General features: G+C 67.5%; 104 protein-coding genes (1 of these 104 cut by a window edge). 47 read left to right on the forward strand and 57 right to left on the reverse strand.

The window, feature by feature from the left end; all coding sequences use genetic code 11:
* The 6 genes from ACWIGM_RS10725 to ACWIGM_RS10750 all read right to left on the reverse strand — a co-directional run.
* Window positions 1–216, reverse strand: partial view of a hypothetical protein gene (locus ACWIGM_RS10725; protein ID WP_454025928.1) — the 5' portion only. The gene continues 135 nt to the left of window position 1, outside the view; 216 of the gene's 351 nt are visible here — the first part of the coding sequence; it begins with the start codon at window positions 214–216; the stop codon falls past the left edge of the window.
* Between the two features lie 10 nt (window positions 217–226).
* Window positions 227–1,084 (reverse strand): urease accessory protein UreD, encoded by an 858-nt coding sequence (locus tag ACWIGM_RS10730; protein ID WP_454025929.1) that lies wholly within the window; start codon window positions 1,082–1,084, stop codon window positions 227–229.
* 96 nt (window positions 1,085–1,180) lie between these two features.
* Window positions 1,181–1,597 (reverse strand): pyridoxamine 5'-phosphate oxidase family protein, encoded by a 417-nt coding sequence (locus tag ACWIGM_RS10735; RefSeq protein ID WP_454025930.1) that lies wholly within the window; start codon window positions 1,595–1,597, stop codon window positions 1,181–1,183.
* A 64-nt stretch (window positions 1,598–1,661) separates the two neighbouring features.
* Entirely contained in the window at window positions 1,662–2,552 is an 891-nt protein-coding gene (locus ACWIGM_RS10740; protein ID WP_454025931.1) for a PfkB family carbohydrate kinase, read from the reverse strand.
* A 5-nt stretch (window positions 2,553–2,557) separates the two neighbouring features.
* On the reverse strand, window positions 2,558–3,604 hold the full coding sequence (locus tag ACWIGM_RS10745; protein WP_454025932.1) for an aldose epimerase family protein: 1,047 nt from the start codon (window positions 3,602–3,604) through the stop codon (window positions 2,558–2,560).
* A gap of 95 nt (window positions 3,605–3,699) precedes the next feature.
* A complete protein-coding gene (locus ACWIGM_RS10750; protein ID WP_454025933.1) occupies window positions 3,700–4,149 on the reverse strand; it encodes a VOC family protein in 450 nt (149 codons plus the stop codon).
* Window positions 4,150–4,228: 79 nt separating this feature from the next.
* Here ACWIGM_RS10750 and ACWIGM_RS10755 point away from each other — a divergent pair, with 79 nt between their 5' ends.
* The 4 genes from ACWIGM_RS10755 to ACWIGM_RS10770 all read left to right on the forward strand — a co-directional run bounded on the left by ACWIGM_RS10755 (window position 4,229) and on the right by ACWIGM_RS10770 (window position 12,895).
* The gene (locus ACWIGM_RS10755) at window positions 4,229–5,695 is read left to right on the forward strand and encodes a cation diffusion facilitator family transporter (protein ID WP_454025934.1); all 1,467 of its coding nucleotides are present in this window, start codon (window positions 4,229–4,231) and stop codon (window positions 5,693–5,695) included.
* A gap of 61 nt (window positions 5,696–5,756) precedes the next feature.
* On the forward strand, window positions 5,757–8,396 hold the full coding sequence (gene pepN, locus ACWIGM_RS10760; RefSeq protein WP_454025935.1) for an aminopeptidase N: 2,640 nt from the start codon (window positions 5,757–5,759) through the stop codon (window positions 8,394–8,396).
* Window positions 8,397–8,839: 443 nt separating this feature from the next.
* A complete protein-coding gene (locus ACWIGM_RS10765) occupies window positions 8,840–11,005 on the forward strand; it encodes a PAS domain-containing sensor histidine kinase (RefSeq protein ID WP_454025936.1) in 2,166 nt (721 codons plus the stop codon).
* Between the two features lie 168 nt (window positions 11,006–11,173).
* Entirely contained in the window at window positions 11,174–12,895 is a 1,722-nt protein-coding gene (locus tag ACWIGM_RS10770) for a GGDEF domain-containing protein (RefSeq protein WP_454025937.1), read from the forward strand.
* Between the two features lie 13 nt (window positions 12,896–12,908).
* Here the strand turns inward: ACWIGM_RS10770 and ACWIGM_RS10775 are convergent, their stop codons facing one another.
* The 4 genes from ACWIGM_RS10775 to ACWIGM_RS10790 all read right to left on the reverse strand — a co-directional run bounded on the left by ACWIGM_RS10775 (window position 12,909) and on the right by ACWIGM_RS10790 (window position 19,517).
* On the reverse strand, window positions 12,909–15,869 hold the full coding sequence (locus tag ACWIGM_RS10775) for a bifunctional [glutamine synthetase] adenylyltransferase/[glutamine synthetase]-adenylyl-L-tyrosine phosphorylase (protein WP_454025938.1): 2,961 nt from the start codon (window positions 15,867–15,869) through the stop codon (window positions 12,909–12,911).
* Window positions 15,870–15,906: 37 nt separating this feature from the next.
* Window positions 15,907–17,370 carry a HAMP domain-containing sensor histidine kinase gene (locus ACWIGM_RS10780; RefSeq protein WP_454026974.1) on the reverse strand — a complete coding sequence of 488 codons (1,464 nt, stop codon included), beginning with the start codon at window positions 17,368–17,370 and terminating at the stop codon, window positions 15,907–15,909.
* A gap of 37 nt (window positions 17,371–17,407) precedes the next feature.
* Window positions 17,408–18,091 carry a winged helix-turn-helix domain-containing protein gene (locus ACWIGM_RS10785; RefSeq protein ID WP_454025939.1) on the reverse strand — a complete coding sequence of 228 codons (684 nt, stop codon included), beginning with the start codon at window positions 18,089–18,091 and terminating at the stop codon, window positions 17,408–17,410.
* A gap of 190 nt (window positions 18,092–18,281) precedes the next feature.
* Window positions 18,282–19,517 carry a trypsin-like peptidase domain-containing protein gene (locus ACWIGM_RS10790; RefSeq protein WP_454025940.1) on the reverse strand — a complete coding sequence of 412 codons (1,236 nt, stop codon included), beginning with the start codon at window positions 19,515–19,517 and terminating at the stop codon, window positions 18,282–18,284.
* 194 nt (window positions 19,518–19,711) lie between these two features.
* Between ACWIGM_RS10790 and ACWIGM_RS10795 the strand changes: the two genes are divergently transcribed.
* The gene (locus tag ACWIGM_RS10795; protein ID WP_454025941.1) at window positions 19,712–20,224 is read left to right on the forward strand and encodes a hypothetical protein; all 513 of its coding nucleotides are present in this window, start codon (window positions 19,712–19,714) and stop codon (window positions 20,222–20,224) included.
* A 5-nt stretch (window positions 20,225–20,229) separates the two neighbouring features.
* Here ACWIGM_RS10795 and ACWIGM_RS10800 read toward each other — a convergent pair whose 3' ends face one another.
* From ACWIGM_RS10800 to ACWIGM_RS10885, 18 genes are all read right to left on the reverse strand, one after another.
* Window positions 20,230–20,691 carry a cytochrome c-type biogenesis protein gene (locus ACWIGM_RS10800; protein ID WP_454025942.1) on the reverse strand — a complete coding sequence of 154 codons (462 nt, stop codon included), beginning with the start codon at window positions 20,689–20,691 and terminating at the stop codon, window positions 20,230–20,232.
* 5 nt (window positions 20,692–20,696) lie between these two features.
* Window positions 20,697–22,679 (reverse strand): heme lyase CcmF/NrfE family subunit, encoded by a 1,983-nt coding sequence (locus ACWIGM_RS10805; protein ID WP_454025943.1) that lies wholly within the window; start codon window positions 22,677–22,679, stop codon window positions 20,697–20,699.
* Between the two features lie 10 nt (window positions 22,680–22,689).
* Window positions 22,690–23,163, reverse strand: a complete 474-nt coding sequence (ccmE, locus tag ACWIGM_RS10810) for a cytochrome c maturation protein CcmE (protein WP_454026975.1) — start codon at window positions 23,161–23,163, stop codon at window positions 22,690–22,692.
* Window positions 23,164–23,204: 41 nt separating this feature from the next.
* Window positions 23,205–24,308 (reverse strand): c-type cytochrome biogenesis protein CcmI, encoded by a 1,104-nt coding sequence (ccmI, locus tag ACWIGM_RS10815; protein ID WP_454025944.1) that lies wholly within the window; start codon window positions 24,306–24,308, stop codon window positions 23,205–23,207.
* A gap of 76 nt (window positions 24,309–24,384) precedes the next feature.
* Complete coding sequence (locus ACWIGM_RS10820; RefSeq protein ID WP_454025945.1) at window positions 24,385–25,761, reverse strand: ATP-binding protein; 1,377 nt, start codon at window positions 25,759–25,761, stop codon at window positions 24,385–24,387.
* A gap of 8 nt (window positions 25,762–25,769) precedes the next feature.
* The gene (locus ACWIGM_RS10825; RefSeq protein WP_110490706.1) at window positions 25,770–26,432 is read right to left on the reverse strand and encodes a response regulator transcription factor; all 663 of its coding nucleotides are present in this window, start codon (window positions 26,430–26,432) and stop codon (window positions 25,770–25,772) included.
* Window positions 26,433–26,478: 46 nt separating this feature from the next.
* Window positions 26,479–26,805: a PepSY domain-containing protein gene (locus tag ACWIGM_RS10830; protein ID WP_454025946.1), complete on the reverse strand. Its 327-nt coding sequence runs from the start codon at window positions 26,803–26,805 to the stop codon at window positions 26,479–26,481.
* 51 nt (window positions 26,806–26,856) lie between these two features.
* Complete coding sequence (locus ACWIGM_RS10835; protein WP_454025947.1) at window positions 26,857–30,789, reverse strand: baseplate multidomain protein megatron; 3,933 nt, start codon at window positions 30,787–30,789, stop codon at window positions 26,857–26,859.
* Complete coding sequence (locus tag ACWIGM_RS10840; RefSeq protein WP_454025948.1) at window positions 30,789–31,235, reverse strand: NlpC/P60 family protein; 447 nt, start codon at window positions 31,233–31,235, stop codon at window positions 30,789–30,791. The genes ACWIGM_RS10835 and ACWIGM_RS10840 overlap by 1 nt, the downstream gene beginning before the upstream one ends.
* Entirely contained in the window at window positions 31,232–32,122 is an 891-nt protein-coding gene (locus ACWIGM_RS10845) for a DUF2163 domain-containing protein (RefSeq protein ID WP_454025949.1), read from the reverse strand. The genes ACWIGM_RS10840 and ACWIGM_RS10845 overlap by 4 nt, the downstream gene beginning before the upstream one ends.
* Before the next feature lie 9 nt (window positions 32,123–32,131).
* The gene (locus ACWIGM_RS10850; protein WP_454025950.1) at window positions 32,132–32,773 is read right to left on the reverse strand and encodes a phage distal tail protein, Rcc01695 family; all 642 of its coding nucleotides are present in this window, start codon (window positions 32,771–32,773) and stop codon (window positions 32,132–32,134) included.
* Between the two features lie 33 nt (window positions 32,774–32,806).
* Window positions 32,807–33,409: a phage tail tape measure protein gene (locus tag ACWIGM_RS10855; RefSeq protein WP_454025951.1), complete on the reverse strand. Its 603-nt coding sequence runs from the start codon at window positions 33,407–33,409 to the stop codon at window positions 32,807–32,809.
* Complete coding sequence (locus ACWIGM_RS10860; RefSeq protein WP_454025952.1) at window positions 33,402–33,647, reverse strand: phage tail assembly chaperone; 246 nt, start codon at window positions 33,645–33,647, stop codon at window positions 33,402–33,404. Before ACWIGM_RS10860 ends, ACWIGM_RS10855 begins: the two co-directional genes overlap by 8 nt.
* Window positions 33,644–33,997 carry a gene transfer agent family protein gene (locus tag ACWIGM_RS10865; RefSeq protein ID WP_454025953.1) on the reverse strand — a complete coding sequence of 118 codons (354 nt, stop codon included), beginning with the start codon at window positions 33,995–33,997 and terminating at the stop codon, window positions 33,644–33,646. Before ACWIGM_RS10865 ends, ACWIGM_RS10860 begins: the two co-directional genes overlap by 4 nt.
* Window positions 33,998–34,008: 11 nt before the next feature.
* Window positions 34,009–34,419, reverse strand: a complete 411-nt coding sequence (locus ACWIGM_RS10870; protein ID WP_091831012.1) for a phage major tail protein, TP901-1 family — start codon at window positions 34,417–34,419, stop codon at window positions 34,009–34,011.
* 20 nt (window positions 34,420–34,439) lie between these two features.
* The gene (locus ACWIGM_RS10875) at window positions 34,440–34,850 is read right to left on the reverse strand and encodes a DUF3168 domain-containing protein (RefSeq protein WP_454025954.1); all 411 of its coding nucleotides are present in this window, start codon (window positions 34,848–34,850) and stop codon (window positions 34,440–34,442) included.
* On the reverse strand, window positions 34,847–35,194 hold the full coding sequence (locus ACWIGM_RS10880; RefSeq protein WP_454025955.1) for a phage head closure protein: 348 nt from the start codon (window positions 35,192–35,194) through the stop codon (window positions 34,847–34,849). The genes ACWIGM_RS10875 and ACWIGM_RS10880 overlap by 4 nt, the downstream gene beginning before the upstream one ends.
* Window positions 35,194–35,763, reverse strand: a complete 570-nt coding sequence (locus tag ACWIGM_RS10885) for a head-tail connector protein (RefSeq protein ID WP_454025956.1) — start codon at window positions 35,761–35,763, stop codon at window positions 35,194–35,196. The genes ACWIGM_RS10880 and ACWIGM_RS10885 overlap by 1 nt, the downstream gene beginning before the upstream one ends.
* A gap of 74 nt (window positions 35,764–35,837) precedes the next feature.
* On the opposite strand from ACWIGM_RS10885, the gene ACWIGM_RS10890 reads away from it, so the two are divergent.
* Both ACWIGM_RS10890 and ACWIGM_RS10895 read left to right on the forward strand, forming a co-directional pair.
* A complete protein-coding gene (locus tag ACWIGM_RS10890; protein WP_454025957.1) occupies window positions 35,838–36,611 on the forward strand; it encodes a S1 family peptidase in 774 nt (257 codons plus the stop codon).
* Between the two features lie 78 nt (window positions 36,612–36,689).
* The gene (locus ACWIGM_RS10895; RefSeq protein WP_454025958.1) at window positions 36,690–37,544 is read left to right on the forward strand and encodes a S1 family peptidase; all 855 of its coding nucleotides are present in this window, start codon (window positions 36,690–36,692) and stop codon (window positions 37,542–37,544) included.
* Between the two features lie 6 nt (window positions 37,545–37,550).
* Here ACWIGM_RS10895 and ACWIGM_RS10900 read toward each other — a convergent pair whose 3' ends face one another.
* The 10 genes from ACWIGM_RS10900 to ACWIGM_RS10945 form a co-directional block, all read right to left on the reverse strand.
* Window positions 37,551–38,792: a phage major capsid protein gene (locus ACWIGM_RS10900; RefSeq protein ID WP_454025959.1), complete on the reverse strand. Its 1,242-nt coding sequence runs from the start codon at window positions 38,790–38,792 to the stop codon at window positions 37,551–37,553.
* Between the two features lie 37 nt (window positions 38,793–38,829).
* Window positions 38,830–39,342, reverse strand: coding sequence for an HK97 family phage prohead protease (locus ACWIGM_RS10905; protein ID WP_454025960.1), 513 nt, complete (start codon window positions 39,340–39,342; stop codon window positions 38,830–38,832).
* 8 nt (window positions 39,343–39,350) lie between these two features.
* Window positions 39,351–39,518 carry a hypothetical protein gene (locus ACWIGM_RS10910; protein ID WP_454025961.1) on the reverse strand — a complete coding sequence of 56 codons (168 nt, stop codon included), beginning with the start codon at window positions 39,516–39,518 and terminating at the stop codon, window positions 39,351–39,353.
* Entirely contained in the window at window positions 39,515–39,715 is a 201-nt protein-coding gene (locus ACWIGM_RS10915; protein WP_454025962.1) for a hypothetical protein, read from the reverse strand. The genes ACWIGM_RS10910 and ACWIGM_RS10915 overlap by 4 nt, the downstream gene beginning before the upstream one ends.
* Complete coding sequence (locus ACWIGM_RS10920; protein ID WP_454025963.1) at window positions 39,712–40,884, reverse strand: phage portal protein; 1,173 nt, start codon at window positions 40,882–40,884, stop codon at window positions 39,712–39,714. The genes ACWIGM_RS10915 and ACWIGM_RS10920 overlap by 4 nt, the downstream gene beginning before the upstream one ends.
* 32 nt (window positions 40,885–40,916) lie before the next feature.
* Window positions 40,917–42,182: a DNA-packaging protein gene (locus ACWIGM_RS10925; RefSeq protein ID WP_454025964.1), complete on the reverse strand. Its 1,266-nt coding sequence runs from the start codon at window positions 42,180–42,182 to the stop codon at window positions 40,917–40,919.
* Window positions 42,163–42,561 (reverse strand): hypothetical protein, encoded by a 399-nt coding sequence (locus tag ACWIGM_RS10930; RefSeq protein ID WP_454025965.1) that lies wholly within the window; start codon window positions 42,559–42,561, stop codon window positions 42,163–42,165. Before ACWIGM_RS10930 ends, ACWIGM_RS10925 begins: the two co-directional genes overlap by 20 nt.
* A gap of 152 nt (window positions 42,562–42,713) precedes the next feature.
* A complete protein-coding gene (locus ACWIGM_RS10935) occupies window positions 42,714–43,295 on the reverse strand; it encodes an LOG family protein (RefSeq protein ID WP_454025966.1) in 582 nt (193 codons plus the stop codon).
* Window positions 43,292–44,674 carry a M20/M25/M40 family metallo-hydrolase gene (locus tag ACWIGM_RS10940; protein WP_454025967.1) on the reverse strand — a complete coding sequence of 461 codons (1,383 nt, stop codon included), beginning with the start codon at window positions 44,672–44,674 and terminating at the stop codon, window positions 43,292–43,294. Before ACWIGM_RS10940 ends, ACWIGM_RS10935 begins: the two co-directional genes overlap by 4 nt.
* Window positions 44,675–44,762: 88 nt before the next feature.
* A complete protein-coding gene (locus tag ACWIGM_RS10945; RefSeq protein WP_454025968.1) occupies window positions 44,763–46,298 on the reverse strand; it encodes a helicase HerA-like domain-containing protein in 1,536 nt (511 codons plus the stop codon).
* Between the two features lie 151 nt (window positions 46,299–46,449).
* On the opposite strand from ACWIGM_RS10945, the gene ACWIGM_RS10950 reads away from it, so the two are divergent.
* The 4 genes from ACWIGM_RS10950 to scpA all read left to right on the forward strand — a co-directional run bounded on the left by ACWIGM_RS10950 (window position 46,450) and on the right by scpA (window position 51,995).
* Window positions 46,450–46,836 (forward strand): DUF2267 domain-containing protein, encoded by a 387-nt coding sequence (locus ACWIGM_RS10950; RefSeq protein WP_454025969.1) that lies wholly within the window; start codon window positions 46,450–46,452, stop codon window positions 46,834–46,836.
* A 247-nt stretch (window positions 46,837–47,083) separates the two neighbouring features.
* Window positions 47,084–49,009, forward strand: coding sequence for a methylmalonyl-CoA mutase family protein (locus ACWIGM_RS10955; RefSeq protein WP_454025970.1), 1,926 nt, complete (start codon window positions 47,084–47,086; stop codon window positions 49,007–49,009).
* On the forward strand, window positions 49,006–49,833 hold the full coding sequence (gene thiD, locus ACWIGM_RS10960) for a bifunctional hydroxymethylpyrimidine kinase/phosphomethylpyrimidine kinase (RefSeq protein WP_454026976.1): 828 nt from the start codon (window positions 49,006–49,008) through the stop codon (window positions 49,831–49,833). The genes ACWIGM_RS10955 and thiD overlap by 4 nt, the downstream gene beginning before the upstream one ends.
* On the forward strand, window positions 49,830–51,995 hold the full coding sequence (gene scpA / locus ACWIGM_RS10965) for a methylmalonyl-CoA mutase (RefSeq protein WP_454025971.1): 2,166 nt from the start codon (window positions 49,830–49,832) through the stop codon (window positions 51,993–51,995). Before thiD ends, scpA begins: the two co-directional genes overlap by 4 nt.
* A gap of 28 nt (window positions 51,996–52,023) precedes the next feature.
* Here the strand turns inward: scpA and ACWIGM_RS10970 are convergent, their stop codons facing one another.
* From ACWIGM_RS10970 to ACWIGM_RS10990, 5 genes are all read right to left on the reverse strand, one after another.
* Entirely contained in the window at window positions 52,024–52,278 is a 255-nt protein-coding gene (locus ACWIGM_RS10970; protein WP_454025972.1) for a hypothetical protein, read from the reverse strand.
* 106 nt (window positions 52,279–52,384) lie between these two features.
* Window positions 52,385–53,173, reverse strand: coding sequence for an ABC transporter permease (locus ACWIGM_RS10975; protein WP_454025973.1), 789 nt, complete (start codon window positions 53,171–53,173; stop codon window positions 52,385–52,387).
* Window positions 53,170–54,042, reverse strand: a complete 873-nt coding sequence (locus tag ACWIGM_RS10980) for an ABC transporter permease (protein ID WP_454025974.1) — start codon at window positions 54,040–54,042, stop codon at window positions 53,170–53,172. The genes ACWIGM_RS10975 and ACWIGM_RS10980 overlap by 4 nt, the downstream gene beginning before the upstream one ends.
* Before the next feature lie 26 nt (window positions 54,043–54,068).
* Window positions 54,069–55,244: an ABC transporter ATP-binding protein gene (locus ACWIGM_RS10985; protein ID WP_454025975.1), complete on the reverse strand. Its 1,176-nt coding sequence runs from the start codon at window positions 55,242–55,244 to the stop codon at window positions 54,069–54,071.
* Complete coding sequence (locus ACWIGM_RS10990; protein WP_454026977.1) at window positions 55,241–56,335, reverse strand: polyamine ABC transporter substrate-binding protein; 1,095 nt, start codon at window positions 56,333–56,335, stop codon at window positions 55,241–55,243. Before ACWIGM_RS10990 ends, ACWIGM_RS10985 begins: the two co-directional genes overlap by 4 nt.
* A 153-nt stretch (window positions 56,336–56,488) precedes the next feature.
* Here ACWIGM_RS10990 and ACWIGM_RS10995 point away from each other — a divergent pair, with 153 nt between their 5' ends.
* Window positions 56,489–57,226, forward strand: a complete 738-nt coding sequence (locus tag ACWIGM_RS10995) for a DUF3750 domain-containing protein (protein WP_454025976.1) — start codon at window positions 56,489–56,491, stop codon at window positions 57,224–57,226.
* Between the two features lie 3 nt (window positions 57,227–57,229).
* Here ACWIGM_RS10995 and ACWIGM_RS11000 read toward each other — a convergent pair whose 3' ends face one another.
* Both ACWIGM_RS11000 and ACWIGM_RS11005 read right to left on the reverse strand, forming a co-directional pair.
* The gene (locus ACWIGM_RS11000) at window positions 57,230–58,027 is read right to left on the reverse strand and encodes a lytic transglycosylase domain-containing protein (protein WP_454026978.1); all 798 of its coding nucleotides are present in this window, start codon (window positions 58,025–58,027) and stop codon (window positions 57,230–57,232) included.
* Between the two features lie 41 nt (window positions 58,028–58,068).
* Window positions 58,069–59,352: a cystathionine gamma-synthase family protein gene (locus ACWIGM_RS11005; RefSeq protein WP_454025977.1), complete on the reverse strand. Its 1,284-nt coding sequence runs from the start codon at window positions 59,350–59,352 to the stop codon at window positions 58,069–58,071.
* 138 nt (window positions 59,353–59,490) lie between these two features.
* Here ACWIGM_RS11005 and ACWIGM_RS11010 point away from each other — a divergent pair, with 138 nt between their 5' ends.
* From ACWIGM_RS11010 to ACWIGM_RS11020, 3 genes are all read left to right on the forward strand, one after another.
* Window positions 59,491–59,949: an Lrp/AsnC family transcriptional regulator gene (locus ACWIGM_RS11010; RefSeq protein WP_126113106.1), complete on the forward strand. Its 459-nt coding sequence runs from the start codon at window positions 59,491–59,493 to the stop codon at window positions 59,947–59,949.
* 30 nt (window positions 59,950–59,979) lie between these two features.
* Window positions 59,980–60,540: a GNAT family N-acetyltransferase gene (locus ACWIGM_RS11015; RefSeq protein ID WP_454025978.1), complete on the forward strand. Its 561-nt coding sequence runs from the start codon at window positions 59,980–59,982 to the stop codon at window positions 60,538–60,540.
* 146 nt (window positions 60,541–60,686) lie between these two features.
* Window positions 60,687–63,119 carry a penicillin acylase family protein gene (locus tag ACWIGM_RS11020; protein ID WP_454025979.1) on the forward strand — a complete coding sequence of 811 codons (2,433 nt, stop codon included), beginning with the start codon at window positions 60,687–60,689 and terminating at the stop codon, window positions 63,117–63,119.
* A 39-nt stretch (window positions 63,120–63,158) separates the two neighbouring features.
* Here ACWIGM_RS11020 and ACWIGM_RS11025 read toward each other — a convergent pair whose 3' ends face one another.
* Window positions 63,159–64,160 carry an alpha/beta hydrolase gene (locus ACWIGM_RS11025; protein ID WP_454025980.1) on the reverse strand — a complete coding sequence of 334 codons (1,002 nt, stop codon included), beginning with the start codon at window positions 64,158–64,160 and terminating at the stop codon, window positions 63,159–63,161.
* An 81-nt stretch (window positions 64,161–64,241) separates the two neighbouring features.
* A complete protein-coding gene (locus ACWIGM_RS11030) occupies window positions 64,242–65,348 on the reverse strand; it encodes an alpha/beta hydrolase (protein ID WP_454025981.1) in 1,107 nt (368 codons plus the stop codon).
* Window positions 65,349–65,474: 126 nt separating this feature from the next.
* Between ACWIGM_RS11030 and meaB the strand changes: the two genes are divergently transcribed.
* Window positions 65,475–66,449, forward strand: a complete 975-nt coding sequence (gene meaB / locus ACWIGM_RS11035; protein ID WP_454025982.1) for a methylmalonyl Co-A mutase-associated GTPase MeaB — start codon at window positions 65,475–65,477, stop codon at window positions 66,447–66,449.
* Between the two features lie 51 nt (window positions 66,450–66,500).
* Window positions 66,501–67,877, forward strand: a complete 1,377-nt coding sequence (locus ACWIGM_RS11040) for a TIGR03808 family TAT-translocated repetitive protein (protein ID WP_454025983.1) — start codon at window positions 66,501–66,503, stop codon at window positions 67,875–67,877.
* A gap of 3 nt (window positions 67,878–67,880) precedes the next feature.
* On the opposite strand, the gene ACWIGM_RS11045 is transcribed toward ACWIGM_RS11040, so the two are convergent.
* The 3 genes from ACWIGM_RS11045 to ACWIGM_RS11055 are packed head-to-tail and all read right to left on the reverse strand — an operon-like array spanning window position 67,881 to window position 71,237.
* Window positions 67,881–68,498 carry a ParB-like protein gene (locus tag ACWIGM_RS11045; protein ID WP_454025984.1) on the reverse strand — a complete coding sequence of 206 codons (618 nt, stop codon included), beginning with the start codon at window positions 68,496–68,498 and terminating at the stop codon, window positions 67,881–67,883.
* Window positions 68,495–70,171, reverse strand: a complete 1,677-nt coding sequence (locus ACWIGM_RS11050; RefSeq protein ID WP_454025985.1) for a SulP family inorganic anion transporter — start codon at window positions 70,169–70,171, stop codon at window positions 68,495–68,497. The genes ACWIGM_RS11045 and ACWIGM_RS11050 overlap by 4 nt, the downstream gene beginning before the upstream one ends.
* A gap of 52 nt (window positions 70,172–70,223) precedes the next feature.
* Window positions 70,224–71,237, reverse strand: a complete 1,014-nt coding sequence (locus tag ACWIGM_RS11055) for an asparaginase (protein ID WP_454025986.1) — start codon at window positions 71,235–71,237, stop codon at window positions 70,224–70,226.
* Between the two features lie 156 nt (window positions 71,238–71,393).
* On the opposite strand from ACWIGM_RS11055, the gene ACWIGM_RS11060 reads away from it, so the two are divergent.
* Together ACWIGM_RS11060 and ACWIGM_RS11065 are read left to right on the forward strand one after the other, a co-directional pair.
* On the forward strand, window positions 71,394–72,233 hold the full coding sequence (locus ACWIGM_RS11060; RefSeq protein ID WP_454025987.1) for an alpha/beta hydrolase: 840 nt from the start codon (window positions 71,394–71,396) through the stop codon (window positions 72,231–72,233).
* Between the two features lie 50 nt (window positions 72,234–72,283).
* Window positions 72,284–72,520, forward strand: a complete 237-nt coding sequence (locus tag ACWIGM_RS11065) for an Lrp/AsnC ligand binding domain-containing protein (RefSeq protein ID WP_061964496.1) — start codon at window positions 72,284–72,286, stop codon at window positions 72,518–72,520.
* Window positions 72,521–72,526: 6 nt separating this feature from the next.
* Here ACWIGM_RS11065 and ACWIGM_RS11070 read toward each other — a convergent pair whose 3' ends face one another.
* A complete protein-coding gene (locus tag ACWIGM_RS11070; RefSeq protein ID WP_454025988.1) occupies window positions 72,527–73,459 on the reverse strand; it encodes a LysR substrate-binding domain-containing protein in 933 nt (310 codons plus the stop codon).
* A gap of 204 nt (window positions 73,460–73,663) precedes the next feature.
* Between ACWIGM_RS11070 and ACWIGM_RS11075 the strand changes: the two genes are divergently transcribed.
* The 5 genes from ACWIGM_RS11075 (at window position 73,664) to ACWIGM_RS11095 (ending at window position 79,315) form a co-directional block, all read left to right on the forward strand.
* Window positions 73,664–75,265 (forward strand): ABC transporter substrate-binding protein, encoded by a 1,602-nt coding sequence (locus tag ACWIGM_RS11075; protein ID WP_454025989.1) that lies wholly within the window; start codon window positions 73,664–73,666, stop codon window positions 75,263–75,265.
* A gap of 147 nt (window positions 75,266–75,412) precedes the next feature.
* Window positions 75,413–76,390: an ABC transporter permease gene (locus ACWIGM_RS11080; RefSeq protein WP_454025990.1), complete on the forward strand. Its 978-nt coding sequence runs from the start codon at window positions 75,413–75,415 to the stop codon at window positions 76,388–76,390.
* Window positions 76,387–77,316, forward strand: coding sequence for an ABC transporter permease (locus tag ACWIGM_RS11085; protein ID WP_454025991.1), 930 nt, complete (start codon window positions 76,387–76,389; stop codon window positions 77,314–77,316). The genes ACWIGM_RS11080 and ACWIGM_RS11085 overlap by 4 nt, the downstream gene beginning before the upstream one ends.
* A 2-nt stretch (window positions 77,317–77,318) precedes the next feature.
* Window positions 77,319–78,302 (forward strand): ABC transporter ATP-binding protein, encoded by a 984-nt coding sequence (locus ACWIGM_RS11090; RefSeq protein ID WP_454025992.1) that lies wholly within the window; start codon window positions 77,319–77,321, stop codon window positions 78,300–78,302.
* Window positions 78,299–79,315, forward strand: coding sequence for an ABC transporter ATP-binding protein (locus ACWIGM_RS11095; protein ID WP_454025993.1), 1,017 nt, complete (start codon window positions 78,299–78,301; stop codon window positions 79,313–79,315). The genes ACWIGM_RS11090 and ACWIGM_RS11095 overlap by 4 nt, the downstream gene beginning before the upstream one ends.
* A 9-nt stretch (window positions 79,316–79,324) precedes the next feature.
* On the opposite strand, the gene ACWIGM_RS11100 is transcribed toward ACWIGM_RS11095, so the two are convergent.
* From ACWIGM_RS11100 to ACWIGM_RS11110, 3 genes are read right to left on the reverse strand one after another with little or no spacing between them, the layout of a single operon-like run.
* Window positions 79,325–79,711, reverse strand: coding sequence for an LCCL domain-containing protein (locus ACWIGM_RS11100; protein WP_454025994.1), 387 nt, complete (start codon window positions 79,709–79,711; stop codon window positions 79,325–79,327).
* Window positions 79,708–80,967: a vWA domain-containing protein gene (locus tag ACWIGM_RS11105; protein ID WP_454025995.1), complete on the reverse strand. Its 1,260-nt coding sequence runs from the start codon at window positions 80,965–80,967 to the stop codon at window positions 79,708–79,710. Before ACWIGM_RS11105 ends, ACWIGM_RS11100 begins: the two co-directional genes overlap by 4 nt.
* Entirely contained in the window at window positions 80,964–81,995 is a 1,032-nt protein-coding gene (locus tag ACWIGM_RS11110; protein ID WP_454025996.1) for an AAA family ATPase, read from the reverse strand. The genes ACWIGM_RS11105 and ACWIGM_RS11110 overlap by 4 nt, the downstream gene beginning before the upstream one ends.
* 292 nt (window positions 81,996–82,287) lie before the next feature.
* On the opposite strand from ACWIGM_RS11110, the gene ACWIGM_RS11115 reads away from it, so the two are divergent.
* The 5 genes from ACWIGM_RS11115 to ACWIGM_RS11135 all read left to right on the forward strand — a co-directional run bounded on the left by ACWIGM_RS11115 (window position 82,288) and on the right by ACWIGM_RS11135 (window position 90,081).
* A complete protein-coding gene (locus ACWIGM_RS11115; protein WP_454025997.1) occupies window positions 82,288–84,582 on the forward strand; it encodes an NADP-dependent malic enzyme in 2,295 nt (764 codons plus the stop codon).
* Window positions 84,583–84,755: 173 nt separating this feature from the next.
* Complete coding sequence (locus tag ACWIGM_RS11120; protein WP_454025998.1) at window positions 84,756–86,390, forward strand: peptide ABC transporter substrate-binding protein; 1,635 nt, start codon at window positions 84,756–84,758, stop codon at window positions 86,388–86,390.
* A gap of 48 nt (window positions 86,391–86,438) precedes the next feature.
* Window positions 86,439–87,359: an ABC transporter permease subunit gene (locus tag ACWIGM_RS11125; protein WP_454025999.1), complete on the forward strand. Its 921-nt coding sequence runs from the start codon at window positions 86,439–86,441 to the stop codon at window positions 87,357–87,359.
* Window positions 87,360–87,362: 3 nt separating this feature from the next.
* Window positions 87,363–88,484, forward strand: a complete 1,122-nt coding sequence (locus ACWIGM_RS11130; protein ID WP_454026000.1) for an ABC transporter permease subunit — start codon at window positions 87,363–87,365, stop codon at window positions 88,482–88,484.
* 1 nt (window position 88,485) lies between these two features.
* Window positions 88,486–90,081: an ABC transporter ATP-binding protein gene (locus ACWIGM_RS11135; protein WP_454026001.1), complete on the forward strand. Its 1,596-nt coding sequence runs from the start codon at window positions 88,486–88,488 to the stop codon at window positions 90,079–90,081.
* Window positions 90,082–90,226: 145 nt separating this feature from the next.
* On the opposite strand, the gene ACWIGM_RS11140 is transcribed toward ACWIGM_RS11135, so the two are convergent.
* Window positions 90,227–91,342, reverse strand: a complete 1,116-nt coding sequence (locus ACWIGM_RS11140) for a branched-chain amino acid ABC transporter substrate-binding protein (protein ID WP_454026002.1) — start codon at window positions 91,340–91,342, stop codon at window positions 90,227–90,229.
* Between the two features lie 81 nt (window positions 91,343–91,423).
* Between ACWIGM_RS11140 and ACWIGM_RS11145 the strand changes: the two genes are divergently transcribed.
* Complete coding sequence (locus tag ACWIGM_RS11145; protein WP_454026003.1) at window positions 91,424–92,071, forward strand: CGNR zinc finger domain-containing protein; 648 nt, start codon at window positions 91,424–91,426, stop codon at window positions 92,069–92,071.
* Between the two features lie 104 nt (window positions 92,072–92,175).
* A complete protein-coding gene (locus ACWIGM_RS11150; protein WP_346358607.1) occupies window positions 92,176–93,033 on the forward strand; it encodes a D-amino-acid transaminase in 858 nt (285 codons plus the stop codon).
* Window positions 93,034–93,138: 105 nt separating this feature from the next.
* Here ACWIGM_RS11150 and guaD read toward each other — a convergent pair whose 3' ends face one another.
* On the reverse strand, window positions 93,139–94,452 hold the full coding sequence (guaD, locus tag ACWIGM_RS11155; protein ID WP_454026004.1) for a guanine deaminase: 1,314 nt from the start codon (window positions 94,450–94,452) through the stop codon (window positions 93,139–93,141).
* Between the two features lie 117 nt (window positions 94,453–94,569).
* Between guaD and xdhA the strand changes: the two genes are divergently transcribed.
* The 16 genes from xdhA (at window position 94,570) to ACWIGM_RS11235 (ending at window position 111,569) form a co-directional block, all read left to right on the forward strand.
* Window positions 94,570–96,045, forward strand: a complete 1,476-nt coding sequence (gene xdhA, locus ACWIGM_RS11160; RefSeq protein ID WP_454026005.1) for a xanthine dehydrogenase small subunit — start codon at window positions 94,570–94,572, stop codon at window positions 96,043–96,045.
* A complete protein-coding gene (xdhB, locus tag ACWIGM_RS11165; protein WP_454026006.1) occupies window positions 96,038–98,386 on the forward strand; it encodes a xanthine dehydrogenase molybdopterin binding subunit in 2,349 nt (782 codons plus the stop codon). Before xdhA ends, xdhB begins: the two co-directional genes overlap by 8 nt.
* Window positions 98,383–99,249 (forward strand): xanthine dehydrogenase accessory protein XdhC, encoded by an 867-nt coding sequence (gene xdhC / locus ACWIGM_RS11170; protein ID WP_454026007.1) that lies wholly within the window; start codon window positions 98,383–98,385, stop codon window positions 99,247–99,249. Before xdhB ends, xdhC begins: the two co-directional genes overlap by 4 nt.
* Window positions 99,233–100,792 (forward strand): ABC transporter ATP-binding protein, encoded by a 1,560-nt coding sequence (locus tag ACWIGM_RS11175; RefSeq protein WP_454026008.1) that lies wholly within the window; start codon window positions 99,233–99,235, stop codon window positions 100,790–100,792. Before xdhC ends, ACWIGM_RS11175 begins: the two co-directional genes overlap by 17 nt.
* Window positions 100,785–101,861 (forward strand): ABC transporter permease, encoded by a 1,077-nt coding sequence (locus tag ACWIGM_RS11180; RefSeq protein ID WP_454026009.1) that lies wholly within the window; start codon window positions 100,785–100,787, stop codon window positions 101,859–101,861. The genes ACWIGM_RS11175 and ACWIGM_RS11180 overlap by 8 nt, the downstream gene beginning before the upstream one ends.
* Window positions 101,858–102,781: an ABC transporter permease gene (locus ACWIGM_RS11185; protein ID WP_454026010.1), complete on the forward strand. Its 924-nt coding sequence runs from the start codon at window positions 101,858–101,860 to the stop codon at window positions 102,779–102,781. The genes ACWIGM_RS11180 and ACWIGM_RS11185 overlap by 4 nt, the downstream gene beginning before the upstream one ends.
* A 32-nt stretch (window positions 102,782–102,813) precedes the next feature.
* Window positions 102,814–103,887, forward strand: a complete 1,074-nt coding sequence (locus ACWIGM_RS11190) for a BMP family ABC transporter substrate-binding protein (protein ID WP_454026011.1) — start codon at window positions 102,814–102,816, stop codon at window positions 103,885–103,887.
* Between the two features lie 264 nt (window positions 103,888–104,151).
* Window positions 104,152–105,321, forward strand: coding sequence for an ABC transporter substrate-binding protein (locus ACWIGM_RS11195; protein WP_454026012.1), 1,170 nt, complete (start codon window positions 104,152–104,154; stop codon window positions 105,319–105,321).
* Window positions 105,322–105,517: 196 nt separating this feature from the next.
* A complete protein-coding gene (locus tag ACWIGM_RS11200; protein ID WP_454026013.1) occupies window positions 105,518–106,444 on the forward strand; it encodes a branched-chain amino acid ABC transporter permease in 927 nt (308 codons plus the stop codon).
* Complete coding sequence (locus ACWIGM_RS11205) at window positions 106,441–107,430, forward strand: branched-chain amino acid ABC transporter permease (protein ID WP_454026014.1); 990 nt, start codon at window positions 106,441–106,443, stop codon at window positions 107,428–107,430. The genes ACWIGM_RS11200 and ACWIGM_RS11205 overlap by 4 nt, the downstream gene beginning before the upstream one ends.
* Window positions 107,423–108,172 (forward strand): ABC transporter ATP-binding protein, encoded by a 750-nt coding sequence (locus ACWIGM_RS11210; protein ID WP_454026015.1) that lies wholly within the window; start codon window positions 107,423–107,425, stop codon window positions 108,170–108,172. The genes ACWIGM_RS11205 and ACWIGM_RS11210 overlap by 8 nt, the downstream gene beginning before the upstream one ends.
* A gap of 190 nt (window positions 108,173–108,362) precedes the next feature.
* Complete coding sequence (locus tag ACWIGM_RS11215; protein WP_454026016.1) at window positions 108,363–109,061, forward strand: ABC transporter ATP-binding protein; 699 nt, start codon at window positions 108,363–108,365, stop codon at window positions 109,059–109,061.
* Window positions 109,062–109,076: 15 nt separating this feature from the next.
* Complete coding sequence (locus ACWIGM_RS11220; protein ID WP_454026017.1) at window positions 109,077–109,535, forward strand: cupin domain-containing protein; 459 nt, start codon at window positions 109,077–109,079, stop codon at window positions 109,533–109,535.
* A 170-nt stretch (window positions 109,536–109,705) separates the two neighbouring features.
* Complete coding sequence (locus ACWIGM_RS11225; RefSeq protein WP_454026018.1) at window positions 109,706–110,047, forward strand: hypothetical protein; 342 nt, start codon at window positions 109,706–109,708, stop codon at window positions 110,045–110,047.
* Window positions 110,048–110,146: 99 nt separating this feature from the next.
* Window positions 110,147–110,527, forward strand: coding sequence for a PilZ domain-containing protein (locus tag ACWIGM_RS11230; protein WP_454026019.1), 381 nt, complete (start codon window positions 110,147–110,149; stop codon window positions 110,525–110,527).
* Window positions 110,528–110,588: 61 nt separating this feature from the next.
* The gene (locus tag ACWIGM_RS11235) at window positions 110,589–111,569 is read left to right on the forward strand and encodes a glycerophosphodiester phosphodiesterase family protein (RefSeq protein WP_454026020.1); all 981 of its coding nucleotides are present in this window, start codon (window positions 110,589–110,591) and stop codon (window positions 111,567–111,569) included.
* 7 nt (window positions 111,570–111,576) lie between these two features.
* Here ACWIGM_RS11235 and ACWIGM_RS11240 read toward each other — a convergent pair whose 3' ends face one another.
* Window positions 111,577–112,818, reverse strand: a complete 1,242-nt coding sequence (locus ACWIGM_RS11240; RefSeq protein WP_454026021.1) for a flavin-dependent oxidoreductase — start codon at window positions 112,816–112,818, stop codon at window positions 111,577–111,579.
* Window positions 112,819–112,821: the final 3 nt, after the last annotated feature.

The raw sequence follows: 112,821 nt of genomic DNA on the forward strand, positions 1-112,821 counted from the left end.
GGCGTATTCGTAGGCGAAGACGATCTCGCCCGTCGCCGGGTCGAAGCTGCTCGAGGTCGACTCGTCGAAGGCCTCGATCAGCATCTCGGCATCCTCGGGGCCGTCGACATCGAAGCGGCGCACGGCTTCCTCGCCCTCGCCCTTCAGCGCGAGCTCGATCGCCCAGCCGCGGGAGCCGGTATCATAGACGCATTTCAGTCCCTGGATCGCCAGCATGACACTCTCCTCACGTTGACCAGGTGCGCGGCAGCGCACGGCCGATCAGATGCCCGAGGAGCATGACGAGGGCGCGACGCAGGGCCTGCGCGTCGGGGGAGAGAAGGCGGATCAGGAGGAAGCCGTCGAGCACGCCGGCGCCGGCCTCGACCGCGGCGAAAGCAGGGTCGTCAGCGAGCAAGGCACGGATTTCCAGAAGCTTTTCCGGCTGACCCGGGCCTGTCGCGAACACTGTCGCGGCAGCGCGGGCGCCCTGCCCGACCGCCTTGCGACCCAAGGTCGCGTCGATCGCGCCATCGAGCCTGAGGTCCTCTGCGAAGATCAGCTTTCCATTGCGGCGGATGCGCCAGCGATCGTGCAGATGACCGCGCGACAGGCTCTCGCCCATGGCGGCGCGGCCGAAATAAAGCGTCTCGGCAGCGATGAGGCTGGCGTCGGCCGCGAGTTCGACATCGAGGCTGCGTGACAGGCGCGAACCGGAGAACAGGATCGTCTCCTGCGGCAGCCAGGCGAGCTCGGCGCCATCTGCGACCTCGATGCGGGTCTCGACACAGGTCTCACTGCCCTGGCTGCGATAGATCTTCTCGGCGGCCTGCGTCGTGACGGTGGCCTGCGCGCCGCGGTCGAGCACGATCTGCGTGACGGCGCGGTCGCCACCGGCCATGCCGCCGGCGGTATTGATCAGCACCGCCTCGCAACGCTCGTCATAAGCGGTCGGGAAGCGGGCGCGGTAGCCGCCACTCTCGGCCACGCCCAGCCGCATCGTCCGCGCGCCGACCTTGCCGAAACGCAGGCGCACGCCGCCATCGGCACGGACATAGTCCGGCAGGATCGGTTCGGGTGATTGCGGCAACGCGGGCGCGAACATGGGAGGCTCTGACGATCCCGCGCAGTTTTCCGCGCAATGCGCCGGCTCGCAAGATCAGCACCCAGCCTCGCTGCCCATATTCTAGGCAGATCAGACTCAGAGACGGACTTCGCCGTTCTCCTCGCCGTCCCAGTATTTGATGCGCTGGGCGCCGACCTTGATCATCACCAGCCCGGGCGTGTCGACGCCCTCCTTGAACCAGGCGTCGAGATCGGGAGACCAGTGCTCGGCGAAGGCCTGCCTGTCGCGGATCAGATCGGCCCTGCCCTCGACCGCAACAAAGAAGCCATCCTTGCCGGAGAACTGCAGCCCGACCGTCGGGTCGCGCTCGATATCGCCGACCATCCGCGTCGAATCCTCGGTGAAATAGAAGGAGTCGCCATCATATTCGACATCGGCGTTGTTGCTCATCGGCCGCGCCGCGAGTCCGCCTCCATCCGTCCGCGTGGTGAGGAAGGCGATGTCGATGTCGCGCATCTTCTCGGCGATGTCGTGAAGGTTTCTGCTGGCCATGGCTTCCTCCGGCGAGTTCAGGGTCTCGCCATCTACGGCCGGAGGGCAGCGAAGTTCCCGCGCCTCAATGCGCCTCGAGGAAGCGCTCGACCTCATCGCGCGTCGGCGTGCCAGCGCGGCCGCCGAAACGGGTGCATTTGATCGCGGCCACCGCCGAGGCGAAGCGCACCGCCTCGCGCTCCCCCTGCCCTTCGGCCAGCGCCAGCGCGAAGGCGCCATGCCAGACATCGCCGGCGCCGAGCGTATCGACCGCCTCGATCGGGAAGGCCGGCAGATGCGCGATGCCGCCATTCTCCATGAAGAGCACGCCGCGCGGGCCGAGCGTCACTGCCAGCCAGTTCTTGGCATCGCGCGCCAGCGCTTCCAATGCCGCCCGCGGCTCCTGCCCGCCGGAGATCTCGCTCAGCGCCTTCTCGCTGAAGGCGACATGGCTGGCGGTAGTCACCATCTCGGGATGAGTCGGCTGGCGGTCACCATCGATCACGCCGGGCACGCCGGCCTGGCGGGCGAGCTCAAGCGCCGCGAGCGAGCCCTCGCCCCAGCGTGTGTCGACCAGCACGCCGTCACAGCCGGCCGGGAGCGCCTCGGGCAGCCAGTCGGTCGTCAGCGGCGTCTTCGGGTCGGTATAGGAGACGACCATGCGCTCGCCCTGGGCGTCGATCAGGATCGAGGAGACCGGCGAGCGCAGGCCGGGGAAGCGCGGCGAGAGCGAGGTGTCGACGCCATCCTGCTGCAATTGCGCGACGATGGTGTCGCCGACGGCATCGTCGCCCAAGCGCGTCGCCAGCCAGGCCTTGCCGCCGAGCCGGCCGACCGCAGCCGAGCCGCTGCCGGCGCAGCCGCCGCCGGTGACGACGAGATCGCGCGCCCGGTCCTTCTCGCCGGGGTTAGGCACGCGCTCGACGCTGTAGACATAGTCGAGCGTCGCGATACCGAGACAGAAGACACCGGCCATACGACTTACGCTCCGAACCTGAATTCGCTGATCTGGCGATAGACCTCGCCAGGGCGCAGCACCGTCGATGGAAAATGCGGGAGATTGGGCGAGTCCGGCACATGCTGCGGTTCGAGCGCGATGCCGGCGCAGGCGCCGTAGCGAACACCGTCCAGCCCCGCGACCGGTGTATCCAGCTTGAAGCCGTCATAGACCTGCAGCGCCGGCTCGGTCGTCCAGACCTCCATGGCAAGGCCCGAGCGGCGCGAGCGCAAGGTCGCGGCATGGGCGAGTTCGAGGCCTGTCGCCGCCGCCGGCTCGCGGCGATCGCGACGGAGCAGGTAGTTGTGATCGTACCAGAAGCGCGAGCCGTCCGGATTGGCGAAGCGGACCGGCCGGCTCTTCCGGAAATCGAAGGGCGTTCCCGCGACCGGAGCAACCGAGCCGTCCGGGATCAGGTCAGCGTCGACCGGCGTGATCAGATTGGCGCGAACCTCGAACTCGTGGTCGAGGATGTCCGGGGCATCGTCGAGGCGGAAATAGGAATGGTGTGCGAAGTTGACGATGGTCGGAGCGTCGGTCGTCGCAGTGAGCTCGATCCGCAGGGTCGTGGCGCCGACGAGGCTGTAGCGACAGAAGACGTCGAGCGTGCCGGGATAGCCGGCATCGCCGGCCGGAGAAACAAGCGCCAGCGTCGCGCTCGCCTCGTCATGATGCACCAGCGTCCAGGGCCGCTTGCCAAAACCCTGGCCGCCGCCATGCAGCGAGTTCCGGCCATGCTCGTTGAGCGGAGCTTGATATTCGACACCATCGAGCATGAAGCGGCCGCCACCGATGCGGTTGGCGAAGCGGCCGGCGATCGCGCCCATATGCGGAGAGTGTTTGGGATAATCGGCGAAGTCGGGGAAGCCGAGCACGACGCGCTGGCGCCCGCCATCGGGCAGCGGCACGACGAGATCGCGCAGCACCGCGCCCCATTCCATCACCCGCGCTTCTGCTCCGGAGGCCGAGCGCAGCACGGCCTCGTGGATCGGCGTGCCGTCATCGAGCGTGCCGAACAGCGTCTTGGTCAAGGCCAGCCTCCCGCCGCGCCGCCCTTCACCCGAGCGGTCACGGCTCCCTCGCTAGTCGCAGGTGCGCTGTATGCGCAAGCCCTGCTGCTACGCCTTCACCAGGCCCCGGTATTCGGCATGCTCAGCCACGGCTCGGCCGGCGGCTTGGGATCGCCCTTCTGCAGGATCTCGATCGAGATGTTGTCGGGCGAGCGGACGAAGGCCATGTTGCCGTCGCGCGGCGGCCGGTTGATGGTGATACCGGCCTTCATCAGCTTCTCGCAGGTCGCATAGATGTCGTCGACCTCATAGGCGAGGTGGCCGAAATTGCGCCCGCCGGTGTAGACCTCCGGATCCCAGTTGAAGGTCAGCTCCAGCGTCGGGCGGCCGCGGCTGCCCTGCTCCTTCACCGTCGCGGCATCGTCCGGCGCAGCGAGGAAGACGAGGGTGAAGCGGCCCTTCTCGTTCTCGATCCGACGGGTTTCGACCAGGCCGAACTTGTTCACGTAGAAATCGAGCGCCGCATCGAGGTCGGTGACGCGGACCATGGTGTGGAGATAGCGCACTGTTTGTCTCCCGGGGTTGATCTGGCAGATGGATCGGGCCAAACCCGGCCTTCTCCAAGAGGGCTCGCGCGGACCTATCATGAGCGAAACGCAGGATCGCACGCCGAACCCGGCCGGCCCGGTGTCACCCGCCGAGGTCTCCCGGGTCAAGCAGAAGGCGGCGACGCTGTCGGTAATCGCCAGCGTCGTGCTGACGCTCGCCAAGTTCGGCGCTGCGATCCTCTCCGGCTCGCTCGCGCTGATGACCGACGCGCTGCAGGGGCTGATCGACATCGGCTCGACGATGTTCACCTGGTTCGCGGTGCGTGCCGCCGACAAGCCGGCCGATGACGAGCATCATTACGGCCACGGCAAGTTCGAGGCGCTCGCCGCGCTGCTGGAGACCGCGATCCTGTTCGGGCTCTCGGGCGCGATCCTGTGGGAAGCGGCCAACCGCCTGTGGACCGGCAGCGAGCCACATGTCGCGGTGACGCCGATCGTGATCGGCGTGCTGCTGTTCTCGCTGATGGTCGACGCGACGCGCTGGCGCACGCTGACCATGGTCGCCAAGGAGACCCGCAGCGAGGCGCTCTCGGCCGAGGCGCTGCATTTCGCCACCGACTTCGTCGGCACGGCGCTGGTCCTGCTCGGCCTGATCCTCACCCGGATGGGCGTGCCGATGGCCGACAGCGCGACGGCGCTGGCACTTGCCGTCTTCATGATCGCCACCGCGGTCAAGCTCGGGCGGCGCACGGTCGACACGCTGATCGATGCCGCGCCGAAAGGCGTCGCCGAGCGCCTGCGCGAGGCGGCGCAGGGCGTTGCCGGCGTCGTCAACGTCGAATGGCTGCGGCTGCGGCCCGCCGGCGGCGTGGTGCAGGGGGAGATCGGCATCCAGGTCTCGCGGACCCTGCCGCTCGACCGCGTCAGTGCGATCAAGGACGATCTGCTGCGAGCTCTGGCGGTCGTCGAGCCGGATTCGGCGCTGACCGTCACCGCCAACCCGGTCCAGGTCGACGACGAGACGGCGCTGGAACGCGTGCTGCTGATCGCGCTGAAGATGAAGGTGCCGGTCCACCATGTCAGCGTCCACACGATCGGCGGGCGGCTCGCCGTCTCGCTCGACATGGAGGTCGATGCGCTGCTGCCGCTCGGCGAGGCCCACGAGATCGCGACGCGGCTGGAGAACGCGATCCGCGCCGAATTCGGCGGCGAGACCGAGGTCGACACCCATATCGAGCCCATGGAGACCGGCCAGCCCTCCGGCCACAACGCGCCCTGGGAGGTGGTCGAGGCGATCGGCAAGGCGATCGCCCAGGAAGCGGCCCGCCTCGCCGAAGCCGGCGGACCGATCCGCGACATCCACAGCGTCCGCGTGCGCGAGACCCGCAACGGCCTCGTGGTCAACTATCACTGCCGCGCCGAGGCGACGCTCGACGTCGCGGCCGTCCACCTCGCTGTCGACAAGATCGAGCGCAAGGTTCGCGAAGCCCGGCCGGATGTCTGCCGCCTGGTCAGCCATGCCGAGCCGGCAGTGCCGTCCGACAAGCCCTACGCCCTGCCCTGACGGCTTCCGCTGCCGCCTCAAGGTTCATAAGACAAGAGCGACTGAAGGAAGCGAGCCTGCCATGCGCGCCGAAGACGCCCCGCTGATCCGCCTCGAGGATTATCGCCCCTCCGACTGGCTGATCGACACCGTCGATCTCGACATCGTCCTCGATCCGACGCGGACCAGGGTGCGCTCCCAGCTACAGCTACGGCCGAACCCGGCCGGCCATGCCGGCGCGCCGCTCGTGCTCGACGGCGACGAGCTGACACCGGACTCCATCCTGCTCGACGAGGTCCCGCTCGATCCTTCCCTGTACTCCCTCTCGCCGCAGGGGCTGACGATCCAGGCGCCGCCGGCACGGGCCTTCTCGCTCAGGATCGAGACGACGCTCGATCCGAGCGCCAACACCAAGCTGATGGGGCTTTATCGCTCCAGCGGCGTCTACTGCACGCAATGCGAGGCCGACGGCTTCCGCCGCATCACCTATTTCCTCGACCGGCCGGACGTGATGAGCGTCTACACGGTCCGGCTCGAAGCCGAGAAGGCGCAGGCGCCGGTCCTGCTCTCCAACGGCAACCTCGTCGCCGCCGCCGAACTCCCTGGCGGTGAACGCCATTTCGCCGTCTGGCACGACCCTCACCCGAAGCCGGCCTATCTGTTCGCGCTGGTCGGCGGCAAGCTCGACCATGTCCGGCAGCCTTACGTCACGGCTGATGGCCACAAGGTCGAGCTCGCCGTCTATGTCGAGCCGGGCAAGGCCGGCCGCGCCGGCTGGGCGCTGGATAGCCTGGTGCGCTGCATGCGCTGGGACGAGCGCGTCTTCGGCCGCAACTATGATCTCGACGTGTTCAACGTCGTCGCCGTCTCCGACTTCAACATGGGGGCTATGGAGAACAAGGGCCTCAACATCTTCAACGACAAATATGTGCTGGCCGACCCGCTGACGGCGAGCGACGGCGACTATGCCTCGATCGAGGCGATCATCGCGCATGAGTACTTCCACAACTGGACCGGCAATCGCATCACCTGCCGCGACTGGTTCCAGCTCTGCCTGAAGGAGGGCCTCACCGTCTTCCGCGACCAGGAATTCTCGTCCGACGAGCGCTCGCGCCCGGTGAAGCGCATCGCCGATGTGCGCACCCTGCGCTCGACGCAGTTCTCCGAGGATGCCGGCCCCCTCGCCCATCCGGTCCGGCCGCGCGCCTACAAGGAGATCAACAACTTCTATACGCCGACGGTCTACGAGAAGGGCGCGGAGGTGATCCGCATGCTCAAGGTGCTGATCGGCGAGGACGCCTTCACGCGCGGCATGGACCTCTATTTCGAGCGCTGCGACGGCACGGCCGCGACGATCGAGGAATTCCTCGACTGCTTCGTCGAGTCCTCGGGCCAGGACCTCGCCCATTTCGCCGGATGGTACGAGCAGGCGGGAACGCCGACCGTGGTCGCCTCTGGCAAATACGATGCGAAAGCGAAGAGCTATACGCTGCAGCTGGCGCAATCGACGCCGGCGACGCCCGGCCAGTCCGAGAAGAAGCCAGTCGTCATTCCTGTCGCGCTCGGCCTGGTCGGCAAGGATGGCGACCTGCCGCTGACCAGCATCTCGCCGGCGCTCAAGGCCGGCGGAGTGGTCGTGCTCGACCAGCCTTCGCTGTCGCTGACCTTCACCGATCTGCCGGAAGCGCCGACGCCGTCGCTGCTGCGCGGCTTTTCGGCACCGGTCCGGCTCGAGCTCGACCTCGGTGATGCCGAGCTCCTGACGCTGTTCACGGCCGACAGCGATTCCTTCAATCGCTGGCAGGCGCTGCAGACGGTGGCGACACGGGCGCTGGTGCGTGCCGGCAAGGGCGATCACTCCACACTGGACGAGACCGCGACGGCGCTCGCCGGGGCGCTCTCAGGCTTCCTCGCCGGTCCAGCGCTGGTGGATCCGGCCTTCGCCGCGCAGGTGCTGCGCCTGCCCGCCCCGGCCGACATCGCTCGCGAGATCGGACGGGACGTCGACCCGGACGTCGTGCATGGCACCCACCGCCAGCTCTCGGCCACGATCGGCGTGGCGCTTGCCAGCCAACTCGCGGCCTTGCGCGACAGCCTCGCCGAGCGCGGCTCCTATTCGCCGGCCGCGGCGCCGGCCGGGCGGCGTGCGTTGCGTAACGAAGCGCTCGGACTGCTCGCGCTCGGTGCTCCGGCCGAGGGCGCGCGGCTGGCGCTGGCGCAATTCGCTGAAGCCGACAACCTGACCGACCGACTCGCGGCGCTCGCCGCGATGACGCTGATCCCCGGAGCCGGGCGTGAGGATCTGATCACGCGCTTTGGCGAACTCTATGCCCGCGAGCCGCTGGTGCTCGACAAATGGCTGATGGCGCAGGCGCTAATCGCGGAGGACGGCACCCTCGCCAGGGTCAAGGGGCTCATGAGCCACCCCGCCTTCTCGCTCGGCAATCCGAACCGGGTGCGCGGCTTGATCGGCGGCTTCGCGGCGAACCTGACCCAGTTCAACCGAGCCGATGGCGAGGGCTATGGCTTCGTCGCCGACATCGTCATTGCGCTCGACCGGACAAACCCGCAGGTCGCCTCGCGCCTGCTCGGTTCGTTCAAGAGCTGGCGCATGCTGGAGGCAGGCCGCAGGGCCAAGGCGGAAGCGGCGCTGCGCATGGTTCAGACCACTCCGAACCTGTCGCGTGACGTCGCCGACATTGCTGCCCGCTCGCTGGCCTGACCCCGCGCCGCGGGCACGCTGTCACGACTGGGAGAGGCCGGCGCCAAGACCGATGAAGCGGTCCACGGCGCCGGTCCGCGCACCCCCGAGAATCGCCCGTTAACCGCCTGCTCAGCCAAAGGTTAACGAAGTCCTGCGCGCGCAGGATTCAACCGATTCGTCACTACAACCAGGGCGCGCAAAACCACTGTCAGGACGAAGTTTCCGCTAGACAAAGCGAGTCCTCCGGATTCAACTGACTGTGATTCGGAGATGCGGCACGTCTCCCGATCTTACTGACGGTACATCGCTTCCGAAGGGGGACGGGCATGACGCGTGCCGACGCGGCTTGCGCACACGTGCGCGCAAATTCAGTTCTAGGCGTAGCACGATCCCTTACGCATCCGCTCTATCAGCGCTTTGAACAGCTGGAGCCGGCCTTCCGGAAAGTCATTCCGGCGCTGGTGGCTGGCTTCGTTCTGCTCCTCGCGCTCGGCGCCTACATTCAAACCAGTGCGCTGCGCGACGATGCGCTCGATGACGCAGCAATGGACCTCGACGCGCTCGCCGCGTTGCTTGTGCGCGAGATCGATCTAGCCTCCAGAGACGACAAGCGCCCCGAGACCGCCCTCACGGCATTGACGACCAAGCATATCGCCGGCCGCGGCCGCATCGCCTATGTCAGCGACGCCAGCGGTCGCCTGATCGCTGGCGAGCCGACGATCGGCGCGAGCGAGCGCAGCCTCACCGACCTGCTCGGCCCCGGGCAGGCGCTCACCGTCTTCGCCGACCGTGCCGGCGTCATGCCGATCATGCTTCCGGGCGGGATCGAGACGCTCGCGACCGTCCGCAACCTCGCCGCCCCCCTCGGCCAGGTCGCGGTGCTCCACCCGGTGAAGCGCGCTCTGTCGACCTGGGACGAGCGCCGTCGCTCGATCCTGATCCTGTTCGGCTCGGCGACGATCGTACTCGTCGGCATCACCGCAGCCTTCGTCCTTCAATCCCGGCGCGCCCGTGCCGCCGACGAGGATTGCGATTGCGTCCGCGACCGCATCGACACGGCGCTCAGCCGTGGCCATTGCGGCCTGTGGGACTGGGATCTCGCCCACGGCCGGATGTACTGGTCGGATTCGATGTACGCGATGCTCGGCTACGATCGCACCGGCGAGTTCATGTCCTTCGGCGAGGTCAACGCCTTCATCCACCCCGAGGACGCCGACCTCTATGCGCTGGCCGATGCGGTCAGCCGCGGCGAGACCAATCATCTCGACCAGGAATTCCGCGTCCGCAACGCGTCCGGCGAATGGGTCTGGCTCAAGGCGCGGGCCGAGCTGGTCACTGACCGCCGCACCGGCTCCCAGCACCTCGTCGGCATCGTGGTCGACATCTCAGAGCAGCGCCGCATGGCCGCCCGTACCGCCACCGCCGATGCCCGGCTGCGCGACGCGGTCGAGGCGATCTCGGAAGCCTTCGTGCTCTGGGATGCCGAACAGAACCTCGTGCTCTGCAACGCCAAATACCAGCAGCTGCACATGCTCTCGCCAGAGCTGGTCAGGACCGGCACGGCCTACGAGCAGATCATGAGCCACAGCGCCCAGCCGAGCATCGACCGCGAGCCGGTCCGCAGCGTGCGCGCCGGCTCCGGCAGCCATTCCTACGAGGCGAAGCTCTCGGACGGCCGCTGGCTGCAGATCAACGGCCGCCGCACCAAGGATGGCGGCTCGGTCTCCGTCGGCACCGACATCACCATGCTGAAGCAGCAGGAGGAGCGCCTGACCCGCTCCGAGCACGAGCTGCTCAAGACCGTCACCGACCTCAAGGCCTCGCGCCAGAAACTCGAAGCGCAGGCGCAGCAGCTGGCGGAGCTCGCCGAGCTCTATCTCGAGCAGAAGGCCGCCGCCGAAAGCGCCAATCGCGCCAAGTCCGAATTCCTCGCCAATATGAGCCATGAGCTGCGCACGCCGCTCAACGCCATCCTCGGCTTCTCCGAAATCATGGATGACGGGCTGTTCGGCCCCCTCGGTTCAGAGCGTTATGTCGAGTACGTCCGCGACATCCGCTCCAGCGGCAGCAGCCTGCTCGCGGTGATCAACGATATCCTGAACATGGCCCGGATCGAGGCCGGCAAGATCGAGCTCGAGAAAACCGATGTCGCGCTCGACCTCGTGGTCGGCGAAGCGATCAACTGCCATCGCGAGGCGATCACGCACAAGCGGCTCTCCCTCGTCAGCGATCTCGGCAGCGATCTGCGCCTCGAAGCCGATGCGCACGCCCTCTTCCAGATCGTCGGCAATCTCGTCGACAACGCCGTCAAATTCACGCCCGAGGGCGGCAGGATCGCGGTGCGCGTCAAGCCGGCGACCGACGCGCTCAACCTCTATGTCGAGGATAGCGGCATCGGCATCCCGCGCGAGAAGCTCGGCCGGATCGGGCGCCCGTTCGAGCAGGTCGAAGGCGATCTCATCCGCAGCCATGGCGGCTCAGGCCTCGGCCTCGCCATCGCCCGCTCGCTGGCCGAGCTGCATGGCGGCTCGCTACGGATCCGCTCGATCATGGGCTCGGGCACGATCGTGATGGTGCATTTGCCGCTGAAGAGCCCGGCGGTGTCCGAGCTGGAGCGGGCGGCCTGACCGGCGCGCGAGTGCCGGCCGCAACCCGAGATGGCACAAAATGTCGCCGCCCTCTTAGGCACCGCTTAACCGCGCACCTTGACGAAGCCTAAACCCGCCTGCGGCAAGCCTCGATCTACGACGCTCATATCGGCGGCCGGCCGGGGTGTTTCCACGAGGCGTGGATCGATGCAGGCCCAGTTCAATACAGACCATCCGCGAGCCGCTCAGCGCGCCAGCTGGGCACTCGGACGCTCGGCGGCCGTCACCATCGCCTTCCTCGCCCTGATGATCGCCCTCGTCATTTCGGGGTTCGCCTACATCGACCATCAGGAGGTCAAGGTCGAGGAGATGCGCAAGAGCACCCGGGCCCTGCGCGTGGCGCGCCAGGCCGTGATGGAGACCGGCGCCGCGGTCGCCGACCTGATGATCAGGCGCGACAGCGAACCCAATCTGCTCAGATATGCGCAGGCGCTCAGCCGCCTGAACACGTTCGGCGACGACAGCTTTCCCGAAACCGCGGTCCGCGGAACCGAGGAAGTGTCGACACCAGTGATCGTCACCGCGCTCAAAGCCGGTTGGGCCGATATCGTTTCCGCCATCTCGGCGAAGCAGCCCGACATCGCGCAATCGCTCTATGCCGCTCGCGGGATCGAGCGGAACGTCACGATCCTGACCCGGGCAATCCTCACGGATTTGACCAGGAAGGAGGCTCTGGAAGCCTCGCTCAACAGCAACATCGCGCACGCGACGAGCATCGTGCTCGGACTGCAGATTCTGACCGGCGCGTTCTGCATCCTGGCCTTCGCCGGCGCCTCGCGCAGCAGCACGCGGGACGCCAGGGCACGCGATCTGGCCGTCGCCAATGCCAACTCTTCACGCGAGCAGGTTTCGCGCCTGTTCGGGATGACTGAAATGCTGCAGAGCGCGCTCGACCATGGCGACGCCAATGCCGTCCTGCGCGCGACTGCGGCCGAACTCATCCCCGATCTCGGCGGCGCGCTCTACGTCTTCAACAACTCGCGCGACCGGCTGGCCCTGTCGACGACATGGGGGCGCGAGGACCTCGAGGCCCTGCCCGACTCGATCGGGCTGCAGCAATGCTGGGCCCTGAAGCGCGGCAAGCCGCACGCCAATCGACCCGGCTCGCACAAACTCTGCTGCGAACATCACATCGTCAGCGACCATGCGCTCGAGATCCCGATGATCGCGCGCGGCGAGATTCTCGGCCTCCTGCAGCTCTACTGCAGCGGCCCCGAGGCGGATCAGCGGCTCGAAGCTGCGACCGGTATCGGCACCGCCCTGGCCGACGCCATGTCGCTCGCACTCTCCAACATCGCCTTGCGCGACAAGCTGCGCAGCCAGGCCTTGCGCGACCCTCTGACCGGTCTCTACAACCGCCGTTACATGGAGGATGCGCTCGAACGCGTCGTCCGCCTGGCCGAGCGCGAGAGGACCGAAGTGTCGGTCATCATGATCGATCTCGACCACTTCAAGCGGCTCAACGACCAGCACGGCCATGCCAAAGGCGATGCCGTATTGCGCGATGCCGCCGCAGCGATCATCAACCAGTTGCGCGAGACCGATATCGCCTGCCGCTATGGCGGTGAGGAGCTCATCGTCGTGCTGCCCAATTGCGGGCTCGACATGGCGGCGGCAAAGGCCGAACGCATCAGGATCAGTATCGAAGCCCTATCGGAGCTGAACGGAGCCCAGGTCTCCGCCTCCCTCGGCGTCGCCTGCGTCCCGGTGACCTCGAACTCCAGCCGAGACCTGCTGGCCAACTCCGATGCGGCGCTCTACCGCGCCAAACAGGAAGGTCGGAACCGGGTCGTGCGTGCACCGTCGCAAAAGACCAAGGGCGCCCGAATGGAGCAGAGCGGCGCGGCCGGCTCTCTCGCGGCGGAGTAGAGCGCAGCGCCTTTCAGGGCGCTCGCCCCGTCCCCAGCAGACGCCGGAAGATCGCCCTCACGGCACCGCGCGTCTCGTCGAGCTCGGCCTTCAGCATCTTGGCGTCGGGCAGGCCGACAGCCGTCGCGATCCGGCGCATCACCCGCTCCGGCACGGCCTTGGCATCGAAGCCTTCCTCCACGGCGAAGCGCTGCCAGAGCTGGACATCGCCGACGAAGCGGGCTGCGCCCGCCAGCCGCTCGGCATCCTCGGCCGCGATGACATCGGTCTCACGCGCGGCGACGAAGACACCCGCCGTCGTGCGAGCGAGGAGCTGCGGATGGTCGTGGCCATAAGCGAGCACCAGGAACTGCGCCAGAAAGTCGAGATCGGTCAGCCCGCCGGCGGCGAGCTTCAGGTCCCAAGCATCGTTTTCGCCCTTCTCCTTGGCGATCAGCGCCCGCATTTCGGCGACGGCTGCAGCGACCCTGGCCGGCTCGCGCTTGCGCAGCAGGATCTCGCGGATCGCGGCCTCGACCTTCTCCCGCAAGCCGGCATCGCCGGCGACGACCCGTGCACGGGTCAGCGCCATCTCCTCCCAGATCTCGGCCTCGCCCTGATGATAGGCCTCGAACCCCCCGAACTGCGTCGCCGCCGGGCTCTTGTTGCCGGAGGGCCGCAGCCGCATGTCGACCTGATAGAGCGTGCCCCGCCTTGTCGGCACGGTCAGCGCCGCGACGAGGCGCTGGGTGAAGCGGACATGCCAGGTCACCGGGTCGAGCGGGCGCTTGCCATCGCTGGCTTCGGCGCTCTCGGGCCGATCGTAGAGCAGCATCAGGTCGAGATCGGATGACGGCGTAAGCTCGCCGGCGCCGAGGCGACCCATGCCGAGCACGACGGCTTCCGCCCCCGCCACGAGCCCATGGTCGGCGGCGAAGGCCGCACGCGTGTCGTCGAAGGCGGCGCGGATGCAGGCCTGAGCCACGGCGGCGTAGCCCTGCGCCGCCTGCTCGGCATTGACCACGCCGGAGAGCAGCCTCGCTCCGACCAGGAAGTTCTCCTGCCGGGCGGCGTCGCGCATGCGGTCGAGCCCGTCCTCGACGCTGGGCGGCGGCGTGCCGACCATGGCGCGCACGCGCTGCGCCACCCGCTCGGCATCGTGGCGCGGGGCGCTGAAGGCGGGATCGATCACCGCATCGAGCACATGCGGATAGAGCGCCGCGACCTTGGCCAGACGCGGCGCGCTACCGAGGATCTCGGCGAAGAGCTGCAGCAGTGCATCATGCGAGCGCAGCAAAGTGAGCAGCTCGACCGCCGCCGGCATGCGCACGAAGGCATTGTCGAGATGGGCGAGCGCGCCGTCGGGATCGGTGGTGCGCCCGAGCGCGACCAGCAGCGCCGGCGTCAGCTCGGTCAGCACCTCGCGGGCGCGGGCGCTGGTCACGGCGGCGCGGCGGCCGAAATGCCAGCCGCGCACGGTCTCGGCCGCGGTCGCCGGCTGGCGGAAGCCGAGCTTGCCCAGCGTCGCCAAGGTCTCCGGATCGTTCTCGGTTCCGGTGAAGGAGAGCGATCCGGCCTCGCTGGCGAGGCTGGGAGCATCCTCGAACAGCAGGGCGTAATGACCCTCGACGCGCCTCGCATGCGCCTCCAGCTCCTTGCCGAAGGCTTTGGCCGATGCATAGCCGCAGAAGCGGGCGAAGGCGTCGAGATCGGCGGCGTCAGTCGGCAGGGTCTGCGTCTGCTCGTCATGGCGCATCTGCAGCCGGTGCTCGATGGTGCGCAGCCAACAATAGGATTCCGTCAGCTCGTCGCGTGCCTGCGGGCTGATCCAGTTCTCCTTCGTCAGTTCACCCAGCATCTCGAGCGTACGAGGTCCGCGCAGCGCCGGACGCCGCCCGCCGAAGACAAGCTGCTGGGTCTGGACGAAGAACTCGATCTCGCGGATGCCGCCACGGCCGAGCTTGACGTTGTGGCCGGGCAGGCTGAGCGTCTCGAAGCCCTTCACCGACTGGATCTGCCGCTTCATCGCGTGGATGTCGGCGATGGCGGCGAAGTCGAAATATTTGCGCCAGATGAAGGGGGCGAGATCGGCGATGAAGCGGCGGCCGAGGTCGAGATCACCGGCGACGGGCCGCGCCTTGATCATCGCGGCGCGTTCCCAGTTCTGGCCGACGGTCTCGTAATAGGCATAGGCGGTCGGCAGGGCGACGGCGACATGGGTCGAGCCGGGATCGGGCCGCAGGCGCAGATCGACGCGAAAGACATAGCCGTCCGGCGTGCGCTCCTGGATGATGCGGGCGATCTGCTGGGTCAGCTTGACGAAGAAGCTGGTGGGCTCGCCGACGCCGGCGGCCTCGGCCATCTCCGGATCGAAGAAAACGACGATGTCGATGTCGGAGGAGTAGTTCAGCTCGCCGGCGCCATGCTTGCCGAGCGCCAGCACGACGAGGCCGGAGCCCTTGCCGGGCTCGCTGGGGTCAGCGAGCTCAATCCGGCCGAGGCCGGCCGCCTGGTGCAGCGCGTGCTCGCTGGCAAGCCTCACCGCCAGGTCGGCGGTTGCGCTGAGAGCGGCAGTCACCGTCTCGACCGGCCAGACGCCACCTATATCGGCGAGCGCGATCAGCAGCGCCATCGCCTGGCGGAAGCGCCGCAGTTCGCGCATCAGATCGGCGGTCGCGGTCTCCGGCGTGGCGAAGGCGGCAATGCCGGCGAGCAGCGCGTCGCGGCGCTCGCCCGGGTCGGTGGTCAGCGAAATGAGCAGCCCCTCCGGATCGCGCCGCATGATCTGGGTGAGGAAGGGCGAATGCGCGAGGATGCCCGCGACGAGCGCGGCCGATGCCTCATGGTCTTTCAGATGGGAGACGAGCCGCTCACCGGCTTCGGCGTCGAACAGGCGCTCGATCAGCTCCTCGCGCCAGAGCGCCTCGACCTTGCCGCGCGCCGGCAGCACAGGCGCCGCCTTCAGGCGTTCGCATAAGGGCTCGCCCACACTCACCTCCGCGTCGACCGGCTGAGCGAGCCTTAGCCCTTCATCAAGCCGACTGGAACCCTGCCCCGTCCGGCTGCGATGTCGAGCCCGCAGGGGCCTCGGTGGACGACCTGTCCACAGAAGGCGACGCGGCGGGCAGCGACATCACGACATCGAGTCCCGGCGCGTTGTCCGAGAGGCGGATCGCACCGCCATGCAGATGCGCGACTGCCGAGGCAAGCGCGAGCCCTAGCCCGAATCCGGGCTTGCTGCGGCTCTGGTCGAGCCGGACGAAGCGTTCCAGGACGCGGCCGCGATCGGCCTCCGGGATGCCGGCGCCGTGATCGGCAACGCCGAGCTCGATCCTATCGTCGACACGCCGCGCGGTGACTGCGACGGTCGCCGGCGCATCGCCCTCCGGCTTGCCGTATTTCAGCGCGTTGTCGATCAGATTGGCGAGCGCCTGGCCGATCAGCTCGCGATTGCCGGTAAGCGACAGGCCGGGCTCGACGGATGCCGACAGGGTCAGCCCTGCCTCCTCCGCCAGCGGCTCGTAGAGCTCGGAGAGCCCGTCGACGATCTCGGCAAGGTCGAGCGGGGCCATGCTGTCGGTGATCTGCCGCGTTTCGAGCCGGGCTATCATCAGCAAGGCGTTGAAGACGCGGATCAGCCCGTCCGCTTCCTCGATCGCGCCGTCGAGCGCCGTACGCAATTGCTCGGGCGACTGGGCCGTGCGCAAGGCCTCCTCGGCGCGGTTGCGCAGGCGGGTCAGCGGCGTCTTGAGGTCATGGGCGATATTGTCAGAGACCTGCTGCATGCCGCTCATCAGCTCGCCGATGCGGTCGAGCATGGCGTTCAGGTTCCCGGCCAGCCGGTCGAGCTCGTCGCCGGTGCCAGCGATGGCGAGCCGGCCCTTGAGGTCGCCCGCCATGATCGAGCGGGCGGTATCGTTCATGCCGTCGATGCGCTTCAGCACCCGCCGCGCCACGAACCAGCCGGCGAAGCAGCCGAGCACGACGACGAGCAGCACCGACCAGGCGGCGGCGCGCTTGATTACGACGCGCAGGCGCTCGCGCTCCTCGACATCGCGGCCGACCAGCAGGCGAAAGCCCGCCGGCAGCATGAAGACGCGGACGATGGCGTGGTTGGTCTGATCGAGCGCCTCTGAGGAGCGGGCGTATTCGATCTCGCTCTCGCCCTGGCGGTCGAGCGTCCCCGGCGGCAACGCCTCGATATTGCCGGCGATGCGCTCGCCCAATGGCGTGGTGACGAGATAGAGCGAAGCGCCCGGCCCGCGCGAACGGCGCTCAATGACCTGGACCAGCCGCCGGATGCCGCCAAGGCGCTGCTGCTCGGCCAACCCTTGAATCTCCGCGTCGATGGTCGAGCGGATCTGGTCGTCGAGCAGGTTCTTGGCGTTCCAGGCGACATAACCCAGCACGAAGATCGCAAAGACCGCGAAGACGACGAGATAGATCGCCGTCAGCTTGAAAGCGGTGGTGCGGACGAGATGCGGCAGGAAGCGCAGGCGGCCGGAAGGCTGCGCCGCTTCACCCGTCCGCCCTTCAGCGAGCTGTGTCACGGACCATGTATCCCGCGCCGCGGATAGTGTGGATCATCGGATGCTCGAAGCCCTTGTCGACCTTCGAGCGCAGCCGCGAGACGTGCACGTCGATGACGTTGGTCTGCGGGTCGAAATGATAATCCCAGACGTTCTCGAGCAGCATGGTGCGGGTCACGACCTGCCCGGCATGCTTCATCAGATATTCGAGCAGGCGGAACTCGCGCGGCTGCAGCACGATCTCCTCGCCGGCGCGGGTGACGCGATGCGCCAGCCGGTCGAGCAGGAGATCGCCAACGCGATAGGTCGTCGGCTCCGAGGCCGGCGCGCCGCGGCGGCGCGAGAGGACTTCGACCCGGGCGAGCAGTTCGGAGAAGGCATAGGGCTTGGGCAGGTAGTCATCGCCGCCGGCACGCAGGCCTTTCACCCGGTCGTCGACCTGGGCGAGTGCGGAGAGGATCAGCGCCGGGGTCGTCTCGCCCTGCTCGCGCAAGGAGCGGATCACCGAGAGCCCGTCCATGCGCGGCAGCATGCGGTCGACGACGAGCACGTCATAGCCGCCGCCCTGGGCCATCGCGTAGCCCTCGAGTCCGTCAGGGGCATGGTCGGCGACATGGCCGGCCTCGCGAAAGGCTTTCACCAGATAGGCTGCCGCTTCGGCGTCGTCTTCAACGATCAGGAGTCGCATGACTGCAAACTAGCCCAACGAAATGAAAAGCGGCAGGCCGGAGGTGACGATCCGACCTGCCGCCGTGACGGCTGGCATTCCCGGCAGGGGGCGACGTGACAGCCGGGAGACACCATCCGCCCGGAACACGCTCTCGCAGATCAACTGACGCTACGCGCGAGAGCATGCCCCAACTTGGATGGACCCGGGGTCAGGCCGCCGGCTGGCGGCCGACCTCGAAGGAGACCTCGCGCTCCTTGCCGTCGCGCCAGATGGTCAGGCTCGTCTTGGTGCCCGGCGCGAAGGTCGCGATCTTCTTCGACAGCTCGCGGGCATCGGCGATCTTCTCGCCATTGACCGCGAGAATGGTGTCGCCGCGCTTCAGCCCGGCCTTGGCGGCAGGACCATTGGCCTGCGCCTCGGCGATCAGGGCGCCCTTGGCATCTTTCAGGCCGATGGCGTCGGCGACCTCGGCGGTGACCGGCTGGATCTGCACGCCGATGAAGCCACGGGCGACCGAGCCGTGCTCCTTGAGCTGCTCGACGACGCCCTGGACCGTGGCGGCCGGGATCGCGAAGGCGATGCCGACATTGCCGCCGGACGGCGAGTAAATCGCGGTGTTGACGCCGACGACCTCGCCCTTCTGGTTGAAGGTCGGACCGCCGGAATTGCCGCGGTTCACCGCCGCATCGATCTGCAGGAAGTCGTCATAGGGACCGGAGCCGATGTCGCGCCCCTGCGCCGAGACGATACCTGCGGTCACGGTGCCGCCGAGGCCGAACGGATTGCCGACCGCCAGCACCCACTCGCCGATACGCGGCTTGCCGGAGGCGAGCTGGACGAAGGGGTAGTTGCCGGACTCGTTGACCTTGAGCAGCGCGAGATCGGTGCGCGGATCGGTGCCGATCACCTTAGCTGAAAGCGTCTTGCCGGCGTCGGTGACGAGCTGGACCTCGGCCGCGTTGGCGACGACGTGGTTGTTGGTGACGACATAGCCGTCCTGGCTGATGAAGAAGCCCGAGCCCTGAGAGAGCTGGAGGCGCGGCTGCTGCTGCGGCCCGCGCGGGCCCATGCCCTCCTCGCCGAAGCGGCGGAGGAAGCGCTCGAGCGGATGGCCGGGAGGCAGGCCTTCGATGCCGGCCGGACCACCCTCGTCATTGGCGCTGGCGACGACCTTGGCCTTGACGCGGACGGAGACGACGGCGGGCTTAACCCGGTCGACGACGTCAGCGAAGGAGGGCAGCTGCGTCTGCTGCAGGCCCGAGAGCTGCACCGGCTGCGCATTGGCGGCGCCGTGCGTGTTGAGGAAGTTGTCGGCGAGGCCGGCCATCAGGCCGATGCTCAGCGTCGCCGCACCGGCGACGATCGCGCCGCGCTTCAGGATCGAGCGGGCGGTGGCCGGGGTGCGAGCGGTGATGTCGGGGGTGTTGTTTTCTTGGGTGGTCATGGTTCTCACCTCGATGCGGGAGGCAGGGCCTTCCCTGCTTCGTGAGGTGGACCATGACGGGCGGCGCCTTACCTGAATTTCGCCCGATGATGACAGTTTCGTAAGGTTGGCAAGGAGCCGGGCTGGAGCCCGCTTGACGCCGGCTCGGTCGCAATGCTCCCTACCGTCGATGCGCGCGATGAGAGCAAGCCGAGATGAAATACGCCATTGGATACATGGCCCTCGCCGCATTACTGGTCGTTGGGGAGAGCGCGCTGGCGCAAGACCTGCCGGCCTATGAAACCGGGGTACGCCTCGCACAGCGCCGCGGTTACGACAACGCCGATTGCTATGGACGCGTCTTCGCCAAGCATGCGGTGGTCGTCGAAAAACCTGGCGGGCGGAGAAGCTGGTTTGCCGCATCGACGCAGGCTTACAACGCCGAGCTGCAACGCCGCTGCAGCGTCGACCGGCTCGGCGACATCAGGCAGCGCGCCGCTGCAAGGGAAGCCCCCTCCAACAGCGCCGGGGGATCGTATCGTGCCGGCCTGAGAGTCGCCGCGCAACGCGGCTATCAGGGAGAAAAGGCTTCCTGCTTCGCGCGGACCTACGCGACCTACGCCTATGAAAAGCCCGTCGCGGGCAGCCCTCGCGGCTATGCGGTACCCGGGCGCAGCAGCAATGCGTACAGAGCCGAGCTTTTCCAGCGCTGCGGTATCAGTCGCTAAGTCAGCTAGCTGTCGCCGCGCTTCATCAGTTCGTCCAGCCTCGCCTGTTCGTCGGCAGAGAGTGCGACGCTGGCCGGAGCAACGCTCCGATTGCGCCTGCGCCAGAGGAAGACGGCTCCGGACAGCACGATCAGGAAGGGCGCGGCCCAAAGGGCTATCGTGCGCGCATTCATCGGCGGGCGCAGCAGGACGAAGTTGCCATAGCGCGCGACGACGAAATCGATCACGGCCCCGTCGCTGTCGCCGGCGGTCAGCCGCTCGCGCACCAGGATGCGCAGATCCTTGGCGAGCGGCGCGTCGGAATCGTCGATCGACTGGTTCTGGCAGACCAGGCAGCGCAGCCCGGAGGAAATCTCCCGCGCACGCTGCTCCAACGCCGGGTTCTTCAGCACCTCGTCCGGCTGCACGGCAATGGCTGGTGCCGAAAAGGCCAGCAGCGCAGTAAGGAGGAACGGGAGAGCGCGCATCGGCCTCACTCGGCCGCCTGCGGAAGCGCGGACGGTGCTGCGGCACGACGGGGCGCGGCCAGCCGGAAGCGCCGGTCGGTCAGCGAGAGCGCGCCGCCCGCCGCCATCACCAGCGCGCCGATCCAGATCAGCAGGATCAGCGGCTTGTCGTGTAGCCTGACCGCGATGGCGCCGCTGCCATCGGGCTCGCCGAGGCTGACATAGACCTGGCCGAGGCCGTTGGTGCGGATGCCCGCCTCGGTGGTCGGCATGGCGCGCGCAGTATAGATGCGCTTCATCGCCTCGACCGGCTCCAGCTCGCGGCCGTTGGCGACGATACGGAAGCGGGCTGCGTCCTCGCGGTAGTTCGGCCCGGTGCGGGGCGTCACCGCCTCCAGCGTCGCGGTGTAGCGGCCGCTGGTCAGGCTCTCGCCGACCTTGAGCATGCCGATCGACTCGGTGCCCCAGGCGACGGCAGCGATGCCGATCACGCTGATACCGACGCCGGCATGGCCGAGCGCAGTGCCCCAGGCCGAGCGCGGCAGCCCCTTCGCCCGCGACAGCATCGCCGACGCGCCGCTGGCGCGGCCGACGACACGTTCGCCGACTTCCCAGAACGCTCCGACGACGAGGAAGACGCCGAGGCCGATGCCGAGCGGTGCCAGCACGGGGCCGCCACGCACGAAAGCGAAGATCGCCAGCGTCGTGACCACGCCGACACCGAAGGCGACCTGGGCGCGCTGGGCCGCCCCGAGCAGGTCGCCGCGCTTCCAGGCCAGCGTCTGGCCGATCGGCAGCAGCAGCAAGAGCGGCACCAGCAGCGGCACGAAGGTGGCGTTGAAGAAGGGCGGGCCGACCGAGATCTTGTCGCCGGTGACCATCTCCAGCACGAGCGGGTAGAGCGTGCCGATGAAGACGGTGGCGCAGGCCGTCGCCAGGAAGAGATTGTTGACGACGAGCGCGCTCTCCCGCGAGACCGGCGCGAACAGGCCGCCCTGCTTCAGCAGCGGCGCGCGCCAGGCGAACAGCGCGAGCGAGCCGCCGATGAAGGCGATCAGGATGCCGAGGATGAAGAGGCCGCGCTGCGGGTCGCTGGCGAAGGAATGCACCGAAGTCAGCACGCCCGAGCGGACGATGAAGGTGCCGAGCAGCGAGAGCGAGAAGGTCAGGATCGCGAGCAGGATCGTCCAGACCTTGAGCGCGTCGCGCTTCTCCATCACCACGGTCGAGTGGATCAGGGCCGTGCCGGCGAGCCAGGGCATCAGCGAGGCGTTCTCGACCGGGTCCCAGAACCACCAGCCGCCCCAGCCGAGCTCGTAATAGGCCCAGTAGGAGCCCATGGCGATGCCGAGCGTCAGGAAGGTCCAGGCCAGCAGGGTCCACGGGCGGACCGCCCGGGCCCAGACCGCGTCGATCTTGCCCTCGATCAGCGCCGCGACGGCGAAGGCATAAGTGATCGAAAAGCCGACATAGCCGACATAGAGCAGCGGCGGATGGATGGCGAGGCCGAGGTCCTGCAGGATCGGATTGAGGTCCTGCCCCTCGCCCGGCGCCGGAACGAGCCGCCGGAACGGGTTCGAGGTCAGCAGCGTGAAGGCGAGGAAGGCGACACTGACGCTGCCTTGCGCCGCGAGCGTGCCAGCCCGCAGCTTCGCCGGCAGCGAACGCCGCGACAGCGCGACCAGCGCGCCGAACAGCACGAGGATGAGGACCCAGAGCAGCATCGAGCCCTCATGGTTCCCCCAGACAGAGGTCAGCTTGTAGATCAGCGGCTGCGTCGAATGCGAATTGGCGGCGACGTTCTCGACCGAGAAGTCGGAGACCACATAGGACGCCATCAGGCAGCCAAAGGAGAGCGCGACCAGGAGGAAGCAGGCGATCGCCGCCGCCGGGCCAACCGAAGCCAGGGCCGGGTCGTTCCGGGCCACGCCCCAGAGCGGCACGATCGTCTGGACGACCGCGACGCCGAGCGCCAATGCCAGCGCGAAATGACCGATCTCGACGAACACAGGCGCAGCCCTATTTCGTGGCCGGCGCCGCAGGCGCGCCGGGTTTGGTTTCGCCGGGCTGCCAATGGCCCTGCTTCTTCAACGCGTCGGCGACCTCGCGCGGCATATAGGTCTCGTCATGCTTGGCGAGGACGGAATCGGCACGGAACCGCCCCGGCGCCTCGAGCACGCCTTCAGTGACGACGCCCTGCCCTTCGCGGAAGAGATCGGGCAGCAGGCCGGTGTAGCTGACCATGGTCCGGGTCTTGCCGTCGGTGACGGCGAAGCTGACGCGCTGGTTGGTGCCGCGCTCAACCGAACCAGTCTCGACCAGGCCGCCGAGGCGCAGGCGGGTGCCGGGCGTAAGACCCTTCTCGACGATCTCGGTCGGGCCATAGAAGAAGACGATCGAATCCCGCAGCGCGTAGGCGACGAGCCCGGCAGCAAGGCCGAGCACGACCCCGGCCGAGGCGATCACGACGAGGCGGCGCTGCTTGCGGGTCAGGCGCTTACGCGGCGGCGAGGCAGGGATACCGGCCTGGATGGTCATCGCCACGTCTCCTGCAGGCCGAGTTCGGTGCGCAGGCCGTCGAGGGCGGATGCTGCCTCCTGGTCGGACGCCAGACGCTGGCGGGCCGTGGAGAGCGACTTCTGCGCCGCCTCGCGGTCGCCCAGAACGGCTTGCGAGCGGATCAGGCGCGACCAGTCGGCGAGGCTGCCGCCGCCTTCGGCGAGCCGCGCGGCAAGGCCGTCGACCATGCCGCGGATAGCGCCCATTCGTTCGGCCTCCGGCAGACTGGCAATCGCGTCGGCCGGCGCGGCCGCGCGCTCCAGGCCGTCGAGGCGCGCCCGGACGGTCGCCGCCCAGGGCGCATCGGCCGGCGCCTCTGCGAGCAGGGCTTTGAGGGAAGTGATGGCGGCCGGCACTTGCCCATCCTGTTCCTGCGCGATCGCCATGAAGAAGCGGGCACGCGGGTTGGCCGGATCGAGCTTCAGCGCCTCGGCGAGGCTTTCACGCGCCGCCGCGGTGACGACGCCACCAGCAGCGAGAAGTTGCGCCTCGGCCTGGCCGCCCAGCCGCTCGGTGGTCGCGCCGTCATAGCGGATCGCATTGGCGAAGGCCTTGGCGGCATCGTCGAAGCGACCCTGGCGGAGATAGACCGGGGCGAGCACGTTCCAGCCTTTGCCATCGGTGGGGTTCGCTGCGAGATGAGCCTCGATCCGCGCCAGCGCCAGCTCGAAATCCTGCGCCGGATTGCCCTTCATCCGCGCAGCAAGCGGCTGATCCGGGACGGTTGGCGAGCCGTAGGCGCCATAGATCAGCAGCGCCAGCAAAGGCACGCAGGAGAGTGCGATGGCTGAAGCCGCGCGGCGCCGACGTAAAGCCGGCTCGCTTTCACCAGCAGGAGCGGCCTCCGACGCCGTCTCGCGCAACAGCCTGCGCGCCGCCTCGGCCTTGGCCGCATCGGCCTCGGGGGCGCCGATCAGCTTGCGACCGAGATCGCGATCGATCTCGGCGAGCTGGGCACGGTAGAGCGCGGTCGCCCCGGCCGTATCGACGGACAGCACTGGAGCCCGGCGACCGAGCGGCCAGAGCACCGCCATGACCGCGGCCCCGGTCATGACCGCGAAGATGATCCAGATCAGCATTCGCTGTTCATAGCCGTTCGAAGGTGCCGGTTCATGTCCGAAGATGGCGACAAAGGGTCACGCGGGCAATGCGACGTCAGACCGCCGGCAGGACGAGCCGAGCCCGAAGGCCACCGAGCGGCGAACGCTCCAGCGAGAGGCCACCACCATAGAGCTTGGCGAGATCGACGACTATCGACAGGCCGAGCCCCGAACCCGGCGTCGTCTCGTCGAGCCTGCGGCCGCGCTTCAGGACTTCGGCCATGGCCTCGTCCGGAAGGCCTGGGCCATCATCGTCGATCAGCAGAACGAGGCGCCCTTCCGGCATCTGGGCTTCCGGCGCCAGGTTGACCTGCACTTCAGTGCGCGCCCATTTGAAGGCGTTGTCGAGCAGATTGCCGAGCATCTCCTCGAAATCCTGCTTCTCGCCGCGAAAGCGGGTGCTAGCGGGAACAGTATGACTGCCCTCGATCGCCCTGCCCTGCGCAATCTTCTCGAAGGTGCGGATCAAGGCATCGAGCGAGGGCGAGACCTCGCAAATGCCGCCGAGCGCGCCGGACAAGGCGGCGGCCCGGGCCCGGTCGAGATAGTATTGGACCTGATCGCGCATGATCGCGGTCTGGTGGCGAACCGTCTGGGACAGGATGCCCTGCCCGGCCTCAGCCTCGTTCTGCATCACGCTGAGCGGCGTCTTGAGGGCATGGGCGAGATTGCCGACCTGGGTGCGGGCACGCTCCAGGATCTCGCGATTGGCGTCGATGAGCTGGTTGAGTTCGCCTGCGAGCGGGGCAAGATCGGGCGGATAGCGCCCGGCGATGCGCGTGCTTTCGCCGGTGCGCACCGTGCCGACCGCGGCGCGCAGGCGCGCCAGCGGGCGCAGGCCAAAGCGGACCTGCGCGATGGTCGAAGCGACGAGGGCGAGCCCGAGGAACAGGAAGGTCAGTGTGAGGGCGAAGCGGAAGTCGCGAATGTCGCCTTCGATCTCATCGGCCGGCGCGGCGACCCCCACGGTGAAGCGGCCGTCCTCGCCGACATCGATCTCGCGCTCGAGCACGCGCAGGCCCCGCTCGTCCGGGCCGGAGACGTAACTCTCGCGCAGGCCGCGCGCATTCGGCTGCAGGTTCTGGTCGAGCAGCTTCGGCAATTGCCCACCGACGAGCGAACGTGAGGTGCGCACGCTCGGGCGTTCGCCGTCGAGCCGGATGATCTGCCAGTACCAGCCGGAGAGCGGCAGATCGAAGCGCGGCTCGCCAAGATCGCCGATCGCCTGGCGCTCGGCCTCGGGCGGCGCCGCGAGATCGGCGACCAGTTCCTTGATATAGACGCTGAGGCGTTCGTCGAAGCCACGTTCGGCCGCGCGCCGGTAGAAGGTGGTGAGGCCGAAGCCGGCGAGGATCAGCACCAGCGCACAGCAGATGGCGGCCGAGATGAAGAGCCGGGCACCGAGCGAGAAGCGCTGCCGCGTGACCGGCATGGCAGTGCTCAGGCCTTCGCTGCGGCGATGTAGCCGAGCCCGCGCACGGTCTCGATGACGTCGACGCCGAGCTTCTTGCGCAGGCGGCCGACAAAGACCTCGATCGTATTGGAATCGCGGTCGAAATCCTGGTCGTAGAGATGCTCGACCAGTTCGGTGCGCGAGACCACGCGGCCCTGGTGGTGCATCAGATAGGCGAGCAGCCGGTATTCGTGCGAGGTGAGTTTGACCGGGTTGCCGTCGACGACGACGCGGCTGGCGCGTGTGTCGAGACGAACGGGGCCGCAGATCAGCTCGGCGGTCGCATGGCCGGCGGCGCGGCGCAGCAGGGCGCGGACGCGGGCGAGCAGTTCCTCGATATGGAAAGGCTTGACGACATAGTCGTCGGCGCCGGCGTCGAAGCCCGAGACCTTGTCGCTCCAGCGGTCGCGCGCCGTCAGGATCAGCACCGGCATGGTCTTGCCGGCCCGGCGCCAGCCCTGCAGCACCGCGACGCCGTCGACCTTGGGCAGACCGAGATCAAGGATCACCGCGTCATAAGGCTCGGTCTCGCCGAGATAGAGCCCTTCCTCGCCATCGAACGCCTTGTCGACGGCATAGCCCGCGTTCTCCAGCGCATTGACGATCTGGCGGTTGAGGTCCTTGTCGTCCTCGACGACGAGCAATCGCACGGCGGGTTTTCTCCGATTGGCGGATCAGAAACGCGGCATAGCGGAACTAGCGGATATCCGCCACCTTGCCCGAGGCGCCGTCGAGCGTGACCCGGGCAACGCGGCCGTCGCGCTTCATCGTCGTCACCACATAGATGAACTCGTCGCCCTGGCGGCAGAGCCTGATCCGCAGGACTTCGCCGGGCGCGGCCTCGCGGGCATGGCGGGAGGCAACCGCAGGCTGCATGACCTTGCCGTCCGACACCGCCTCGCGCGTTTCCTGCGCCGACAGGCAGGAGATCGGCTGCGGCGAATCGACCGGCTCCACCGGCGAAGCGGTGGCGGTCACGAGCGCGAGAATCGCGACGTTTGGGTCGAGCAGCATCATCGCCATGGGCTAGCCCGGTACGCGTGAATGCGCCATGAACATCGGCGTGAGGCTAGCTCAGCGGACCGCGACGAGTCCACGCCGGGCAAGCCCAGCTCCCGCGACGACGCTGAACTGCACCAACTCGACGTCCAGCGCGCTCTGAGGGCCGCTGAAATCGGCGAGTTCCTGCGCCGTTTCGTAGAGCACGGCGGCTGCACCTGTCTCGAAGACCCTGACGATGTCGTCGCCGACACGGATCGTCACGCGATAGTGTTCGGTCTCCTCGCCCAGTGGCACCTCGACAGCCTCCCAGGAATCCCCGCCGACGCGGCTGCGTCGGATCCAGCTCAAGGCGATACCTGACAGCGAGCGTCGGGCTCGCGGGCGGACCGGCGCCAGCGGCCGCAATGGTGCCGTCCCGACCGTGGCGGAGAGCTCACGCATCAATGCTGCCGCAACATCGGCATTGGGCGGGCCGATCCGATATCGGAGATGACGGCCGACATCGTCGAGGTTCGTCGTCAGCGGGACCGCAGCACCGTCGAGCACGACGACGCGCGCTCCCGCAGCCAAAGTCCGCGCCGCCGCTGCCTCCGAACCGCCGAGCCCGCGCACCATCTGCGACAGCCGGAATGTCCGCGTTCCGATCAGTTCGACCCGCGCCGACGTCAGGATCTCGACCTCTCCCGCCGCATCGACAAAGGCGAGCGCGTTGGCACCGGCCAAGGCGGCCTCCGAGGCAACGGAAGCGAGATTGCCGCCACGCAAGCGGACATCGACCGAGGCGTGCCGATCGGTCCGCCAGAGCGGCCCGGGCGCGAGCACCGTCAGGCTCTCGCCCATGATGGAAGGTGCCGCGACGATGCCGGCCAGCGCGAACGGCATGCCCTCGGCGGCGCGCCAGATCGCAAGCCCGCCGGGCCAGGGATCGGCGAAGGCCGCGAGCGATTGCAGAGGCGGCGGTGTTTCCCGCGCAATCGGAAGATCAAGGATCAGCGCGTCCGGCCGTCCGGCGACCCGCGGAGTCACCTTCGGTGGACGTTCGCCGTCTCCCGCTCCGGCTGCCGCACCACGATAGATCGCCGGCTCGACCGCGCGCGCATCGGCGCGCCGCGTCGGGCCGTCGCTGATCCGCGTCAACCGGAACAGGCGCGGCTGCCCTGCAAGCTCGAGCGAGACGATATCGCCCGCTTCGAGACCGATGCAGCGCGGCGACAGCTCCAGTTCGAGCGTCTCGCGGCCGGCCCAGATCTCCTGCAGCCGCTGATCGGCGAGGCGCTGCCCTTCGCCACGACGCGTGACCACCGGCAATTCGACGGCATTCTCCCGGCGCGCGGCTCCGGCAAGGCGCCGCGAGCGGGCCGTCACCTGTCGATAATCATTGTTCCCGTCGATATGGACGAGGCGCAGCTCGCGCGGCAGCTCGCTCTCCTGCGCCCGGCGCAGCTCGAAGGGCTGGCCGTCGCGATCGAGCACGAGATCGTCGATCGACAAGGCGTGCGCGACAGTCGCGGCGCGACCACGGAAGGCGAGCTTGCCGGAGGACATCACGGCATCGAAGCCGAATGCCTGGGCCAGCGGCTCGAGCGCCTGCCGCGCCGAGACCGGCCGGTCGAGGACGAAACCATCGACGAAGCCGTCGATGGCGACTTCCTCTGGTGCCGGGAGGCCGTAGTCGGTCAGGATCGCTCGCACCAGCCGGTCGAGCGTTACGCCTTCGAGCCGGCCGTTGATCCAATGGCCCGTCTCATAGTTCGCTCCGTCGGCCCAGACCGAGGCCAGCTCCGGGAAGGCCGGGAACGGCCTGGCATCCCAGGTCCAGACGAAAATACTGGCCGGATCGACCATGCGCTGGCCGAGCGAGAGCGAGGTCGGATTACGCTGCGGATCGAACCCTGGGAGCGCAGGATCAAATCCCGACAGTATCGCCTCCAGCCCGCGCGCCTGGACGAGGTCGTCGCGCGCCCTCGTCGAGAAATGCGGATAGCCGCCATCAATCGATTTCGGATCGGGGAAGACGTTCGGCGAGTTGCCGCCCTTGTCGACTGCTGGCAGGCCGATCTCGGTCAGCCAGATCGGTTTCGAGCCCGGAAGCCAGCCGGTCGCGCCGATCTCCATGCCGCCGAAGCGTTGGACATGCGGATTCAGCCACCAGTTCGGCAGGTCCTTCTGGCGGAAGATCCAGGGCTTGCCGAAGGCGCCGTCCGCAATCGGCAGACGCATCTGGGCCTGGCGGCCGGCGAAGCTGGCATAGTACCAGTCGTAGGCTTCTCCAGACGTCAGCCTGCTGCGCAGATGATCGACGTCGGCAGGGCCGCGCGCGATGGCGATATCGGCATGGTCAGGCGTATCGCGCCAGTCGGAGAGCGGGGCGTAGTAGTCGATGCCGATCGCATCGATATGCGCGCTCGACCAGAGCGGATCGAGCGGAAAGCGGACCTCCTGCCCGCCATCGCGAACATGGGCGCCATATTCGGTCCAGTCGGCCGCATAGGTCAGTTTGGCCGGCGTCGGCAGAATGGCGCGGACCTCGACGGCAAGCGCAACGAGCCCGTCGACCATGGGATAGGAGCCGGATGCCGCACGGACCCGTGTCAGGCCGACCAGTTCGGAGCCGATGATGAAGCCCTCGACCCCGCCGGCCGCCTTGGCGAGCATGGCCGCATGCAGCACTGCGCGGCGGAAGCTCCATTCGTCCGGCCGCGCGCAGACGACCTTGTCGCCATCGAGCGAGAAATCGGCCGCAGTCGCAGCGCCGAGGAAATTCGCGATCTGGTCGGCCGCGGCCGACGTTCCGTCGGGCGATCCGGACTGGCCCGGAGCCGGGGAGCACGTGATCCTGCCACGCCAGGGATAGGACGGCTGGGAAGCGTTGCCGGTGTGCGGATCAGGCAGCGCGTTGCCGGCCGGCACGTCCATCATCACGAAGGGATAGAGAACGACTTCGAGCCCATAGACTTGGCGCAAGCGCCGGATCAGAGCGATCACGCTTTCGTCCGAGGGCGTGCCGCCATAGGCCGGTCGGCTGCTCGACTGGCTGACGATGCGCGCGCTTGCCCGATCCAGACCAGCGACCAACCACGGTGCATCCGGGGTGTTCTTGTCGGCGATCTCGACGCGCGGCGCGATGGTGCAGGAACCGGCGCGCAGATCGTCGCCGAACCAGCTGACGACCAGCGAGATCCGCCGCAGGTAGGGGCAGAGCGCCAGCAGATGCCCGATCGCACCATCGATATCGGTGGCGCTGTGCAATTGATGTCGGTTCTCGGCGATGGTGACGCCGGCTTCAGGTTCCTGGTTGATCAGGGTCGGCTGGTAGATGAATTCGCTCGCCCCAGGGATCAGAGTGACCGCGCGGATCATCTCGCCAAGCCCCGGCACCGCGCGCACCACCTCGAAGGAGAATTGCGGCACGCGATTGCCGTAATCGGCGAGCGGAAAGCGCTCGAACACGACATAGGCCGTGCCGCGATAGGCCGGCGCCGCGCCGGCCTCCTTGGCTGAGATCAGCGGATCCGGCTCCTGGTTCTCGAAACCGCGATGGATGCGCAGCGTGACAGCGTTGAAGTCGATCTCGCGCCCATCGGCCCAGATCCGGCGCACGAAGGCGATCGGCCCCTCGCAGACCGCAACCGCGAGATTTGCGTAGTAACTGTAGGTGGTCTCGTAGGTCTTCTGCGCCTTCTGACCGCCTTTGCCGCCGCTCTTGGTACGGGTGACGGTGGTCGTCACCTCCTCTTCGAAGCGCGTCGCCCAGATCAGTTGGCCGCCGAGCCTGGCCCGACCGTAGACGCGCGGAATCGGCGCCCCTTCGGTCGAGGCGAGACCATCGATCTCCTTCAGGCGCGGACCTTCGACGATACGCGTGCCACCCCCGCCGCCGAAGAGACCCTGGTCGAGGCTCGCACCGGCGATCGCGCCGAGCGAACGGCCGATCATGGCACCGAACGGGCCACCGACGGCCGCGCCGAGCACCGAACCGGCGACCTGCAGAACGAGCGTGGCCATCAGGCATCGAGCTCCGGAAAGACAAAGGCATGGCTGAGATGGCGCCGCCACCAGCCGGTGAAGGCGACTTCGCCGACCGCGGCACCGTCATGCGCGTGCAGGATGCGGTCCGCCTCGGTCAGGATGGCGCAGTGCGCCGCCGGCAGATGGGCGCGCCAGCGGAAGAGCAGCACATCGCCCGGACGTGCCGTTTCAGGCTCGACCGGAACGAGATGACGTTCCGCTGCCAGCGCCAGCGTCTCGCCCGCGCCCTGTTGCGCCCAGTATGGCGAATAAGGCGGCGTCGGCTCGGGCTCGTCGCCATAGAGGTCACGCCAGACGCCACGCACCAGCCCGAGGCAATCGCAGCCGACGCCGCGCAGCGACGCCTGGTGGTGATAGGGCGTGCCGAGCCAGCCGCGCGCGGCGGCGACAATCCGCTCCCGTGACACATCGATGCCCGTCATCGGAACAGGCTCCCGCCGTCGAACGGACCAGCGCCAGGGCTGCCGGCGCCGGTGCCGCCGACGATGAAGTCGTTCCCCGGCAGATGTGGGAAGCCGCGGAAATTGACGCCGTTGCCGAACTTGTCGCGGCAGGTGGCGAAGCGCTTGTCGCAGCCGGGGAAAGCCATGAAGAAGTCGCCGATTGCGATCGGGCGCGGCGCCGCCTGCCAGAGTTGCAGAACGACGGCGCCGTCTGCATTGCGATGGCTGCGGATCTCGGTCGAGAATCCGACATTCTGGCCTGCCTGGAACGTCAGCCGCCCCCCGCTGAAATGCCCGTCCTGGAAACCGCCGAGAACCGGCGCCGTGACGGTGAGCCGGCCGTCCGTAGCTGCAACCATCCCCGGCGCCGGAAGCACCGGCGCACCGCAGCGATTATCCCCTAGATCGGCAGAACAGGTCGCCGTGTAGAGCCGCCCGCGCTCTTCGTCGAAGGCCTTGCCGAGCCCGCGAACCTCGGCGGTGAAATTGCTGTCGCTGCGCTTCACCTCGCCGACGAAACCCGTCTCCAGTAAGGTGCGCTGGCCGGGGTCGGCCCAGTTGACCAGCCAGAGGGCGACACGGGCGTCATCGTAAAGGCCACGCGACAGATCCTCTTCGTTGAGGCCGCTTGCTGCGAGGGCCCCGAGCACCTCGCCGCCACTGGTGGCAAAGCCGAGCTCCGAGCTGGTTTCTGCGGCTTCCAGGCCGGCGTTCGCGCGAAACAGGATGCTGTCGAAGGAAAGATCGCGATCGTGATCAGTGAAGCCGAGCACCGCGCCGTCACGGCGGGTCAGGCTCCAGCACCGGCAAAGCGTGGTCGCCTCGCCGGCGACATGCGCGGCGAGCCCAGGGGATAATGTCCGCATGGCAAAGCCTCAGTCGGCGATCTCGACGATCGGGATCTTGGGGATGTCGCCGGCCTCGAAGGCCGACAGATCGACCTCGATCGCATCGGTGTCGAAGCGAACCGGAACGTCGAAGGAAAAGCCGGCGCTGACGACGGCGCCGGCAGGCGGGGCATGGCCGACCACGAAGGTGACCGTACCGCTGGCGTAATCGCAGGACACGGCCGTCGGCTGCGCCTGCGCGACACCGTCGACAGCGATCAGCACTGTTCCCGCGACAGGCTTGGTAATGCGGCGGACATAGGGCGCATGCAGGCCGCCATAGAGTTTGCAGAGCTGGAAAACCCGCGTCGCGCCGTCGCCGACGCCGATCTGCTGATCGCTCGCCGCGGGCGTCCCGGAGGGGGCACAGCTCTTCCAGTCGAGCTGATCACGCCAGCGAAAGCCATAGAGCCGGCCGCGCCTTTCCTCGAAGAAGCCGACGACCTCGGCCAGCGCATCGAACGTGCGGATGCCGAAGCCGGCGTCGTAGCGTCGGCGCGAATGCGCCCAGCGGCTGTTGCGGACCTCCCGACCCGAGGCCAGCGCCACGACCTGGGTCAGCCGCTCCGGCCCACCGCGGGCGCCGCGGGCGATTCCCGGCGGGAAGCGCACCTCATGGAAGCCGCTCATGCCGCCTCTCCCTGTCCTGTCGTCACGCGGGGCTCAGAGGGCCCGGTTGCCGCGCGCCACCGCGCGCGCGATCGCCGCCGAGACCTGCGCCTCGGAGCGGCGGAAGCTGTCTGCATCCGGCGTCGAAACCTGGACGGTGACGCTGACCGGGCGCCGATCACCGCTACCGCCAGCCCGCACGCCGAGCTTGCCGTCAGGACCACGGGAGAGAGGCATGATCGCCTCCGCCCCGCGTTCGCCCATCAGTCCGAGCCCACGTCCCATGGCGAAATAGGAGGGCGCGGCAACGACACCGCCATCGGCGAAGAAGGTCACCGGCGGGCTGCTGCCACCGCCAACACCTCCCGAGAAGAGCCCGGCCAGGCTGTTGATGCCGGAGCCGAGCCAGCTGGAGATTGCGCTCTGCAACGGCTTCAACGCCGATTTCAGCAGGCTCTGGCTCAGCGAGGTGCCGATGCTGCGCAGCACGTCCTCGAAGCGCTTGCCCTCGATGATGCCGCTGGCGAAGGCCGTGGTGATCGATTTGCCGAAGGCTTGCGCCGACTTGGTCAGGCTCTGGGTCAGCGTGTTCAGCGAGCGCAGGCCGCCGGCGTCGAAGGAGGTGGAATAAGAGGAGGAATCGTCTTCGTCAGCCATCGGCGCCGCCTTTCCACTCGTCGTTACGGGAACTGAGGTCCGGATGAGCCCGCATCAGCTCATCCAGCGTCCCCCGCGAAGGCGGTTCGCCCGCCTGGGCTGGCCGATGGGCCTCGATCGCGGCCAGGATTTCGCGCGGGCTCGCGGCCCAGAACGCGTCCGGCGTCCAGCGCAGGCGCCCGAGCCCGAAGGCCATCACCTCGCGCCAGGGGAACGGAACCGCCGCCGGAGCCTTCAAGCCGACGGCGGCGACTGAGGGCGGGTTTCCGCCCCCTCGCCCGCCGGCGCGAAGGTTGCGTCGAGCAATGCGATCGCCGCGGCGATGGCGCCGTTGAGCCCACCGTCGAAGTGTAGCGCCGCGACCTCGTCAGCAGCGAGCGTCCCCCCGGCGCCGCGCAGCCCGGCTGACAGGATGCGCGTGATGTCGCGGGCCGAGAGGCGGCCGGCCGCGAAGCGCTCGCCCAGCGCCGGCAGGTTCTCGACCGCGAAAGCGTCCTCGAGCTCGGCGAGCGCGGCGAGAGTGAGCCGCATCGGCAGCGCCCGCCCCTCGACCATCAGCGCGACCTCGCCCCTGTAGCGATTGACCATACGGCCTCTCCTCAGGCGAGCGTGAAGCTGAGCTGGCCGGCCGATTCCAGCGACAGCTCGAAGGTGACTTCGGCAGCGTGGTCGCCGCGATATTCGAGCGTCGAGAGCTGGAACGGCCCGGTGATCACGCCGAAATCGGGCACGATCACCTGCCAGTCGCGGATCGCGCCGTCGAAGAAGATCTGGCGCACCAGCGCGTCCGAGGCTTCGTCCTTGAAGATGCCGGCGCCGCTGATGCTGGCGCGGCGCATGCCGGCTCCCGCCAGCAATTCGCGCCAGCGCCCGGCCGACTCGGCATGGGTGACATCGACCGCCTCGGCATTGAAGGCGATCTGGCGGGCGCGCAGGCCCGCCACGGTGACGAAGCTGCCGCCAGCATCGGCAGCCTTGAGCAGCAGGTCCTTGCCTTTCTGGGCGGGCATCGACGGTCCTTTCGTAAGGGTCAGAGCGCTTCAGTGACGGCCCGGAAGGTCAGCGTCACGGTCGGCAGATGAGTCTTGGGATCGCGGGCGAGTTTCGAGGCGAGCCAGCCGAGATTGACGAGCCGATGGCCTTCAAGCGCGAGCGCTGCGCCTTCCAGGCTGGCGACGATGCGCGCTGCCGCCTCGAGCGCCTTGCGCGAGGAGGCGCTCTCTCCGGCCCAGATGGTCAGGGAGAACTTCTGCTCGCAGCCGCGATCGCTGCCGGTCGACCAGTCCTCGGCCGTGACCTCGCCATGGACGACGTAGAGCCCACTGAGGGCACGCGGCGGCTCGTCATGGATGCGACCGGCCCCGATCAGCGCCGTCAGCCCGATATCAGCGGAGAGATGCGCATGGATGGCGCGGCGCAGCGGCAGGATGGCATCGCTCATCGGCTGACCTCCTCGACCAGGCAGACGAGGCGCCGGCGGCTGCCATCGGGATCGCCGACCGCACGGATCTCGAATATCTGGTGGCCATCACGCAGGCGCTGGCCGGTGTCGACGCCACTGCGCCAGCGCAGGGTGATGCGGTGGCTCGCCGCCTGTTCGGGCCGCTCGCCGCGCCAGCGCTCGTTGCCTGAGAGCCATTCGAGCTGGGCCCAGACGGCGGCGATCGTTTCGAAGCTGCGCAGCTGGCCACCAGCGCCATCCGCCGTCTCGATGGGAGCCTCCAGCAGCAGGCGCCGACGCAGTGCGCCGACGGGGCGGCGTCCCTTCGATGTCTCGCGGAGCATCACAGCCTCACGCGGCGAAAGGGCGCGACGAGCGCGGCGATCTCGGCCGGCAGCCGTAGTGCATCACGGCTGACCACGTCGCCGCGATGTTCGAACCAGCGGCAGGCGAGTCGCAGCACGGCCTGCCGCAACGGCGCCGGCACCGTATCGCGCGTTGCGCCGAAACCGGCAACGAGGTCGACCTCGACCGCGGCATGGGCGCGGCCGGGAGACGGAACCGGCCCGGTAACCCTGATCAGCGGTGGATCAGAGCCCTCGACCAGAGTCAGCGACGACGGCACAATGGTTTCTGCAGCGCCAACGGCAGGATGAACGCGTGCAGCGGTGAGGCTGCGCATCGGTGAGAGCGGCAGGCGGATCTCACCGCTCTGCGGCCAGGCGTCGAGCACGATTCGCCAGCCCTGCTCGATCAGCAGGCGTCCGGAGGCGGCCTCGATCATCAGCCTTGCCGCCGTGATCAAGGTCCCGAGCAATTCGTCCTCGTCATCGGCGATGATCCGCAGAAAGTCCTTGGCTTCCGACAGCGAGACCGGCTCGATGGCCGGCGGCGTCAGCGCGAGCGGCGTCATGGTCCTTCCTCTTTCCGGTTTGAACAGTGCCAGCGATGCTGTATCGAGCCCGGCCCGACAGCGGAGACGGCTCGATGCGTGGCAGAGCGGCGATTGCACTGACGACCCTGACAGCAGCACTCGCTGCGCCCTGGCCCGCCTCGGCGGTGGTCGGCGGGCGCGAGGGCGGCCCTCTCGCCGGCGCGACCCTGATGATCCTCAATGCACGCGGCGGCGTCTGCACCGGTATCGTGCTGTCGCGCCGCGCCATCCTCACTGCCGCCCATTGCGCCGATGCTCGCGTCGACCTGCGCATCCATTGGCGCGACGGCGGCGAGCCCGTGCTGATCGAGCCGGCGGCGATCGCCCTTCATCCCGAATTCAACGCCAAATCCGTCACGAACCGGCAGCGTTCGATCGATCTCGCCCTGGTCAGGCTTAGCGCGCCGCTGCCGGCGCGCTTCTCGACCGCGACGCTCGTCGACAGCGGCCTGCCGCGAGCCGGAGCGCCGGTCACGCTCGCAGGCTACGGCGTCGCGCGCGAGGGCGAGGCGAAGACGACCGGCACCTACCGTTCGGCCTCGCTCGCCACCGTCGAACCTTACGGACCCGGCAAGATCCTGCTCTGGGCCTCGGACCCGTCGACCGGCGGAAAGCGGCCGGGCGCCGGCGCCTGCCAGGGCGATTCCGGCGGGCCGATCCTCGCAGGCTCAGACAGCGTCGTCGCCGTTTCCAGCTGGTCGACCGGACCGTCAGGCAAGCAATGCGGCCTGCTCAGCCAGGGCGTTCTCGTCGCGCCCCAGCGCAGCTGGATCGACCGCACATTGTCCGGCTGGGGCGAGAGCGCCGACTGGACTACCGCTCCCTGATCGCTTGCGGCTGCGAAGAGCACTGGACTGCGCCGCAGCAAACCCTAGACTGGCACCATGGCAATGATGGCCTCGACCATGATCTCTTCAAAGCGCGCCGCGACTATCGCGGTCGCTTTTTGCGCCGGCCTGCAGATGACTGCGCCGGCACAGGCAGTGATCGGCGGCGTGCAGTCGCGTGCGATCGACGGCGTGCGCGCCTCGACCTTGCGGGTCGAGACCAGCCGTGGCGAGCTCTGCTCCGGCGCTGCGATTTCCTCCGAGCTCGTGCTCACCGCAGCACATTGCCTGATGACCGGCGGCTCGGTGCGCGTGATCAGCCTCGACAAGCGCTTCCGCAACCGCACCCACGCGGTCGCGGCCGTGCTGCCGCATCCGACCTTCGTGCCTGGCACGACGCCGCGCACCCAGCCCGGCGCGGACCTGGCGCTGCTGCGCCTCGCCGCACCGCTGCCGGCCGACATCCAGCCACTGACGCTCGGCAGCGGCCTGTGGCAGGGCGAGACCGTGACCATGGCCGGCTTCGGCCTCGCCTCCGAGACCAACAAGAAGACCGCGCGCACCCTGCGGGAGGTCACGCTTGTCAACGCTGGCAACTACACCACCGCCAACACCGTCAAGGTCGCGGTCGACACCGAGAACCGTGGCGAGATCCTTGGCGCCGGCGCCTGCCGCGGCGATTCCGGCGGACCGGTGTTGCGTGGTCCGGCCGGATCGCGTGATCTCGTCGGCATCGTCTCCTGGTCGAGCGGCCCCTTGAGCTCGCGCGTCAAGCTGATTTGCGGTGGCTTCACCGCGATCACCCCGATCAACGACCACCGTGCCTGGATCGCCGAGGCGAGCGAGCGGCTGCTCAACTATGGCGATGAGCCGCGCCAGGCGGGCGAGAATGCCCGCCCGAGTGCGAGCTACAGCTGGTGGTTCGGGCGTTAGCCGGGGTCAGGCCGAGAACTTCAGTCCCTTGATCGCGGCGAAGTCCTGCACGCCGCCGCCGACGCGCTTGGTCGTGTAGAACAGCACGTGTGGCTTGGCGGAGTAGGGATCGCGCAGGATGCGCACGCCCGCCCGGTCGACGACGAGATAGCCGCGGCGGAAGTCGCCGAAGGCGATCGAGACCGAGTCGGCCGCGATGTTCGGCATGTCCTCGGCCTCGACGACCGGGAAGCCGAGCAGGGTCGCCTGCGCGCCCGCCGCGGCCGGCGGCTGCCAGAGATACTGGCCGGTCGAGTCCTTGAACTTGCGCACCGCGGCTTGCGTCTTGCGGTTCATCACGAAGCTGGCGTTCTGGCGATAGCCGGCCTTCAGCGCATAGACGAGGTCGACCAGGATGTCGGACGGGTTCGAGGCGGCGAAAGCGCCGGCGACGCCGGTCTTCAACGTGCCGATATTGCCCCAGCTCCAGCTCGCATCCGCGACGGTCGGATAGGCCAGGAAGCCCTTGGGCTTGTCGATGCCGTCACCTGCGACGAAGGCCGCGCCCTCCTGCTCGGCGAAGGTACTCTCGACCTCCTCGGCGATCCACTGGTCGATGTCGACAATCGCGTCGTCGAGCAGGGTCTGCGTCGCCGCCGGCATGGCATAGAGCTCCATCGCCGGAAAGGAGAGCTCGGCCAGCGTCGGCGTGCCGGTCTGCGGACGCGCCGCCGTCTCCGCCACCCAGCCGGAAGCCGGGCCGGTGGTGGAGAAGGCCTTCTTGTAGGTCCCGGAGGAGATGGTGCGGACCGTCGCGATGGAGCGGATCGGCGACACCGTCGCCAGGCGCCGCAGGATCTCGCCCTCGACGGTCGAGGGCGCGAGATAGCCGCCATCCGGGCCGGAGCCGGCCGAGAGCGCCTTGGCCTCGAGCCGCTTAAGACCGGTCGCCTCGCCATGGCGGACATAGGACGCGAAGGCGGCCTTGTGCTCAGCCACAGCCGGGTCGCGATCCTCGCTCGCGCCCAGCGCCGGCCGGCGACTGTCGAGGCTCAGCCGGTCGAGCCGGCGGCGGGTCTCGTCGAGTGCGTCGTCGAGGCGAGCGAGCTTCTCGCCGGTGAGCACGTCGCCGCCCATGCGGGTCTCGAGCTCAGCCAGACGCTCGTCATTGGTGGCGCGGTAGGCCTCCAGCGTATAGCGCAGATCGTCATAGATGGCGGCGGCCTCGCCGGTCGCCTTGATCTCGGGAGCCTGGTTCGGCGCAGTCATGGGTTCTCCTGTGGTTCTGCGGCTTCAGGTGGATTTTTCAGGCGATGGCGGCACGGCAGGGTGGGCGCAGCGCCTTGACGGCGCTGACCCGGGCCTGCGGCAGCATCGGGAAGGTGACGAGCGAGATCTCCCAGAGGTCGACCTTCTCCAGCCGGCGCAAACCGGTGCGCGGCTCGCTGCGGGCACGCTGCGAGCGGAAGCCGATCGAGAGTCCATCGACGGCACCGTCGCGCATCAGCGCATGCAGCTCGCGGGCGCGCCCCACGGCCAGCGAGAGCCGGCCGCGGACATAAAGGCCGCGCGAATCCTCGCGCAGGTCGAGCCAACGGCCGATCGGCTCAGTCGGATCATGCTGCCAGAGCATCCTGATGCCAGCGGCGCCGCGGCGGGCGAGACTGTCGCGGAAAGCGCCGGGCTCGACCACGTCCTTGCCGAGATCGGCGATGCGGAACAGGCTGGCATAGCCCTCGAAAGCGCCGTCCGGCTCGACCCGGGCCAGCGGCTGCGCCAGGAACTTGGCCTCGCGCGCCAAGGCGGGATAACGGGGCATGGCAGCTCTCATCGCGCCCCTCCCCGCCCGCCGCGCCCACCGGAGTCGAGCTGCCCGAGCGTCTCGAAGAAGCGGCCGAACACCTCGCGCGGCTGGCGGCCGGGACGCGGCGCGGCCACACCCGATCTGACAGCCGCTGGAGCCGGCCTGGGCGGCTTGCCACCGGTCTTGCTCATGAATCCCCTCCCTCGTAGCGGGCGTTGAAGCGGGCGAGCTCGCGCACGAACTCGTCGAAGCGTCGGTTGGCGGCGATCAGCTCGCGTAGGGAAAACAGCGCGAGTCCCGAGGCGCAGAAGGCCCAGAGCAGCAGCGCGAGATGGCCGAGATCGCCGCGCGCAACGATGCCCGCCGCGGCTTCATCGAACGGGCTCATGACGATACCTCCCGGCGGCCATAGCCGACCGCCTCACGTTTCTCGTCCTCGCTAAGGAAGCCGGCTGCGGAGACGCGCCGCCACAGCGACTCCCGCTCCTCCGCCAGCGCCTCGATTGCATCGAGATCGGGCTCCAGCACGAGCGCATCGCCGAAGGCCGGCCCGAGCCATTGCGCCAGAGACTGCGCCGTGCGCCGAACCAGCGGGATCAGCGTCTGGCGCCAGAAGGCGCGGTTGGCCTCGGCGAAATTGGCATGGGTGTTGTCGCCGGGCAGACCGAGCAGCAGCGGCGGCACGCCGAAGGCGAGCGCGATCTCGCGGGCGGCGACGCCCTTGGCGGCGACGAAGTCAAGCTCGGCTGGCGACAGCGACAGCGGCTTCCAGTCGAGCCCGCCTTCGAGCAGCAGCGGGCGCCCGGCATTGCGCGCGCCCTGGAAGCCGTCCTCCAGCTCCTGCTTCAGCCGCTCGAACTGCGCCTCGGTCAGCGTGCCGCCTTCGGGCCCGTCATAGACCAGGGCGCCGGAGGGCCGTGCCGCATTGTCGAGCAGGGACTTGTGCCAGGCGCCGGCGGCGTTGTGGACATCGAGCGAGCAGGCGGCCGCCTCCACCGGCGAGAGGCCGTAATGGTCGTCGACGGGATGGAACAGCGACAGATGCAGGATCGGCGGCAGCGCACCCTCATCTTGGCGAAAGCGGACCGTCTGCGCGCCGACGGTATAGTCATAGGCCTCGGGCCAGCCGTCGCGGCCGGGCACCACGCGCATCCGGTCGGGCCGCAGCGCATGGAGCTCGCGCGGTTCGCGGCCGATGCTCGCCGCCTCGACATAGGCGTTCCCGGCGACGAGCAGATGACCGTAGAGCATCTCGCGGAAGGCGATGCCGCCCTGGCGCGGATTGGGCCGCTCGATCAGCGCCAGGGCTGGATGCTCCGGCATCTCGCGCCCGCCGACCTTGGCGATCAGCTGCGTCTGCGCTGCCGCCTCGGCAATCAGACGGACGCAGCGATGCACCACCGGATTGCGCTGATAGCCCTCCCTTGCGAGCGCGCCGTAGTCGCGCGGCGTCCAGACTGGGCGGCCGGCCTCGTGCAGCGCGATCAGCGGCCCGACGCGCGAGCGCTTCTGTTCCGGCGCGGCGTGGCCGCGCAGGCTGCGAAGGAAGTTGAGCATAGGTTTCTCGCTGTTGTTGCGGCGGTCGGGCGTTAGAGCCCCCTTACCCGCGGCCGCCCTTTCGGCCCGAGCATCAGATGCGTCAGCGCCCAGACCAGCGCGTCGAGGCGGTCAGGCGAGCGGCCGGAACTCAGCCCAGTCGGGCCGAAATCGCACATCTCGTCCTCAAGTGCCGGAAAGGCGCCGGCATGGCGCACCCGGCCCTGCGCATAGAGCGCCGCCACCGGCTCGGCCCGCAGGAATTTTCCGCGCGAAGCCCGGACGGCTGTGACCGGCACGCCCGGATCGACCTCGCGGATGACGCTTGTCGCCATCTCGCCGCCCTGGTTGACCTCGACGACCAGCGCGTCGGCGTCCAGCCGGCGATAGAGCGCGACGGCGGCTTGCGCCCACTCATGCGGCTTGGCGCCGGCGAGCGTCGCATCCGCTAGCACATGGCCGATGCCATCGCGATCGGTGCCGGCCGCGACGAGCCCGCAGCTATCGGCCCGCTTCGACGAAGAGGCCGGCGGATCGATCGCCACGACGATCCGCGCCAGCGGCGGCGCCTCGCTCTCGCGGCATTCCTCGATCAGCGCCCGGCTCCAGAGCGCATCGGCGCTCTCCTCGACGATCTCGCCTTCGAGCTCCTGCCGGCCGAGCCGGGTGCCGCCATAGGCTTGGCTCACGCTGTCGAGAAAGCTCGGTGCCAGATTGAAGCGATTGGCGCGGGTCGCCGCTCGGCTGACAGCGACTCTGGGATCGTCGAGTAGCCTCTTGATCAACGGCAGCGGGCGCGGCGTCGTCGTCACCACCTGCCTTGGGCTATCGCCGAGTCTCAGGCCGAGCTGCAGCATGTCCCAGGTCTCCTGAAGGTTCGGCCACTTCGCCAGTTCGTCGGACCAGGCGGCACCGAATTGCGGCCCGCGCAAACCTTCCGGGTCCTCGGCGGTGAAGACCTGCGCGATCGCGCCATTGCCCCATTCGAGCCGGCGCCGCGACGGCGACCAGATCGGCTTCTCCCAACGATGATGGATCGCGAGCAGCCCGGAGACGCCCTCGATCATCACGTCGCGAACCTGAGCCTGCGTCTCACCGACCAGGGCGATGCGGCCGACCGGCTTGGCCGCGAACGGCCATCGCCCCAGTGCCGTGCCCCGTACCCACTCGGCGCCAGTCCGCGTCTTTCCGGCGCCTCTTCCACCAAGAACGAGCCAGCTGAACCAGTCATACTGTGACGGGGGAAACTGATCAGGGCGCGCCCAAGCAGCCCAAGTCGTAAGAATAATTGGTTGCTCTTCAGGCGAGGCTGTCTCCATGAGGCGTCGCACCAGCCGCGCCCGCCTCTTCGGCGGCAAGGACCGCAAGACGGCGTCCAAGCTCGCTGCGAAGCTCATCGACCCGGCGCAATCCTTCGGCGGGGCTGGGCTCATCCTCGGACTTTCTTCCTTCCCCCGCTGCAGCAGAATCCAGAGCAACCAGCTCGCGCACCGTGCGAGCCAGCGTCGCCAGCGTCTTGGCATCGACCTCGCTCGCGGCCGTTCCGGCCGGCAACTCGGCCAGATGCGCCTCATGGGCTTCGAGCTGCGTCTGCGCCGCCTTCCAGAGCTTGCCGATCACCGCCTTGCGGCCGCGCGGCGCGGGTTTGCGCTTCGCCGCCGGCCGAGCCGGGGCGGCATCATCGCTATCGTCGGTCATCGGAAACCTCGGCTCGGACCCGACATGGAAAAGCCGCCGGCTGGACAGCGCGGCGGCTTCGTTCGTCTCAGGCACACTTCGTGAGCGTTCCCGATCTCTACCTGATCAGCGTCACGATGTCAAGGATAAAATTCCTATCGCGAGGAGATGGCTCAAACCTCTGACTTCTCCACCCATTTGATCTGGGTCTGCGGCTTGTAGGCCTCCATCTTGTCGAGCAGCGCCGCCGGATCTGTCTCCATCATCGCCATATCGCGATGGGCCTGCCACATGAAGCCGGCCCTCGTTGTATTGTCGAGGAAGGCGGCGAGCGCGTCGTAGAAGCCGTCGATGTTGAGGAAGCCGAGCGGCTTGCCGTGGATGCCGAGCTGGCTCCAGGTCCAGATCTCGAAGATCTCCTCGAAGGTGCCGATGCCACCGGACATGGCGATGAAGCCGTCGGAGAGTTCGGCCATGCGCGCCTTGCGGATATGCATGGTCTCGACCACCTCAAGCCGGGTCAGCTTGTTGTGGCCGACCTCCTTCTCGCGCAGCGCCCGCGGGATCACGCCATGGACCTCGCCGCCGGCTTCGAGCGCGGCATTGGCGACGATGCCCATCAGCCCGACGGCACCGCCGCCATAGACCAATGTCAGGCCGCGTTTGGCGATGGCCGTGCCCATGGCGCGAGCGCCCTCGGCATGGACGGGATCATGGCCCGGGCTCGAGCCGCAGAAGACACAGACTGATTTCATGAGGCGAGTGCTTGCAAGATGCGGGCCCAGGAGCGCTGGCCCTTATGGAAGGAGGACAGGTCGTATTTCTCGTTCGGCGAATGGACGCGGTCGTCGTCGAGGCCGAAGCCGACGAAGAGCGTATCGAGCCCGAGCGTGCGCTTGAAATCGCCGCCGACGGGAATCGAGCCGCCGCTGCCGATCGAAACGACGCGGCCACCCCATTCCTCGCCCAAAGCCTTGCGCGCCTTCTGCAGCACGGGAGAATCGACCGGAACGGCCAGCGCCGGCGAACCGGAATGGCTGATGAACTCGGCGGTGACATCCTCCGGCAGCCGCTCGCGCACGAACTGGTGGAAGGCGGCAGCGATCTTGGCCGGGTTCTGGTCGCCCACGAGGCGGAAGGAGACCTTGGCCGAGGCTTTGGCCGGGATGACGGTCTTGCTGCCCTCGCCCGTATAGCCGCCCCAGATGCCGTTGACGTCGCAGGTCGGGCGCGACTGGATCTGCTCGATCAGCATGCGACCGCGCTCGCCGATCGAATGCTTCAGCCCGATCTGGCCGAGGAATTCCTTCTCGGTCAGGTTGAGATCGGCCCATTCGGCCTTCTGGGCGTTTGTCGGCTCGTGCACGCCGTCATAGAAGCCGGGGATGGTGATCCGGCCGGTCTCGTCATGGATCTCGGCGACGATCTTGGTCAGCACATGGATCGGATTCGCAGCCGCACCGCCAAACAGGCCCGAATGCAGGTCTCGGTCGGCCGCGCTCAGGCGCACCTCCTGATAGACCATGCCGCGCAGGGTCGAGGTGATCAGCGGCGTGACGCGATCCCACATGCCGGTGTCGCAGACCAGCGCGAAATCAGCCTTCAGCTCGGCCGCGTTCGCCTTGATGAAGCTCGGCAGGTTGACCGAGCCGGACTCCTCCTCGCCCTCGACCAGGATGGTGAGGCCGATCGGCAGGTCGCCGGTCTCGGCGAGTGTGGCGCGGATGGCCTCGATGAAGGTCATCACCTGGCCCTTGTCGTCGCAGGCGCCGCGGGCAAGGATCACCTTGCGTCCCGGCTCGACCTCCTTGACGACCGGCTTGAACGGGTCGTTGTCCCAGAGTTCCAGCGGATCCACCGGCTGAACGTCATAGTGGCCATAGAACAGCGCATGCGGCGCGCCGGGCTTCGGGCGATGCGCCAACACGACAGGATGGCCGCCGGTCTCGCGCAGTTCGGCCTTGAAGCCGAGGCCTTCCAGATCACGACGCAGCCATTCGGCCGCCTGACGCGTCTGCGCATTGAAGGCCGGATCGGTCCCGACCGAGGGGATTTCGAGCCAGGAGGACAGGCGAGCCAGCGACGCGTCGAGATCGGCGTCGAGGCGAGAAAGAACTGCGGGAAGCTGGGACATGGCGCTCACTGGAGGCTGATTCCGGTGGCGCCATCATGCCCAGTCACGCGCCGGACGCCAGCCGTCCGCGCGCATGACGGCAGATTGATTATCGCTTTCCGCCCGTCAGGCTCCCGAGCACGCCACGCAGGATCGCGTTGCCAACCTGCCGGCCGATCGAGGTCGCGGCCGAGCGCGCTGCCGAGGTGATGATCTTCTCGGTCATGCTCTGCGGCAGCGGCCCGCCGCGACTGCCCGGCCCGGTCTTCGGGCGCTCCTTCGGGCCGCCGAGCCAGCCGCCTATCGTGTCGAGGATGCCGCCGCCACCGTCCGTGGAGGCCTCGACCGGCGAGCCGTCGGCATTCATGCCCTTGCGCTTCATCAGCGCCTCATAGGCCGACTCCCGGTCGACCATGGTGTCGTATTTGCCGGTGAAACCGGAGTCGCGCATGCACTGCGCCCGCTCCTGCGGCGTGATCGGGCCGACCTGCGCCATCGGCGGGGCAATCAGGCAGCGCTCGACCATGGTCGGCGAGCCCTTGCCTTCGAGGGTCGAGACCAGCGCCTCGCCAACTGCGAGCTGGGTGATCGCCTGCTCGGTGTTGATCTTCGGGTTCTGCCGGAACGTCTCGGCCGCGGCCCTGACAGCCTTCTGGTCACGCGGGGTGAAGGCGCGCAAAGCGTGCTGGACGCGATTGCCGAGCTGGGCCAGCACGGTGTCGGGGATGTCGAGCGGGTTCTGGGTGACGAAATAGACGCCAACGCCCTTGGAGCGGATCAGGCGCACCACCTGCTCGACCGCGGTCAGCAGCGCCTTGGGCGCGCCGTTGAAGAGCAGATGCGCCTCGTCGAAGAAGAAGACGAGCTTGGGCTTGTCGAGATCGCCGACCTCCGGCAGCTGCTCGAACAGCTCCGAGAGCAGCCAGAGCAGGAAGGTGGCGTAGAGCCGCGGATTGGCCATCAGCTTGTCGGCGGCCATGATGTTGACGATGCCGCGGCCGTCGCGATCGGTCTTCATCAGGTCGTTGATGTCGAGCGCCGGCTCGCCGAAGAACAGGTCGCCCTTCTGGTTCTCCAGCACGAGCAGGGCGCGCTGGATCGTACCGACCGAGGCGGAAGTGACGTTGCCATATTTGGTCGTCAGTTCCTGCGCATTCTCGGCGATGAAGGCGAGGATCGCGCGCAGGTCCTTGAGGTCGAGCAGCAGCAGCTTCTGCTCGTCGGCGATGCGGAAGGCGATGTTGAGCACGCCTTCCTGGGTATCGTTGAGGTCGAGCAGGCGCGCCAGCAGCAGCGGGCCCATCTCCGAGATCGTGGCGCGGACCGGATGACCCTGCTCGCCGAACACGTCCCAGAACACGGTGGTGAACTGATCGGGCTCGTATTTGAGGCCCAGTTCCTCGGCGCGCTTGACGAAGGGCGGCTTGGAGTTGCCGGGCGCGGCGATGCCGGAGAGATCGCCCTTGATGTCGGCGGCGAAGACCGGCACGCCATGCTTGGCGAAACCTTCGGCCAGCACCTGCAGCGTCACCGTCTTGCCGGTGCCGGTCGCGCCGGTGACCAGGCCGTGGCGGTTTGCGAGCTTGAGCAGCAGCACCTCCGGCTTCTCGCTCTTGCCGATCAGGATCGTGCCGTCATCCGCCATGGTCGCGCCTGTTCCGTTGCCATAAGGTCGTGGAAAGGGTGTAGCGAAACGAGAAGTTGGGCGGAAGCATGAAGATCGCTTCCATCGTAGATAGTTTATGTATAAACTATCTCGGGAAACGCCGGATGACTCGGCAAGAGAGGACCGCACGATGGATGAACTGATCTCCCGCATCATGGCCGCTTCCGGCCTCGACCAGTCGCTGGCACAAAAGGCGATCGGCATCATCCTCGCCTTCCTGCAGAAGGAAGGTCCTGCGGCCGAGATCGGCCAGCTGATGGCGGCGCTTCCGGGCGCGCAGGAGCTCGCCGAGGCTGAAGGTGGTGCCAAGGGCGGCCTGCTTGGCACGATCGGCGGCATGATGGGCGGTGGCGGCGGCGTTATGGCGCTCGGTGGCCAGCTCATGGGCGCCGGCCTGTCGATGGGCCAGATCCAGAGCGTCTCGAAGGAGATGTTCGCGGTCGGCCGCGAGAAGGCGGGCGAGGACACGATGGGCGCGATCGTCGGCGCGATCCCCGGCCTCGGCCAGTTCGTCTGAGCTGAAGCATTCCTCAGAAAAGATCGGAACGCCGCCCCACCGGGCGGCGTTTTTGTTTGCAGGCATAGGAGTTCCCTGTCGCGGGGATCGGTATTTCGGCACGGCTTTCCGACCAAGGGGGCATTTGCGTTCGCGCCGAGCCATGGCAATCAGGACTTCGCGGTTGCACAATGGACCGCCAATTGGGCGTGTGATCCACCGCCTCACAGGAATGGCGGGAGGAACGCGTGCAAGGAGTTCGTTGCTGATGACCTCGACAGTCCTCGCCGACCTGCCCTTCATGGACGCCTTCGCCACGCCGGGCGAAGCGCAGTGGCGCGCCGCTGTCGACAAGGTGCTGAAGGGCGCCGACTTCGAGAAGAAGCTGGTCGGGCGGACGGCGGACGGTGTCCGGATCGAACCGCTCTACGAGGCGTCAGCCGGGCAAGGCGCCCGACCACTACGCGCGGAGGTCGGACGCTGGCGCGTCGCGGCGCGCGTCGATCATCCGGATACAACTGAAGCGTCGAGGCTCGCCCTCGCCGAGCTGGAAGGCGGCGCCGATTCCCTCAGCCTGGCTTTCGCCGGTGCTCCTGCGGCGCGTGGCTTCGGCCTTACCGCAGCGTCTGTCGAGGCACTCGACATGGCGCTCGACGGCGTCATGCTCGATCTTGTCAGGCTGCGGCTCGACCCGGCGCCCGGCGGGCGCAAGCAGGCACTGCTGCTGGCCGATCTGGTCGAGAAGCGCGGCCATGCGCCCTCCTCGCTCCAGATCGATTTCGGCATGGAGCCAATCGGCGTGCTCGCCAGTTCGGGTGCGCTCGCGGTGCAATTGCCCGAGCTCGGAAAGCGCATCGCCGGGACGATCACCACGCTGAAGTCTCGCGGCTTCACCGGCCCCTTCCTCGCCGCCGATGGCCGGATCTGGCACGAAGCCGGTGCGACCGAAGGACAGGAACTCGGCGCGGTGCTTGCGACTGCGGTGACCTATCTACGCCTGCTGGAAGCGCAGGGCATCCCGCTCGCCGAGGCGCGCGACGCGATCTCCTTTACGCTGGTCGCCGATGCCGACGAGTTCGTCACCGTTGCCAAGCTGCGGGCCGCCCGCCTGCTCTGGGACCGGGTGCAGCGCGCCTGCGGGCTCGATCCGAAGCCCGTCTTCATCCATACCGAGACGGCCTGGCGCTCGCTGACCCGCCGCGATCCCTGGGTCAACCTGCTGCGCGGCACCATCGCCGCCTTTTCGGCCGGCGTCGGCGGCGCCGATTCGATCGGCGTGCACCCCTTCACCGCCGCGCTCGGCCTGCCCGACGGTTTCGCCCGGCGCATCGCTCGCAATACGCAGCTGATCCTGCTCGAAGAAGCCAATCTCTGGCGCGTCGCGGACCCGGCCGCCGGTGCCGGCGGCTTCGAAGCGCTGACGCAGGCGCTATGCGAACAGGGCTGGCGCAAGTTCCAGGACCTCGAAGCCGAAAGCTCCGGGGACTTGACCGGCCTCGTCGGCGCGCTCGCCAACGGCCATATCCAGAAGGGGCTGGCACGCGAGCGCGATGCCCGGGCCAAGGCGATCGCAACCCGGCGCGAGCCGATCACCGGCACGAGCGAGTTCCCGAACCTGTCGGAAGCCTCGGTGTCGGTGCTGGCCCCGCCGCCGGCACCTGCGTCCGGCAGCGATGGGGGCGGCGATGCGATCACGGTTGAGGCCCTGCCGAGCATCCGCCTGGCCGAGCCGTTCGAGACGCTGCGTGCCAGCGCTGACATAGCCGAAGCCGCTGGCGAGCGGCCGAAGGCGTTCCTTGCCACGCTGGGCTCGATCGCCGGCTTCACCGCCCGCTCCGGCTTCGCCCGCAACCTGTTCGAGGCCGGCGGCATTGTCGCGCCCTCCGGCGACGGCTTCGCCAAGGCCGGCGCGACCGATCTCGACGCGCTCATCGCGGCCTTCCGCGCGTCCGGCGCAAAACTCGCCTGCCTCTGCGGCTCCGATGAAGCTTACGCTGCCGAAGCGGTTCCCGCTGCGGCGGCACTGACCGCCGCAGGCGCAACCGTCTGGCTCGCCGGCCGCCCGGGCGAGCAGGAGGCGGCATTGCGCGAGGCTGGCGTCACCAACTTCATCTTCGCGGGCTGCGACGCCATCGCCGTGCTGCAGGATGCGCTGGCGATCGCCATATCCCCGGTCAGCACCAGCAAGGGATAAGCATGCCGATCGCGCTCACCATCGCCGGTTCCGACTCCAGCGGCGGCGCCGGCATCCAGGCCGACCTCAAGACCTTCGCCGCGCATCAGGTCTATGGCGCCAGCGTCATCGTCGCGCTGACGGCGCAGAACACCACGGCCGTGACCGCGATCCATCCGGTACCGGCCGATTTCGTCGCCGCACAGATGGATGCGGTCTTCGACGATCTCGCAGTCGATGCGATCAAGATCGGCATGCTCGCCACCGCCGAGCTGATCGAGACCGTGGCCGATGGGCTCGAACGCCACAACGCGAAGAACATCGTGCTCGATCCGGTGATGATCGCGGCCTCGGGCGGGCGGCTGCTGCAGGAGGACGCGATCGAGGCGCTGAAGCGCCGCCTGCTGCCGCTCTGCACGATCGTCACACCCAACCTGCCCGAAGCCGCAGCCCTGCTCGGAATCGCCATGGCGGAAACCGAGGAGGCCGCGGCCGAGCAGGCCGAAGCGCTGCTCGCGCTCGGCGCGGCCAATGTCCTGGTCAAGGGCGGGCATGGCACCGGCGACGCCAGCGTCGACATCCTGATCGGTCGGGATGGCCGGCGCGAGCGCCTGGTCGCGCCGCGCATCGCCACGCAGAACACCCACGGCACCGGCTGCACCTTGTCCTCGGCGATCGCGTCGGGCCTTGCCCACGGCCTCGCTCTCAATGAGGCGGTGGCGTTGGCGAAACGCTATATCTCGGCCGCGATCGCGGCCTCGGACGCGGTCAAGGTTGGCCGTGGCCACGGACCGGTGCATCATTTCCACCATTGGTGGGACAGGCCAGACGGGAGCAAGCCATGACCGCGATCCCGGATTTCACGAAGCTCGCCTTCGCCGATACGGCAGCGACCGCCACTGCCCCGCAGAGTTCGGGCGAGCTCTGGCAGACGCCGGAGGACATCCCGGTCAAGCCGCTCTACACGGCCGCCGACCGCGACGGACTGCCCTTCGTCGATACACTCCCCGGCATCGCGCCCTATCTGCGCGGCCCCTACCCGACCATGTACGTCAACCAGCCCTGGACGATCCGGCAATATGCCGGCTTCTCCACAGCGGAAGACTCGAACGCCTTCTATCGGCGCAACCTCGCCGCCGGCCAGAAGGGACTGTCGGTCGCCTTCGATCTCGCCACCCATCGCGGCTATGACAGCGATCATCCGCGCGTCGGCGGCGATGTCGGCATGGCCGGCGTCGCGATCGACTCGATCTACGACATGCGCACGCTGTTCTCCGGCATCCCGCTCGACCAGATGAGCGTGTCGATGACGATGAACGGCGCAGTGCTGCCGGTGCTGGCGCTCTATATCGTCGCGGCGGAAGAACAGGGCGTACCGGCGGCCAAGCTCTCGGGGACCATCCAGAACGACATCCTCAAGGAGTTCATGGTCCGCAACACCTATATCTACCCGCCCTCGCCCTCGATGCGGATCATCGGCGACATCTTCGCCTACACCTCGGCGAACATGCCGAAGTTCAACTCGATCTCGATCTCCGGCTACCACATGCAGGAGGCAGGAGCGACGCAAGACCTCGAACTCGGCTACACCCTCGCCGACGGCGTCGAGTATATCCGCGCCGGCCAGCAGGCGGGGCTCGGCGTCGACGTCTTCGCGCCGCGGCTCTCCTTCTTCTGGGCCATCGGCATGAACTTCTTCATGGAGGTGGCAAAGCTCAGGGCCGCGCGGTTGATCTGGGCCAAGCTGGTCAAGGATTTCGGGGCGCAGAACGAGAAGTCCCTCCCCCTGCGCACCCACTGCCAGACCTCCGGCTGGTCGCTGACCGCGCAGGACGTCTTCAACAACGTGCCACGCACGATGATCGAGGCGATGGCGGCGACGCAGGGGCACACCCAGTCGCTGCACACGAACGCGCTCGACGAGGCGCTGGCGCTGCCCACCGACTTCTCGGCCCGCATCGCTCGCAACACCCAGATCGTGCTGCAGCAGGAGAGCGGCACCAACCGGATCATCGATCCCTGGGGCGGCTCCTATTATGTCGAGCGGCTGACCGCAGAGCTCGCGGCGAAAGCTTGGGGCCATATCCAGGAGGTCGAGAAGCTCGGCGGCATGGCCAAGGCGATCGAGGCCGGCATCCCCAAGCTGCGGATCGAGGAAGCCGCCGCCAAGACACAGGCGCGCATCGACGGCCGTCAGCAATCGATCATCGGCGTCAACATCTTCAAGCCGGAGAACGAAGCGGCGATCGACGTACTCAAGGTCGACAATGCCTCGGTCCGCGCCCAGCAGCTCGACAAGCTCCGGCGCCTCAAGGCCGAACGCAACGAGGCCGAGACGCAAGCGGCCCTCGCCGCGCTGACCAATGGCGCGCAAGGCGATGGCAACCTGCTCGACCTCGCCGTCAAGGCGGCACGGGCCAAGGCGACCGTCGGCGAGATCTCGCTGGCGATGGAGAAGGTGTTCGGGCGCCATCGCGCCGAGATCAAGGCGATCTCGGGCGTCTACAAGCGGGAGGTCGGCGAGATGAACCCTGCCGTGACGCGCGTGCAGTTGATGTGCGAGGCCTTCGAGGAGGCGGATGGGCGTCGGCCGCGCATCCTCGTCGCCAAGATGGGCCAGGACGGCCACGATCGCGGCCAGAAGGTGATCGCCTCGGCTTTCGCCGATCTTGGCTTCGATGTCGATATCGGCCCGCTGTTCGCGACCCCGGACGAGGCAGCACGCCAGGGCGTCGAAAACGACGTCCACATCATCGGCGTCTCCTCGCTGGCGGCTGGTCACCTCACGCTGGTGCCGGAGCTGAAGGCGGCGCTCGCCAAGGCCGGACGGCCCGACATCATGATCGTCGTCGGCGGCGTGATTCCGCCCCAGGATTTCGATGCGCTGATCGCGGCCGGCGCCTCGGCGATCTTCCCGCCCGGCACCGTCATCGCGGATGCGGCCGAGAAGCTGCTGGAGGAGCTCAACCAGCGCCTGGGCTACACGCAGAAAAGCGCGGCGGAGTGATCCGCCGCGCTCAGTTGGCCTTCAAAGCTCACCATTCGCGCCAGCGACGATAGTAGCGCGGCGGCGGGGGCGGCGGCCCATAGAAGCGCGGGCCGTCATAATGGCGGCGCCAGCGTGGCACGCCCCAGTAGCCATAGGCCGGCGGCGCACGCCAGCCATAGCCGGGGCCGTCATAATAGGCCTGCTGGATCAGGACGCCGGCCTGTGCCTCGCTGGGCGATGCCGCGCTGATCCCGAGCGCAGCTGCAGCGATGAGGCCGGCAGAAGCGAGAGTGCGAAACATCGTGATGTCTCCTTGTGCCGGAGCGGAAACGCTTCCCGCTCTGGCACGCACTATCGCGCTGCTCGGCTGAACCGGTTTTGAGCGGGACGTTCAGCGTCCGTTTAGCTCAGCGCCCCGCCAGCGCGTCCCGCTTCATCAGCAGAGAGGCGCCGATCACCGCGACCGCCACCGCCGCGATCATGATCGTGCAGGCGGCGTTGATCTCGGGCGTGACGCCCAGCCGGATCGCCGAATAAAGCCGCATTGGCAGCGTCGTCGCGCCCGGCCCGGTGGTGAAGCTCGCGATGACAAGGTCATCGAGCGAGAGCGTGAAGGCGAGCATCCAGGCCGCGGCGACGGCCGGCCAGATCAATGGCAGCGTCACCGTCGCGAAAGTCTCCATCGGCGTCGCACCGAGATCGCGCGCCGCCTCTTCGAGCGAGCGGTCGAAGCCGGCAAGGCGCGCCTGCACGACGATGCAGGCGAAGCCGAGGCTGAAGGTCGCGTGGGCGATCACCACGGTCCAGTAGCCGCGCTCGACATCACCGGCGACGAAGAGCAGCAGCAGCGACAGGCCGGTGATCACCTCCGGCATCACCAGCGGCGCCATCACCATGCCGGAGAAGAGCGTGCGTCCCACGAAGACCCGGTAGCGCGCCAGCGCCAGTGCCGCCAGCGTCCCCAGCACCGTCGCCAGGGTCGCCGAGACCAGCGCGACGCGGATCGTCAGCCAAGCTGCGTCGAGCAAGGGCTCGTTGCGCAGTAGCGCGCCATACCAATGCGTCGAGAAGCCGCCCCAGACCGTCACCAGCCGCGAGGCGTTGAAGGAATAGGCGACCAGCGCGACGATCGGCAGATAGAGGAAGGCGAAGCCGGCGACGAGCGCGGCCAGGTGGAAGGCTCCGAAGCGCCTCATTGAGCCGCTCCGCGCGCCCGCTGCAGCAGCATCAGCGGCAGGACGAGGACGACGAGCAGCACGATCGCCACCGCCGAAGCCAGCGGCCAGTCGCGGTTGGAGAAGAACTCGTTCCAGAGCACCTTGCCGACCATCAGCGTGTCGGAGCCCCCCAGCAGATCGGGGATGACGAACTCGCCGATCGCCGGGATGAAGACCAGGGCCGAGCCGGCAAGGATGCCGGGAACCGAGAGCGGCAGCGTCACCGTCAGGAAGGTGGTCAGCGGCGTCGCGCCGAGATCGGAGGCAGCCTCCAGCAAGGTGCCGTCGAGCTTCTGCAAGGTCGAGAACAGCGGCAGGACCATGAAGGGTAGATAGGAATAGACCATGCCGATCAGCACAGCGGTGTCGGTGTTGAGCAGACGCAGCGGTTCGCTGGTCAGCCCGATGCCCATCAGCGCCATGTCGAGCAGGCCATCCGGCCTGAGGATGCCGATCCAAGCGTAGACGCGGATCAGGAACGAGGTCCAGAACGGCAGGATGACGAGGACGAGCAGGATGCCTTGCCAGCGCTTGGGCGCCAGCGCCATCGCAGAGGCGAGCGGGTAGCCGATCGCGAGCGCGATCAGCGTCGTCAGCGCCGCGATGCGCAGCGAGGAGAGATAGCTCTGCCAATAGAGCGGATCATCGCCGAGCAGGCGGAAGTTCTCGAGATCGAGTTGGCCAAGGAACTCGCCGAGCTGACTGATGCCTGGGAAATGCGGCGCATAGGGCGGCTGATCTGTCGCGGCATCGGAGAGCGCGATCCGCAGCACGATGACGAAGGGGGCGAGGAAGAAGGCGATGAGCCAGAGATAGGGGATCGCTGCAACGAGGAGGCCGCGCCCCATTCCGCTGGCTCGGGGAACCGGCGTGCTCACGACGCCAGCACCATGCCGGCTTCGACGTCCCAGGAGAGCCAGACCTTGTCCTCCCAGGCGAAGGGCCGCTCGATCCGCCGCGTGCGGTTGGTCAGCGAGACCTTGAAGAGCTTGCCCGCATCGCCGCCGACCATGACCTGGACCATGGTCATGTCGCCGAGATAGCCGATATCCCAGATCTCGCCGGCGACCTTGTTGACGCCCTGCCCAGGCTCGTCATGGCTGAGCGCGATCTTCTCTGGGCGCAGGCCGATCGCGAGCACATCGCCTAGGCGGCAGGCCGGCGCATCCTCGTCGAGCTCGATCAGGCCAACGGGCAGGCTCTCGAGAGTGATGAGGTCGCCTTCCACAGTGGTCACCTTGCCCTCGATCAGGTTGATGTCGCCGACGAACTCGGCGACGAAACGACTGGACGGCGCCTCGTAGATCAGGTCGGGCGGCGCGATCTGCAGCAATCGGCCATGATCCATCACCGCCATCCGGTCGGCCATGGTCATGGCCTCGTCCTGGTCGTGGGTGACGACCATGAAGGTCAGGCCGAGATCGGCCTGCAGGTCCATCAGCTCGTATTGCGTCTCCTCGCGCAGCTTCTTGTCGAGCGCGCCCAAGGGTTCGTCGAGCAGCAGGAGCTTGGGTTGCTTGACCAAAGCGCGGGCGAGCGCGACGCGCTGGCGCTGCCCGCCGGAGAGCTGGTCCGGCCGGCGCTTCTCCATGCCCTTCAGGCGGACGCGCCCGAGCATGGCCTCGACGCGCGCGGCGATCTCGGCCTTGGGCAGGCCCTCGCGCTTCAGCCCGTACGCAATATTGTCGCCGACGCTGAGATGCGGGAACAGCGCATAGGACTGGAACATCATGTTGACCGGTCGCTGGTGCGGCGGCACGGCGGTGATGTCGACGCCGTCGAGCAGAATCTCGCCCTCGTCGGGCTGCTCGAAGCCGGCGAGCATGCGCATCAGCGTGGTCTTGCCGCAGCCGGACGGCCCCAGCAGCGCGAAGAACTCACGCTGATGGATCGCAAGCGACAGCCGGTCGACCGCGACCACCGCGCCGAAGCGCTTGGTGACGTTGCGGAACTCGACCAGCGGTTTCGCTGCCGGATCGTTCCAGGGCTGGAAGTCGCGCCGGACGCTACCCGGCGAGGCGCGCCTTCCACCCGCCTCAGGCCGGTTCACCTGCCGCTCTTGACGCGTGTCCACAGCCGGTTGACCACCCGCTGCGTCTTCTGGTCGTAGGGCGTGATCGTATAGAGCCGGCCCATCACCGCATCCGGCGGATAGATGCCTGGGTTGTCGCGGACCTCGGCCGAGAGCAGCGGCTTCGAGGCGATGTTGCCGTTGGCGTACTGGATGAAGTCCGAGTTCTTCGCCGCCATCTCCGGCCGGTTGACGAAATCGATGAACTTCAGCGCCGCATCCTGATTGCCGGCATCCTTCGGGATGACGAAGGAATCGAACCACATCAGCGCGCCTTCTTTCGGGATCGAATAGGCGATCTCGACCTTGTTCTTGGCTTCGCTGGCGCGCTTCTTCGCCTGCAGCACATCGCCGGAATACCCGACCGCCAGGCAGATATCGCCGTTGGCGAGCGCGTTGATGTATTCCGACGAGTGGAACTTCTGGATGTGCGGGCGGATCTTGCGCAGCAATTCGCCGGCCTTGTTGAGGTCGGCCTCGTTTTTTGAATCAGGATCGAGACCGAGATAGCGCAGCGCCGCCGGGAACATCTCCTCGACCGCATCGAGCACGTGCACGCCGCAATTGGAGAGCTTCTTCAGCTTCTCCGGATCGAAGACGATGCTCCAGCTGTCGACCACGGCGTCGTTGCCGAGCCGTTCCTTGATCTTGGCGGTGTTATAGCCGATCCCGGTGGTGCCCCACATGTAGTTCACGGCGAACTTGTTGCCGGGATCGTATTTCGCCAGGCGCTGCTTGATCTCGGGCCAAGCGTTCTTGAGATTCGGCACCTTGTTGGTGTCGACCGGCGTATAGAGGCCGAGCGGGATGTGCCTGGGCAGGAAGGATGCGGTGACGACGACGAGGTCGTAGCCGGTCTTGCCGGCGAGCAGCTTGGTCTCGACCGTCTCCATCTGGTCGAAGGTGTCGTAGACGACGGTGATGCCGGTCTCTTTCTTGAAGGCGTCGAGCACCTCAGGATTGACGTAGTCCGACCAGTTGAAGATGCGCAGTTCCTTGTTGTCCTGCGCCCCAGCCGGGCCGGCCGTGAGAGCGAGCCCCAAAGCCGCCGCAGCGGCCAACCCATGCATAACCGACGTCAAAGTGCGCAATCTGCCCCTCCTCTGGATTTCGCGCCGGCAAGCTAGCAGCTTGCGGCCAAGCCTCAACCTCGATTTCGTGATCGGCGACGCTCCGTCGCGCCTTGTGGCACAGGTGCCGCGCCACCTATTTTCCGCGGAAGCATGATCCGGCGCTTCTTTCTTTTCTTCTCGGTGTTCTTCCTCCTGCCCCTCGGCACGCATGCCGCCTGGTGGCAGTGGCAATCGCGCGCGCCCGACTGGGCTCGCGCCGATTGGTCGAGCGCCGCGCTGCTGCCCGCCCCCGCCATTGCGCCCGAGGCAACGGTCCACGTGTTCGCTGCCCGCGTCGGCCGCTGGCGCGGCGTGTTCGCCCATCATTCCTGGGTGGTGGTCAAGGAAAGGGACGCTTCGGCCTATACCCGCTTCGACGTCGTCGGCTGGGGCAATCCGGTGCGGGTCAATGTCCGCGTCGCCGATGGGCGCTGGTACGGCAACGTCCCGGAGATGGTCGGCGAGATCAGGGGCGCAGCGGCCGAGGCGCTGATCCCGCGCATCCGCGACGCCGTGAAGAGCTATGGCTACAGCGACTACGGCTCCTATGCCGCCTGGCCCGGGCCGAACTCGAACAGCTTCGTCCAGCACATCCTCGCCGAAGTGCCAGAGCTCGGCCGCGCCCTGCCGCCGACTGCGATCGGCAAGGACTGGCGCGAGAGCGGCCTCTATGCCGGCTTCACGCCAAGCCGCACCGGGCTGCAAGCCTCGCTCTACGGGCTTGCCGGCGTGACCTTCGGCTGGGTCGAGGGCGTCGAGATCAACCTGCTCGGGCTGGTCGCCGGCTTCGACCTGCGACAGCCGGCACTGAAGCTGCCGGGTTGGGGAAGGATCGGCTTCTCGGCCTGACGGTCAGTTCCGCAGCACCAGACACGCCCCCCCAGCCTGCCGCAGGCGATTGCAGGCCAATGTCGCCTCGCGCAGGCTCTGCGCCGGCAGCCTGACACGGTAGAAGCGGCCCCGGCCCCGCCCCGGCACGGCCGAGCCCAGGATCATGGTCGGCTTGCCTGCCAGCAGCGAGGCGAAGCGCGCCGCGACACGCTGATAGGAGGTGATGGCGCGCGCCTTCGAGGTATTGCCGGCGAGCTGGACACCGAACGGCCCGTAGGCGCCCTCGACCAGCACCGCCGGCGCGGTGATGCGGATCGAGGCGACTGTCGCGAGGCAATCGGTCTCCTCGCGCGTCGCCGGCGGCGGCGCCTCGCCCGCACCGAGGCGCCATTCTTCGACGCCTCGGCCGGTGATGAAGCGGACATAGGCCTGCGTCTCGTAGGGCAGGATGCCGCCGCGCTCGACCCAGCGCGCGACGCGGTTCGGCCCGCCATTATAGGCGGCAGCGGCAAGGCCGAGATTGCCGAACTGGTTCTTCAACGCGGCGAGGAAGGCGGCCGAATGCGGGATCGCCGCCTCCGGATCGAACGGGTCGGCGAGGCCGCGCTCGTTCGCCGTGCCCGGCATGAACTGGGCGATGCCCTGCGCCCCGGCCGGGCTGACGACATTCGGCCGAAAGCTGCTCTCACGCCAGATCAGGCGCGTGAAGAAGGCGACCGGCAGGTCATGTGTCTTCGCAGCGCCTTCGATCAGGCGGCATATGGTCTGCGCCACGCTCTCGGTCTGCGGCTCGGCCGAGGCCGAACCGCCGAAGAGCATGGCGGCGAGCGCCGCGACGAGGGTGCGGCGCCGCCCTGCCCTCACGCGGCGTCGAGCGCCTGGGCGAGATCCGAGATCAGGTCCTCGATGTTCTCGATGCCGACCGAGATCCGGATCAGCGCGTCGGTGAGGCCGATCTCCTCGCGGAGTTCGCGGGCGACGCCGGAATGGGTCATCGCAGCGGGATGCGAGACCAGCGTCTCGGTTCCGCCGAGGCTGACCGCGAGCTTCATGATCTGGAGGTTGTCGAGCACGGCGAAGGCCTCCTTCTCGCCGCCCTTGACGTCGAAGGCGAAGGTCGAGCCGGGCTCGACGCATTGCCGGTCGAACACGGCCTTGCGCGGATCGCCATCGGCGAGATCGCCGAGATAATGGACCTTGGCGATCTTCGGGTGCTTGCGCAGATAGTCGGCGACCTTGCGGCCGTTCTCATTGGCGCGGTGCATGCGGATGTCGAGCGTCTCGAGCGAGCGCATCAGCATCCAGCAGGAGTTCGGGTCGAGCTGCGTGCCGAGCGAGCCGCGCCAGCTCTTCACCTGCCGCACCAGCGCCTTCGAGCCGCTGATCGAGCCGCCGACGAGATCGCTGTGGCCGCCGACATATTTGGTCAGCGACAGCAAGGTGAGGTCAGCGCCGTGCTTCAGCGGCTTCTGGAAGATCGGCCCGAGCATGGTGTTGTCGACCACAACCGGCGGGCGATGCCCCTGCGACTTCTCCAGCTCGTCGGCGATGGCCTTGCAGGCAGCGAGGTCGACGAGGCCGTTGGTCGGGTTGGCCGGCGTCTCGACCAGGATCATCGCGACGCGGCCCTTGGCGGCGGCGTCCTGCGCGACCTTGCGCATCTGCGCGACGTCAACGCCATCCGTGAAGCCGAAGGGCGTGACGCCGAAGGCGCCCATCTGGTTCTTCAGCAGGGTCTCGGTGCCGCCATAGAGCGGGCGGCTGTGGATGACGGTGTCGCCGGGCCTGAGGAAGGCGAAGCAGGTCGTCGCGATCGCTGCCATGCCGCTGGCGAAGACGGCGCAGGCTTCCGCTTCGTCCCAGATCGCCAGGCGATCCTCGAGGATCTCCATGTTGGGATGGTTGAAGCGCGAATAGACCAGGCCCGACTTCTCGCCCGGCTTGAGCTGGCGACGGCCGGCGGTCAGGTCGAAGAAGTCCTTGCCCTGCTGGGCGTTCTCGAAGACGAAGGTTGAGGTCAGGAAGACCGGCGGCTTGAGCGCGCCCTCCGACATGGCCGGCGAATAGCCATAGCCCATCATCAGGGTCTCGGGATGGAGCCGGCGATTGGCGATCCGGTCCTTATGGTAGTTGTCGTCGCTCATGACTGCCTCCTGCCCGGCCAGCGCGGCCCCGGGACGCGAGCCTAGGACGATCCTAAGGCCATTGCATGAACGATCATCTGTGCTCTAGAGCAAGATTTTGCAGCTTCCTGCTCGCTTGAGCGCCAAGAGGAGCAGATCATGCTCGATACGATCGACCGCCGCATGCTGACACTGCTGCAGGAGGATGGCCGCATCACCAATCAGGACCTGTCGGAAAAAGTCGGGCTGTCGCCGACGCCCTGCCTGCGCCGGCTCAAGCGCCTCGAGGAGACCGGCGTCATCAAGGGCTATTCGGCGATCGTCGACCCCAAGGCCTATGGTCTGCCCTTCAGCGTCTTCGTCTCGGTCCGGCTCAGCCAGCAGAACACCGAGCACATCGCCGAGTTCGAGAAGGCGATCGAAAACTGGCCCGAAGTGGCGGAGTGCTATCTGATGACCGGCTCGCAGGATTACCTGCTGCGCGTGCTGACCGACGGCATCGAGGGTTATGAGCGCTTCCTGAAGCAGAAGATGACGCGGCTGAAATGCGTCCAGTCGGTCGAATCCAATTTCGCGCTGGCAACGATCAAGAAGCGGGTCGGCCTGCCGCCGCTCTAGGTGATTTCGAGGAAAGAAAGCTGCAACGCCGTGGACATCAGAATTGAAACCTCGCGCCTCATTCTGCGCCCGTGGAGTGAGGCAGACATCGAACAGCTCGCGCTGGGCCTGAACGATCTCGGGGTCGCAAAGTGGCTGGCCTTCGTCCCGCATCCCTATTCGACAGCGCATGCCAGCGATTGGGTCAGGCGATGCCGGGAGATGGCAAGCGCAGGCACCGAGCCGACCGCGTATGAATTTGCGATCGAACTCAAATCCGAGCGACGCGTGATCGGCGGGATCAGTCTCAACAAGATCGACCGGGCGGCCGGAACGGGTGGCGGAGGCATCTGGATCGCCAACGGCTATCAGGGGCGCGGCTATGGACGTGAAGCGTTCGACGCCAAGATCCGGTTCGCCTTCCGCGACCTCGGCCTGACGAAGCTGGTCAACGGCTACTTCGACGGCAATGAAAATTCCTGGGCGATGCAGCGCAAGCTTGGCTATCGGCTCGCTGGCGAAGTCGCCAGCCGCTGCATGGCAGATGGGCGGCCGACGATCGAGCATGTGACGACGTTGCTGCGCAGTGACTGGGAGGATCGCGAGGACTGAACGTCCAACCGCGCAAGGAACGATCCAGACCACATGCCGGCGCGGCAGGGCTGCCATGTGGCCATGACCGGTGGCCGGCCTCCACTCTCCCCCTAAGCTTCTCCGGCAAGGCCCGTCGCCAAAGATGGGCCGCACGGAGGAACACCATGAGCAGAGCAGATCGCGCCCACAGCGCAGCGTCGCTGTTTGCCATCGCCGCCGTCACCATCGCCGGATGCCTGCCCGCCAGGGCCGAGCTGTCCAGCGCGGTGAAGCGTTCCGAACAGACGGTCGCCGGACTGCAAGGACCGGCGGAACTGATCCTTGATCAATGGGGCGTCGCCCACATCTACGCCGCCTCGTCGCGCGATGCCCTCTTCCTCCAAGGCTACAACGCAGCACGCGACCGGCTCTGGCAGATCGATCTCTGGCGCAAGCGCGGGCTCGGATTGCTGGCCAAGGATTTCGGCCCGTCCTATGTCGCGCAGGATCGCGCCGCACGGCTCTTCCTCTATCGCGGCGAGATGGACAAGGAATGGGCCGCCTATGGCCCCGACGCCAAGGCCTATACCGACGCCTTCGTCGCCGGCATCAATGCCCGCGTCGACGAGGTGCGCGCCGGCAAGCAGCCATTGCCGCTCGATTTCCGCGTTTCCGGCACCTTGCCGGATCGCTGGAGCGCCGAGGATGTGGTGCGCATCCGCAGCCATGGCCTGACCCGCAACGTGATGTCCGAAGTGGTGCGCGCCCGCGTCGCCTGCGCCGCCGGGCTCGAGGCCGATCGCTTCCGGCGTGTGCTGGAGCCGAGCGTGAAGACCAAGGTTCCGGAAGGGCTTGATCCCTGCGCGATCAAGCCTGATATCCTCGACGACTACAATCTCGCGACGCGCGACGTCACGTTCTCAGCCCCGGGGGAGAAGCGCGCCGCGCTCGACCGCGACGCCATTTTCGCCGCGGCCGGCGACAGCGTCTCGACCATCGGCTCGAACAACTGGACGATCGCCGCCAGCCGCACCGCGACCGGCCGGCCGATCCTCGCCAACGACCCGCACCGCGCCCATGGCGTGCCGTCGCTGCGCTATGTCGTGCACCTCAACGCTCCGGGCCTGTCGGTGATCGGCGCGGGCGAGCCAGCCTTGCCCGGCATCTCGATCGGCCACAACGGCGAGATCGCCTTCGGCCTGACGATCTTCGCGATCGATCAGGAGGACCTCTACGTCTACGAGACCAACCCCGCCAATCCGAACCAGTATCGCTATGGCAGCGGCTGGGAGGAGATGAAGACCGTCAACGAGACGATCGAGATCAAGGGCGAGGCACCACGCCAGATCGACCTGAAATTCACCCGCCACGGCCCGATCATGAAGGCCGAGCCCGACGAGAAGCGCGCCTTCGCCATCCGCACGGTCTGGTTCGAGCCGGGCACCTCGGCCTATTTCAACTCGGCCGAATACATGACGGCGAAGGACTGGGCCGGCTTCAAGAAGGCGATGGCCGAATGGGGCGCGCCGTCCGAGAACCAGGTCTATGCCGACAACAAGGGCAATATCGGCTGGATCGTCGGCGGGCGGGCGCCGCAGAGGCCGAACCATGACGGCCTGATGCCCGTGCCGGGCGACGGCCGCTACGAGTGGACCGGCTTCCTGAAAGCAGGCGAGCTACCGGAGACCTACAATCCGACCGATGGCTTCTTCGCCACCGCCAACGAGATGAACATCCCGAAGGACCATCCACTGCTCGCCAAGCGCATCGGCTTCGAGTGGTCCGATCCCTCACGGATCAACCGGATCAAGGCCGTGCTCGGCACTAAGAATAAAGTGACGCTCGCCGACGCGATGGCCCTGCAGAACGACGACAGCTCCGACAATGCCCGCAAACTCGCCGCACTATTGGCGTCGCTGTCATCGAACGATCCGGTCACGGCCGAAGGTCTGAAGCTGATCAAGGGCTGGAACCAGGAGACTTCCGTCGACAGCGCTGCTGCCGCTCTCTCCGAGGTCTGGATGAGCAAACATCTCGGCCGCGCGCTGACGGGCAAGGCCGTGCCGGAAAAGGCGCGCAGCGTGATCGGCCCGCTCGATGTCGCTGCGGTCGTCGCCTATCTCGAAGCGCCCGACAGCGCACTCGGCGCCGATCCGAAGGCGGCCCGCGACGCCCTGCTGCTCGAAACGCTGAAAGCGGCGATGGAGGAGCTGCGCCAGTCGCTGGGACCGGATGTCGCGGGCTGGAACTGGGGCAAGATCCATCATGCCCAGTTCGACCACGCCCTGTCACCGCTTGCCGGCGGCCCGGACCGGGCGCAGCTCAATGTCGGCCGGCTCGCCATGGGCGGCTCGGCCTTCAGCCCGCGCGCGGCTTCCTATCGGATCTCCGACTTCAAGGTGACCGCGGGCGCCTCGTTCCGCATGGTGCTCGACGTCGGCAACTGGGATGAGAGCCGCTTCATCAACACGCCCGGGCAGTCGGGCGATGCCTACAGCCCGCATTATCGCGATCTCGCGCCGCTATGGGCCGCCGGCGACTATGCGCCGCTGCTCTATTCCCGCGAGGCGATCGAGAAGGCGGCCCGCTCCGTGATCACGCTCAAGCCCGCCGGCTGACGCGACGAGGACCTCGAACGGGGGCTCCGGCCCCCGTTCTCAGGATCGCGAGCGGTCGATGGCCCGCCGCACCACCTGCGTCACTTCACTATTCGACAGGAAGAGATCGTGGCGCAGCAGACTCCAGCCGCGGCCGGCCGTGTCGGCGACACGCACGCCGAGCTGCTCCAGGCGCTCGCGGTCGGCAGCGCCGGCGCGGGCGACGCCGCCGGCGATCCGTGAGGATACGGCCAGCGCCTTGTCGCCGGGATCGATGATCACGGTCATGCGCTGGGCGATCGGGCCGAGCCGCGGCACCGTCTGCTCGAAGGCGTCGATGTCGACATCAGGCGACGCCAGCACGACGGCACCGATCCGGTCGGAAAGCCCCTCGAAATCGCGCAATTCGCGCAGACCTTCCAGCGTCAGGAAGCTGCCCATCGAATGTGCAACGATATTGATCCGCCCGATCGTCGGGTTGGCGACAAGCGCCTTCAGCGTCTGGACGAAGCCGTCGCGCGACCAGAGCGCGCTCTCGCGATCATAGGCGTAGGCGAGCAGCCCACCACCAGATGGCCAGGTGAACAGCGCAGTGCGGCCCTCGAAGGCGAGCGCATGCGAGAGCTGGCCGGCGCTGCGGGCCGCCGTCTCGAAGGTCTCGTTGAAGCCGTGGACATAGAGCAGCACGTCGCGGCCGGTCGCGGCCTCCGAGAAGGCGCGGGCGGCATCGCTGGCGCTGCGCCGGGTCACGCCGAGCACGGCCCAGTCGCCGCTGACGACGGAGCTCACCTGCGCGGCGACGCCGCGGCCCGGCGCCGACAGCCTGACCTCGGCAAAGGTCAGCCCGCTGCCGCGCTCGGAGGTGAAATAAGGCGCGCGATCGCCGGTCGGCTTGCGCGTCGTGGCGACGAGCAGTTGCGGCTCCTTGCCGAAGGCCGAGGAATCCGCTGGCCCGACGAAGGGCGAGACTGAGGCCTCGCTCTGCGCGCAGCCGGCCAGCCCCAACCCGAGCAGGCTGACGAAGGAGCGGCGTGAAACGGCGTATCGCGAAGGCGAGGTCACTGGTCGGATCCGAATTGGGAGGTGCGAACCTTCTGGCCGCGAAACCCTTAAGGCCAGACCAACGCGGCCAGAATGGGGCAGCTATTTGTCGCGCGCAACATAGGCGGGAGAGGCTTTCGGATCGAAACCGAGGCTTCCGCCGCTCGAAGTACCATCGAGCCCGTCGGCGCCGAGCCGCTGTCCGATCATCTGGACGATGCGTGGCGTGGTGGCGAACTTGCCGTGATTGTATTCGTCACTGGAGCGATCGCCCGACAGGTCGATGATCGTCGCCCCGGCCTTGCGCAGATCGGCGACGACATCGGTATCCTTGTCCGAAATCGCACCGAGCCTGGTCTTGTCGCCCGCGAACTGCCGCGAGAAGTCGAGCGCCCGATCATCCGAGGAGACGAAAACGGTGACCGGCCGCTTGATCGCGGCAAGCTGGGTCTTGAAGACGTCGAGATCGATGTCGGGGGCCGCCAGCATGACGTTGCGCAGCTTGCCGCCGAAACTGCCATCGCCGCGGATCGCAGCCTGCCGCAGCGTCTCGACCGTCAGCAGCGTGCCCATCGAATGCGCGAGGATATCGAAACGGTTGGCCCCGAGATCGCGAGCGATCACGCGCAAGCCGGTTTCGAGCGCGTCGCGAGAGAAATCCGCACTGTCGCGGTCGTAGGGGTAAGCCAGGATCTGAGCCCGCGACGGCCAGGTGAACAGCACCGGGACGCCCTTAAAGCCGGAATCGGTGACGATCTGGGCGAAGCGGAAGGCCGCGTCGGCGAAATTGGTGTTGAAGCCGTGGACGAAGACGAGCACCTCGCGCTCGGCCGGCGGACGCTGTGCGACTGCCGCCTTCACTTGTTTCAGCATCTCCGTTTCGGAGAGACGATCGACCGCGCTGACAGTGAAATGGCTGGCAGGGTCGCCGGCACTGTTGACACTGCCCGGCAGTTCCAGCTGACCGGCCCGATGACTGCGCGGGACGCTGATATCGAGCCGGGCGAAGCCGACCGAAGGACTGCGCTCGCCGCTGAAATATTCGGGTTGTTTGGTCGTAGCGCGCGAGGTCGCAACGAAAATGCGGACCGTACCGGCTGTGTCCTCGGGTCTCGCGGCCGATACGACCAGAACGCGCGGCGGGCCGCCGCAAGCGGCAAGTACCAGCGACAACAACGAGACGAGAACGACAACCCGCAAGCCGGACACGCGACACGCTCTCCGTACCCCGCGCCACTCGTCTCACCGCCATCGCGCGTTAGCAAGAGCCTTGATGGAGCAGTGCCAGCAAAAAGCGTTGCTTCCGCTGGAAGAGCTCTCTTGCTACCAGCGGGTATGGTCGACCTCACAGCGCTCGGCGATGCGATTCTCAGGGGCGAGCGCGCGGCGCTGGCGCGGGCGATCACGCTCGCCGAAAGCCGGCGCGCCGACCATCGCGAACAGGCGCAGGCGCTGCTGTCCCGCCTGCTGCCGCATACCTGCAAGGCGATCCGGGTCGGCATCACCGGCGTGCCCGGCGTCGGCAAGTCCACGACGATCGACGCGCTCGGCAGCTATCTCACGGAACAGGGCCACAAGGTCGCGGTGCTCGCGGTCGACCCGTCCTCGACGCGCAGTGGCGGCTCGATCCTCGGCGACAAGACACGCATGGCGCGGCTCGCCGTCGATCCAAACGCCTATATCCGGCCGTCGCCCTCCTCCGGCACGCTGGGCGGCGTCGCCGCCAAGACGCGCGAGACCATGCTGCTCTGCGAGGCGGCGGGCTTCGACGTGATCCTGGTCGAGACGGTCGGCGTCGGCCAGTCGGAGACGGCGGTCGCTGACCTCACCGATTTCTTCCTGGTGCTGATGCTGCCCAATGCCGGCGACGAACTGCAGGGCATCAAGAAGGGCATCATCGAGCTCGCCGACATGCTCGCGGTCAACAAGGCCGATGGCGAGGGTGCGACCGCCGCACGCGCTGCGGCCGCGCAGTACAAGGCGGCGCTGCATATCCTCGCCCCCGCCTCGACGCTGTGGTCGACCCCCGTGGTGACGATTTCCGGCCTGACGGGGGCCGGCCTCGACGCGCTCTGGGCGAAGATCGAGGAGCACCGCGCCCGCTTCGAGGCGAAAGGCCTGATCGCCGAGAAGCGCCGACGGCAGGACGTCAAGTGGATGTGGGCGATGGTGCAGGACAGGCTGCAGGCCAAGCTCCGGCACGACCCGGCGCTGAAGGCGCGCACGCCGAAGCTTGAAACCGCCGTCGCGGCGGGCGAAATGGCGCCGACTGCCGCGGCCGACGAGATCGCGAAGGCGCTCGGCCTGTGAGCTAGCCGCCGGCACGCATTTTGAAAGCCTCCGGCCATGATGGAGGCTCCGATGACGCTTTCGCGCCGCGACTGGCTGCGGACGGCCCTTTTCGGCACGGCAGCGGCCTGCGCCGGTCCCGCTCTGGCACAGGCCCCGCGGGTGAATACCGCGGCGCCGCTTGGCGCCCTCGGGCTCGAAGCCGCGCAGTTCGGCCTCCGTCCAGGCGCGGCCGAAGACCAGTCGCGTATCCTCCAGGCTGCCCTGCTCGAAGCCGCCAAGCATAGCGCCCCGCTGATCGTCGCTCCCGGCCGCTATCGCATCGGCAATGTCGTCCTGCCCGAGAATGCCCGGCTGATCGGCATTCCCGGCGCGACCCAGTTCGTCGCCGTACAGGCCGGACCGCTGCTGGTGGCGCGGCGCATCAAGCGCGCGGCCGTCTCCGGGATCATGCTCGATGGGCTCGACATCAAGCTCGGCCAGCGCACTGGCCTCTTCAATGTCGAGGAGGTGCTCGACCTTGCTCTGTCCGACTGCGAGCTCGCCAATGCCGGCTCGGTGGGGCTGACGCTCCACCGCACCGCGGGGCGCATCGAGCGCAACCGCTTCCGCTCGATGCGGGATTCGGCGCTGTTCTCGCTCGACTCGCGCGGCCTCTCGATCGAAGCCAACACGGTCGAGGATTGCGGCAACAACGGCATCCAGCTCTGGCGCAGCCAGCCCGGTGACGACCAGAGCCTGATCCGCGGCAACCGGCTCAACCGCATCCGCAGCGATGCCGGCGGCGATGGGCCGAACGGCAACGGCATCAGCCTCTACCGCGCCGGCGGTGTCGTCGTCGAAGGCAACACATTGCGCGACTGTGCGCTGACCTTCATCCGCAACAATTCCGGATCGAACGTACAGATTCTCGGCAATCAGGGCCGGCGCTGCGGCGAGACCGCGCTCTATTCCGAATTCGCCTTCGAGGGCGCGATCATCGCCAATAATCTCGTCGAGGACTGCGCTCAGGGCGCCAACATCACCAATCTCGATCATGGTGGTCGCCTTTCGGTTTTCGCCAACAACATCATCCGCAATGCGCAGAAGGGGCTGGCGCCGAAGGGCAAGGAGCCCGTTGGCGGCCTCGGCGTGCATGTCGAGGCCGAGGCGGCGGTCACCGGCAATGTCATCGAGAACGCCAGCGAGGTCGGCATCTCGCTCGGCTGGTCCTGGGCGATGCGCAATCTCGTCGCGACAGGCAATGTCGTGCGGCGCACCGGGATCGGCATCTCGGTCTCGCTCATCCCGAAGGAGCGCAATGCGCTGATCGCCAACAACGTGATCAACGAGACGAAGCTCGGCGCGGTGGTCGGCACCGAGTACGGCAAGGTCGTGACCGGCGACCTGACCAAAGGCGAGGACAAGCGCGCCGCCGGCATCCGGATCGAAGGCAACGCGGTCGGCTGACGCTCAGTCCGAAGGACCGCACCAGCCAGGCAGATGCTCTGCCTCCCGCAACCGGGCGAGATCGAGCGCCTTGCGCAGCGCCTTGGCGAAGAACCGCTCGACCAGGGCAGACTTGATCCGGCGGCGCAGGAAGTCGGCCCAGAGGAACTCGCTGAACGGCGCTTCAGCCTTGGCATAGCCGCCAGCAAGCCGGAGCGCGCCCGCCAATGAACGGTAGGGGTCGTCGACGAGACCGGAGACTTTGCGCGGGATCTCGTCCTGGCTGCGCCGCCGGCCTTCCGCATCGAAGGGATGCATCCAGCTGCGATTGTCGAGAACGCTCCAGAACTCGTCCTTGCCGAGCCGCGACAGGTCGGCGACCGCGGTAATCAGAACCTCCTGTTCGCCCTCCAGATGTAAGGCCAGTGCCAGGTGATGATGATCGATCAGATAGAGCCGACGCTTGGGGCCGATGACGACCGGGACGGCGTGGCGGCCGAGGAAGTCGGCGCCCTTCTCCTCGCGCTCGGCCCGCCAATGGATGCGCTTCATCTCGACCTCGCGCAGGCCAACGGTGATCTGCGTCGGCCTGAGCTCGGCGATAGCGACGGGGTGCAGGCGCGGTTCGACTGAATAGCTCATGACAACTCCTTGGCGGCCGGCGCAAGCGCCCTCACCGCCTCCTCGACGCTGTGGAAGACATGCTCGGCGCCGATCTCGGCGATGACGCCGAAATCCTGCAGCGCCTGTAGCGCGCGCACAGATTCGGCCCGGGCGATCGCGAAGCTGCCGCCCAGCTCTCGGCAGGCATCGGCGACGGCGAGCAAGCCCTGCGCCGCCGTATAGTCGATGGCGGGGATACCGCCGGCATCGAGCACGAGCAGCCTCGGCTTCCGATCCGCCAGCAGCTTGAGCACGCCGCGCCGGAAGATCTCGGCATTGGCGAAGAGCAGGGGCGCCGGAAAGGCGATCACCTGCACACCCTCAAGCTGCTCGCCATGGCGGCCGGGCTCCGGCGGCCACCAGATCGTCGTGCCGGGAATCCGCAATTGCTCGATCGGCTCGCTCCGCGTCGTCATCCAGACGCCGTGCAGCAGGGACAGGCCGATCCCGACGGCGACACCCGTCTCGACCGGCAGCCAAACGATCGCGAGCGCCGTCAGCAGGACGAGTGCGAACTCGGTCCGCGACTGGCTGCCGATGCGCCGGATGACCTCGACCCGGACGATGCGCTGGGCCACGAACAGCAGCACACCGGCCAATGCCGCCACGGGCACCTGCGCCAGCAGCGAGCCACCGGCGACCGCGAGCGTGAGCACGATCAGCGCCGCCGTCACCGCCGCGAGCTGCGAGCGCCCCCCGCTCTCGGCCACCACCGCCGTCCGCGGCGGGCTGGCGTTGACTGGAAAGGTGCTTGCGAGCCCGGCGAAGACGTTCGCCGCGCCGAGCCCGATGAAATCGCGGTCGACCTTCGGCTCGGCGCCATCGGGATCGCGGAAGGAGCGGCTCACCGTCGCCGTCTGCATCATCACTACCAGCGCGATGACGAGCGCGAGCGGAACAAGGCCGCGGATGTCGGACCAATCGAGCACGGGCGGCGCGAAGCTCGGCCAGCCGGAGGGCAAGGCGCCGAGCACCGCGACGCCGTGCGTCTCCAGTTTGAAGAGCCCGACGGCCGCGGTCGCAGCCACGAGCGCCAGCAGGGCTCCCGGCACGCGCGGCGCGAAGCGCTCGCAAAGGGTTACGATCGCAAGAGTCGCGACGCCGATCGCCAGCGAGATCAGGTTGACGCCGCCGAGCCCGTGCCAAAGCGCGGCGAGCTGACCGGCGATATGATGGCTGCCGCCTGGAATTCCGAGCAGGCCCGGCAGCTGCGACACGGCGATATGGACGGCGATGCCGGCAAGGAAGCCGGTCAGCACCGGCACGGAGAGGAGGTCGGCGATCCAGCCGAGTCGAAGCAGGCCGGCGACGATGAGCGCGAGCCCGACCAGCATTGCAAGCAAGGTCGCGGAGCCCGCCGGGATCGCCCCGCCGGCCGCCAGCGCTGCGAGGCCACTGACGAAGATCGGCGTGATCGTCGAATCGGCGCCGACCGTCAGCATGCGGCTCGCGCCGAACAGGACGAAGCCGAGCGTCGCCGCGACGAAGGCGTAGAAACCGATCTGCGGCTCGAAGCCGCCGAGCCTGGCCGTCGCCATCTGCTCGGGGATGGTGATCGCCGCGAGCGTCAGCCCAGCGAGCAGGTCGCGGCCGAAGGCCCCGGCACGGCCAATTACGATCGGCTTTTCGCGGGATGCGGAGGCGTGCGACATCGCGAGGGACTCGAAGGCGAGCGCAGAACCTCGCGCCGCCCCCTATTGCCCGTCAAGCGCGCTGCCGTAGCGCTTCCGCAGCGCGGACACGGCCGACCTCGATGCCGTTCCAGTTCTTCATGACGGTCTCGCGGAACGGCGCGAAGGCCGCTTCGTCACCACCCTGACGCGGCAGGAAGCGCTCGACCAGCGCAGCCATGGCGATCTCGGTAGCGCGGCCGGCGCCGTCGTCGCATTTCAGCGCGATGCCATAGCCGAGCCCGGGCAGCGTCCCGCAATAGACGCCCTCGGCCCCGGTCTTGATGAAGGCGCGGGCGCCGAAGACTTCCATGAAGCGGGTGTCGAAGCGGCCGGTGCCGGCGACCATGAATGGGTGGGCCGCAACCGCCTCGCGGATGCGCCGCGCCGCCTCGGCGCGCTTCGGTCCAAGCCCGTTGCCGGTTCCGAAGCGGGCGAAGCCGAGTGCCAGCGCCTTCAGCGGCACGGCATAGGTCGGGATCGAGCAGCCATCGGTGCCGGAGAGCTCGGCCTTGTGCGCAGCACCGGTCACCTCTTCCAGTGCGGACCGCACCGCCTGTTGAACCGGATGGGTGCCTTTCACATAGCCTGCCGGATCCTCATCGATGCCGCAGGACAGGCAGACGAAGCCGGCATGCTTGCCGGAGCAGTTGTTGTTGAGCGCGGTCGGCTCGCGGCCGGCCTTGGCGAGCGCACGAGCCGCCGCCTCGCCCATCGGCCAATGCGCCCCGCATTCGAGACAGCCCGCGTCGCGGCCGGCCTTCCTGAGCATGGCGAGCGAGGTCTCGGCATGGAGCTCCTCGCCGGAATGCGAAGCGACGGCGAGCGCGATCTCCGCCGGCGTGAGGCCGAAACGGTCGGCGGCGCCGCTTTCGAGCAGCGGCAGGGCCTGGAGCGCCTTCACCGCCGAGCGCGGGAAAACCGGGCGCTCGACATCGCCGAGCGAGAGCACCACCGCCCCGTCAGCATCGACCACGATCGCCGCGCCGCGATGGCGCGATTCGACAGTGCTGCCACGGGTGACTTCGGCGAGAACGGGATTGTCCATCTGGCATCTCCGGCGGAACGGCCACCGCCTTGTCGCGTTTGTCTCTCGACCTGTCAAAGCCCATGACGCACAGTGCGGGCATAGGGCAGGTCAGCGCCACACCCACCAGTGAACTTGAGCAGATGCCGTGCCTACCGAGGCATGGCCCAGGATCAGATGAGCGACACCAGCACGGCCCCCGACTACGAAGTCGAATACAACAATCGCGCCCGCGTACCGGAGCATCCCGGCATCATCGCCGGCTGGGCGAGCGATGCGGCCGCTTATCGCGAGATCGCCGTCAGCGAGCTCGGTATCCGCTATGGCGAGGGCCCGCGCCAGACCTATGACCTGTTCAAGCCCGAGGCAGTGAAGAGCCAGGCGATCGTGCTCTTCATCCATGGCGGCTACTGGCAGGCGCTCGATCCGAGCTTCTTTTCGCATATGGCGCGCGGGCTGAACCAGCGCGGCGTTCCGGTCGCGGTCGCGGGCTACGACCTTTGCCCGCAAGTCGAGGTCGGCCATATCGTCTGGGAGCTGCAGCATGCCGCCGCCGCGATCTGGCGGCGCTACAATCTTCCGGTGGTCGCAGCAGGGCACTCGGCAGGCGGCCAGCTCTCCGCCTGCCTGCTGGCGACAGGCTGGAAGAATGTCGATCCGGAGCTTCCTGACCAGATCGTCCCGGCCGCCTACGGCATCTCCGGCCTCTACAATCTGAAGCCCTTGACCGAGACCAGCATCAACAAGGCGCTCGGCCTGTCGCACGAGGGGGCGGAACGCGAGAGCCCGCTGTTCTGGCCGGCGCCGTCCGGGCTCGTCATGGACGCGGTCGTCGGCGGAGCCGAGAGCGCCGAATACCTCAAGCAGAGCCGAAGGCTGACCGACGTCTGGGGTCTCGAAGGCGTGCGCACGCGCTATGAGGAGATCGACTGCGCCAACCATTTCACCGTGCTGGAGACGATCCCCGATCCCGAAAGCGCCATGACGCGCCGCATCGCCGAACTCGCCGGCGCTTGACCCGCCCGCAGCAGGCTCTATCCAGAGGCGACAGGATTCCGGAGCGCGTGATGCAGACCTTCTTCGTCGAGATCAAATGCAGGCTCGGCAAGACCTATGAGGTCGCCAGCGAACTCGCCGACCGCGAGATCGCCTCGGAAATCTATTCGACCGCCGGCAATTACGACATCCTGGCCAAGTTCCATGTCGCGGCCGATGTCGATATCGGCCACTTCGTCGCGCAGAAGGTGCAGTCGATCCCCGAGATCGCCGACACCCACACGATCATCACCTTCAAGGCGTTCTGAGGCGCGCTACCTCACCGGCATGGTCAGGCCGTCCTCGGGCTGCATCGAGACGAGCAGATCAGCGAAACGGCGCGCCGCCGGCACGACGGAGCCGGCAGAGGGGAACAGCAGCATCGTTCGATAGGCGATGGCCGGCGCGAAGCGGCGCGCCACCAGCCCCTGCATGCCGCCGAGCGTCAGGGGGAAAGGATTCAGCAAGGCCAGCCCAACGCGCTGCCGGACCATCTCGGCGACGAAAACGGCTGCCGTGCCCTCCCCGACCAGGCGAAGGGTCACTCCGGCATCGGCGAAGGCCCGCTCCACCTTGATGCGCTCGGGAAAGCGCCGCGCAAGAGCAATGATAGGTTCGTCGGCGAGGTCCTGCGGTCCGAGTACCTCGCGTTCGGCAAGTCGATGCCCCTCCGGCATCAGAACATGCGCGACCGCTTCGCGGATGACTTCGCCATGGATGCCGATATGCGATGCCGACATGTCGACGAGTCCGAGATCGACTGCCCGGTCGGCAACCTGCGTGATCACGGTGGAGCTGGTGTCGATCTCGACGTTGGCGACGACATCGGGCTCCTGCCGACGGAATTCCGCCAGCACCGGCGGCAGGACGAACTGGGCCAGGGTCGGCGGCGTCGCGATGCGCAGCACGCTCGCCTGAGCCGCCTGTCCGGGCCATCGATTCAGCCGGTCGAGCGCTGCGAAGATCGGCTGCGCCTCCGCGTCCAGCGCAAAGGCGTCTGCAGTGGGCACAAGCCTGCCGCCTTCGCGCGAAAACAGGGGAAGGCCGACATGGGCCTCCAGCGCCGCGAGCGCCCGCGACACCGCCGGCTGCGAAATGCCGAGCATCTGTGCTGCTGCCACGGTCTTGCGGGTGGCGATCATAGCTTGCAGCACTTCGAGCTCGCGCAGGCTCGGTGGTCGCCGCTCGGAACTCGCCGTGTTCACCATGATCGCGCCCGTCCCCTATCCGCGCCCCGCATCCGCCTATGCAGCCAAGTTATATCATAGAGCGTGCCGTATAATTTACAGGTATATGAAATCGTTCTACAAGCCCGGGCGGGCGAGATCAGGGGCAGACCGGCCAATCCGGCGACTCGCCACCCGCGGCTCAGTTGTTAAAGATGGCGCCTCGAAGCCATCGGGAGGTTCGGAATGAAAACGTTCAGCGCCAATGGGCTGAAAGCTCTCAAGCTCGCCATTCTGGCGGCTCCGGTCATGACCATCGCCGGGCTCGCATCGGCCCAGGAGCTCAAGATCGGCCTGTCGGCCGAGCTCAGCGCAATGGATCCGCACTATCACAACGTCTCGCCCAACAACATGCTGGCCCGGCACATCTACGAGCCGCTGGTCGGGCAGGACGAGAAGCAGGCGCTGAAGCCGCTGCTCGCCGAGAGCTGGAAGGCGATCGACGACACGACCTGGGAGTTCAAGCTGCGCCAGGGCGTCAAGTTCCATGACGGCACGCCGTTCACGGCCGACGACGTGATCGCCACCATGCAGCGCGCGCCGAACGTGCCGAAGAGCCCGTCGAGCTTCTCCGCCTATGTCCGCGGCAAGGAGTTCACCAAGGTCGACGATTTCACCGTCCGCGTGAAGACTGCGGCGCCGGCGCCGCTGGTGCCGACCGACCTGTCGACCTTCGGCATCATCCCGGCCAAGTGCAAGGACACCACCACCGAGGACTTCAACCTCGGCAAGTGCACCACCGGCGGCACCGGCGCCTACAAGCAGGCCGAATACGTCGCCGGCGACCGCGTCGTGCTGACCCCGAACGAGAACTATTGGGGCGCCAAGGAGCCCTGGTCGAAGGTCACCTTCCGGATGATCACCTCGGCGCCGACCCGCGTCGCGGCGCTGCTCGCCGGCGACCTCGACGTGATCGAGAACGTGCCGACCTCGGACGTCGCCCGGCTCAAGGGTGACGCCAAGCTCAGCGTCGCCAGCACGGTCTCGAACCGGGTGATCTACTTCCACATGGATCACTTCCGCGAGGTCTCGCCCTTCATCAAGGGCAAGGACGGTTCGGAGATCAAGAACCCGCTGCGCAACCTCAAGGTCCGCCAGGCGCTGTCGATGGCGATCAACCGCCCGGCGATCGTCGAACGCATCATGGAGAAGGAGGCGATCCCCGCCGGCCAGCTCCTGCCCGACGGTTTCTTCGGCACCTCCAAGAAGCTGAAGCCGGTCGCGTTCGACCTCAACGGCGCCAAGAAGCTGCTCGCCGAGGCCGGATACCCGAACGGCTTCAAGATGAAGCTGCACGGGCCGACCAACCGCTACCTCAACGACACCAAGATCATCGAGGCGGTGGCGCAGATGTTCTCGCGCCTCGGCATCGAGACCGAGGTCGAGACGCTGCCGTCGGCGAACTTCTTCACCCGCGCCTCGCAGGGCGGCCAGGGCAATGTGCCGGAGTTCTCGTTCATCCTGGTCGGCTGGGGCGCCGGCACCGGCGAGTCCTCGGACTCGCTGAAGGCGCTGCTCGCGACCTTCGATCCCGCCAAGGGCATGGGTGCGACCAATCGCGGCCGCTACTCCAACCCGACCTTCGACGCCAAGCTCGAGGAGGCGCTGCGTACCGTCGACGACGCCAAGCGCGACGCCGCTCTGGCCGAGGCGATGGACATCAGCATGAACGATGTCGGCCTGATCCCGACGCATTACCAGCTGAACACCTGGGCCTCGCGCAAGGGCGTCAAGGTCCAGGCCCGCACCGACGAGTACACGCTCGCGACCGGCATCCGTAAGGACTGACCGGCTCCGTCGATCCTGGTCAGGACCGGCTTGAAGCCCGGTCCTGACCGCGCGACACTCTTTTCCTGTTGAAATGCGAAGCTGCCACCCCACCGGCCCTGCTGGATGGGGTGGCGTTCCGCACTCCGATCCGGAAGGCACCGGACCATGCTGGCATTCGTCCTGCGCCGCCTGGCGCAAGCCCTCTTCGTCATCGCGGCGATGCTCGTGATCGTCTTCTTCGGCGTGAACGTCGTCGGCGATCCCATCTACATGCTGATCTCGCCCGAGATGGACCAGCAGCAGATCGCCGAGACGGCCCGAGCGCTCGGCCTCGACCGGCCGATTTGGGAGCAGTTCCTGGTCTTCCTGAAGAATGCTGCCCAGGGCGATCTCGGCCGCTCCTTCGTCCATGGCGAATCCGCGATCAAGCTGATCCTGCACCGGATGCCGGCGACGCTGGAGCTCGCCTTCGTCGCGCTGGTGCTGGCGATCGTGATCGGCCTGCCGCTCGGTCTCTATGCCGGCCTGAAGCCGGAGAGCCGGCTGTCGCGCTTCATCATGGCGGTCTCGATCCTCGGCTTCTCGCTGCCGACCTTCTGGGTCGGGCTGATGCTGATCCTGACCTTCGCGGTCAGCCTCGGCTGGCTGCCGGCGACCGGGCGCGGGCCGACTGTCTCGATCTTCGGCATAGAGACCTCGCTGCTGACGCTAAAGGGCTGGCAGCATGTCGCCCTCCCGGCGTTCAACCTGGCGCTGCTCAAGATCTCGCTGGTGATCCGGCTGGCGCGGGCCGGCGCGCGCGAGGCTGCGCTGATGGACTACGTCAAGTTCGCGCGGGCCAAGGGCCTGTCGCAGAGCCGGATCATCGGCGTCCACATCCTCAAGAACATCATGATCCCGATCGTCACCGTGCTCGGGCTCGAGTTCGGCTCGCTCGTCGCCTTCTCGGTGGTGACCGAGACGATCTTCGCCTGGCCGGGCATCGGCCGCCTGCTGCTCGAGGCGATCACAAGGCTCGATCGGCCGGTGATCGTCGCCTACGTCATGGTCGTCGTCGTGCTGTTCGTCACCATCAACCTGCTGGTCGACCTGATCTATTCGGCGCTCGACCCCCGCGTACGCCTGACGGAGGCGACATCATGAGCGAAGCCGCCCTGCCCTCCGCTGCGGCCACGCCGCCGGCCGCCCCCGCCAAGGAGGAGACGCCGTTCCGGCGCTTCGTCCGCTCCTTCACCGAGGACCGGCTGGCACTGTTCGGCCTCGCCCTCTTCATCCTGATCGTGCTGCTTGCTCTGGCCGCCCCGCTGATCGCGCCGCAGAATCCCTACGATCTCGCCAGCGTCGACGTGATGGATTCGCGCCAGCCGCCCGGCGCGATCTCCGGCGAGGGCTTCACCATGTGGCTCGGCTCGGACGGCGTCGGCCGCGACCTGCTCTCGGGCATTCTCTACGGCCTGCGCATCTCGCTGATGGTCGGCGCCTTCTCCGGCATCCTGGCGGCGACGATCGGCGCGGCGATCGGCCTGATCGCCGCCTATAACGGCGGGCGTACCGAGACCATCATCATGCGCCTCGTCGACCTGCAGCTCTCGCTGCCATCGGTGCTGGTCGCGCTGATCCTGGTCGCAGCGCTCGGCAAGGGTGTCGACAAGATCATCATCGCGCTGGTGATGGTGCAGTGGGCCTATTACGCCCGCACCGTGCGCGGTTCGGCGCTGGTCGAGCGGCGCAAGGAATATGTCGAGGCGGCGCAGTCGCTGGGCCTGTCCCATGCCCGCACCGTCTTCCGCCACATCCTGCCGAATTGCCTCGCGCCGGTGATCGTCATCGTCACCGTGCAGACGGCCCATGCGATCTCGCTGGAGGCGACGCTGTCCTTCCTCGGCGTCGGCCTGCCGCAGACCGAGCCCTCGCTCGGCGTGCTGATCGCCAACGGCTTCCAGTACATGCTCTCGGGCAGCTACTGGATCTCGGTCTTCCCCGGCTTTGCGCTGCTAATGACGATCGTCTCGATCAACCTGGTCGGCGACCGCCTGCGCGACGTGCTCAACCCGCGGCTGGAGAAGTGAGCATGGCGCCAGTTCTCGAGGTCACCAACCTCAAGACCCATTTCTTCACCCGCGCCGGCACGGTGAAGTCGGTCGATGGCGTCTCGTTCCGCGTCGATCGCGGTGAGGTGCTCGGCCTCGTCGGCGAATCCGGCTCGGGCAAGTCGGTCACCGGCTTCTCGGTGATGGGCCTGATCGATCCGCCCGGCAGAATCGTCGAGGGCTCGATCAAGCTCAACGGCAAGGAGCTTGTCGGGCTCGACGAGGAGGGCTTCCGCAAGGTCCGCGGCCGTGAGGTCGCGATGATCTTCCAGGACCCGATGATGACGCTGAACCCGGTCCTGCGCGTCGACACGCAGATGATCGAGGCCGTCACCGCCCATGACAAGGTCTCGCACAAGGCGGCTCGTGAGCGCTCCCGCGACGCCCTCGCCAAGGTCGGTATCCCCTCGCCCGAGGAGCGGCTCAACGCTTATCCGCACCAGTTCTCCGGCGGCATGCGCCAGCGCGTCGCGATCGCGATCGCCCTGCTGCACCGCCCGCCCCTAATCATCTGCGACGAGCCGACCACGGCTCTCGACGTCACCATCCAGAGCCAGATCCTGGCGGAGATGCAGAGCCTCTGCGCCGACACCGGCACGGCACTGGTCTGGATCACCCATGACCTCGGCGTCGTCGCCGGCCTCGCCGACCGGATCGCGGTGATGTATGCCGGCCGCATCGTCGAGACCGGCGCCGTCGATCCCGTTCTCGACAGCCCGCTCCACCCCTACACTAACGGTTTGCTCGGCTCGCTGCCCGCAGAGGGCGAGCCCGGCGCGCCCTTGCGCCAGATCAGGGGCTCGACGCCGTCGCTGGCGCGCCTGCCACAGGGCTGCGCCTTCGCGGCGCGCTGCGATTATGCGCAGGCCGATTGCCTCGCCCTCGCCCCCGACGTCACCCCCTTCCCGGGAGAGCGCGGCGTGCGCTGCCATCACCCGCTGAACCTCGCCGGAGTCGCGGCATGAGCACGCCGATCCTCACGCTCGAAGGCGTCTCGAAGCGCTTCACCAAGCCGCTCGACGCCGCCTCGAAATTCGCCAACCTGCTCGGCGCCAATTATAGCGAGCAGACCGTCCATGCCGTCGACAGCGTCGACCTCTCGATCCGCCAGGGCGAGGTCGTCGGGCTCGTCGGCGAATCCGGTTGCGGCAAGTCGACCCTCGGACGCGTCGTCGCCGGTGTCCACCATGCCAGCTCCGGCCGCGTCTCCTGGCGCGGGCGCTACACCGACGAGATGTCGTCGGAGGAGCGCAAGGCGGCGACGCTCGCGATCCAGATGATCTTCCAGGACCCGATGTCCTCGCTCAATCCGCGCCTGCGCGTCACCGACATCGTCGGCGAGGCGCCGGTCGTGCACGGGCTGGTGCCGAAGGCGCAGCAGGACGCCTATGTCGCCGAGATGCTCGACCGGGTCGGGCTCGACTCGACCTATCGCCGCCGCTATCCGCACCAGTTCTCCGGCGGCCAGCGCGCCCGCATCGGCATCGCGCGGGCGCTGGCGGTCAAGCCGCAATTCCTCGTCTGCGATGAGAGCGTCGCCGCACTTGATGTATCGATTCAGGCCCAAGTCCTGAATCTTTTCATGAAGCTGCGCGACGAACTTAACCTGACTTATCTTTTCATTAGCCATGATCTCTCGGTGGTTCGCCACCTCTCCGACCGGGTCGTGATCATGTATCTCGGCCGCGTCGTCGAGGCCGCGCCGGCAAGCGAATTGTTCAAGGGCCCGCAGCACCCCTACGCGCAGGCGCTGCTCGCCAATGTCCCGACGATCAGCGCCCGCAAGAAGCGCTTCGCCCCGCTGAAGGGCGAGATCCCCTCGCCGTTACATCCGCCGACCGGCTGCCATTTCCATCCGCGCTGCCCGCAGGCCGGGCCACGCTGCAAGGCCGAGCGCCCGGCGCTGAAGGAGATCGCGACGGGACATGTCGCCGCCTGCCATCTGCACGATGGCGGCGTCGGCGCGCTGGCGGCCTAGGGCCTCGCCTCAGATCGGCGAGAGCTGCCACGCGTATTGATAGCGCCCATACTGGGTGCTGGTGACGCCGTTGCGCTCGGTGCCGGGGAACTCCTCCGGCGGCGTCACCACCGTCACCCTAAAGACGGCGCTCTTGCCCGGCTTCAGCAGACCCATATGGACGGCGGCTGCGCCAAGCGTCGAGTCGCCGCTATAGATGTCGGTGCCCCAGAGCTGGCCTTCCAGCACGCCGGTGACGCGGAAATAGTAGACGGCGCCGACCTTCTCGCAGAGCCCGTGCATGTTGGTCGGCGCTTCCGAGGCGATCGAATTCTGCTCGAGCAACGTCTTGAGCTGCCGGCGCGAGAGTTTTCCGCGCTTGTCGAAATAGGCGACGAGATCCTGAACGACTTTCACGATGCACCTCCCGCTTGCATGACGATCACCCGTCCATAGGAGGGCTGGAACGAGGCCGAGGGTTTCGGCAGTGCCCAGAGCACGGCATAGGGCACGGCCTCGCCCGGATAGGTGACGTCGCCGTCAGTGATGACGATGGCGGAGGTCACGCGCGGATCGTCCGCCAATGCGGCGAGCGCCGGCGTCAGGTCGCTGCCGCCATAGCCGCTGATCTGATAGTCGGCGAGCGCCGCTGGCGAGAGCACTTCATCCGAGGTGACGACGGTGTCGCACTGGACGACGCGGATCTCGTCGACCCCGGCCGCATCGCAGAAATCGGCGATGGCCCCGAGCGCCTTCGGGATGTCGTCCCCCATCGAGGCGCTGGTATCGAGGATGACGTTCAGCATCCAGGAATGGCGCTTGCGGCCGGGCATCACTACGTCGCTGCGATCATGGCCGCGGCGTGAGGCGCGGGTATAGGTGCGCTCGCCCGGCGCGACGCCTTCGAGCCAGGCCTGGAGCGCGACGTACCAGGGCGTGTGAAAGAAACCGCGCTGCGCCAGCACATTCTGTTGCTGGCCGCCCGGGCTATCGCCCCTGCCGCGCAAAGCGCCCATGGCCTTCGCCAGCACCATGCCGCGGCCAGCGAGGTCGCGGACCGCCCGCGCCCGCTCGGCCTGGTCGGCACTGCCTTCCGGGAACAGTTCGCGCTCGCGCCGGGCGTCGAGCGCATCACCCATCGCGCCGGCAGGCGCCTGTCGCGCCGCGCCGAGCACCTGCTCGACGGTCACGACCTGCCCTTCCCAAACCTGAGTCCGTGACGGCATGTAGCTGCCGGTGCGGCGCATCTCCAGCACGATATCCTCGGCCGAGCGCTCGCGGGCGCCTTGCATGTCGAGCCCGCCTGCCGGGATCGTGGTGGTGCCGAGCGCATGCCGCAGCATGTCGTTGATGATGTAGTCGTGGGCGTAGTTGAACTCGAGCGCAGCACTGCCGCGGGCCCGGTCATGGGTCCGCAACGCCAGATGCAGCAGCTCATGGGCGAGCACGAAGACGAGGTCGTCGCCGGAGAGCCTCGCGGTGAAGGTCGGATTCGCCAGCAGCCGGCCGGAAGCGAAGACGCCCATGGTCGGCACGCGCTCGTCGATTTCGACGCGCACGGCGGCGGCCAGTCCGGCCAGATGCGGGAACGGCACCGTCACCAGCCGCAGGCCCCGCATGATGCGTGCATGCGTCGCGCGGTCGGCAACCGAAAGATCGGGCGCCGCGCTCATGCCGCGACCTTGCGCAGGAGGTCGTACATGGCCCGGTCCGCGCCCAGCGCGCCCCAGGTCTCGACCATGTCGTTGAGGACGAGCAGCTGGTGCTCATGCGACAGGCTGCGCAGGAAGCGGTTGATCACCGCCGGCTTGATGCCTGCAGCGCGCCCGTCCCTGACGAACTGGCAGATGCAGTCGAGGATGAACCAGCGGGCGGAATCGCCCTTTGGCAACAGCTCCGGCTTGCGCAGATACTCGTCGAGCGGACGCACCGCGCCGATCGAATCCTCGGCGAGCGCGCAGAACACCACGGCGTCTTCCGGTGAGAGCCGGCCGAAAGCGAGCGCGCGTCGCAACTCATTGCTGAGGAAGCCGGCACTCTGGGCCATGTCGAGCGCCCGCGACAGCAATGCCCAGGCGCGCGGCGTCGAGAACGGCACGGGCTCCGCCGGCACCGGCCGCATCAGCGCGTCGGGGATGGTCGCGATGAAGCTGCGGATCTCGGCCCGCACGCCGGCGCGCTGGGCCCAGGCCAGCCAGTCGGCGGTGTCGACGCGCAGTTGCAGGATTGTGACGCGGTTGACCAGCGCCGAGCTCATCGCCCGCACCAAGGCACGATCCTGCAGGCGGTTGCCGGCGGCGACGACCCAGGTGCCCTTCGGCAGGGCATGCTCGCCCAGCCGCCGTTCCAGCAGCAGCGAATAGAACGCCTTCTGGACATCGGGCGAGCAGGCCGGCAGCTCATCGAGGAACAGGCAGAACGGCTCCGGTTTCTCCGGCAGCAGCACCCGCGGCGGGCAGAAGACCGAGCGCTCGCCGACGATGCGCGGAATGCCGCTGACGTCCTCCGGGGCGATCTGGGTGCCGAGCAGCGAGCGACAGGGCAGGCCTGCCTCGCGCGCGGCTTCATAGACCAGCTCGGACTTGCCCAGCCCCGGCGGCGAGAGCAGCAGGAAGCTCTGCTCATGCGCCATGCATTGGATCAGCTGCTTGGCCTGTCGCAGCGAGACGACTTCCTCGAAGGCGGAACGCGTCGCTTCCATCAACCCCTCCCAAGAGCGCCCTACCGGGGTCACATCCGCGGGTACGGCAAGAGGCAGTCTGCAACAGCCGAGGCCTTTGAAATCATTATTTCTTTGTAATGTTTAGTTTTGTTTCACGGCTGTTTCACGAGCCGCAGCTTCCATCGTTTCTGGCGGTCCGGCCGCACTTGCGCGCGAAGCGCGGCCCTGTTTTCCCGGTGGCACAAGTCTTTCGCCGCCCGGCCCGGCTTGACGCCCACCCGTTTCCGCGCGACCTCCTCAACTCACAACGGTAGCGCAGAGGAAGCGTGGGATGGCTAAGAGCACCTTGTCGGCGGACCTTCGTTCGGGCGCGCTCGTCTACCACCGCCTTCCCAAGCCCGGTAAGCTCGAGATCCAGGCGACCAAGCCGCTCGGCAACCAGCGCGACCTGGCACTGGCCTATTCGCCCGGCGTCGCTGCCGCCTGCGAGGCGATCGTCGAGGATCCCGGCCAGGCGGCTGAGCTGACCTCGCGCCAGAACCTCGTCGCCGTCATCACCAACGGCACCGCCGTGCTCGGCCTCGGCGACATCGGCCCGCTCGCCTCCAAGCCGGTGATGGAGGGCAAGGCCGTCCTGTTCAAGAAATTCGCCGGCATCGACTGCTTCGACATCGAGGTCGAGCAGAAGAACATCGAGAAATTCGTCGATGTCGTCGCGGCGCTGGAGCCGACCTTCGGCGGCATCAATCTCGAGGATATCAAGGGGCCGGAATGCTTCGAGATCGAGGAGCAGCTCAAGGCCCGGATGAACATCCCCGTCTTCCATGACGACCAGCACGGCACGGCGATCATCGTCAGCGCCGCCGTCCTGAACGGTCTCGACCTCGCCGGCAAGAAGATCGGCGACGTCAAGATCGTCGTCTCGGGCGCAGGCGCGGCGGCGCTGGCCTGCCTCAACCTCCTCGTCTCGCTTGGCGCCCGCACGCAGAATATCTGGGTCACCGATCTCGACGGCGTGGTCTACAAGGGCCGCAACACGCTGATGGACCGCTGGAAGGAGGTCTACGCCCAGGAGACCGACGCCCGCACGCTCGCTGAGGTCATCCCCGGCGCCGACATCTTCCTCGGCCTCTCCGCCGCCGGCGTGCTGAAGCCCGAAATGGCCAAGGAGATGGCGCAAAAGCCGCTGATCCTGGCGCTCGCCAACCCCTATCCGGAGATCATGCCGGAGGAGGCGCTGGCCGTCCGCCCGGACGCGATGATCTGCACCGGCCGCTCGGACTATCCGAACCAGGTCAACAACGTCCTGTGCTTCCCCTACATCTTCCGCGGCGCGCTCGACGTGCAGGCGACGACGATCAACGAGCCGATGAAGCTCGCCGCCGTGCGCGCCATCGCAGCGCTCGCCCGCGAGGCGACCTCGGACGTGGCGGCGCGCGCCTATGGCGGCGAGGCCTCGACCTTCGGCGCGACCTCGCTGATCCCGAACCCGTTCGATCCGCGCCTGATCCTGCGCATCGCGCCGGCGGTGGCGGAAGCGGCGATGACGACCGGTGTCGCCAAGAAGCCGCTGATCGACGTAGAGGCCTATCGAGAGGACCTGTCGCGCTTCGTCTTCCGCTCCGGCTTCCTGATGAAGCCGCTCTTCGCCAAGGCCAAGGCCGATCCGAAGCGGGTGATCTATGCCGAAGGCGAGGACGAGCGCGTGCTGCGCGCCGCCCAGATCGCGATCGAGGAAGGCATGGCGATCCCGATCCTGATCGGCCGCCCCAGCGTGATCGAAACCCGCGTCAAGCGCTTCGGCCTGACGATCCGCCCCGGCATCGATTGCGAACTGATCAACCCAGAGGATGATCCGCGCTATCGCGACTACGTCCAGACCTATCTCGACATCGCCGGCCGGCGCGGCATCACGCCCGAGGCGGCGCGTTCGCTGGTACGCACCAACAACACCGTGATCGCGGCGCTCGCCGTGGCGCGTGGCGAAGCCGACGCGATGATCACCGGCCTCGAAGGGCGCTTCCTCTCGCGGCTGCGCCATATCCGCGACATCATCGGGCTCGAACCCGGTGTCTGCGACATCGCGGCGATGACCTTGATCATCACCAGCAAAGGCGCCTTCTTCCTCGCCGACACCCATGTCCGGCACGACCCGACGGCCGAAGAGATCGCCGACACCACCATCCTGGCCGCCAGCCATGTCGAGCGCTTCGGCATCACCCCGAAGATCGCCCTGCTCTCGCATTCGGATTTCGGCGCGGCCGACACGCCGAGCTCGATCAAGATGCGCAAGGCGGTCAAGCTGATCCAGGAGCGTGCGCCGGAGCTGGAATGCGATGGCGAGATGGAGGCCGACACCGCGCTCGTCGCCGCGATCCGCGACCGGGTGCTGCCGTCCTCGAAGCTGAAGGGCGTCGCCAACGTCCTGATCTTCCCCAATCTCGACGCCGCGAACATCGCCTACCAGTTCGCCAAGGTGCTGGCGGACGCGCTTCCCGTCGGCCCCATCCTGATCGGCGCCGCCAAGCCGGTGCATATTCTCACCGGATCGGTGACGGCACGTGGCGTCGTCAACATGACCGCGGTCGCGGTCGCGGAAGCGCAGGGTCGGGCTGCCGCCAGCTGACCTTGCGAGAGGCCCTCTTAAAGTCGTTTCTGAGCCAGCTTTCGAAAGCAGGCCAGTGACTTAAGCTCAGCGGTTGATACCGCCTTTTCGCTCTTGGCGGGTGGCGCGCGATAGGCTCATACTTCGTTTCAGGAGCGGGAAAGGGGCCCGTGCGAAACGTTCGGAGAGCGCTCATGCGTGAGATTCACCGTCAGTCCCGTATCCGGCGCGCCATTCGGCCGCTCGCGCTGGCGAGCGGCCTTTTTCTTGCGCTTGCCGGCACCTTTGCCGACGCCGCCATGGCGCAGGTGGTGTTCCATCGCGGCAATGACGGCGACCCGGAGACGCTCGATTCGCACAAGACCTCGACGGTGAGCGAAGCGCATCTGCTGCGCGATCTCTCCGAAGGGCTGGTGATCCACCACATCAACGGCGAGGTCGTCCCCGGCGTCGCCGAGAGCTGGACGATGGCGCCAGACGGCAAGAGCTACAGCTTCAAGCTGCGCGCCAACGCCAAATGGTCGAATGGCGATCCGGTCACGGCTGGCGATTTCGTCTTCTCGTTCCGGCGCATGGTCAATCCGGAGACCGGCGCGAAATACGCCAACATCCTCTACCCGATCCGCAATGCCGAGAAGATCAACAAGGCGAGCGAAGGCGCCAAGCTCGAAGACCTCGGCGTCAAGGCGATCGACGAGCGCACGCTCGAGATCGCGCTGGAGCGGCCCACCCCCTATTTTCTGGAATTGCTGACGCACCAGACCGGACTGCCGGTCCACCCCGCCTCCGTGCAGAAATTCGGCAAGGACTTCGTCAAGCCGGAGAATTGGGTCTCGAACGGCGCCTACACGCTGAAGGAGTTCGTGCCGAACTCGCATATCCGGCTGGAGAAGAACAAGAACTTCCACGACGCCGCGAACGTCAAGATCGACACGGTCATCTATTATCCGACGCCTGACTTTTCCGCCGCCGCCCGCCGCTTCCAGGCCGGCGAGCTGCAGATGACGTCGGACATTCCGGCCGACCAGGTCCAGCAATTGCGCGAGAAGCTCGGCAAGGACCAGGTCAGAATCTCGCCCTATCTCGGCACCTATTTCCTGATCATCAACACCGCGAAGAAGCCGTTCGACGACATCCGGGTGCGCCGCGCGCTGTCACTGGTGATCGACCGCGAATTCATCGCCGAGGAGATCTGGGGCGGCACGATGCTGCCGGCCTATGGCGTGATCCCGCCGAACATCGGCAATTACGGCGAGCGGGCCGAAGCCGATTTCAAGGGTACTTCCCCGCTCGACCGCGAAGACGAGGCCAAGAAACTGCTCGCCGCCGCGGGCTTCGGACCGGGTATGCCGCTCAGGGTGCAGCTGCGCTATAACACCACCGACAACAACCGCCGGACCGTGATCGCCATCGCCGAGCAGTGGAAGGCGATTGGCGTCGAGACCAGCTTCATCAACACCGACGGCAAGACGCATTTCGCTCTGCTGCGCGACGGCGGCGACTTTGACATCGCCCGCTATGGCTGGATCGGCGACTATTCCGACCCCCAGAACTTCCTGTTCCTGTTCCAGAGCGACAATACCGGCTTCAACTCCGGCAAATACAACAACCCGAAGTTCGATGCGCTGATGAAGCAGGGGGCCGAGGAGATCGACATCGCCAAGCGCGCCGCGATCCTGCGCGAGGCGGACGCGATCCTCGCCGCCGACGTGCCCTGGATCCCGGTGCTCTACTATTCCTCGAAGAACCTGGTCTCGCCGAAGGTGCAGGGCTTCCAGCAGAACCTGCGCGGCGCACTGCCAACGCGGTTCATGAGCCTGAAGCCATAGCAGGCATAGGCCCCTGGCCGGACCGGCCAGGGGCCTGAAATCAAGCCCGTGCTCACCTACATTCTGCGCCGTCTTGCCGCCGCGATCCCGACCCTGTTCGTGATCGTGACGATCTCGTTCTTCCTGATGCGCGTCGCGCCGGGCGGGCCGTTCGATCTCGAACAACCGCTGGAAGCCAAGGTGATGGAGAACCTGCGGCGGATCTACAAGCTCGACCAGCCGCTGTTCCAGCAATACCTGACCTATCTCGCCGCCCTGCTGCGCGGCGATTTCGGCCCCTCCTTCTATTTCCGCGACTTCTCGATCGCCGAATTGTTCGCGCAGGGCCTGCCGGTCTCGATGCGGCTCGGAGCCTGCGCGCTGCTGCTCGCGCTCGCGATCGGCGGACCGCTCGGCGCGCTCGCGGCCTTCCGCCAGAACGGCGCGGCCGATCATGCGGTGATCGGCTTCGCCACGGCCGGCATCACCATCCCGAACTTCGTCGTCGCCCCGGTGCTGCAGATCGTCTTCGGCTTGAGTCTCGCCTGGCTGCCGGTCGGCGGCTGGAACGGTGGCGCCTTCCGCAACAGCGTGCTGCCGGTGGTGACGCTCGCCTTGCCGCAGATCGCCGTGATCGCCCGGATGACGCGCGCGGCGATGATCGAGACGCTGCGCGCCAACCATATCCGCACGCTGCGGGCGCAGGGGCTCTCGACCACGATCATCGCGCTGCATGCGGCGCGCGGCGCGGCGCTGCCGGTCGTCTCCTATCTCGGGCCGGCGGCGGCGAGCCTGCTCACCGGCTCGGTCGTGGTCGAGACGATCTTCGCCATTCCCGGCATCGGGCGCTATTTCGTCGAAGGCGCGCTCAACCGCGACTACACGCTGGTGATGGGCACGGTCGTCGTGGTCGCGATCTTCGTGCTGCTCTTCAACCTCGTCGTCGACGTGCTCTATGCGTTACTCGACCCGCGCGTCAGGCTGGAGTGAGCGATGAGCGACACTGCCGCCTGTCCCACCCCACCAACCGGCCGCTCACTCTGGCAGGACGCCCGCATCCGCCTGCTGCGCAACCGTGCGGCGGTGGCGAGCCTGGTCGTGCTGGCGCTGATGATGCTGGCCTGCATCGTCGGCCCGCTGCTGACCGGCCACCCCTACGACAAGGTCTACCAGGACTATGTCCGCGTCCCCGCCAGCCTTTCCGCCTATCCCAAGGCCGAGGCTCTGCCCGGTGCCGTGCAGCGCATCGCATCGCGGATCAGGGCGACGCCGAGCGAGATCGTTGCGCAAGATGATCGCGTCCTGCTGGTGCTGACCGCGCAGCGGCCGATCGACCAGCGCCTGCTCGTCTATTTCGACCGCTCCGACCAGTTCGGCACGCCGGTGATCACCGGCAATGAGCAGGAGGGGCGCCGGCTCAGCCTCGATGTCCCGATCAAGCGGCAGCACTTCCTGTTCGGCACCGACTCTAATGGCCGCGACCTACTCACCCGCACGCTGATCGCCGGCCGGGTCTCGCTCGCCATCGGCCTGCTCGCCACAGGCGTCGCGTTGGTGATCGGCGTCGCCTATGGCGCGACCGCCGGCTATCTCGGCGGCCGCCTCGACATGGTGATGATGCGTATCGTCGACGTGCTCTATTCCCTGCCGTTCATCTTCTTCGTCATCCTGCTCGTCGTCTTCTTCGGCCGGAACTTCATCCTGATGTTCCTCGCGGTCGGTGCGATCGAATGGCTCGACATGGCCCGGATCGTCCGCGGCCAGGCGCTCTCGATCCGTCGGCAGGACTATGTCCTGGCGGCAGAAGCGCTCGGGGTCTCGACCGGCGGCATCCTCAAACGCCATGTCATTCCCAACACGTTGGGGCCGGTGATCGTCTATGTCACCCTCCTGGTGCCGAAGGTGATCCTGCTGGAGAGCTTCCTCTCCTTCCTCGGCCTCGGCGTGCAGGAGCCGATGACGAGCTGGGGCGTGCTGATCTCGGACGGCGCCCGCGCCATCCAGGCGACGCCGTGGATGCTGATCTTCCCGGCCGCCTTCCTGGTGACGACACTGTTCTCGCTCAACTTCCTCGGCGACGGCCTGCGCGATGCGCTCGATCCGAGGGATCGCTGAGATGGCAGGCGAGCCGATCCTCGCCATCCGCGACCTCAAGGTCCGTTTCCGCACCAATGACGGCCCGTGCGAGGCGGTGCGCGGCATCGATCTTGACGTCGGGCCCGGCGAGTTCGTCGCGGTGGTCGGTGAATCCGGCTCCGGAAAGAGCCAGAGCGTGATGGCGGCGATGGGCCTTCTCGCCAGCAATGGCGAGGTTTCCGGTGCGATCCGCTATCGCGAGGTCGATCTTCTCAAGCTGCCGCCGGCGGTCCTGAACAGCTATCGCGGCCGCAAGCTCGCGATGATCTTCCAGGAGCCGATGACCTCGCTCGATCCGCTGTTCCGGATCGGCACGCAGATGGCGGCGCCCCTGCGCAAGCATCAGGGCCTGTCGCGCAAGGCGGCGCGGGCGCGGGCGTTGGAGCTCTTGAAGCTGGTGCGCATTCCGCATCCGGAGCGCCGGCTCGATTCCTATCCGCACGAGCTTTCCGGCGGGCAGCGCCAGCGCGTGATGATCGCGATGGCGCTGGCCAACGATCCCGACATCCTAATCGCCGACGAGCCGACCACGGCGCTCGACGTCACCATCGAGGCCGAGATCCTCGCGCTGATCGCCGAGCTCAGGCAGCGGCTCGGCATGGCGGTGATCCTGATCAGCCACGATCTCGGCCTCGTCCGGAAATATGCCGAGCGCGTCTATGTGATGAAGGCCGGCGAGGTCGTCGAGAGCGGCCCGGCGCAGGCAATTTTCGAAGCGCCGCAGCACCCGTACACCCGGGCCCTGCTCGCGGCCGAGCCGCATGGCCACAAAGCGCCGCCACCTGCCGATGCACCCGTACTGCTCGAAGCCCGCGACCTGCGCGTCAGCTTCGCGTTGTCTCGTGGCTTCCTCAGGCGCGAGACGATCGCGCTTCATGCGGTCGACGGTGTCGACCTGACGCTGAAGCGCGGCCAGACCATCGGCATCGTCGGCGAATCCGGCTCGGGCAAGTCGACGTTGGGACGCGCTCTGCTCAAACTCCTGCCCTCCTCTGGAACCGTCCGTTTCGAGGACCGGGCCCTGGCCCCGCTCGACCGCGCCGCGATGCGGCCGCTGCGGCGGAGCCTGCAGGTCGTGTTCCAGGATCCGTTCGGCTCGCTCTCGCCGCGCCTCACCGTCGGCGAGATCATCACCGAGGGTCTGCTGGTGCATGAGCCCGCCTTGTCGCGTGCCGAGCGCGAGCGGCGGGCTGCGGCGGCGCTCATGGAAGTCTGCCTCGATCCAGCACTCCGCAACCGCTATCCGCATGAGTTCTCAGGCGGCCAGCGCCAGCGCATAGCGATCGCCCGCGCCATGATCCTGCATCCGGCGTTGGTGGTACTGGACGAGCCGACCTCGGCGCTCGATCGGACGGTGCAGCAGAGCATCGTCGCCCTGCTCAAGGAGCTGCAGGCGGCGCACGACCTCTCCTACCTCTTCATCAGCCACGACCTCGCCGTGGTCCGCGCCATGGCCGACGAGATCATGGTGATGAAGGATGGCCGGGTGGTCGAGCGCGGACAGACCGAAGCGATCTTCGAGGCGCCGCAGCAGGACTATACCCAGCGCCTGATCGCGGCCGCACTGAAGTGCTGAAACGAAAAACGCCGCCTCGCTGGAGCGAAGCGGCGCCCTATCGGTGTCCGGCCAGGGGAGGCCACCGACACCGGCTAGAGTATTGTTTTTATCGCATTGTCTTCACGCGAACCGGTATCCACTTCGCTCGAAAATGCTCTAGCTATCAGTTCTCGACATAGCTGATCTTGCCGTCCGTTCCCTTCTTCCAGGTGTAGACGGTGTAGTCGAGATTGGTGCGATCGCCCTTCTTGTCATAGGACATGTCGCCGAGCACGGTCTTGAAGGTCATGCCGGAATGCATCGCCGCGGCGATCTTCTTCGGATCGAGCGATTTCGCCTGCTCGGCCGCCTGCTTCATGATCTGGACCGCGGCATAGGAGTAGAGCGTGTAGGCCTCGGGATTGATGCCCTTGGCCTCGAAGCGCTTCACGACCTCGGCCGCAGCGGGGCGCCGGCGCGGATCGGGCGGGAAGGTCATCAGCGTGCCTTCGGTGCCCGGGCCGCCGATCACGGCGTATTCGTCGGAGGTGATGCCGTCGGCGCCCATCGCGACCGTCGTCAGGCCCTGGTCGCGCATCTGCCGGACGATCAGGCCGAGCTCGGTGTGCAGCCCACCCCAATAGAGCAGATCGGCCTTGGCCGATTTGATCTTCGAGACCAGCGCCGAGAAGTCCTTCTCGCCGGTGTTGACGCCTTCATAGAGCACTTCCTTGATGCCGGCGGCGTGCAGGCCCTTGCGGGTCTCGTCGGCCAGCCCCTGGCCATAGGTCGTCTTGTCGTGGATGACGACGACAACCTTGCCCTTGAAGGTCTTGGCGATGTGGCCGGAGGCGACGACGCCCTGCTGGTCGTCGCGGCCGCAGGTGCGGAACACGTTCCAGAGGCCGCGCTCGGTGATCTTCGGGTTGGTCGCCGACGGGCTGATCATCAGCATGCCGTTCTCGGCATAGACCTCGGACGCCGGCATGGTGACGCCGGAGTTGAAGTGGCCGACGACGAGCTTGACGCCGTCGCCGACGAATTTGTTGGCGACCGAGACACCCTGCTTGGGATCGCCGACATCGTCTCCGCTCGAGAGCGCGATCGTCTGGCCGAGAATGCCGCCGGCGGCATTGATGTCGGCCACCGCCTGCTCGACCCCGTTCTTCAATTGCGCCCCGAAGGCAGCGCTCGCGCCGGTCATCGGGCCGGCGACGCCGAGCTTGATCTGCGCGAGCGCCGCGCCATGCGACATCGCGAATGCGCCTGCGGCGAGCATCGCGATCAGATTGATCCTCATATCCGTTCTCCTCCACGGTCAGAGCCGTGGCCGGACGCTACGTCGCTTGCTTTAACCTGTAAATCTGAGATAGCTGGTTACATGACAATCGATCGCATAGGCGGCCCCAGCCGCGCCGGATCGCTGCCGCTCGTCGCCAGTGAGCTCGCCTTCGACTTCACCAACACAACTTCGGATCGCGGCGGGCCGAACCAGCTCGAGCATCTCCGCGAAGGGCGCGACGTCGTGATCTGGGCGCGGCACGCCAAAGTGATCAGCGACACTGACCGCGATGCGTCACTGGCCGCGGTCGAGGCGGACGGCAGGCTGGCGGCACACCTGCTCGCCGAGGCACTCGATCTGCGCGACACGATCTACCGGATCGGCGCCGCACTCAGCCGCCGCCAGCCTCCGGCGGAGGAGGACCGGGTGCAGCTTGCGGCCGTTCACGCGCATTGCCTCGCCTGTGCGAAGCTTTCTCCCTTCGGCGACGGCTTCGTCTGGCGCTGGGACGCTAGCCAGACCCTGAGCGAGGCGATCCGCGGGCCGGTCGCGCTGTCGGCGCTGACCGTGCTGACCCAGCAGAACCTCGCCCGCATCAAGCAATGTGAGGGCGACCATTGCGGCTGGCTGTTCTTCGATACCACCAAGAACCGGCTGCGGCGCTGGTGCGAGATGGCGGTCTGCGGCAATCGCGCCAAGGTCCGCGCATTCAGGACGCGCCATTTCGAGGCGAAGACCGTTAGCTAGCGCAGCCTTGCATCCAACGCCGAGCGGCAAGCCGGCATGGTATCTCGCTTCGTCCGCGCCGCTCGGCTAGGAAGGTCCGTCCTTCCCGCATGAGACCCTTCCCCATGAGCCGCACCGTCTACGTCAATGGCGCCTATCTTCCAGAGGAAGAGGCGACGATCTCGATCTTCGACCGCGGCTTCATCTTCGGCGACGGCATCTACGAGGTCTCGGCCGTGCTTGGCGGCAAGCTGGTCGACTGCGAGGCGCACCTCGCGCGGCTGGAGCGCTCAGCCGGCGAGATCGGGCTCGAGCTCCCCTGCTCGCGCGCCGAACTCGTCGCGATCCACCAGGAGCTGATCGCCCGCAACAGCCTGGACGAAGGCAGCATCTATCTGCAGGTCTCGCGCGGCGCCTCCGATCGCGACTTTCCCTTCCCGAAGGGCGTGAAGGCGTCCCTGGTCCTGTTCACCCAGGCACGCCAATTCGCCAACACCCCGCTGGCCAAGACCGGCATCAAGGTCGTCAGCACGCCGGACCTGCGCTGGGCTCGCCGCGACATCAAGAGCGTCAACCTGCTCGCTCCCGTGCTGGCCAAGCAATTTGCCGCCGAGAACGGCGCGCAGGAGGCCTGGATGATCGAGGACGGCGTCGTCACCGAAGGCGCCTCGTCGACCGCCTGGATCGTCAAGGGCAAGACGTTGATCTCGCGCCCGCTCTCGCACAAGGTCCTGCCCGGCATCACCCGCACGGCGGTGCTCGCTTTCCTGGCGGAGAGCGGCTTCACCTTCGAAGAGCGCGAGTTCACGCTGGACGAGGCGCTCGACGCCGAGGAGGCCTTCATCACCTCCGCGACCAGCCTGGTCATGCCGGTGACGACGATCGACGGGCACAGCATCCACAACGGCGCGCCGGGCCCGGCGACGATCCGGCTGCGCGAAATCTATCTCGACCACGCCCGCAAGGGCGGCGTGCTGGGCTGATCGACCGCGACCGTCATGCTCGCCCTTGTGGCGAGCATCCACGTCTTGAACACCGTCTTTGAACCACGAAGACGTGGATGGTCGGAACAAGCCCGGCCATGACGACTAGGCTGCAGCAGACGTTGCCAACTCCCCCGCGACATAGGTCGCGACGACATTGCGTTCGTCGCCGAGCGTGACCAGCACGAAGAGCTCCTCGGCGAGGTCGCGCACGGTCTCCAGCCGGTGCGCCATCGTCCGCGTCGCCGCTGGGTCGAGCACGACGAAATCCGCCTCGCGCCCCAGCTCGAACGAGCCGATCAGATGGTCGAGCCCGAGCGCGACGGCATTGCCGAGCGTGATCGCGTGCAGCGCCTCGAAGGCCGAGAGCGATTGCCCCTGCAGCTGCAGGATCTTGTAGGCTTCGGCCATGGTGCGCAGCATCGAATAGGAGGTGCCGCCGCCGATATCCGTGGCGACCGCGACCTTGACGCCCTCGTGCCGGGCTCTCTGCCAATCGAACAGGCCGGAGCCGAGGAAGAGGTTCGAGGTCGGGCAGAAGACCGCGATCGCACCATGCTGGGCGAAGGCACGCCATTCGCGCTTGGTCATGTGGATGCAGTGGCCGAGCAGGCTTTTATGGCCCAGCAAGCTGTAATCCTCGTAGATGCCGGCATAGTCGGCGGCGTCGGGATAGAGTTCCCTTGCGAAGGCGATCTCGGCCCGGTTCTCGTTGATATGGGTCTGGACGAAGCAGTCCGGGTGCTCCTCGACCAGCCGCTGGGACGCCGCCATTTGCTCCGGCGTCGAGGTCACCGCGAAACGCGGCGTGATCGCGTAGAGTTGGCGGCCCTTGCCGTGCCAGCGGCCGATCAGTTCCTTGCTGTCGACATAGCCGCTCTCGGCGGTATCGGTCAGTGCCGGCGGGGCATTGCGGTCCATCATCACCTTGCCGGCGATCATGCGGGTGTTGCGCCGGTGCGACTCGGTGAAGAAGGCCTCGGCCGACTGCTTGTGCACCGAGCAATACACCGCCGCCGTGGTGGTGCCGCTCGCCAGCAACTCGTCGAGCAGGAAGGCAGAGAGCTTCTCGGCATGGCCCTGCTGGGCGAGCTTCTGCTCTTCGACGAAGGTGTACTTGTTCAGCCACTCCATCAGCTGCGCGCCATAGGAGGCGATCACCTGCGTTTGCGGCATGTGGATGTGGGCGTCGATGAAGCCGGGCATAACCAGATGCGGACGATGATCGGTGATGGCGGCTCCCGCCGGCAGGGTCGGCAGCAGCGCCTTCGCCTCGCCGGCAGCCCGGATCAGCCCACCTTCGATGACGAGCAAACCATCCTCGACATAGCGATGCGCGGCCTCGCCGACCTCGTGCGGATCACCGACGAACCAGAGAAGCCGGCCGCGCAGGGCTAAGGTCGCACCGTCTTTGCTCAAGGCTCGCCGCTCCGGCTCAAATCGCGATCATATCTGCACCAAATCAAAGCTTTCGGCCAAGCCGCGAACGTGCCTAATCTTGGGGCATGACTCCGATTTGCGAGCGGCACGACCGCCATGCGTGAGAGCGTGTGTTTCCTGCTCGGCGACGAGCTGATCGAGATCGCATCCTGCGATCCGACCCGCACCGTGCTCGACTGGCTCAGGCTTGACCGGCGCCGCAGCGGCACCAAGGAAGGCTGCGCCGAAGGCGATTGCGGCGCCTGCACCATCGTCGTCGGCCGGCTCGATGGCGACCGACTGCGCTATGAGGCGATCAATGCTTGCATCCGGTTCCTGCCGACGCTGGACGGCTGCCATGTCCTGACCGTCGAGCATCTGAGAAGCCCGGACGGCGCGCTTCACCCGGTGCAGCAGGCGATGGTCGACTGCCATGGCTCGCAATGCGGCTTCTGCACGCCGGGCTTCGTGATGTCGCTGCTCGCGCTTTGGCTGAACGAACGGTCGCCATCGGTGCAGCGTATCGAGGATGCGCTCGCAGGGAACCTCTGCCGCTGCACCGGCTACGAGCCGATCATCGCGGCGGCGCAGCGCATGGATGCGGCCGAGCGCGACCAGGATCGCTTCGTCGCTGGGATGCCCACGATCCTCGCTCGGCTGAAGGCGCTCGCGGATGGCGAGACGATCTCGATCGGCGATGGCGAACGCCATTTCTATGCTCCCGCCACCGTCGAGGCGCTGGCCGAACTCGTCAGCACCCATCCGCAAGCGACGCTCGTAGCCGGGGCGACCGATGTCGGACTCTGGGTCACCAAGGGCATGCGCCGCCTCGATCCGGTGATCTACCTCGGCCGGATCGACGCGTTGCGCGCGATCTCGGACGAAGGTGATCACCTTCGCCTCGGCGCTATGGCCAACCAGATCGCGGTGCGCGAGGCATTGGCGGCCATCTCGCCGCAGCTTGACGAGATGATACGCCGCTTCGGCGGCGAGCAGGTGCGCAATGCCGGCACGATCGGCGGCAACATCGCCAATGGCTCGCCCATCGGCGACCTGCCGCCGGCGCTGATCGCGCTCGGCGCGACACTGGTGCTGCGCAAGGGCAGCGAGCGTCGCGAAATCCCGCTCGAAGCCTTCTTCCTCGACTACCGCAAGCAGGACCGGCAACCGGGCGAATTCGTCGAGACCGTGCTGGTGCCGAAGCTGGCTGCAGGTGCGCTCTTGCACATCTCCAAGATCTCGAAGCGCTTCGACGAGGACATTTCCGCAGTGTGCGGGGCGTTCTATCTGGAGCGCGACGCAGCCGGTCGGATTAGCGAGGCGCGGCTCGCCTATGGCGGCATGGCTGGCATCCCGAAGCGGGCGGAGGCGGCGGAAGCGGCCTTGCTCGGCCGCTCCTGGGACGACACAGCCGTCGCTGCCGCAATCGCCGCGCTGGCCGAGGATTTCACGCCGCTGACCGATATGCGGGCCTCGGCCAGCTATCGACTCAAGGTCGCCGGCAACCTGCTGCGGCGCTTCCTGATCGAAACGACCGCTCCGGAAACCCCGACCCGCGTTGCCGGCCTGCTGGCGGAGGCCGCTCATGGCTGACGCGCGCAAACGGCTCGATGCCATGGAGACGCGGCCGATCGTCGGCTCGCCGCTAAAGCACGATTCCGCAGAGAAGCATGTCGCCGGTGAAGCCCTCTATGTCGACGACATCGCCGAACCCGCCGGCCTCGCCCATGCCTGCTTCGGCCTCTCGACCATCGCGCATGGCAAGCTGCTCTCGCTCGACCTTTCGGCGGTCGAAGCCGCGACGGGTGTACTCGCGGTCCTCACCGCGACCGACATCCCCGGCGAGAACGACATCTCCTCGACGCACAAGCACGACGAGCCGGTCTTCGCGACGACGGACATCCTGCATCACGGCCAGCCGCTTTTCGCGGTCGTCGCAGAAACCCGCGAGCAGGCCCGCCATGCCGCTTTGCTGGCCAAGGCGACCTATGACGAAGCGCCTCCCCTGCTCGACGTCGCCGCCGCCCGCGCTGCTGGATCCGAGCTGGTCACCGAGCCGCTGAAGCTCGAGCGCGGCGATGTCGCCACTGCCCTCGCCGCCAGCCCGCGCCGGCTGAAGGGATCGATGGCGATCGGCGGGCAGGACCATTTCTACCTCGAAAGCCAGATTTCGCTCGCCATTCCTGGCGAGGACCAGGACATGCTGGTGCTGTGCTCGACCCAGCATCCGAGCGAGGTCCAGCACATGGTCGCCAACGTGCTCGGCGTCGGCGCGCATGCGGTCACGATCGAGGTCCGGCGCATGGGCGGCGGCTTTGGCGGCAAGGAGACGCAGGCCAATCTCTTCGCCTGCGTCGCCGCGCTCGCCGCCCGCAAGCTGAAGCGGCCGGTGAAGCTGCGGCCTGACCGCGACGACGACATGGTCATCACCGGCAAGCGCCACGACTTCGTCGTCGACTACGAGATCGGCTTCGACGACGAGGGCCGCATCCATGCGGTAGATGCGGTCTATGCGGCGCGCTGCGGCTGGAACGCCGACCTCTCCGGCCCGGTGACGGACAGGGCGTTGTTCCACATGGACAATTGCTATTTCTACCCGGCGGTGCAGGCCCGCTCCGAGCCCTTGCGCACGCATACGGTCTCGAACACCGCCTTCCGCGGCTTCGGCGGGCCGCAAGGCATGGTCGGGGCCGAGCGCTTCATCGAGGAGGTCGCCTACGCCACCGGGCTCGACCCGCTGGAGGTGAGAAAGCGCAATCTCTATGGCGGCGCAGGCCGCGAGATCACGCCCTATCACCAGCCGGTCGAGGACATGATCGCCGCCGAGGTGATCGACGACCTCGCACATGCCTGCGACTATCGCGCCCGCCGGGAAGCAATCCGCGCCTTCAACAGGACAAGCCCGGTGATCAAGCGCGGGATCGCGCTGACGCCGGTCAAGTTCGGGATATCCTTCACCGCGACCTGGTACAATCAAGCCGGCGCGCTGGTGCATGTCTACACGGACGGCACGGTAGCGCTGAACCATGGCGGCACCGAAATGGGCCAGGGGCTCTACCAGAAGGTGGCGCAGGTGGTGGCGCAGGCCTTCGGCATCGGGCTGGAGCGGATCAAGATCACAGCGACGACGACCGGCAAGGTGCCCAACACCTCGGCCACCGCCGCCTCCTCCGGCTCCGACCTGAACGGCATGGCGGCGCTCGACGCCTGCGAGACGATCAAGCAACGGCTCATCGCCTTCGCCTGCAAGCACTGGCAGGAAAAGCCGGAGGCGATCGCCTTCCTGCCCGGCAGGGTGCAGGTCGGCGCGCGCGAGATCGGCTTCGTCGAGCTGGTCAAGGCAGCCTATATGGCGCGCGTCCAGCTCTCGGCCACCGGCTTCTACGCGACGCCAAAAATCCACTGGGACCGCAAGGCAGGCAAAGGCCACCCGTTCTATTACTTCGCTTATGGCGCAGCGGCGGCAGAGGTCGCGATCGACACGCTGACCGGCGAGTACAAGGTCGAGCGGGTCGACATCCTGCACGACTGCGGCAACTCGCTGAACCCGGCGATCGACAAGGGCCAGATCGAGGGCGGCTTCATCCAGGGCATGGGCTGGCTGACCACCGAGGAACTGGTCTGGGACGAGAAGGGGCGGCTCAAGACGCACGCACCATCGACCTACAAGATCCCGGTCGCCTCCGACCGGCCGCGCATCTTCAATGTCGCGCTCTTGGAGAAGGCGCCCAATCGCGAGCACACCATCCACCGCTCCAAGGCGGTCGGCGAGCCCCCGTTGATGCTGGCGATCAGCGTGTTGCACGCACTCTCCGATGCAGTGGCGAGCGTCGGCGATCACCGCTTCTGCCCGCAGCTCGATGCGCCGGCGACGCCGGAGCGGGTGCTCGATGCAGTCGAGCGGGTGCGGGCTCTGGCGGAGGCGGCGCGATGACTCCAGCCGCTTTCCTCGCCAGCAGCCTTGCCGCAGGCGCCGTCATCGTCCGCATTGCGGAGGCGCAAGGCTCGACCCCGCGCGAGGCCGGCGCGACGATGATCGTCAGCGCCCGTGGCAGCGCCGGCACCATCGGCGGCGGCCAGCTCGAATTCCACTGCATCGACCTCGCCCGCGTCCTGCTCGACAGCAACGGCCCGCAGCAGTTGATCGACATCCCGCTCGGCCCGCAAATGGGCCAGTGCTGCGGCGGGCGGGTGCGGGTGGCGATGGAGCCGGCGACCGCCGCCCATCTCGAAGCGCTCAAGCACGACGAGGCGAAAGCGGCGGCCGAACGCCCGCAGGTTCTGATCTTCGGTGCCGGCCATACCGGCAAGGCGCTGGCACGCAGCCTCGCTTTACTGCCGGTCGCAGCAACCCTGATCGACGATAGGCCTGGCCAGTTCGACGAGGTGCCGGCGACCATCTCCTGCCTGCAGCTCGACGACCCCGAGACCGCGCTGGCCGCCGCCCGGTCCGGCTCGGCCTTCGTCGTCCTGACCCACAGCCACGCGCTCGATTACTGCCTGGCCGAGGCGGCTCTGCTGCGCGGCGATGCGGCTTATGTCGGCATGATCGGCTCCGCCACCAAGCGCGCCCGCTTCGAGGCGAGCTTCCGCCGCCGGCACCCCGGAAGCAAGGCGTTGGTGCTCCTCACCTGCCCGATCGGTGGATCGGATGTGCATGACAAGCGCCCGGAGGTGATCGCCGCCTTGACGAGTGCCGAGCTGGTGCGTTGCTTGCTTGGCGAGAAGGCGGCCCTCGCGGGGAGGTCCGCCACGGGACGCGCGAGGGCACGGAACCGTCATGACGCAGCCGCCTGACCCGACGGCACCTTCGCGCCTGGCGCTCGCGCATCTCTCGAAGAGCTTTCCGGGCGTGAAGGCCAACCAGGACATCAGCCTGTCCGTCCGCCCCGGCGAGATCCACGCCCTGCTCGGCGAGAACGGCGCCGGCAAGTCGACCCTGGTCAAGATCATCTACGGCGTGCAGCGCGCCGACGAGGGGCAGATCAGCTTCGATGGCCGGCCGGTCGAGATCGCCTCGCCCAAGGCCGCCCGCAAGCTCGGCATCGGCATGGTCTTCCAGCATTTCTCGCTGTTCGACGGCATGACCGTGCTGGAGAACATCGCGCTCGGCCTCGACGAGACGATGCCGGCCGAGGAGCTGAAGGCGCGGATCAAGGCGATCCTCGACAGCTATTCGCTGCCGCTCGATCCGGATCGCGAGGTGCATACGCTCTCGGTCGGCGAGCGCCAGCGCATCGAGATCGTGCGCTGCCTGCTGCAGAAGCCCAAGCTCCTGATCATGGACGAGCCGACCTCGGTGCTGACGCCGCAGGAGGTCGAGCGCCTGTTCGAGACGCTGCGCCAGATCGCCAGCGAGGGCTGCTCGATCCTCTACATCAGCCACAAGCTGCACGAGATCAAAGCGCTGTGCGAGGCCGCCACCATCCTGCGCGGTGGCAAGGTCGTCGCGACCTGCGATCCGCGCGTGGAGACGACGCGGCACATGGCCGAATTGATGATCGGCGCCGAGCTGAAACACCTCCAGCGGCCGCCGGGCGACGGCAAGGCCGGCGCGGCGCGGCTCAGTGTCGAGCGCCTGGACATGCCGGGCGAGCCGCCCTTCGGCACCAGCCTGAAGGGCATCTCCTTCTCCGCGAAAGCCGGCGAGATCCTCGGCATCGCCGGCGTCGCCGGCAACGGCCAAGCCGAATTGCTGATGGCGCTCTCCGGCGAGCATCTCGCCGACCGGGCCGATGCGATCAAGCTCGATGGCCAGCCGATCGGTCTTTCAGGCGCCGGCGCGCGCCGCGCCGCCGGCCTCGCCTGCGTGCCCGAAGAGCGCAACGGCCATGCCGCCGTGCCCGAGTTCTCGCTTGCCGAGAACGTCGTGCTGACCGCGCGCCATCGCCTGCCGCTCGCGCCGTCCGGGCTGATCCGACAGGGGCCGGTCGAGCGCTATGCCGGCGAGGTCATCGCCCGCTTCGATGTCCGCACCACCGGCCCGGGCGCTCTCGCAGGCTCGCTCTCGGGCGGCAATCTGCAGAAATTCATCATGGGCCGCGAGATCGGGCAGAAGCCCGACGTGCTGGTCGTGGCGCAGCCGACCTGGGGCGTCGATGCCGGCGCCGCCGCCGCGATCCGGCAGGCGCTTGTCGATCTCGCCGCGCAGGGCTCGGCGATCGTGGTGATCTCGCAGGATCTCGACGAACTGCTCGAGCTCTCCGATCGGCTCTGCGTCATCAATGAGGGCCGGCTCTCACCGGCGCGGCCGGTCGCCGGGTTGAAGCTCGAAGAGATCGGCCTGCTGATGGGCGGCGTCCACGGCGAGAGCCATGCCGGGGAGCCGGCGCATGCTTGAGTGGCGGCGCCGACGCGAGCCCAGCAAGGCGATGCTGTACCTCAGCCCGCTGATCGCGATCGGACTCACCATGCTGACCGGCATGCTGGTCTTCGGCGCGATCGGCTATGACGGCCTGCGCGCCGTCACGGCGATCTTCGTCACGCCGCTGATCGAGCCACAGCGCTGGGCCGATCTCGGCGTCAAGGCGGCGCCGCTGATCATGATCGCGATCGGCCTCGCCATCGGCTTTCGCGCCAATGTCTGGAACATAGGTGCCGAGGGGCAATACGTCATGGGCGCGATCGCCGGCACCGGCGTCGCGCTTTTGACGCATGACATGACCGGCTGGTGGATCCTGCCCGCGATGGCGCTCGCCGGCATCGCGGGCGGTGCGGCCTATGCGGCACTCCCTGCCCTGCTCAAGGTCCGCCTGCAGGTCAGTGAGATCCTGACCAGCCTGATGCTGACCTATGTCGCGGTGCAGTTCCTGTACTATCTCGTGCGCGGCCCGTGGAAGGACCCGGACGGTTTCAACTTCCCGCAAACCAAGATGTTCAGCGCCAGCCAGACGCTGCCGGCGGTGGCGGAAGGCTCGCTCGTCCATTTCGGCGTGCCGCTCGCCATCCTGCTCGCGCTGATCGCCTGGTTCGTCATCAGCAAGACCGTCGCCGGCTATGCCGTCCGCGTCGTCGGCCGCGCCCCGGCCGCCGCCCGCCACGGCGGCTTCGATGCGAACCGCGTCACCTGGGCGGCGCTGCTCACTGGGGGCGGGCTTGCCGGTCTCGCCGGGCTGTTCGAGGCGGCCGGCCCGTTCGGCCAGCTCACGCCGCAATTCCCGGTCGGCTACGGCTTCACCGCGATCATCGTCGCTTTCCTCGGCCGGCTCTCGCCTGTTGGCATCGTCTTCGGTGCGCTGGTGCTGGCGGTGACCTATGTCGGCGGCGAGATTGCCCAGAGCACGGTGCGCCTGCCTTCGGCCGCCACCGGCATGTTCCAGGCGCTGCTGCTGTTCTTCCTGCTCGCGACCGATGTGCTGGTGCGCTGGCGGCTCGCCTGGAAGGCGCGGCCGGCGAGGAGCGCGCCATGACCGCCGCCATCCTCGTCTCGATCTTCATGACGCTCGCCGCCGCGGCGACGCCGATCCTGCTCGCCGGTCTCGGCGAGCTCGTCACCGAGAAGGCCGGCGTCCTCAATCTCGGCGTCGAAGGCATGATGCTCTGCGGAGCGGTCGCGGGCTTCGCCGTCGCCTATTCCACCGGCAGCGTCCCGCTCGGCCTGCTGGCGGCGACGCTGGCGGGCGTTGCGGCTGCTATGATCTTCGCGCTGCTGACGCTCGGCCTCGGCTCCAACCAGGTCGCGACGGGCCTCGCGCTGACGATCTTCGGCATCGGCGCCTCCTCGCTGATCGGCGCCGGCTTCGTCGGGCGTACGATCGAGCGCCTCGGCCCGCTCTTCCCGGCCGATTACTCTGCGCATCCCTGGCTGCGCCTCGTCTTTGGCCATGACGCGATCGTCTACCTCTCGCTCGCGCTCGTCCTTGCCGTCAGCCTGTTCCTGCGCCGGACCAAGGCCGGGCTGATCCTGCGCGCCGTCGGTGAGAACGCCGATTCCGCCCGTGCAATCGGTTATCGCGTGCTGGCGATCCGCACCGCTGCGACCGCCTTCGGCGGTGCGCTGGCCGGGCTCGGCGGTGCTTATTTTTCGCTGGCGCTAACACCGATGTGGGCCGACCGGCTGACCGCAGGCAGAGGCTGGATCGCGCTCGCCCTCGTCGTCTTCGCCGCCTGGAAGCCGGGCCGGCTACTGATCGGCGCTTATCTCTTCGGCGCAGTCGCGACCTTCGAATTGCAGGCGAAGGCCGCAGGCCTCAGCTTCATCGCGCCCGAGGTGCTGGCGATGACCCCCTACCTTGCGACGATTGTGGTTCTGACCATGATGTCGCTAGGAGGACGGACCGGCGGACGCGATGCGCCCGCCTGCCTCGGCAAGCCTTTCCCGGCGCCCTGACGGCGTCGCAACCGACAACGGGGAATACGACCATGTCGACCATCATCACCCGCCGCACTCTTCTTGCCGGCGCTGCCGCGAGCTCGGCCCTGCCGCTGGTTGGCGCGCGCGCCCAGGCGCCGTTCGGCGTCGGCTTCGTCTATGTCGGCCCGATCGGCGACCATGGCTACACCTGGACCCATGACCAGGGCCGCCTCGCGCTGGAGAAGCACTACGGCAGCAAGATCAAGACCAGCTTCATCGAGAACGTCGCCGAAGGCCCGGACGCAGCGCGCGCCATCCGCCAGCTCGCCCAGGCCGGCAACCAGCTGATCTTCACTACCTCGTTCGGCTTCATGAACCCGACGATCCAGGTCGCCAAGCAGTTCCCGAAGATCTTCTTCGAGCACGCGACCGGCTACCAGCGCGCCGAGAACGTCGCGACCTACAATGCCCGCTTCTATGAGGGCCGCGCCGCGATCGGCACCATCGCCGGCCATATGTCGAAGACCGGCCAGGCTGGCTATGTCGCCTCCTTCCCAATCCCCGAGGTGGTGATGGGCATCAACGCCTTCCATCTCGCGGCGAAGAAGGTGAACCCCAACTTCAAGACCAAGGTGATCTGGTGCTCGACCTGGTACGACCCGGCCAAGGAGGCCGACGCGGCCAAGGCGCTGATAGACCAAGGCGCCGACATGATCACCCAGCACACCGATTCCGCCGCTCCGCTGCAGGCGGCCGAGCAGCGCGGCGTCTTCGCCTTCGGCCAGGCGTCGGACATGAAGGCCTTCGCGCCGAAGGCGCATCTCTCGGCCATCGTCGACGACTGGTCGGGCTACTACATCAAGCGCGTCAAGGAGGCGATGGACGGCACCTGGAAGACCGGCGACGTCTGGCACGGCCTCAAGGAAGGCATGGTCAAGCTCGCGCCCTATAACGACGCCATCACGCCGGCGGCGCGCGCCGCCGCGGACGAGGTGCAGAAGGGCATCATCGCCGGCACGCTCCACCCCTTCACCGGCGAGCTCAAGGACCAGAAGGGCACGCTGCGTCTCAAGGCCGGCGAGACCGCCAGCGACGAAATGCTCTCGAAGATGGACTGGTACGTCGACGGCGTGCAGGCATAAGCGAAGGACGCGTCATGCTCGGGCTCGCCCCGAGCATCTCTTGCCGGAGGAGGCTCTTCTTGGTGCCTTCTCGTCCAGAGATTCTCGGGTCTGCGCTTCGCTTCGCCCGAGAATGACGCTCTCTGCCCACGCACGAAAATTACCCGCAGGAACCCCCTTGCAGATATTTTAAGCTTGAAACAATATGGCTGCCGACGCCGCATGGACAGGGATGGGGAACCCCGCCGGTGGTCGCATCTGCCACGTCCCGGGAGGACATCGGACATGACGCTCAAATTCACTCTGTCGCTCGGCGCCGGTGTGCTCGCACTCGGGCTTTCCGCCGCCCAGGCGCAGGAACCCTTGAAGATCGGCGTGGTCAGCGTGCTGACCGGGCCTGCGGCCTCGCTCGGCCAGCAGGTTCGCGACGGCTTCCAGCTCGCCGTCGACCAGAACGGCGGCAAGCTCGGCGGCGTGCCGGTGCAGATCACCGTGATCGACGACGAGCTCAAGCCCGATGTCGCGGTCGGCAAGGTCCGCAGCTTCGTCGAGGGCGGCAAGGTCGACTTCGTCGTCGGCCCGGTGTTCTCGAACATCCTCGGCGCGATCGCCAAGCCGGTTCTGGACTCCGGCGCGATCCTGATCAGCCCGAATGCAGGCCCCTCGACCATGGCCGGCAAGGCCTGCCACCAGAACTTCTTCGTGACCTCCTATCAGAACGACCAGGTCCACGAGGTGCTGGGCAAGTACGCGCAGGACCAGAACTACAAGAAGGCCTACATCATCGCGCCGAACTACCAGGCCGGTAAGGACTCGCTCGCCGGCTTCAAGCGCTACTTCAAGGGCGAGGTCCTCGACGAGGTCTATGTCCCGCTGACCGCGCTCGACTTCTCGGCCGAGCTCGCCAAGATCGCCTCGGCCAAGCCGGACGTGGTCTTCGCCTTCCTGCCCGGCGGCCTCGGCGTCAACTTCGTCAAGCAGTGGTCGCAGGCCGGCCTCACCGGCAAGGTGCCGTTCCTCTCCGCCTTCACGGTCGACGAGTCGACCCTGCCGGCGCAGCAGGACGCAGCGGTCGGCATGTTCGGCGGCATGACCTGGGCGCCCAACATGGACAACCCGCAGACGAAGAAGTTCGTCTCGGCCTATGAAGCCGCCTACAAGATCGTGCCCGGCTCCTATGCCCAGCAGGCCTTCGACGCAGCCCAGCTGATCGACTCGGCGGTCAAGGCCGCCGGCGGCACCGCCGACAAGGACAAGCTGCGCGCCGCGATCAAGAAGGCCGACTTCACCTCGCTGCGCGGAAAGTTCAAGTTCAACACCAATGGCTACCCGATCCAGGACTTCTACCTGGTCAAGGTCGCCAAGCGGGCCGACGGCAAGTTCCAGACCGAGATCGCCCAGAAGGTGTTCGAGGACTATGCCGATCCGCATGCGAAGGATTGCGCCCTCAAATAGGGCCGCTGAACCTCGGGATCCCCTCTCCTGGAAGGAGAGGGGTAGGGGTGAGGTGTTCGTAGCGAAATCATTGGCCTCAACCTGACCGCGCGGTCAGCGCTCGCGGCGCTGGCCCGATGGCCTACACCTCACCCTGCCCTCTCCTTACAGGAGAGGGTTCCCCGCGCTTTTCCGGACAGCCGATCGCGAACCAGCAATGACCACCGGCCTCCTCATCGTCCAGATCCTGAACGGGCTGCAGTTCGGCATCCTGCTGTTCCTGGTGGCGGCAGGGCTGACGCTGGTCTTCGGCGTGATGGACTTCATCAACCTGGCGCATGGCGTGCAGTACATGCTCGGCGCCTATCTGGCCGTGACCTTCGTTTCGCTGACCGGCTCCTTCGTGCTCGGCCTCGTGCTGGCATTGGCGGCGGCGCTGGTCTTCGGCCTCGCGCTCGAATTCCTGGTCTTCCGCCATCTCTACGAGCGCGACCATCTCGACCAGGTGCTGGCGACCTTCGGGCTGATCCTCTTGCTCAACCAGGGCGTCAAGATGATCTGGGGCGCGGCCCCTCTCTCCGTGCCGTTGCCGGCCTTCCTGACCGGCAATGTCGCGCTGATGGACGGCATCCTCTACCCGACCTATCGCTTCGCGCTGATCGGCTCGGGGCTGGCGGTTGGCGCCCTGCTCTGGTTCATCGTCGAGAAGACGCGGACCGGCATGCTGCTGCGCGCCGGCGCCTCCAATGCGCCGATGGTCTCGGCGCTCGGCGTCGACATCCGCAAGCTCTTCATGATCGTCTTTGCCTTCGGCACCATGCTGGCGGGCTTTGCAGGTGCGATGGCGGCTCCGATCCTCTCGGTCGAGCCCGGAATGGGCGACACCGTGCTGATCCTCGCCTTCGTCGTCATCGTCATCGGCGGCATCGGCTCGATCCGCGGCGCCTTCGTCGCGGCGCTGATCGTCGGCCTCGTCGACACGCTCGGCCGCTCCTTCATGAACGACCTGCTCCGGCTGTTCATGAGTGCGCCCTCGGCACGGGCGACCGGCGCGGCACTGTCCTCGATGCTGATCTATCTCCTGATGGCGGTGGTGCTGTTCGTGCGACCTGAGGGCCTGCTGCCGGCGCGAGGCCGAACATGAGCGCGACGACGACAGCCGAGGTAACCAGCGTCGCCCCGCCGCGCGAGCGCGCCAAAATCCTGCTGCCGGCCATCCTGTTCCTGCTGCTCGCCCTGGTGCCGCTCGCCGTGTCCATAGGCATGCCGGCCGGCTGGCTTGCTCTGCTGACGCGGGCGCTGATCTTCGCCATCGCCGCGCTCTCGCTCGACCTGATCCTCGGCGTCGGCGGGCTCGTCTCCTTCGGCCATGCCGCCTTCCTCGGCGTCGGTGCCTATGTCACCGGCATCATGATCACCGAGGGCAGAAGCGAGGCACTGGTGATCCTGCCGGTGATCCTCATCGTCTGCGCGCTATTCGGCGCGATAACCGGGGCGGTCTGCCTGCGCACGCGCGGCGTCGCCTTCATCATGATCACCCTCGCCTTCGGCCAGATGGTCTATTTCCTGGCGCAAGCGCTCTCGGCCTATGGCGGCGATGACGGGCTGACGCTCTACGAGAAGAGCACCTTCCTCGGCTTCAGCCCGTTCGCGAACCGGACCTCGTTCTATTACAGCGTGCTGATCGCGCTGGTGGGCGCCTACCTGCTGGTGCGCGGCCTCGTCGCCTCGCGCTTCGGCCGGGTGCTCCGGGCGGCGCGCGAAAACCCGACCAGGGTCAGTGTCACCGGCTTCGACGTCACCCGCGTGCGCCTCATCGCCTATGTGATCAGCGGCATGCTGGCGGGCCTCTCCGGCTTCTTCCTCGCCAATCATACCGAGTTCGTCAGCCCGGCCTTCATGTCCTGGCAGCGCTCGGGCGAGCTGATCTTCATGGCGGTGCTCGGCGGCGTCGGCTCGCTGCACGGCGCGATCATCGGCGCCATCGCCTATCTGATCGCCGAGGATGCGCTTTCGCATCTGACCGAGCATTGGCGCGTCATCTTCGGGCCGATGATCATCCTGTTCGTATTGTTCACCCGCGGCGGCATCGTCGGGATGCTGCGCAAGCTGGGTGCGCGCCATGGCTGAGCCGGTCCTCGTTCTCGACGGCGTGCGCAAGTCCTTCGGCGCGCTGAAGGTCACCGACGGTGTCAGCCTCGCCGTCGCGCCCGGCGAACTCCATGCGCTGATCGGCCCGAACGGCGCCGGCAAGACCACGCTGGTCCACCAGATCTCCGGCATGCTGACCCCGGACGACGGCACGATCCGCTTCCGCGGCCAGGACGTCACGGCGTTCAACGCCGAGAAGCGCGCCCGCCACGGCCTGGCGCGGACCTTCCAGATCACCTCGACCATCGCCTCGCTTTCGGCACTGGAAAATGTCGCGCTCGGCGTGCAGGCCAAGACGACGCACCCGCTCTCCTTCTTCCGCAACGCCGCCACCGACGAGCGCCTCAACCGCCCTGCCCGCGCCGCGCTGGATGCGGTCGGCCTGTCGGAGCGCGCCCATGTCCCCGCCGGCAGCCTGTCGCATGGCGAGAAGCGGGCGCTGGAGATCGCCATGGCGCTGGCGCTCGAGCCGGCGGCGATCCTGCTCGACGAACCGCTCGCCGGTATCGGCAAAGAGGAAGGCGAGCGCCTGATCGCCCTGCTCAAGAGCCTGAAGGGGCGCTACGCCATGCTGCTGGTCGAGCATGACATGGAGGCGGTGTTCGCGCTCGCCGACACGGTCAGCGTGCTGGTCTATGGCCGCGTCATCGCCTCGGGCGACCCGGCCATCGTCAGGGCCGACCCGGCCGTGCGCGAAGCCTATCTCGGCGAGGAGGGCTAGCCTTGATGTTCTCGATCCTTGCCGTCTTTCCGGGGCTTCGCGCAGCGAAGAGCCCGGAACCCAGAACCGACGCCGGGATGCGGGAAGGCACGGCGACCGACGCGCCATATACGGAAGCGACATCGGTTCTGGGTTCCGGGCTCGCGCCTGCGGCGCGCCCCGGAATGACTGCGTCGCTCTGGAGGTCGTCATGCTGACGGTCGAAAACCTCGATGCGGGCTATGGCGAGGCGCAGATCCTGTTCGGCGTCGATCTTTCGGTCGGGGCCGGCGAGGTCGTGACCCTGCTCGGCCGCAACGGCATGGGCAAGACCACGACGGTGCGCGCCATCATGGGGTTGATCCGGCCGCGCGCCGGCCGCGTCAGCTTCGGTGGCGTCGATCTCACCGGCAGCGCGCCCTTCCGGCTGGCGCAGGCCGGAATCGGCCTCGTCCCGGAGGGGCGGCAGGTCTTCCCGACGCTCTCGGTCGAGGAGAACCTGATCGCCACCGCCGCCAGCCGCTTCGGCCCGGCACGCTGGACGCTGGAGCGCGTCTACGCCTTCTTACCGCGCCTCAGGGAGCGCAAAGCCAATCGCGGCAACCAGCTGTCCGGCGGTGAGCAGCAGATGCTGGCGATCGGCCGCGCCTTGATGACCAATCCCAAGCTCGTCATCCTCGACGAAGCGACCGAGGGGCTGGCGCCGATCATCAGGCAGGAGATCTGGTCCTGCCTGTCGGCGCTGAAGGCCGAGGGCGAGTCGATCCTCGTCATCGACAAGAATGTCGATGCACTCGCCAGGATCGCAGACCGGCATGTCGTGCTGGAAAAGGGTCGCGTCGCCTGGCGCGGCAGCAGCGACGATCTGCGCAGCGACAGTGCGGTCAAGGACCGCTTCCTGCATCTTTGAAGAAGGAGACCGAGGATGAAACCACTCACCGCCGGCGTGACCAAGGCCAATGAGGGGATCGACGCGATCTCCTGGAACATCCTCGGCCAGACCTATGTGCCGAAGATGCTGAGCGAGGACAGCTTCTCCTGGCACGCCACTTTCCCGCCCGGCACCTTCGTGCCGCCGCACATCCATCCGACCCAGGACGAGTTCATCTACATGCTCGAGGGCCGGCTCGACCTCGTGCTCGACGGCCAGGAATCGCATGCCCTGCCAGGCGATCTGATCAAGCTGCCGCGCAACATCCCGCACGGGCTGTTCAACAAGAGCGAGTCCACCGTGAAGTGCCTGTTCTGGGTCGCGCCGACCGGACGGCTCTACGACCTGTTCTGGGCGATCCATTCGATGAAGGAGCAGAACCCGGCCGAGGTCGTCACCCTGTCGGCGCGCTACGAGATCGACTTCCTGCCGCCTCCGCCCGACGGTGCGTGACGGCCGCGACTGCTCCACACGGGTAGCGGTCCACATGATCCTGTGGCGACGAGCGGTTCGGCGTGCAGATGCCGAATCGCATGATGGAGCAGTGTGTGCCGTCTGCCCATCATGCAGCCTGCGTTCATCCGCCTTGCGGCAAAATGGAACCATCTGCAGAGGAGGTTTCCATGAAAACTGCCCTGTTCGCCCTTGCCCTTCCGCTGTTCGCCGCCAGCGCAGCCGTGGCGATGCCCCTGGCGGCGCCCGCTCCTGTCGCCTCGCCGATTGAGCAGGTGCAGATGCGCTGCGATCAGAACAGCTGCATCGACCTGCGCACCGGCGTCTACACGAAGAGTGGCTGTGACCGGCGCGGCTGCTACCCGATCAGCGGTCCGCGCGGCCAGATCGGCGCCTACGGCCAGGACTATCGCTACTCACGTGGTCGTGACTACGACGACGGCTACTACCGCCGGCGCGACTACTATGGCCGGCGCGGCTATGATGGCGGCTACGGGCCCGACTGGCGTTGAGATCGCGGCGCCACAATTAAGGTTAAGCAAAGCTTACTGCTGCAACCGCGAGCTTTCGCGGGCATGGTTGCAACCTGAGCTAGAACAGGTGCCTGGACCATGCCCGTCACGCCCGCCTACACCGAACGTCGCCAGGCAGTCCGCACCCGAACCTTCATCGGCGGCAGGGCCATCTTCAACCAGCGCCAGTCGACGCTGGATTGCCTGATCCGCAACCTGTCGGAAGACGGGGCGCTACTGATCTTCCCGCACAGCGTGACCCTGCCCGAGCGATTCGAGCTCTACTTCCCGCTCAAGCGCGAGAGCCGGATGGTGCGCAGCCGCTGGCGCGAGCGCGAACGCATAGGCGTCGCCTTCGCCACGGTGGCCGAACAGGACAATGCGCCGATCCCGCTCGATCTGGTGCGACGCCTGCGCCGGCTCGAACAGGAGAACGCAGCCCTGAAGGCGCGCATCGTCGAGCTGACGGAAGGCGCCTGAGTTCCGGCTGAATTTCGCCGGCTTTCGACTCCGACATCGCGCCCTCTTCGAGGGGATAGCGATGAAACGATTCTGGCTTGCCACCGGCGCTGTGGCCGCGGCTTTGGGCATCACCGCCTTCGTGCAAAACACCTCGCTCCTGGCCTCGGCCTCGACGGAGCGCCCGGTCTTGCTGGCGCATCGCGGGCTGGCACAGACCTACCCATCGAGCGGCGTCACAGACACGACTTGCACGGCGAGCCGGATCAATCCGCCGGAGCACTCCTATCTCGAGAACACCATTGCTTCGATGGACGCGGCTTTCGCCGCGGGCGCCGACATCGTCGAGTTCGACATCCACCCGACCACCGACGGGCGGTTCGCGGTGATCCATGACTGGACCCTGGACTGCCGGACGAACGGTACGGGCGTCACCCGCGAGAGAACCCTGGCCGAGCTCAAGGCGCTCGACATCGGCCATGGCTATACGGCCGATGGCGGCAAGACCTATCCGTTCCGTGGCAAGGGCATCGGCCTGATGCCGTCGCTGGACGAGGTGCTGGCGCGCTTTCCCGATCGGCGCCTGCTGATCAACGTCAAGAGCAACGATCCGCGCGAGGGCGAGATGCTGGCGGAGCGCCTGCTCAAGCTCCCTCCGGCGCAACGGTCCCTGCTGATGGCCTATGGCGGCGACCGGCCGATCACGGCACTGCGCGAGCGCATCCCGACCCTGCGAACCATGTCCAAGGAGGCGGAGAAGCGCTGCCTCATCCACCATCTCGCGCTGGGCTGGGCCGGGCTGACGCCACAATCCTGCGAACGCCAGCTGCTGCTGATCCCGTCCAACTACACACGCTGGATCTGGGGCTGGCCGGCGCGGTTCACGGCCCGGATGCGCGCCGCGGGCAACGAGGTCATCGTCGCCGGCCCGCTGGTCGGCGGCGACGGCTCCGCCGGGATCGACCGGGCCGAGGAGCTGACTGCCCTCGAGCGACCGGTCCCCGGCATCTGGACCAACCGGATCGACCGGATCGCGCCATTGGTGCGAACCGGGCAGCGCTGAGGCGGCCTCAGCTTTTCGCCAGCTGCGCCGCCGAGAAGCCAGCCTTGCCGGCATAGGCCTTCACGATCTGCTCGCGCTTGCCATAGGGCAGGACACGCTCGACATCGTCGAAGCCGTTGGGAGCGAGCGCCTCGACGGCGTCGATGACGCGCTCGGGCCCGCCGGCGCGGTTCATCGCGACGATCTCGGCTGTCGCCGGCAGGCGCTGCGCCTCATAAGCGGCGAGCGCATGGCGCGGGTGCTCGGCCTTGACCAGGAGGTCGGCGAGGCAACGTGCATCGAGGATCGCCTGCGAAGCCCCATTGGAGCCGACCGGGTACATCGGATGGGCGGCGTCGCCGAGCAGCGTCACCCGGCCATGGGTCCAGCGCGGCAGCGGGTCGCGGTCGCACATCGGATACTCCCAGAAAGTCCCACTCGCCTGGATCAAGGCGAGGATGTCGACCCCGGGTACAGTGAAGCGCTTGGCGAAGGGCAGCACGTCCTCGAGCCGGCCGGCCTTAGACCAGGCCTCCTTCGGCGGCGGCTTGGCCGGGTCGCCGGTACGCACATTGACGACCCAGTTGGTCAGGCGCGTGCCCTGCTTCCTGCCTTCGGCGATCGGGTAGAGCACCAGCTTGCCGGCCATGCCGCCGGCGATGATCATGCTCTCGCCATCGAGAAAGGCCGGCCAGTCGCAGGCGCCGCGCCACATCTGGACGCCATTCCAGCGCGGTCCGCCCTGGTTCGGGAAGTAGTGCGCGCGCACCGTCGAGTGGATGCCGTCGGCGCCGATCAGGATGTCGGCTCGTGCCGTCTCGCCACCCTCGCCCAGCTTCGCATCGGCGAAATGCGCGGTCACGCCGCCCTCGTCCTGCAGGAAGCCCTGCAGGCGCCGGCCGGTGCGAATCGCATCGACGCCCAGCCGCTCGATCACAGCGTCGCGAATCACGCTTTGGAGTCTGCCGCGATGGATCGAGAACTGCGGCACCGGGGCGCCCGCGTGCAGGCCGCGCAGCTCGCGCCAGACGGTCTGGCCGAAGCGGTTCATATAGATCAGTTCGCGCGTGCGGATCGCCACCGCGTCCAGCGCCGGCAGCAGGCCGAGCTCGGCCAGTTCCCGGATCGCATGCGGCAGCGTGTTGATGCCGACGCCGACCTCGCGAATCTCGCTCGCCTGCTCGTAGACGGTCGCGGCGATGCCGCGCGCGTGCAGCATCAGGGCCAGTGACAGCCCCCCGATGCCGCCGCCGATGATGATGGCCTTCATGCC

The sequence above is a fragment of the Allobosea sp. NPDC055332 genome (assembly GCF_053645455.1).

Excerpts from the sequence above, each read along its gene's own strand:
- ACWIGM_RS10730 (WP_454025929.1), bottom strand. The coding sequence starts at position 1,084 with ATGTTCGCGCCCGCGTTGCCGCAATCACCCGAACCGATCCTGCCGGAC.
- ACWIGM_RS10735 (WP_454025930.1), bottom strand. The coding sequence starts at position 1,597 with ATGGCCAGCAGAAACCTTCACGACATCGCCGAGAAGATGCGCGACATC.
- ACWIGM_RS10740 (WP_454025931.1), bottom strand. The coding sequence starts at position 2,552 with ATGGCCGGTGTCTTCTGTCTCGGTATCGCGACGCTCGACTATGTCTAC.
- ACWIGM_RS10755 (WP_454025934.1), top strand. The coding sequence starts at position 4,229 with ATGAGCGAAACGCAGGATCGCACGCCGAACCCGGCCGGCCCGGTGTCA.
- pepN (WP_454025935.1), top strand. The coding sequence starts at position 5,757 with ATGCGCGCCGAAGACGCCCCGCTGATCCGCCTCGAGGATTATCGCCCC.
- ACWIGM_RS10770 (WP_454025937.1), top strand. The coding sequence starts at position 11,174 with ATGCAGGCCCAGTTCAATACAGACCATCCGCGAGCCGCTCAGCGCGCC.
- ACWIGM_RS10785 (WP_454025939.1), bottom strand. The coding sequence starts at position 18,091 with ATGCGACTCCTGATCGTTGAAGACGACGCCGAAGCGGCAGCCTATCTG.
- ACWIGM_RS10790 (WP_454025940.1), bottom strand. The coding sequence starts at position 19,517 with ATGACCACCCAAGAAAACAACACCCCCGACATCACCGCTCGCACCCCG.
- ACWIGM_RS10795 (WP_454025941.1), top strand. The coding sequence starts at position 19,712 with ATGAAATACGCCATTGGATACATGGCCCTCGCCGCATTACTGGTCGTT.
- ACWIGM_RS10800 (WP_454025942.1), bottom strand. The coding sequence starts at position 20,691 with ATGCGCGCTCTCCCGTTCCTCCTTACTGCGCTGCTGGCCTTTTCGGCA.
- ccmI (WP_454025944.1), bottom strand. The coding sequence starts at position 24,308 with ATGCTGATCTGGATCATCTTCGCGGTCATGACCGGGGCCGCGGTCATG.
- ACWIGM_RS10820 (WP_454025945.1), bottom strand. The coding sequence starts at position 25,761 with ATGCCGGTCACGCGGCAGCGCTTCTCGCTCGGTGCCCGGCTCTTCATC.
- ACWIGM_RS10830 (WP_454025946.1), bottom strand. The coding sequence starts at position 26,805 with ATGGCGATGATGCTGCTCGACCCAAACGTCGCGATTCTCGCGCTCGTG.
- ACWIGM_RS10835 (WP_454025947.1), bottom strand. The coding sequence starts at position 30,789 with ATGGCCACGCTCGTTCTGCAGGTCGCCGGTTCGGTGCTCGGCGCGGCC.
- ACWIGM_RS10840 (WP_454025948.1), bottom strand. The coding sequence starts at position 31,235 with ATGACGGGCATCGATGTGTCACGGGAGCGGATTGTCGCCGCCGCGCGC.
- ACWIGM_RS10845 (WP_454025949.1), bottom strand. The coding sequence starts at position 32,122 with ATGCGGACATTATCCCCTGGGCTCGCCGCGCATGTCGCCGGCGAGGCG.
- ACWIGM_RS10850 (WP_454025950.1), bottom strand. The coding sequence starts at position 32,773 with ATGAGCGGCTTCCATGAGGTGCGCTTCCCGCCGGGAATCGCCCGCGGC.
- ACWIGM_RS10855 (WP_454025951.1), bottom strand. The coding sequence starts at position 33,409 with ATGGCTGACGAAGACGATTCCTCCTCTTATTCCACCTCCTTCGACGCC.
- ACWIGM_RS10865 (WP_454025953.1), bottom strand. The coding sequence starts at position 33,997 with ATGGTCAATCGCTACAGGGGCGAGGTCGCGCTGATGGTCGAGGGGCGG.
- ACWIGM_RS10870 (WP_091831012.1), bottom strand. The coding sequence starts at position 34,419 with ATGCCCGCCCAGAAAGGCAAGGACCTGCTGCTCAAGGCTGCCGATGCT.
- ACWIGM_RS10875 (WP_454025954.1), bottom strand. The coding sequence starts at position 34,850 with ATGAGCGATGCCATCCTGCCGCTGCGCCGCGCCATCCATGCGCATCTC.
- ACWIGM_RS10880 (WP_454025955.1), bottom strand. The coding sequence starts at position 35,194 with ATGCTCCGCGAGACATCGAAGGGACGCCGCCCCGTCGGCGCACTGCGT.
- ACWIGM_RS10885 (WP_454025956.1), bottom strand. The coding sequence starts at position 35,763 with ATGACGCCGCTCGCGCTGACGCCGCCGGCCATCGAGCCGGTCTCGCTG.
- ACWIGM_RS10890 (WP_454025957.1), top strand. The coding sequence starts at position 35,838 with ATGCGTGGCAGAGCGGCGATTGCACTGACGACCCTGACAGCAGCACTC.
- ACWIGM_RS10895 (WP_454025958.1), top strand. The coding sequence starts at position 36,690 with ATGATCTCTTCAAAGCGCGCCGCGACTATCGCGGTCGCTTTTTGCGCC.
- ACWIGM_RS10900 (WP_454025959.1), bottom strand. The coding sequence starts at position 38,792 with ATGACTGCGCCGAACCAGGCTCCCGAGATCAAGGCGACCGGCGAGGCC.
- ACWIGM_RS10905 (WP_454025960.1), bottom strand. The coding sequence starts at position 39,342 with ATGCCCCGTTATCCCGCCTTGGCGCGCGAGGCCAAGTTCCTGGCGCAG.
- ACWIGM_RS10910 (WP_454025961.1), bottom strand. The coding sequence starts at position 39,518 with ATGAGCAAGACCGGTGGCAAGCCGCCCAGGCCGGCTCCAGCGGCTGTC.
- ACWIGM_RS10915 (WP_454025962.1), bottom strand. The coding sequence starts at position 39,715 with ATGAGCCCGTTCGATGAAGCCGCGGCGGGCATCGTTGCGCGCGGCGAT.
- ACWIGM_RS10920 (WP_454025963.1), bottom strand. The coding sequence starts at position 40,884 with ATGCTCAACTTCCTTCGCAGCCTGCGCGGCCACGCCGCGCCGGAACAG.
- ACWIGM_RS10925 (WP_454025964.1), bottom strand. The coding sequence starts at position 42,182 with ATGGAGACAGCCTCGCCTGAAGAGCAACCAATTATTCTTACGACTTGG.
- ACWIGM_RS10930 (WP_454025965.1), bottom strand. The coding sequence starts at position 42,561 with ATGACCGACGATAGCGATGATGCCGCCCCGGCTCGGCCGGCGGCGAAG.
- ACWIGM_RS10935 (WP_454025966.1), bottom strand. The coding sequence starts at position 43,295 with ATGAAATCAGTCTGTGTCTTCTGCGGCTCGAGCCCGGGCCATGATCCC.
- ACWIGM_RS10940 (WP_454025967.1), bottom strand. The coding sequence starts at position 44,674 with ATGTCCCAGCTTCCCGCAGTTCTTTCTCGCCTCGACGCCGATCTCGAC.
- ACWIGM_RS10945 (WP_454025968.1), bottom strand. The coding sequence starts at position 46,298 with ATGGCGGATGACGGCACGATCCTGATCGGCAAGAGCGAGAAGCCGGAG.
- ACWIGM_RS10950 (WP_454025969.1), top strand. The coding sequence starts at position 46,450 with ATGGATGAACTGATCTCCCGCATCATGGCCGCTTCCGGCCTCGACCAG.
- ACWIGM_RS10955 (WP_454025970.1), top strand. The coding sequence starts at position 47,084 with ATGACCTCGACAGTCCTCGCCGACCTGCCCTTCATGGACGCCTTCGCC.
- scpA (WP_454025971.1), top strand. The coding sequence starts at position 49,830 with ATGACCGCGATCCCGGATTTCACGAAGCTCGCCTTCGCCGATACGGCA.
- ACWIGM_RS10970 (WP_454025972.1), bottom strand. The coding sequence starts at position 52,278 with ATGTTTCGCACTCTCGCTTCTGCCGGCCTCATCGCTGCAGCTGCGCTC.
- ACWIGM_RS10975 (WP_454025973.1), bottom strand. The coding sequence starts at position 53,173 with ATGAGGCGCTTCGGAGCCTTCCACCTGGCCGCGCTCGTCGCCGGCTTC.
- ACWIGM_RS10980 (WP_454025974.1), bottom strand. The coding sequence starts at position 54,042 with ATGGGGCGCGGCCTCCTCGTTGCAGCGATCCCCTATCTCTGGCTCATC.
- ACWIGM_RS10990 (WP_454026977.1), bottom strand. The coding sequence starts at position 56,335 with ATGCATGGGTTGGCCGCTGCGGCGGCTTTGGGGCTCGCTCTCACGGCC.
- ACWIGM_RS10995 (WP_454025976.1), top strand. The coding sequence starts at position 56,489 with ATGATCCGGCGCTTCTTTCTTTTCTTCTCGGTGTTCTTCCTCCTGCCC.
- ACWIGM_RS11000 (WP_454026978.1), bottom strand. The coding sequence starts at position 58,027 with ATGCTCTTCGGCGGTTCGGCCTCGGCCGAGCCGCAGACCGAGAGCGTG.
- ACWIGM_RS11005 (WP_454025977.1), bottom strand. The coding sequence starts at position 59,352 with ATGAGCGACGACAACTACCATAAGGACCGGATCGCCAATCGCCGGCTC.
- ACWIGM_RS11010 (WP_126113106.1), top strand. The coding sequence starts at position 59,491 with ATGCTCGATACGATCGACCGCCGCATGCTGACACTGCTGCAGGAGGAT.
- ACWIGM_RS11020 (WP_454025979.1), top strand. The coding sequence starts at position 60,687 with ATGAGCAGAGCAGATCGCGCCCACAGCGCAGCGTCGCTGTTTGCCATC.
- meaB (WP_454025982.1), top strand. The coding sequence starts at position 65,475 with ATGGTCGACCTCACAGCGCTCGGCGATGCGATTCTCAGGGGCGAGCGC.
- ACWIGM_RS11040 (WP_454025983.1), top strand. The coding sequence starts at position 66,501 with ATGACGCTTTCGCGCCGCGACTGGCTGCGGACGGCCCTTTTCGGCACG.
- ACWIGM_RS11045 (WP_454025984.1), bottom strand. The coding sequence starts at position 68,498 with ATGAGCTATTCAGTCGAACCGCGCCTGCACCCCGTCGCTATCGCCGAG.
- ACWIGM_RS11050 (WP_454025985.1), bottom strand. The coding sequence starts at position 70,171 with ATGTCGCACGCCTCCGCATCCCGCGAAAAGCCGATCGTAATTGGCCGT.
- ACWIGM_RS11055 (WP_454025986.1), bottom strand. The coding sequence starts at position 71,237 with ATGGACAATCCCGTTCTCGCCGAAGTCACCCGTGGCAGCACTGTCGAA.
- ACWIGM_RS11060 (WP_454025987.1), top strand. The coding sequence starts at position 71,394 with ATGAGCGACACCAGCACGGCCCCCGACTACGAAGTCGAATACAACAAT.
- ACWIGM_RS11065 (WP_061964496.1), top strand. The coding sequence starts at position 72,284 with ATGCAGACCTTCTTCGTCGAGATCAAATGCAGGCTCGGCAAGACCTAT.
- ACWIGM_RS11070 (WP_454025988.1), bottom strand. The coding sequence starts at position 73,459 with ATGGTGAACACGGCGAGTTCCGAGCGGCGACCACCGAGCCTGCGCGAG.
- ACWIGM_RS11075 (WP_454025989.1), top strand. The coding sequence starts at position 73,664 with ATGAAAACGTTCAGCGCCAATGGGCTGAAAGCTCTCAAGCTCGCCATT.
- ACWIGM_RS11080 (WP_454025990.1), top strand. The coding sequence starts at position 75,413 with ATGCTGGCATTCGTCCTGCGCCGCCTGGCGCAAGCCCTCTTCGTCATC.
- ACWIGM_RS11085 (WP_454025991.1), top strand. The coding sequence starts at position 76,387 with ATGAGCGAAGCCGCCCTGCCCTCCGCTGCGGCCACGCCGCCGGCCGCC.
- ACWIGM_RS11090 (WP_454025992.1), top strand. The coding sequence starts at position 77,319 with ATGGCGCCAGTTCTCGAGGTCACCAACCTCAAGACCCATTTCTTCACC.
- ACWIGM_RS11095 (WP_454025993.1), top strand. The coding sequence starts at position 78,299 with ATGAGCACGCCGATCCTCACGCTCGAAGGCGTCTCGAAGCGCTTCACC.
- ACWIGM_RS11105 (WP_454025995.1), bottom strand. The coding sequence starts at position 80,967 with ATGAGCGCGGCGCCCGATCTTTCGGTTGCCGACCGCGCGACGCATGCA.
- ACWIGM_RS11110 (WP_454025996.1), bottom strand. The coding sequence starts at position 81,995 with ATGGAAGCGACGCGTTCCGCCTTCGAGGAAGTCGTCTCGCTGCGACAG.
- ACWIGM_RS11115 (WP_454025997.1), top strand. The coding sequence starts at position 82,288 with ATGGCTAAGAGCACCTTGTCGGCGGACCTTCGTTCGGGCGCGCTCGTC.
- ACWIGM_RS11120 (WP_454025998.1), top strand. The coding sequence starts at position 84,756 with ATGCGTGAGATTCACCGTCAGTCCCGTATCCGGCGCGCCATTCGGCCG.
- ACWIGM_RS11130 (WP_454026000.1), top strand. The coding sequence starts at position 87,363 with ATGAGCGACACTGCCGCCTGTCCCACCCCACCAACCGGCCGCTCACTC.
- ACWIGM_RS11135 (WP_454026001.1), top strand. The coding sequence starts at position 88,486 with ATGGCAGGCGAGCCGATCCTCGCCATCCGCGACCTCAAGGTCCGTTTC.
- ACWIGM_RS11140 (WP_454026002.1), bottom strand. The coding sequence starts at position 91,342 with ATGAGGATCAATCTGATCGCGATGCTCGCCGCAGGCGCATTCGCGATG.
- ACWIGM_RS11145 (WP_454026003.1), top strand. The coding sequence starts at position 91,424 with ATGACAATCGATCGCATAGGCGGCCCCAGCCGCGCCGGATCGCTGCCG.
- ACWIGM_RS11150 (WP_346358607.1), top strand. The coding sequence starts at position 92,176 with ATGAGCCGCACCGTCTACGTCAATGGCGCCTATCTTCCAGAGGAAGAG.
- xdhA (WP_454026005.1), top strand. The coding sequence starts at position 94,570 with ATGCGTGAGAGCGTGTGTTTCCTGCTCGGCGACGAGCTGATCGAGATC.
- xdhB (WP_454026006.1), top strand. The coding sequence starts at position 96,038 with ATGGCTGACGCGCGCAAACGGCTCGATGCCATGGAGACGCGGCCGATC.
- xdhC (WP_454026007.1), top strand. The coding sequence starts at position 98,383 with ATGACTCCAGCCGCTTTCCTCGCCAGCAGCCTTGCCGCAGGCGCCGTC.
- ACWIGM_RS11175 (WP_454026008.1), top strand. The coding sequence starts at position 99,233 with ATGACGCAGCCGCCTGACCCGACGGCACCTTCGCGCCTGGCGCTCGCG.
- ACWIGM_RS11180 (WP_454026009.1), top strand. The coding sequence starts at position 100,785 with ATGCTTGAGTGGCGGCGCCGACGCGAGCCCAGCAAGGCGATGCTGTAC.
- ACWIGM_RS11185 (WP_454026010.1), top strand. The coding sequence starts at position 101,858 with ATGACCGCCGCCATCCTCGTCTCGATCTTCATGACGCTCGCCGCCGCG.
- ACWIGM_RS11190 (WP_454026011.1), top strand. The coding sequence starts at position 102,814 with ATGTCGACCATCATCACCCGCCGCACTCTTCTTGCCGGCGCTGCCGCG.
- ACWIGM_RS11195 (WP_454026012.1), top strand. The coding sequence starts at position 104,152 with ATGACGCTCAAATTCACTCTGTCGCTCGGCGCCGGTGTGCTCGCACTC.
- ACWIGM_RS11200 (WP_454026013.1), top strand. The coding sequence starts at position 105,518 with ATGACCACCGGCCTCCTCATCGTCCAGATCCTGAACGGGCTGCAGTTC.
- ACWIGM_RS11205 (WP_454026014.1), top strand. The coding sequence starts at position 106,441 with ATGAGCGCGACGACGACAGCCGAGGTAACCAGCGTCGCCCCGCCGCGC.
- ACWIGM_RS11210 (WP_454026015.1), top strand. The coding sequence starts at position 107,423 with ATGGCTGAGCCGGTCCTCGTTCTCGACGGCGTGCGCAAGTCCTTCGGC.
- ACWIGM_RS11215 (WP_454026016.1), top strand. The coding sequence starts at position 108,363 with ATGCTGACGGTCGAAAACCTCGATGCGGGCTATGGCGAGGCGCAGATC.
- ACWIGM_RS11220 (WP_454026017.1), top strand. The coding sequence starts at position 109,077 with ATGAAACCACTCACCGCCGGCGTGACCAAGGCCAATGAGGGGATCGAC.
- ACWIGM_RS11225 (WP_454026018.1), top strand. The coding sequence starts at position 109,706 with ATGAAAACTGCCCTGTTCGCCCTTGCCCTTCCGCTGTTCGCCGCCAGC.
- ACWIGM_RS11230 (WP_454026019.1), top strand. The coding sequence starts at position 110,147 with ATGCCCGTCACGCCCGCCTACACCGAACGTCGCCAGGCAGTCCGCACC.
- ACWIGM_RS11235 (WP_454026020.1), top strand. The coding sequence starts at position 110,589 with ATGAAACGATTCTGGCTTGCCACCGGCGCTGTGGCCGCGGCTTTGGGC.
- ACWIGM_RS11240 (WP_454026021.1), bottom strand. The coding sequence starts at position 112,818 with ATGAAGGCCATCATCATCGGCGGCGGCATCGGGGGGCTGTCACTGGCC.